Consider the following 115,343-nt stretch of genomic DNA (forward strand, 5'->3'; position numbering starts at 1 on the left):
CGCTTTCAAAAAACACGTCGATCGAAGGCCGGTAGATCTCGTTTACCGGCTCGGCGGTGTAGGCCAGGGTGCCGTTCTTGAGCAGGCGGATGTGGTGGTTGGTGCCTGCCAGCAACACCTGCCCGGGCTGCGGCGCCTCGCCTTCACGGGCCAGGCGCACCGGTAAACCCGAAGCACTGCTGAGCCATTCGGCCATGCCGGCTGCGAACACCTGGTCTACGTGCTGAACCAGCACGATGGCGGCGGGGAACGCCTGTGGCAAGCCCTTGAGCAAGACCTCCAGGGCTGCCGGACCGCCCGCCGACGAGCCGATGGCCACCAGCCGCTGGCGTTGCGCCACCTCACGCAGAGGTGCAGTCATGGGCCGCGGCGTGTTGCTGCGCTGCTGGCCGATCAACCAGCCGATATTGAGGATCTTGCGCAGCAGCGGTGCGGCCGCTTCCTTGGGATCGCCAGCCCCCAGGGCCGGGGTATCAACCACATCCAGCGCACCATGGCCCATGGCTTCGAACACCCGGTGGACATTCTGCTGGCGGTCCACGGTGACAATCACGATGGCGCAGGGCGTCTCGGCCATGATCCGCCGGGTCGCCTCGACGCCATCCATGACCGGCATGATCAGATCCATCAGGATCAGGTCCGGCGCCTGTTCGGCGCACAGCTTCACCGCCTCCGCGCCATTGCTGGCGACCCAGACCACCTGGTGCATGGGTTCGAACGCCAACGCCCGGCGCAGCGCCTCCACGGCCATGGGCATGTCGTTGACGATAGCGATCTTCATCCCTGGGCTCCCCCGATCAACTCAACCACGGCATCAAGCAAGGCGTCATCGTGGAAACTGGCCTTGGCCAAATAGTAGTCGGCTCCAGCGTCCAGTCCACGACGGCGATCTTCTTCCCGGTCCTTGTAGGAGACCACCATCACCGGCAACGTCTGCAGACGGCTGTCACGACGCAACAAGGTGACCAGCTCGATGCCATCCATTCGCGGCATGTCGATGTCGGTGATCAGCAGATCGAAATCCTCGCTGCGCAAGGCGTTCCAACCGTCCATGCCATCGACTGCGACCGCCACCTCATAGCCACGGTTGCTCAGCAGCTTGCGCTGCAACTCGCGTACGGTCAGCGAGTCATCGACCACCAGGATGCGCTTGCGCGTCGCCTCGCGGGTAGTACGCTGACCACGCTCGATTCGCTCAAGGCGACCGGTGCTCAAGAGCTTATCGACCGACCGCAACAAGTCTTCAACGTCGATGATCAGCACAACGCTGCCATCATCAAGCAGGGCACCCGATGAAATATCCTGAATCTTGCCCAGCCGCGCGTCGAGCGGCATTACCACCAGCACCCGCTCACCGACCAGACGCTCGACCGCTACGCCGTAGAGCATCTCGCGCTCGCGGATGACCACCACTTTGATCGTTTGCCCGTCGGTCTGGCTCGGCGGGCGATTGAGCAATTGACTGGCCGCGACCAGGCCGATGTGCCGGCCTTCATGCCAGAAATGCTGGCGTCCCTCAATCTGCACAATGGCTTCGGTCGGCAACTCCAGGGTGCGTTCTATGTGCGCCAGGGGGAAGGCATAAGCCTCGGCAGCGACCTCGACCACCAGGCTGCGTACCACCGACAGGGTCAGCGGCACTTCCAGGTGGAAACTGCTGCCCTGGCCACTGGTCTGGCTCAACACGATCGAGCCGCGCAGTTGACGGACCATATGCTGCACCGCGTCCAGGCCAACGCCACGCCCGGAAACTTCGGTGACCTGGTCGCGCAAGCTGAAGCCTGGCAGGAACAGGAAGGTCAGCAGCTCCGCTTCGCTCATCTGCGCCACGGTTTCGGCCGGCGACAGCTGGCGCTCGATAATGCTCTGGCGCAAGCGCTGCAGATCCACGCCAGCACCGTCATCGCTAAGCTCAAGCACCAGCAGGCCAGCCTGATGCGATGCGCGCAAGCGGATATGCCCTTCCTGCGATTTGCCGGCCAGCAGCCGTCGCTCAGGCAGCTCGATGCCGTGGTCGACAGCATTGCGCAGCAAGTGGGTCAGCGGTGCTTCAAGTTTTTCCAGGACATCGCGATCGACCTGGGTCTTTTCGCCTTCGATCTCCAGGCGCACCTGTTTGCCCAGCGAGCGCCCCAGGTCGCGGACCATCCGGCTTTGCCCGGTAAGCACATCGGCAAAGGGCCGCATGCGACAGGCCAGGGCGGTGTCATAAAGCAATTGCGCGCGCTGACTGGCCTGCCAACCGAACTCATCGAGGTCGGCGGCCTGTTGCAGCAGAAGCTGCTGGGTTTGTCCCAGCAGTTGCTGGGCCTGAGCCAGGGCTTCCTGAACTTCCGCGCTCTGGCCGCTGGCTTGCAGCTGGTTTTTCAGGCCATCAAGGGCACGAACGCTTTGGCTGTGCATGCGCTTGAGGCGCTGCAAGGTGGCCAGATACGGCTTGAAGCGCTGGGTTTCGACCAGCGCCTTGCTCGACAGGTCGAGCAGGCTGTTCAAGCGTTCGGCGGTGACCCGCAGGATCCGCTCGCCACCTTCAGCGGCGCGCTTGCCCTTGCGCGGGACAGGGGCCTCGGGTTCGGCGTCGGCCAGTACCGGCTCGATCAGCGCTTCAGCCATCACCGGCTCGGGCTCAACCCTGGGCATCGGCACAGGGGGCGCGCTAATCGTCGGTGTAGCTGCCGGGTCCAACAGTCCCGCCATCTGCACGAGAAACGCCTGTACCGCAGGCTCAATGGCCGCATCGCCTGGGGTGGCGATACGCATCAGCAGGTCGGTGCCTTGCAGCAAGGCATCGATATGCTCCGCCCGCAGCAGCAAGCGGCCTTCCTGTGCACCGACCAGGCAATCTTCCATGACATGGGCAACGCTGACCCCGGCATCGACGCCAACAATCCGCGCGGCGCCCTTGAGCGAATGAGCCGCGCGCATGCAGGCTTCCAGTTGATCGGCCTGGGTCGGATTGCGCTCCAGCGCCAGCAGGCCGGCACTGAGCACCTGAGTCTGGGCCTCGGCCTCCAGGCTGAACAGTTCGAGCAACGAAGCATCGCGCATTTGCTCTGGGGTCATGAAAGGCTCCGGTTCACAGCAGACAGCACTTGTTCTTCATCCAGCACCCGTACACTGCGCCCACGCCACTGCAGCACGGCGGCGGTAAAGCGCGTTTCGCCCTGGTCATGCACCAGGCGCTCGGGGTCCAGGCCGTGAATACCATCCACTTCATCCACCCGCACCACCACCGAACCACCGGCGGCAGCAATGATCAGCATGCGTGGCATGACCCGCGCCGATGTGCTGACTGTGCCGAGTACGTCCAGATCCAGCAGGTCGGCCAGTGACAGACAGGGCACCAGTGCGCCACGCACGTTGACGACGCCCTGCAAGGCCCGTGACCGTTGGTGAGGCAACGAATGTACCGGTTGCAACGGCGCGACCTCGACCAGGCAACGGGTCGCCAGCGCCAGCCACTCCTCCCCCAGACGGAACAGCAACATCGAACGACCGCCGCCCTCTTCCTGCACCTGCGCCTGCTCATGGGCATCCTGAGACAGCGAATAACGGTCCAGCAGACGAGTTGCGGCGCTGGCATAGACATCGCAATTGCGGCAGTGGATATGTTCGGCCAGCAACGGACAGCTCTTGTCACCGCGCACACCGATCCGGTTCCAGCAGTCATCAATGCTGGCGGCATCCGCAGCAACCACTTGCACCTGTTGCTCTCCCCTCATTGTTCAGACTCCCGGTCAGCCCGCCGTGCAGCACGCTCCTGCAGGCGACGGGCGCCAGCGATATCGCCCTGGGACTCCAGCAGGGCCGCCAGGTGCGCCAAGGCTTCAGCATGCTGCGGATCGAGGTACAGCGCCTTACGGTAATGGCTGAGCGCTTCGCCGGTGTCACCCGCGATATCACTAAGCAAGCCCAGCCAGTAGAACACCTGAGCATGCGGCGGATAATGCTGCAGATAACGCGCGCACGCCGCCTGGGCTTCAGCGCTGCTACCGGCATTGGCCAAGCGGGCAATCTGCGCCAGTAATTCAGCATTGCTTTCTGATACCGCGGGCCCGATCGGTGTTGGCGCGGCAATGATATTGAACTTGCGCGGTGGCGCCGCCACTGGCGATGGACGCGATAAAGTGCCGGGTGCTGCAGAGAGTGGCGCCATCGTCAGCGGTTTGCTGTCGAGCACAGGTTCACTTTCAGTCTGGCGCACATAGGCAAAGGACTGAGCGATACCCAACGGGCGCATGCCCATCCGCGCCAGCAGGCTGCCCTCGGCCGGGCCGATGAACAGTACGCCTTGCTCATGGATCAGACGCTTGAGCACTTCGAACACCCGTTGCTGGGTTGGCAGATCGAAATAGATCAGCAGATTGCGGCAGAACACAAAGTCATAACTGCCCGCCTGGGCCTTCAGTGCAGGATCAAGCACATTTCCCACCTGCAACTTGACCTGCTGACGCACACGCTCATGAATGATGTGGCCGTCGTCACATTCGTCAAAATGCCGCTGGCGAAACTCAAGGTGCGAGCCGCGAAAGGAATTGCGCCCATACAGCCCTTGCTCGGCCCGGTTGATCGACAAGGGGCTGATGTCCATGCCATCGACCCGGAACGAGTTCCCGGCAATGCCAGCGTCAAGCAAGGTCATGGCGATGGAGTAAGGTTCTTCACCGGTGGAGCACGGCAGGCTGAGGATCCGCAGCGGCCGCGCCCCGGCCAGCTCGGCCAGACGCTTGCTGGCCAGCCCTGCCAGCGCCGTGAACGATTCTGGATATCGAAAGAACCAGGTTTCCGGAACAATCACCGCTTCGATAAGCGCCTGTTGCTCCGCCGTCGATTGTTGCAAGCGCAACCAGTAGTCATCCAGGTCGTAGGCACCCAGTGCGGAGCAACGCTGGCGTAACGCACGCTCGACCATCGGCGCGCCGACCGAGGCGACGTCCAGACCGATGCGCTCCTGCAAGAAACGGAAAAAACGCTGGTGGTTGCTCATTGCGGCTCCTGACGCTCACCTGCCTGTTGCTCAGGCAAGGGATACAGCAGCGCCCGTACTGAGTCGCAGAGCAGGTCCTGTACGCTGATGCGTTGCACCAGCCCATGGGCGTCTTCGCGCACTGGCCCAAGGTAAGGTGCCTGCTGATTGTCCAGGCCGTAGGGCTGAAACGCTTCGGGCAGGCAACGCAAGGTGTCGGTGGCCTGTTCAAGGATCAAACCCAGCAACAGTCCTGGCCGTAGCGGTTCAACCCGGTAGTGCACCAACACCAGGCGGGTGCTGGTGCGCACCGGTGCCGGCAGGCCGAAACTCAAGGCGCCGACGTCGATCACCGGCACCAGAGCACCGCGATGGGCCAGCACCCCGGCCACCCAGTCCGGTGTCTGCGCAATAGGTTTGAGCGGCAGGCGCGGCAATACTTCGACGACCTCATGGGCGTCGAGAGCAAAGCGCTGCTCACCGATTCTGAACAACAGGTGCAAGGTCCCGTGAGCGCTTGCGTCCTGGCTGCTGCGGGGCTGATGGTCGCTCATCGGCAGGTCAGACTTTGAACCGCGATACACCGCCACGCAGGCCGCTCGCCACCTGACTCAACTCATCGATGGCAAAACTGGCCTGGCGCAGCGATTCCACGGTCTGGCTGCTGGCATCGCCCAGTTGCGCCAGGGCGTGGTTGATCTGCTCGGCACCGGTGGCCTGGGCCTGCATCCCCTCATTGACCATCAGCACCCGCGGCGCCAGGGCCTGGACCTGATGGATGATCTGGCTCAGTTGCTCACCGACCTGCTGCACTTCAAACATGCCACGGCGCACTTCTTCAGAGAACTTGTCCATGCCCATGACCCCGGCCGACACTGCCGACTGGATCTCGCGGACCATCTGTTCGATGTCATAGGTAGCCACCGCGGTCTGGTCGGCCAGACGCCGCACTTCAGTGGCCACCACGGCAAAGCCGCGGCCATACTCGCCGGCCTTTTCCGCCTCGATGGCGGCGTTGAGCGAGAGCAGGTTGGTCTGGTCAGCGACCTTGACGATCGTCACCACCACCTGATTGATGTTGCCAGCCTTCTCGTTGAGGATCGCCAGCTTGTTGTTGACCAGGTCGGCTGCGCCCATCACCTGATGCATGGTCTCTTCCATGCGCGCCAGACCTTGCTGGCCGGAGCCGGCGAGGATCGACGCCTGGTCGGCGGCCGAGGTAACCTCGGTCATGGTCCGTACCAGATCGCGGGAGGTAGCAGCGATTTCCCGCGAGGTGGCGCCGATTTCCGTGGTGGTGGCGGCGGTTTCGGTGGCAGTCGCCTGCTGTTGCTTGGAGGTGGCGGCGATCTCGGTCACCGAAGTGGTCACCTGCACCGAAGAACGCTGGGCCTGGGACACCAGGTTGGTCAGCTCGCCCATCATGTCATTGAAACCGGTTTCCACCGCGCCAAACTCATCCTTGCGATCGAGGTTCATGCGCACACTGAGGTCACCGCTGCTGAGTTTGTCCAGTGCATGCACGATACGTTGCATGGGCGCAGTGATGGCACGCATCAGCAGCAAGCCACAAATAGCGGCGGCAATAATCGCCAGGACCAGGGAAATGATCATGCTGGCCTTGGCCGTGATCACCGCACCGACGATCGAGTCAGCCGCCTCTTCGGCCGAATGCCGGTTGCGCTCGATCACACTGTTCAGGTGTTTGCGGCCAGTAACCCAGGCCGGAGTCAGCACATCGCCAATCAACTGCCGGGCTTGGGCGTAGTCCTTGCGGACATAGGCTTCAAGCACCGTATCGATAGCCTTGGTGTAGGCATCTTCAAGGCGCCCGAACTCTTCGAAGTTGGCCTGGTCGTCGGGATCCTGGATAGTCGCCTGATAGCTGGCCATGTGCTGCTTGAGGCGATCGTCGAAGTCCTTGTACTGCGCCTTGTCGGATGCCGTGAGCTCACGCTGCCCGCTCAGGCCCACCAACTGCTGGGTCAACACATAACTGTCGACCCAGGCACTGCGGATCATCGAACTGTAGTAAACCCCAGGGATGCTGTCGGTCCGCACCGCGGCCTCATCGGACTCGATGGTCACCAGGCGCGAATAAGCCGCCACCACCATCAACAGCATGATGGCGATAATCACGGCGAAGCTCGCCAGGATCCGTTGGCGCAAGGTCCAGTTTTTCACAGTCAGCCCTCAAGTGTTCTACGCGAGCAGAAAAATGGGCAGAGTATAGCCCAGGCACTATGGGCTTTTGCGGCTGACTTTCAGACTGGATCAATGCAAATTGGCATCATCCTGGCCACTGGCCCGTAATCATTGACCGATGGCTTGCTTCACCTGATTTTCCAGCTCGGCTTTCAACGCCGGATCGAGCTTGAGCTGGCGGGCCAGTTCGTCCAGATAAGCCCGCTCCATGAAATGCTCCTCGTCAACCAGCATGACGCTGGCGATGTACATCTCGGCGGCCATTTCCGGCGTGCGGGCAGCGCGCGCCACATCGGCCGGGTCCAGCGGTTTGTTGAGCTCGGCATGCAGCCAGTGCTGCAGTTCCTGATCGTTGGAGAGCTTGACGAACTCGCCCTCGATCAACGCCCGTTCGCGCTCGTCGACGTGGCCATCGGACTTGGCCGCCGCCACCAGGGCCTTGAGGATTGCCTGGCTGTGCTGTTCGACCTGGGCAGGAGGAAGACGATCGAGGGTCTGCGGCTCAGCCGGCGCCGTGGCGCCCTGTTTGGCCTGCCAATTGCCATAGGCCTTGTACGCCAGTACTCCAAGCGCTGCCAGGCCGCCGTAGGTCAGGGCTTTACCGCCGTATTTGCGGGCTTTTTTACTGCCCATCAGCAGGCCCATGGCCCCGGCAGCCAGGGCCCCGCCGCCGGCACCGGAGAGCAGACTGCCGAGGCCACCACCGCCCCCAGACTTGCCAACGGACGTCTTGCCTGACTGATTCTGCAACAGCTCCTGGCCGGACTTGAGCAACTGGTCAAGCAAACCACGGGTATTCATCGCGCGTCTCCACAGTGCGGAAATGAAGGCCAAGAATAAGCCCTCACCACACTCCCGGCTCATCGTAATCTTGTCACAACATTTCCAGTGACTGCTCTTTGGCATGGAACCGGATCGCATTCTTGCCTGCACCCTTGGCCTCATACATGGACTTGTCCGCCAGCTTCACCAGCGTATCCGGCTCCTCGCCATCGTCGGGGAATACGCTCACCCCGATACTGGGCGTGACAAACACCTCATGCCCGTCCGCCATAATGGCCTGCCCCACCGAAGCGAGCAGTTTGCGGGCTATGGGCTCGATCTGGCTGACGTCATGGATATCTTCCAGCACCATAGCGAACTCATCGCCGCCCAACCGCGCCACGATATCGACGTCCCTCAGGCAGCCTTTGAGCCGGCTGGCAATGGTGGTCAGCGTGCTATCGCCGACCATGTGCCCCAGGCGGTCATTGATGTCCTTGAAGTGGTCAAGGTCCAGGAACAGGATCGCCACCTTCAAGCCGGCACGCTGGCCACGGGCAATGGCCTGGGTCAGCCGCTCGCGAAACAGCACCCGGTTCGGCAGATCGGTCAGCGAATCATGGGTGGCCAGGTAACCCTGCAACTCCTGCTCCGCCTGTTGTCTGGTGATATCACTGCACACCGCCACATAGTTGAGGGTCGACTCATCAAGACTGCGAATGGACGTGATGCACAGCGACTCCAGGTAGAGGTCGCCGCACTTCTTGCGGTTCCACAGTTGCCCCTGCCATTGCCCATGTTCGATGAGGCTTTGCCACATGTCGGCATAGAACGCCGTGGATTGCCGGCCGGAACTCCACAGGTTCGGTTTCTGACCCAGCACTTCTGCTTGCGTATACCCCGTCATCCGGGTGAAGGCGGGGTTGACCTTGGTGATCCGGCCACTCTGGTCGGTGATGATCACGCCATTGAGGGTGATGTTGAATACCTGGTCCACCAGCCACAGGTGCTCAAGGGATTTGCGCTGGGCATCGTCCCGCTGCCGCCGCCATTGCAAGGCAAACGCCCCCAGCGCAATCAGTGCCAGTGACAAGCCCAGCGCCGCCCAGCAGATCCGGTCGAAGAGCTGCTTGCTGTTGCTGGCCAACTGCCCGGACTGCTCGACATTGACCCGCAAGGCGCTGGACAGCAGGCGGTCCAGCCGATTGAAAAACGGCGTGCTTTGTTCGTACCAACGCATGACGCCGTCATAATCTTCGAACTGAAGCCGCGCCAGCGACTCGTGCGCAAGTGTGCTGGCTTGCGGCAGCGCGATCCTGATCTGCTCTGCCAATTGCCTTTCTCGGGGGCTGCTGATGCCTTCGGGATAATAGAGTTGCCATTCCCTGGCGATGGAATCGAGCCTGGACGCGACCTCCCTGGCATAGGCTGCAGTCGTACTGGCCTGGCGATGAGCAAACACCTGCCATTGCATCTGACGAATATCGCTCTGGGACGCACGAATGCTGGCAAGGTGCCTGATAGGCGCCGAATTGCCGTTGTACATCGTGTGAATGTAGTTATCGAACGTGCTGATCATCATCAGCCCCCCGATCAAGACGGCGACTGCGCTGGCGATGCCAAGGGACACAGCGGGATAAAGCTTTACCCCGTTCTTGTTGTTCAAATACGCGCGCATCGTTAACGCTCTTCCAGGCCTTGCCTGTACTTATCCGCACCGAGGGATGTAGTCGTTGTTGATCATCCGCTTCAGTAGCCGCGCTGCCGGCCGGCAAAATATCTTGCGCCTGAAGGTTTTATCCAGCCATGCATTGAGTTCGTACAGCCGGACGGGGGCCAGGCCAGGGTAATCCTTGAGCGCTGCGACCACATCGTGCTGTACCTGATAGTTGCCACGCAGGTTGCGGCTTTCGATGTATTGCCTGACGAAACCATGGATATCGCAGGTTTCACTCTCTGAAATGAAGATTCTGTTCAAGCTTTGCGGATACTGTTTGGTAAATTCCGGCAGCATGTCCGACTCCTCATAGCGCTAGATGATGAAACGCGCGACCAGCCTGTTCAGGTCCGTCGCCAGCACCGAAAGTTCGCCACTGGCCTGGAAAATCTGCTCTGCGGCACTGGTGCTCTGTGCCGAGAGGTTGTTGATACTGACCAGGTTCATGTCCACGGACTTGGCCACCTGTGCCTGTTCTTCGGAAGCAGTGGCGATCAGACAATTGCGATCGTTGATATCGGAAACCGCCCGGGCGATCGCGGAAATCGCCGTGCCCGCCTCGCGGGCGATCTTCAGCGTCGCCATCGCCTCCTGGTCGGTCTGCTTCATCGACGCCACCGCCATCTGCGAACCGCTCTGGACGCTCTTGATCATCTCCTCTATCTCTTGCGTGGAGGCCTGGGTACGGTGTGCCAGGGCGCGCACCTCATCAGCTACCACTGCAAAACCACGTCCTTGCTCACCGGCCCGGGCCGCTTCGATGGCTGCGTTGAGTGCCAGGAGGTTGGTCTGTTCGGCGATGGCCCGGATCACATCCAGGACCTGGGCAATGCTGGCAGTGCGCACCGCCAGTTGTTCAATCTCCACACTGGTGCCCTGGACCGCGAGGCTCAGGTTTTCGATCGAGGTGATGGTCTCGGTCACCCGTTGCATGCCGGTGCGCGCCGACTGCTCCGACTGTTGGGTGGAGACCGATGCCGCCACCGCGTTGCGTGCTACCTCATCCACTGCCGCCGTCATCTCGTTCACCGCGGTCGCCGCAAGCTCCGTTTCCATGCGCTGGCGCTGCACGCCCGAGCTGGATTGATGGGTAACGGCGCTCATTTCTTCCGCTGCTGCCGCCAGTTGCGACGAAGAATCGGCGATGTGATGAATAGTGCCTTTCAGGTTGCCCAGCATCTGCGCCGTAGCATTCTGCAGCTCGGTAAGCTCGTCCTTGCCGGAAATACCGATATCGCCCACCAGATTGCCGCCGGCGACTTTCTGCGTGACCCCAAGAAGCTCGCGCAGGGGCACGATGATGCTGCGGGTGAAAACCAGAGTGAGGACGCAGGTCACCAACAGCGCGATGCAGACCACCACGATGGTCGCCAGGGTACTCTCATGCGCTTCTTCACGGGCCTTGGCACCGGACTGCTCGGCACGCTCCATCATCAGGCGCTGCAGGTTCCCGGTGGATTTCAACAACACCTCGGCCGCGGGTGCTGAAGTACTGTTGATGAACCTCACCCGCTCTTCCTGGCTAGCCGTGCGGCCCAGCGCCAGTAACTGCTCAACCTGTCCGGTGAACGTCTTGACGTTGGCGTTGACGATATCGAAAAGGCGCTGTTCCTCAGGGCCGTAAATCAACGGTACATAGGCTGCGGTTGCCTGTAGCAGGGCATCCTTGCGGCGGCTTATCTGTTCGGCAGCGGCAGCGGCATCGGCGGATTGCGAATTGCCCATGGCGAAGAGCAGGTTTGCCACCCGCAACCTGTAAGTGGCAGCTTCGATAAGGCTGGCCTGGCGAACACTCGGCAGGCAGTTGTCCTGCAGGTCCGTGATCGACCACTGGACGTTCTCCATGCGCCACAGCGACTGCCCACCGAGCAACACCAGCAAGACGCAGGTAATACCGAACGTCATGACGGTCCTGGGAACCAGCTTTATATTCCTGATAAACATGTGCGCCACCGCCGAGCCCTGCAGGACATAGATCCACGTGGGTGAACCTTACCCGCGGGTACCTGCCCTGCTCTATCAGGCAATCCTGAAAACCGGCGGGGCTGACTGCGATGGTTTACTGAAAGAGCTGCTCCTCCATACAAAAGGTAATCAGTTCCTGGTCGGTTCTGACGTCCAGCTTGTGCATCGCCGCCACTTTCTGGGTACTGATGGTTTTGGCGCTTCGGTTCTGGGCCCTGGCGATGTCGTTCAGGCTCATACCGGCGATGAACAGCCGCAATACTTCCATTTCCTTTGGGGACAGTGAGGCCACGCGTTCATCGACCGGTCGCGCGACTTCCCGCACACAGGTACGTTCAAGCCCGGCGACCTTGTATTTGCGCTTGTGCACCAGCGCCTCCAGGGCCCTCTCGATCTCGGCATGCAGCTGGTTCTTCTGCACCACCCCGGCCACTCCGAGATCGTACAACCGGGAAAAGATCAGTTCGTTGGAGACCATGGTCAGCACCAGGACCTGCAGGCCAGGGAAATTACGCGCGATGTAGTCGATCAACTTCAGGCCGTCACCGTACTGCGCATCACCCGGCATGTTGTAGTCGGTAATGAGGATGTCAGGGCTGGAGGCGTGCAACCTGGCAATCAGGTCAGTGGAATTCGAAGCCTCCGCGACCACCTCGAAGCGCTCATCCGCGTCAATGAGCTGGCGCACCCCAAGCAGCACGATAGGATGGTCATCGGCGATGACAACGGTGGTTTTGCGCATGTGTGAACGGTCCAAGTGAAAAACGGCGGCCTTCATATCGACATTACCAACCCGAACAGCCTGTCCAGCGCCCGGTTCAAATCGGCCTGCAACGCGGCATCCAGGGCCTGCTCACGCAGTCGCTGCTCCAGGTCGCCAAACACTTGCGACAGCTCGTCGGCACGCACCACGGCCAGTGCACCGCTGACCGAGTGCACCAGCTGTACCACCTCGGCCTGGTCACCCGTGGCAAGGGCTGCGTGAAGGGCGTCGATATCCACCCGCATGGTACGGCAGAACAGACTACGCATGGAATCAGAGAGCACCCCTGCGGTCAGGCCGGCGCCAGCTCCCGGATCCTGGACGACGCCGCCGCTCGGCAGGCCGCCGAGCACATCCAGCAGGTCCTCCAGCAGCAGCGGCTTGACCATCCAGGCACTCATGCCCGCGGCGATGCAACGCTCACCTTCGTCGCGCAGTGCATTAGCCGTAATGCCGATGATCGGAACCTGCCGGCTATCAGCGCGGATCGCCCTGGCGAGTTCATAACCGTTCATGACCGGCATGTTGACGTCGCTCAACACCACCTCGATCCCACCCTGCTGCCACACCTGCAGCGCCTGCCGGCCATCGCCGGCGACGCTGACCCGACAACCCAGCGCCTCAAGCTGCTCCTTCAAGATTGCCTGATTGACCAGATTGTCCTCGGCGACCAATACGTGAAAGCCGAGTGCCGCCGGTGTGGCGCCGGGTAGCGGATCGACCCGTGCGGGCAGCTCTTCGGTGGCCATACGCACGGCCTCGGCGATGGCGCGCAGGTGGTGCGCACTGACCCTGAAACATTCCCCCGTGTATTCGGGAACCCGCGGCCCATCGTGCTCGCACAGCAGCCGTCGGCCTGGCCAGGCGAAGGCCTGTTCGGGGTCGGTCAGGACATCCACCAGCAAAGCCTCGGACAACGCCCCGTGGGGACTGGCCGACACCACCGTGGCCCGGGCGCCCCAACGGACCAACCAGGCGCAGAGATGCTCGGCCAGTTCAAAGGCAGGCGCGCGGACCTGGACCTGGTGTCCGCCGAGGTCGATTGCCGGGGCCGCCTCCACCGTCGCGGCGGTACATTCGAAGGGCAGCTGCACAGTGAAGCTGCTGCCCAGCCCCTGCTCACTTACGACAGTGATGTGTCCGCCCATGCGTTCGACGAAGCGCTGGCAGATCGACAGGCCCAGCCCCGTGCCACTGACCAGGTTGCTGGTGCTGGCTTGATAGAACGGCTCGAAAATGTGCAGCTGCTGTTGCTCGTTGATCCCGATGCCTGTATCGGCTACCTGGAACCGTAGCGACACCTGTGCATCCGTGCTTTCCAGCACCTGGCAACGCAGTACGACACGGCCAATACTGGTGAACTTGATCGCATTGCCCACCAGGTTGTGCAACACCTGGCGCAGTTTGGCCATGTCGCCGAGCAGCAGGTCCGGTATCCGCGGGTCAGTGCAGGCATAGACCTGCAAGCCCTTGCCCCGGGCACTGACGACGTGCGCCGCGATGACCTGCTCGACCACCTCCAGCGGCGAGAAGGCAGTGGTCTCGAGCGCCAGCTGGCCCGACTCTATCTTCGAGACATCCAGTACATCACTGATGACTTGCAGGACCGTCGACGAGGACGACTGGATCGTTTGCAGATAGTCGCGCTGACGCTTGTCCAGTCTCGACAGGCCCAGCAGCTCCAGTGTGCCCAGCACACCGTAGAGCGGCGTGCGTATTTCGTGGCTCATGGTGGTGAGGAAGACGGTTTTGGCCTCGTTCGCCCGCTCGGCCTCCTGCTTGGCCTGGTGCAGGGCAAGCGAGCGCTGCTGGTGTTCGGTGATATCCGAGAACGCACACAGTTGCACCTCTTGCTCCTGGTAGCGAGCCGACGAGTAATTGACCAGGTAGTAACGCCCCTCGAGCACCATACAGGCATCACCGTCGAGGACCGCGTCGGTTGTGCGCAAGAGCTCCACCACCGCCTGGGACACTGCCCTGCCCTGCTGTGCCCGCAGGTTTTCGATCACCATCCGGCCATCGGCCTTGCGAATGACCACAAGGCCAGCGGGCGCCCCTTCGATCACCGCATGGCTGAAGGCCTGGCTCTCCAGCAGGCGCGCCTGTGCCTCCTTCGCCGGAGCGACGACGCGAGCCTGATAGCGCCGGTACAACCAGCGCAATCCCAGGATCAGCACCAGCGAGGCACCCAGCAGGCGCAGCACCGGCAACGCCAGCCAGCGAAACAGACCGGGGTAATCGACGAAGTACTGGGCCTGCCAGCGTGGCTGGGCGGAGTTGCTTTCGAACGCGGTGATCAGTAACCCGCTCATGGTCAGAGAGAACCCTGCCCTTGCACCGCCGGGCTCGCGCTGGCCGGTCAAGACCTTACCTTGCGGGTCGATCAAGGTGAATTGGCCATGGAACGGCAGCTCCAGGTCGCCGACCGCATCACCGGAGTGCCCGAGTTCGAGCAATGCAGTGACCACCACCCGGTCCATGCGGCTGTCGACCCGCACCGAGTTGATCGGCAGCTCGCCGGCCACATAAGCGACAATTTCACGCCTGCCACCGGCATCCTGCAGCCCGGGCACAGCCGGTGCCCAGTGCACCCGGTAATCCAGCACCTTGTCAGGATCGCTCAACGTGCGGGCCATCAGCCCGGCGGCGACCGATGTGTAGTTCTGCTGTTCCAGCAGGTTTATGCTACGAAACCTGCCCACGGCAGGTACTGCGATGCTTGAAGGGTTTTGCGGGCTGAACACGAACAGCTGGGGCGAGGGGAACTGCGACAGTGCCCAGAATCGGCTGTAGTAGTTGGTCAGGTGCCAGCCCAGAGCAGACAGCGCATTCAGGTTGCGCTCATTCTGGCGCTGTTGGGCCAGCGCGACCGTGAATGGCATCGAGAAGTCGCTTTCGGTGACGTCATAGAGTTCGTTCACCCCATCCCCGAACCGGCGCACCTGCTTGAGCACAGGAGGCGCGCCCTGCAACGAGTCCGTAGGCGCCACCAAGCGGTCGGCGATTGTCTGCAGGAATACTTCCTGCTCTCGCAGGTTTTCCATCACCCGTGCAAAGTGCGAGACAGCCTTTTCCTGCTGGCTGCCAAGCAGCAACGCGATCGCCCAGATGTTGGTCATGAGCAGCATCAACACCAGGCCAAGGGTCACCAGCAGACCACTGCTCAGGCGCATCGCGCTGCTGACCAGCGAGCCGAAGAGAGAGTCTGTATTCATTGCATGCCTCGTTTATCCGATGTCAGTACGATCACCGGCCTGCCGGACGCTCGTTGGCCAGCAGGTCGAGGAAACGCCCCGGATTCACTGCCTTGGAGAGTAGGAAACCCTGGACCTGATCGCAATTGACCTGCTTTAACAACGCCAGCTCCTGGGCAGTCTCCACCCCTTCGGCGACGACCTTGAGCCCAAGCTGCTTGCCCAGGGCGACGATGCTGGAAAGCGCCGCTGCGAGGTTGGCATTCTCTACGCAACCACTGACCAGGGAGCGGTCGATCTTCAGCTCCGTGAACGGCGTGGAGACCAGGTTGAAGTACGAACTGAAGCCTTTGCCGAAGTCGTCCTGGGCCAGGCCGAAGCCCTTGAGCCGCAGGCGGCAGACGCCAGCGAAATAGTGCCCCAGGTCTTTGGCCACAGAGCTTTCCATGATTTCAAAGCCGATGTTCGACGGCACTCCGCCCTTGCTGACGACATGGGCATGCAAGCGGTCCGGCAGGTCCTCGTCGTCCAGCAGATGGGGCGGCAGATTGATCGACACCGGCACCCGGTAGCCCTTGCGGTGCCACAGGGACTGTGCGGCGATGGTCAGGCTCACCATCTGCATAAGCAACGCCTCCTCCAGGCGAAAGCTGACGATCCCTGGCAGGAAGTCCCTGGGCAACAGTACGTCCCTGCCTTCGTCGGCCCACCTCACCAGGGCTTCGGCGGCGACAATATGCCCGTTGGCCAGCGACCATTTTGGCTGGAACCAGGGCTGAATCTGTCCCGAACGGATAGCCTCGCTCAGGGTTTCGAAACTGTGCATGCGCACCGGCGCTGACGTCGCGCGTTGCCCGGCGTCCGGCACCGCCAATTTCTGCATTAGCCTGGCCAGGGCCTCAAGACTTACCGGCTTGGCCAGAGGGCCGAGAACATTGAATCCCAGATGGCTGGCTGCGAGGCTCGCACTGCTGAGCATACGCCCGGGCAATGCACTCATGAAGGCCAGACTGGGCCTTTGCCCGAGAGCCGCCAGGCGCTGCACCAGCTGCATGCCATCCATGCCGGGCATCATCAGGTCGCAGAGCACCAGATCGAATGCATGCGCACTCAACCACCCCAGGGCCTGATCGCCGTTTCGTACGGCGTCCACCGTCACGCCATCGAGCGCGCGGAACAGGTCCAGCAGATAGAGTTGCTGTACAGGATGGTCCTCGACCAGCAGAACCCTATAGGCCACAGTCGCTCACCTTTTCGTAGTGCTGCAAGCAGTCGTACAAATCCCCCAGGCCAAACGGCTTTACCAGCAGCTCCTGCATCCCGGCGCCCAGGCACCGGTCACTTTCATCACGCATCGCATTGGCGGTGGCGCCGATGATCGGCGCCTGGCAACCCTGGCCGCGCAGTTGCCTGGCCAGCTCGTAGCCGTTCATCCCCGGCATGTTGATATCGGTCAACACCACGTCATAACAGTCCTTCTCCCACAGCAGCAGCGCCTGTGAACCATCGCTGGCCAACACCACCCGGCAGCCCAGCACCTCCAACTGGTTCTTGAGGATCAGCTGGTTGATCATGTTGTCCTCGACGACCAGCAGCTTCAGGTCGAGCTTTTTCGACACCTCAGGGTCGCTGGCTACCTGCGCCAGATCCGGATCCAGGCTTCCCTGGGCCAGCTTGAGCGTGTCGAACAGCCCGTCAAGGTCATTCAGCCGAACCTGCCAGTGCTGCCCGGCACAAGGCTCTTCTTCCATGTCCTCAGGGGAGATCACGATCCTGGCGCCGGTCCATGCGCAGATCGGCGCCCCTCGCCGGTACGGGTAGACTTCCACGAGCAGCGCCTCGCTGACTGGCGTCCCGGTTTCGGGCAGACCGATTTGCGCCTTCGCCCCCCAGGCTCCCAGCCAGCTGCAGATGTACTCGGCCATCTCCCGTATCGGGGAGTAGACATGGACCCGTTTCGGCCAGAGCCCGGGCTCAAGCCTGATGTGCGCCTGAAGGGACTTCAAGCCGACCACCAGAGTGAAACTACTGCCCAGGCCCGGCGTGCTGACCACTCGGATCGCCCCCTTCATCAAGCCTGCCAGACGCTGGCAAATGGACAGGCCCAGGCCGGTGCCGGCGATGGTGTTGGCGCTGGCTCCCGTCTGGTAGAACGGATCGAAGAGAAAGACCTGGTCCTGCGGATCGATGCCACGGCCACTGTCAGAGACCTGCCAGTGCACATTCAGTTGTTCACCATCAACCGCTTCCGTACACACCCGCAGCACCACCTGGCCACTGTCGGTGAATTTCACGGCATTGCTGAGCAGGTTGTTCAGCACCTGACGGATACGTGTCGCGTCACCGTGAAGTACTTGCGGGATCTGCGGGTCGACAAAGGCGTAGAGGTGAAGCCCCTTGCCTCGCGCGGCGCAGGCATAGCTCTGGATCACGCTGTAGACCAGCTCCAGTGGCTTGAAGTCGCGCTCATCGAGCACCAGTTGCCCGGCTTCGATCTTGGCCACGTCGAGCACATCGCAGACCAGGTTGAGCAACGCACTGGATGAACTTTCGATGGCTTGGAGATAGGCTTTCTGCTGGCTCTTGAGCTCGGTCTTGCCCAGCAGTTCGAGGGTGCTGAGTACTCCGTAAAGGGGCGTACGGATCTCATGACTCATGGTCGCCAGGAACAGCGTCTTGGCTTCGTTGGCGGCATCGGCGCTACGCTTGGCGGCGGCCATCGCTGCCTCCATCTGCTTGCGCGAACTGATATCGCTGAAGGCGCAGAACAGCACGTCCTCGCCGTTGTAACGGGTTTTCACGAAACTCGGGTACAAGTGGCGCCCATTGCCGGCCTGAAATTCGTCGGTGCGGATCGACCGGGTTTCATCGAAAGCCTGCTCGATCCAGCGATGGTGCAAGCGCTCGCGCTCGCTACACTCGCCCAGCCACTGCTCGGACAGGCGGTTCTCCAACACCACCTGACCGTCGGCGCGGCGCAATACGCAAAGGGCAACCGGTGCAGTCTGGATGACTGCCCGGCTGAATGTCTCGCTTTCGATCAGCGCGTCGATGCGCCGGATCGCCGGGATGATCAGCCGACGTTCGATGCGCGATACCAGGCGGCAGACTGACATCCCCACGCCCAGGATCGTCAGCACTGAAAGCACCAGGGGCCAGAACACCACCTTGAGCAACGAGTACAGGTCCAGGACATAGAAGATGGTCCAGTTCGAGTACCCGAGTTTCTTGCGCATCACCAACTGGTCGGGCAGCCACCCGCTTCCCGAAAAGCCGAAACTCTTGCCGGTGGGCATGGCCAGCAGCGGGTGAACATCCTGCGCATGGCCGACGCTGCTCATCATCACATCACCGCCAGGGTTGACCATCATGAACTGCCCGGCCTTGTCGTCGTGCAAGGTGTTGGTGACATCGGAAGCGTCCATTTCCATGCCGATCCACCCCGCGCCAGGCTGGTGCCGATCGGCCAGGGTGAACAGATACAGGCGTGCGGGCGAACTGCTGCTATCCGTGAGCCAGACGCCCTGCGCCACGACCGGCGAGTCGACATCGAAGAGGCGCAAGCGACGGAGAATGTCGTCGGACACTGGCAGCTTGAACGGGATACCCGTACTCAGGTAAGCGAGCTGCATCTGAGCCTGCCCGGTAATCTGCAGCAGATTGACCCGGTGCTGACGCAGGAAATCGAGTGTGCGCTCTGACAGCAGTATGCGCCCCGGGGAGCGTTCAGCCGATTCGCCGGGCAGGTTGGCGGCGCACAAAGCAAGGGTACGCAAAAACGCCTCACGCTGGGTGAAGAACACCCGCGCATTGGTAATGGCGTCGCCCATATAACCCTGGCGGCGGGAGATCTCTCTGTTGAAGACCGCCCCCACCGCAATGATCGCCCCCGCCACAGCGCCCAGCACCATCACCTGAGCGAACAGACGCAGCAACCTGCGCGCCGCTTTGGGCGTGGAAAAAAAGGCGTCGGCGGGCTGGAGGAACTGCTTGAGCTTCATCGCCGAAGAGTAAGCGTGCCAGCGACGCGCAAACCATCAGCAAATCCTTAAAAATCGGGGGGTGATTCTCGATAGCATTTCAATCCAGCCGACTCAGGTGCCCCTCCGGTCCCAGCACCCGATTAAAGGCGTTCAGGTGCTCCTTGCACATGTGCCGGGTGAACAGCTCGATCAGTCCGCCGATGTCCGGACCAACCCGGTTACCACAATACAAGACCGCCGCCACCCTCCCCATGATCTCGGCATTCAGCCGTGCCCGCGCGCGCAATGCATGCGCGGGCGTGTCCTTGTCTACACCGTCGAAAATGATCGGGATGAGGGCGAGACCGATCACCTCAATCAACTCACCAATGTCCAGGTCTGCCAGTTGCATTGTTTTATTCCTCAGGTCAGGAATCGTTTGGTCAGGTCGCTCATGACGATGGCCAGCTTCGCCAGCTCGTTGCTCGCCGTAGCGGTCTGGTTGGCCCCTGCCGAAGTCTGGATCGACAGGTCACGGATGCTGACCAGATTGCTGTCCACCGAGCGCGCCACTTGCGCCTGCTCCTCCGAGGCGGTGGCGATCAGGAAGTTGCGTTCGTTGATTTCGGTGATCGAACGGGAAATCGCGTCCAGTGCAGCGCCGGCGTCCTGGGCAATACTCAAGGTGCTCTGGGCGTCGGCACAGCTCTGGCCCATGGCCAGTACGGCCTGCTCGGCCCCGGTCTGGATATCGGCAATCATGCTTTCGATTTCCTTGGTGGACTCCTGGGTGCGATGGGCCAAGGCCCTCACCTCATCGGCCACCACTGCGAAGCCGCGTCCCTGGTCGCCCGCCCGGGCCGCCTCGATCGCGGCATTGAGCGCCAGCAGATTGGTCTGCTCGGCGATGGCACGGATCACATCCAGCACCTTGGTGATGTTCTGGGCCTTGCTGGCCAGCCCTTCCACCTCCCCACTGGTACGGGTGACGATGCCGGTCAGGCTGCGGATCGCCTCGACGGTTTCCAGCACCCGCTCGGAGCCGATCCGGCTGGAAGCGTCCGATGCCTGGGCAGACTCCGAGGCCGATGCCGCGTTCCTGGCGACCTCCTCGACGGCAACGGACATTTCATTCACTGCCGTTGCCGCCTGTTCGATTTCATCGTTCTGGCGCTGCAGGCCGTTGCTTGAATCCTCGGTCACCAAATGCATTTCTTCCGCCGCCGCAGCCAGCTGGGTGGCCGAATTGCCCATGTGCTGGATGGTGTCCCGCAAGCTCGCCTGCATGGCGATAGTCGAGCGCATCAGGTCGGACAGTTCATCCTTGCCGGTAACTACAAGCTCGGTACGCAGGTCACCTTCGGCGATCTTGCGGTTGACATTCAATACCGACAGCAGAGGCACACTGATGCTGCGAGCGAACAGGATGCCGAGAATGACACTCAAGCCAATCACCAACGCACCGATACCGATCACCGTAATGATCGAGCGCTGATAAATCGCTTCCGACTCGATGCCCGATTGCCGACCGCCCTCTCGATTGAGCACGACAAGCTTGCCAATGGTCGCCTGAAGTTCGTTGGTGGGCTGGCGGATGTGCTTGTCGATGTAGTCGATGGCGTCCTGCGCTGCCCCCGAAAGGGCGATCTGCAGGAGTGCATCAAGCTTGCTGTCATACACAGCGATACCCAGCTTGACCGCCTGATAAATCTGCTCTTCTTCAGGGCTGCTGACCTGCTTCTGGTAGCCCTCTACCATCTGTTTCAATTTGACCCGGATATCGGCCACCGCATCGGCCGAAGCCCTTCGCACCTCGGGGCTGGCAGAGTTGATCATCCGGAAACTTTCCAGGCGAATGCGCAATACCATTGCGTCGATGGTTCCGGCCTGCCGGACACTTTCCATCCAGTTGCGCTCGATCTCCACCGCCGCTGCACGAACCCGCCCCATCTGCCAGAGGGAAATCGCGCCAAGCGCCACGACCAGCAGGTTGATGATGACGAAAATCAGCGTGGCACGTTGGGCCAGCCGCAAGTTCCTGAGTTGCATGTGATGTCCTGCCAGGGGGTTGATCTGGCGGACGAGTCTAGGGAACGGGGAGTAAGGCGGGCTATCAGGCAAACCTTAAAAATGCATCGCTGTGGGAGCGGGCTTGCCCCGCGATATGGGCGCCTCATCCCCATCGAAAAAAAGGATATACACTGACAGCCAACGATAAAACCAATTGTGAGGCCACCCCTCATGATGCCCCAGCACGCCAGGGCGATCACCAGGAACCAACCGACGATAACCGCACTACGCTTGTACCTTTGTTTGTTACTGCCCCGACCATAATTTCAAACAAGAGGGAACACCATGTCAGCGCACAAGACCGCATTGTTCAGCGTTCTGAGTACCGCCTTGCTGGCCAGCGCCAGCCTGCAGGCCGCCGAGCCGCTCAAGGCGGTGGGTGACGGCGAAGGCCAGCTGGATATTGTCGCCTGGCCCGGCTACATCGAGCGCGGTGAAAGTGACAAGGCCTACGACTGGGTCAGCGGTTTCGAGAAGGAAACCGGTTGCAAGGTCAGCGTCAAGACCGCCGCCACGTCCGATGAAATGGTCAGTTTGATGACCAAGGGCGGTTACGACCTGGTCACTGCCTCAGGAGACGCCTCGCTGCGCCTGGTCGCCGGCAAGCGCGTGCAACCGATCAATACTGCGCTGATCCCGAACTGGAAAAACCTCGACCCGCGGCTCAAGGACGGCGCCTGGTATGTGGTCAACAACCAGGTGTACGGCACCCCTTACCAGTGGGGCCCCAACGTATTGCTGTACAACACCAATGTATTCAAGGAAGCGCCCACCAGTTGGGGGGTGATCTTCGAACCGCAGAACCTGCCGGACGGCAAACCGAACAAAGGACGGGTGCAGGCTTACGACGGGCCGATCTACATTGCCGACGCAGCGCTGTACCTGAAATCGGCGAAGCCGGAGCTGGGTATCCAGAACCCCTACGAACTCAACGAAACCCAGTACAAGGCGGTGCTGGAACTGCTGCGTCAGCAACAGCCGCTGATCCATCGCTACTGGCATGACGCGACTGTGCAGATGAGCGATGTGAAAAACGAGGGCGTGGTCGCTTCCAGCTCCTGGGGCTATATGGTCAACACCCTGAAGGCCGACAAACAGCCAGTGTCGTCGACCATTCCCAAGGAAGGTGCCACCGGCTGGGCCGATACCACCATGCTGCATGCCGAGGCCAAGCACCCCAACTGTGCCTATAAATGGATGGACTGGTCGCTGCAACCCAAGGTCCAGGGCGACGTGGCGGCCTGGTTCGGCTCGCTGCCGGCGGTACCGGCAGCCTGTACCGGCAGCGAATTGCTCGGCGCCGATGGCTGCAAGACCAATGGCTTCGACAACTTCGACAAAATCGCCTTCTGGAAAACCCCGCAGGCCGAGGGTGGCAAGTTCGTGCCATATAGCCGCTGGACTCAGGACTACATTGCAATCATGGGTGGCCGTTAGGGCCCCTTCGCGGGGCAAGCCCGCTCCCACACTGTAGGAGCGGGCTTGCCCCGCGATCCAGTCTAGAGACTCGGAGCAGCGCACATGACCCTTGCAGTCCAGTTCACCGATGTTTCCCGCAGTTTTGGCGAGGTCAAGGCCGTAGACCGGGTGTCCATCGACATCCATGACGGCGAATTTTTCTCCATGCTCGGCCCCTCGGGTTCAGGCAAAACCACCTGCCTGCGCCTGATTGCCGGCTTCGAACAGCCCAGCGCCGGCTCCATCCGTATCCACGGTGCCGAAGCGGCCGGGTTGCCGCCGTACCAGCGCGACGTCAACACGGTATTCCAGGACTACGCCCTGTTCCCGCACATGAATGTGCTCGATAACGTCGCCTATGGCCTGAAAGTCAAAGGTGTGGGCAAACAGGAACGCCTGACCCGCGCCGAAGAAGCCCTGAGCATGGTTGCCCTGGGCGGTTACGGACAGCGCAAGCCGGCGCAACTGTCCGGCGGTCAGCGTCAGCGTGTGGCCCTGGCCCGCGCCCTGGTCAATCGCCCGCGTGTGCTGCTGCTCGACGAACCCCTGGGCGCACTGGATCTGAAGCTGCGCGAACAGATGCAGGGCGAGCTGAAAAAACTGCAGCGCCAGCTGGGCATCACCTTCATTTTCGTCACCCACGACCAGACCGAAGCATTGTCGATGTCCGATCGGGTCGCAGTGTTCAATCGCGGCCGCATTGAGCAGGTCGATACGCCGCGCAATCTTTACATGAAGCCGGCCACCACGTTTGTTGCCGAGTTCGTCGGTACCTCCAACGTACTGCGTGGTGAACTGGCGGCGCAGCTGAACGGGAGCCAGTTGCCCTTCTCGATTCGTCCGGAACACATTCGCCTGGGCGAGCAACCTGCCACCAGCGATGAAGTCCAGGTCAGCGGCCTGCTGCACGATATCCAGTACCAGGGCAGCGCCACCCGCTACGAGCTGAAGCTCGACAATGGCCAACTGCTCTGTGTCAGCCAGGCCAACAATCAATGGCAGCAGCAGGCCACGCCCTGGCAGACCGGCCAACGCCTGCAGGCCCGCTGGGCACGGGAAGCGATGACTTCACTGCAGGAAACCGTATTGAACGGGGGCCAGTAAGATGAGCCTGGCCCTGCGACGCTTCTCCAACCTGCTCTACCGGCGCCCCAATCTTTATCTGGCGCTATTGCTGGTACCCCCCCTGATCTGGTTCGGGGCGATCTACCTCGGTTCGTTGCTGAGCCTGCTCTGGCAGGGCTTCTACACCTTCGACGATTTCACCATGGCGGTGACCCCGGAATTGACCCTGGCCAATTTCGCCGCCCTGTTCAATCCGTCGAACTTCGACATCATCCTGCGCACGCTGGGCATGGCCATTGCCGTATCAATCGCCAGCGCCACCCTGGCATTTCCGATCGCCTACTACATGGCCCGCTACACCAGCGGCAAGACCAAGGCATTTTTCTACATCGCGGTGATGATGCCGATGTGGGCCAGCTATATCGTCAAAGCCTATGCCTGGACCTTGCTGCTGGCCAAAGGTGGCGTGGCCCAGTGGTTCGTCCAGCAGCTCAGCCTGGAGCCTGTGCTGCAGTTCATTCTCGGCATTCCCGGGGTCGGCGGCAGCACCCTGTCGACCTCGCACCTGGGGCGCTTTCTGGTGTTTGTCTACATCTGGCTGCCGTTCATGATCCTGCCCATCCAGGCCGCGCTGGAGCGTTTGCCGCCATCGCTGCTGCAAGCCTCGGCTGACCTCGGCGCCAAGCCCCGGCAAACCTTCATGCAGGTGATCCTGCCGCTCTCGGTGCCGGGCATCGCCGCCGGCTCGATCTTCACCTTCTCGCTGACCCTGGGCGACTTCATCGTGCCGCAGCTGGTTGGCCCTCCTGGCTACTTCATTGGCAGCATGGTCTACGCCCAGCAAGGCGCGATCGGCAACATGCCGATGGCCGCAGCCTTCACTCTGGTGCCGATCGTGCTGATCGCCATCTACCTGTCCATGGTCAAACGTCTGGGGGCTTTCGATGCACTCTGAACAAGCGTCCTGGGGCCTGCGCCTGGCGGCCTGGGGTGGGTTGGTGTTCCTGCACTTCCCGATCCTGATCATCTTTCTGTATGCCTTCAACACCCAGGATGCGGCGTTCAGCTTCCCGCCCCAGGGCTTTACCCTGAAGTGGTTCAGCGTGGCGTTTTCCCGGCCCGATGTACTCGAAGCGATCAAACTGTCGGCGCAGGTCGCCTGCCTGGCCACGCTGATCGCCCTGGTGCTGGGCACCCTGGCGTCGGCAGCGCTGTACCGACGCAGCTTCTTTGGCAAGGAAAGCATCTCGCTGATGCTGATCCTGCCGATTGCGCTGCCCGGGATCATCACCGGTATCGCCCTGCTTTCAGCGTTCAAGACTCTGGGCATCGAGCCTGGCGTATTCACCATCGTCGTTGGCCACGCGACGTTCTGCGTGGTGATCGTCTACAACAACGTCATTGCCCGCCTGCGCCGCACTTCCCACAGCCTGATCGAGGCCTCGATGGACCTCGGCGCCGACGGCTGGCAGACCTTCCGTTACATCATCCTGCCCAACCTCGGCTCGGCCCTGTTGGCGGGCGGCATGCTGGCCTTCGCCCTGTCGTTCGATGAAATCATCGTCACCACCTTTACCGCCGGCCACGAACGCACCCTGCCGATCTGGTTGCTCAACCAGCTCAGCCGGCCGCGTGATGTACCGGTGACCAATGTGGTCGCCATGCTGGTGATGCTGGTGACCATGCTGCCGATCCTCGGCGCCTACTACCTGACCCGCGGCGGCGAAAGCGTTGCCGGCAGCGGCAAATAACATTAGGAGGACGTAAATCATGCAAACCCGACTGCTGATCAATGGCCAACTGGTTGCTGGCGAAGGTAACGCGCTGGCGGTACTCAACCCGGCGCTGGGCAGCGTGCTGGTGGAGATCAACGAAGCCAGTGAGTCCCAGGTCGATGCCGCCGTGCGTGCCGCCGACCGTGCCTTCGAAAGCTGGTCGCAGACCACACCCAAGGAGCGCTCGCTGCTGTTGCTGAAACTGGCGGACAGCATCGAAGCGCATGGCGAGGAACTGGCCCGGCTGGAATCGGACAACTGTGGCAAACCCTATGCGGCCGCGCTCCACGACGAAATCCCGGCAATTGCCGATGTGTTTCGCTTCTTCGCCGGCGCCAGCCGCTGCCTGGGCGGGTCGGCCGCCGGCGAATACCTGCCGGGGCATACCTCGATGATCCGTCGCGACCCGCTTGGTGTAGTCGCCTCCATCGCGCCGTGGAACTACCCGTTGATGATGGTCGCCTGGAAGATCGCCCCGGCCCTGGCCGCTGGCAACACCGTGGTGCTCAAACCTTCGGAGCAGACACCCCTAACCGCCCTGCGCCTGGCGCAACTGGCCGCCGAGCTGTTTCCCGCCGGCGTGCTGAATATCCTCTTTGGCCGTGGACCGAGTGTCGGCACACCGCTGGTTACCCACCCGAAAGTGCGCATGGTGTCGCTGACCGGTTCGATCGCCACCGGCGCCAATATCATCGCCAGCACTGCCGACAGCGTGAAGCGCATGCACATGGAGTTGGGCGGCAAGGCTCCGGTGGTCATTTTCGACGATGCCGATATCGATGCCGCCGTCGAAGGCATCCGCACCTTCGGCTTCTACAACGCAGGCCAGGACTGCACCGCCGCCTGCCGCATCTATGCCCAGAGCGGCATCTACGAGCAGTTCGTGGAGAAACTCGGCAAGGCTGTGGCCAGTATCAGGCACGGCCTGCAGAACGACCCGGACACCGAACTGGGCCCACTGATTACCGCCCAGCACCGTGACCGGGTGGCGGCGATGGTCGAGCGGGCCATCGCCCAGCCGCATATTCGTCTGATCACCGGTGGCAAGGCGGTGGCCGGTGATGGCTTCTTCTTTGAGCCCACGGTGCTGGCCGATGCACAACAGGATGACGAAATCGTCCGCCGCGAAGTGTTCGGGCCGGTGGTTTCAGTGACCCGTTTCGACGACGAGGCTCAGGCTCTGGCCTGGGCCAATGACTCGGACTACGGCCTGGCCTCCTCGCTCTGGACCGCTGATGTCGGCCGCGCCCACCGCGTCTCGGCGCGCCTGCAGTACGGCTGTACCTGGGTAAACACGCACTTTATGCTGGTCAGCGAAATGCCCCACGGCGGCCAGAAACTCTCTGGCTATGGCAAGGATATGTCCGTGTACGGGCTGGAAGACTACACCTGCATCCGGCATGTGATGTTCAAACACTAAGGTAAGGAAACCCATGGAAATAACCCGTCGCGACTTCATCAATGGCGTCGCTATCGGCATTGCGGCGGGCCTGACCCCGCTGCAACTGCTGCAAGCGGCCGAAAGCGGGCGCTACTACCCGCCAGCGTTGACCGGCCTGCGTGGCAGCCATGTCGGCGCCTTTGAAGTCGCGCACCAGATGGGCTGGAAGAAAAAGAGCTTCGCCACCGACGCCTTGCCGATCAAAGAGGAATACGACCTGGTGGTGGTCGGTGGTGGCATCAGCGGGCTGTCGGCGGCGTTTTTCTATCGGGAAAAACACCCGGAGGCGAAAATCCTCATCCTCGAAAACCACGACGACTTTGGCGGTCACGCCAAGCGCAACGAGTTCAGTGCTGGTGGGCGGATGATTATCGGCTACGGCGGTAGCGAAGCCTTCCAGTCACCCAACCACCTGTACAGCGCCGAGGTCAACGGCCTGCTGAAAAAGCTCGGGGTGGATATCAAGCGTTTCGAAACGGCCTTCGATCGCAGCTTCTACCCAGACCTGGGCCTGTCGCGCGGGGTGTTCTTCGATAAAGAAACCTTCGGCGAAGACAAGCTGGTGACCGGCGACCCGACGCCCATGGTCGCCGACGACATTGCCCCCGGGCAGCTCAACGCCCGTTCGATCCGCGACTTCATCAACGATTTTCCCCTGCCCGAAAGCGACCACAAGGCCTTGATCGACCTGCACGAAGCGCCCAGGGATTACCTGGCAGGCAAGTCACTGGAGGACAAGACCGCCTACCTGGAACGCACCAGCTACCGCGACTTCCTGCTCAAGGACGTCGGCCTGTCGCCCATCGCGGTGAAGTACTTCCAGGGCCGCACCAACGACTTCATGGCCCTGAGCATCGATACTGTGGCCGCTGCGGATGCCTACTACGTCGGTTTTCCCGGTTTTAGCGCGATGAACCTGGAGCCGATCAGCGAAGAAGCCCAGGCGGAAATGGAAGAGCCCTACATCTATCACTTTCCCGATGGCAACGCCTCGCTGGCACGCCTGCTGGTGCGCAACCTGATTCCGCCGGTGGCACAGGGCAAGGACATGGAAGACATCGTCCTGGCCGACTTCGACTACAGCCAGCTCGACCGCAGCGGGCAGCCGGTGCGCCTGCGCTTGAACAGCACTGTAGTCAGCGTGCGCAACCACAAGGGCGCAGTGAACATCGGCTATAGCCGGGACGGTCAGTTGGCTCAGGTCCGCGGCAAGCACTGTGTGCTGGCTTGCTACAACATGATGATCCCGTACCTGCTGCGCGACCTGTCGGCCGAGCAGGCGTATGCCCTGAGCCAGAATGTGAAGTTTCCGCTGGTGTACACCAAGGTCATCGTGCGCAACTGGCAGGCTTTCCAGAAGCTTGGCGTGCATGAAATCTACGCCGCCACGCAACCCTATAGCCGGATCAAACTGGACTACCCGGTAAGCATGGGTGGCTACGAACATCCACGCGATCCGGCACAGCCTATCGGCCTGCACATGGTCTACGTACCGACCAGCCCTGACAGCGGCATGAACAGCCGTGACCAGGCGCGCGCCGGACGCGGGCGGCTATATGGCACGCCATTTGAAACGCTGGAAAGCCAGTTGCGTGAACAGCTGCAGCGCATGCTCGGGCCTGGCGGTTTCGACCACAACCAGGACATCCTGGCGATCACCGTCAATCGTTGGCCGCATGGTTATGCCTGCTTTACCAACACCCTGTACGACGATCCTGATCAGACCGAACAGTGGATGGAGCTGGCACGCAAGCCTGTGGGCAAAGTCAGCATTGCCAATTCCGATGCGGCCTGGAGTGCGTATGCGCATGCGGCGATTGATGAGGCATGGCGGGCTGTCGGCGAACTGGCCTGATTCAGTTGTAGGAGCGGATTTATCCGCGATGGCCTGCGCAGCAGGCCCATCTACGGGGCCGCTGCGCGCCCCATCGCGGATAAATCCGCTCCTACAGAGGGGCCGTATCAATCACGTAAATCCGACTCATGAATCGGCTGCTCACGACTGGTCGCGCGCTGGTACTGAGCCGGCCAGGTGGCCTTGTTGCCGCCCAGGTCATCGTCGGCGTGCAGCGGCCAGTACGGATCACGCAACAGCTCTCGCGCCAGGAAAATGATATCGGCCTGGGCCGTGCGCAAAATGGTTTCGGCCTGCATCGGATCAGTAATCATCCCGACCGTTCCGGTGGCAATCCCCGACTCTTCGCGCACTTTGGCGGCAAACTGTGTCTGGTACCCAGGCCCGGTAGGAATCTCGGCGTTCACCGACGTGCCGCCGGAGGACACATCGATCAGGTCCACACCCAATTTGCGCAAGCGCTTGGCCAACTCCACCGTTTCATCCGGGTTCCAGCCATCTTCAACCCAATCGGTAGCCGATAGCCGCACGAACACCGGCAACTCCTCCGGCCAGACTTCCCGCACCGCCTCGGTCACCTGCAAGGTCAGGCGAATGCGATTTTCGAAATTGCTGCCGTATTCATCACGTCGCTGGTTGCTCAACGGCGACAGAAACTGATGCAGCAGATAGCCATGCGCCGCATGCACTTCAACCACCTTGAAACCTGCTGTCAATGCACGCTGCGCGGCCTCGACGAAGGCCTGAATCACTTCATCGATCTGCGCTTTGCTCATCTCGACAGGCGCAGTGTGCTGCGGATCGAAGGCAATTTTTGACGGACCGATCGGCACCCAGCCACCGTCTGCGGGCTTGACGCTACCCTGCTTGCCCAGCCAGGGCCGATAGGTACTGGCCTTGCGTCCGGCATGCGCCAGTTGAATGCCGGGAACGGCGCCCTGGGCAATAATGAAACGGGTAATACGCTGCAGCGGCGGGATCTGCGCGTCATCCCACAGCCCGAGATCCTGGGCGGTGATGCGCCCATCGGCAGTCACCGCCGTAGCCTCGGTGAAGATCAGCCCGGCACCGCCCACCGCGCGGCTGCCCAGGTGGACCAGGTGCCAGTCATTGGCCAGGCCATCGACACTGGAGTATTGGCACATGGGAGAAACGGCAATACGGTTGGGCAGGGTCAGGTGGCGCAGGGTATAGGGTGCAAGCAGCAGACTCATGGGGCACCTCTCAAATCAAGTGGTAAGGCTCCAGATGGTTGACCGGCCGACCACAGAATCTTCCCCGCAGGTTCTTCGACCAATCATTCTGAGCCTAGACCACTTTGCCCCTTGAGTTCAGCGCGGCTCGATATGCGCGATCATCAACTGCACGCTTTCCTGACCGCGGAACTCGTTGACGTCGAGCTTGTACGCCAGTTCGACCCAACGCACCGTCGGGTTGGGCCAGACCTCACGATCGACGCCAAAGGCGATGCCATCGAGCTTGACCGAGCCGCACTCGCTCTTGAGCACCACTTTCAGGTGCCGCTCGCCCACCACCCGTTGCTCGACCAACTGGAACACCCCGTGAAACAGCGGCTCGGGGAAGTGCTGGCCCCACGGCCCGGCGTGACGCAGGGCACGCGCCAGTTCCAGGTGAAACTCTTCGACCGCCAGACTGCCATCGGAGAGCAGGCGACCGGTCAGGTCGTCTTCACGCAACTGCCTGCGCACTTCTTCATCGAAGGCCTGGGCAAACGCCGGGAAGCTGTCGGCAGGCAAGGACAGGCCGGCAGCCATGGCATGGCCACCGAACTTGCTGATCAGTTGCGGATGCTGTGCCGCCACGGCGTCCAGGGCGTCGCGGATGTGAAAGCCCGGCACCGAACGGGCCGAGCCCTTGAGCATGCCTTCGCCCGCATCGGCAAAGGCGATGGTAGGCCGGTGGTAACGCTCCTTGAGGCGTGAGGCAAGGATACCGATCACCCCCTGGTGCCAGTCCGGCTCGAACAGGCATAGGCCGAACGGCATCGACTCCAGTGGTAGATCCTTGAGCTGGGCCAGGGCTTCACGCTGCATCCCCTGCTCGATCGACTTGCGGTCCTGGTTCAACTCATCCAGTTGCCCGGCCATTTCCCGTGCCAGGTTTGGGTCGTCACTGAGCAGGCATTCGATGCCCAGGCTCATATCGTCCAGACGACCGGCGGCGTTCAGGCGTGGGCCGAGGATGAAGCCGAGGTCGGTGGAGGTGATGCGTGCATGATCACGCCGCGCCACCTCAAGGATGGCCTTGAGCCCGGGCCGGGCCCGCCCTGCCCTGATCCGCTCAAGGCCTTGATGGACGAGGATGCGGTTGTTGGCGTCCAGGGGCACGACGTCAGCAACACTGCCCAAGGCGACCAGATCGAGCAGTTCGCCGATATTCGGTTGCGGTGCGTTGTCGTAGTGCCCGAGGCTGCGCAAGCGTGCGCGCAAGGCCATCAGCACGTAGAAAATCACCCCGACCCCGGCCAGCGCCTTGCTCGGGAACTCGCAGCCGGGCTGGTTGGGATTGACGATGGCATCGGCTGCCGGCAGTTCATGACCTGGCAGGTGATGATCGGTGACCAGCACCTTCAGCCCGGCAGCTTTGGCTGCGGCCACACCCTCTACGCTGGAAATGCCGTTGTCCACGGTAATCAACAGTTGCGGCTGGCGTTCCAGGGCAACCTGAACGATTTCCGGGGTCAGGCCATAACCGTATTCGAAACGATTGGGCACCAGGTAATCGACATGCGCCGCCCCCAACAGGCGCAGACCCAACACCCCCACAGTACTGGCAGTCGCGCCATCGGCATCGAAGTCGCCAACGATCAGGATGCGCTGGCGCTGGGCCAGGGCCTCGACCAGCAGGTCTACCGCCGCGTCGATACCTTTGAGCTGCTGGTAAGGCAGCAGGCGTGCCAGGCTTTTGTCCAGTTCCGTTGCACTTTGCACGCCGCGGGCGGCGTACAGGCGGGTCAGCAGCGGCGGCAGGTCGCCAAGAAACGGCAAGGTATCCGGCAGAGGGCGTGGTTCGATGCGCATAACGTCAGCCGCGCTCGCCCAGCAGCCACTGCAGCTGCACTTCATGCTGACCACGGTCATCAGTGACGAAGATCGTGCCTTCACTGATCATCACGTCCCACTTGATCGCACGCGGCATGTCGGTGGCCAGGGTTTCGAGCACTTCCTGCGGTACGGCAGCGATGTTCAGGTTCTTGAGGTTCTTGACCGCCGGGACAACCTTGTTCTCCCATACGCGCAGGCTGCCATAGGCCAGCAGGCTGGTGCGCTCGGTGCGGCGCGAGCACCAGGTCAGGCGTTCGGCGTCCGGTTGACCGACTTCAATCCAGTGCAGGATGCGGTCGTCCAGGCTTTTTTCCCACAGGGCAGCTTCGTCCACGTCCGACAGACCCCGACCAAAGCTGAGTTGCTCGTTGTACCACAGGGCGTAGGCCAGCAGCCGTACAGCCATGCGCTCCTCGGTTTCCGAAGGGTGACGGGCGATGGTCTGCTTGACGCTTTCATACACGCCGCGGTCGAGATCGGTGAGGTTCAGTTCAAACTTGTAGGTGGTGGAAGGCTGGGCCATGGACGGGCTTCTTGCGGCAAGGAAAGTCGCCCAGTCTAACCGATCCGCATATTCCTTGCGCCGCGGCAGTATCTGGGCGCGCCCAGCTATGATAAAAACGGGGGCTCTGCCCAGCTGCTACGGATGCCTCATGCCTACGCCCAGCAAACCCCTCGCCGGCCTCAAAGTCATCGAACTCGGCACCTTGATCGCCGGCCCGTTTGCCTCGCGCATCTGCGCCGAATTCGGTGCCCAGGTGATCAAGGTCGAGTCGCCCGATGGCGGCGACCCGCTGCGCAAATGGCGCAAGCTGTACGAGGGCACGTCGCTGTGGTGGTTCGTCCAGGCCCGCAACAAACAGTCGCTGACCCTCAACCTCAAGCATGCCGAAGGCATCGAGATCCTGAAAAAGCTGCTGGCCGACGCCGACATTCTTATCGAGAACTTCCGTCCCGGTGTGCTGGAAAAACTCGGCCTGGGCTGGGACACCTTGCACAGCCTGAATCCGAAGCTGGTCATGGTGCGCCTGTCCGGCTTCGGCCAGACCGGGCCGATGAAAGATCAGCCGGGCTTTGGCGCAGTCGGTGAGTCGATGGGCGGGCTGCGTTACATCACCGGCTTCGAGGATCGTCCACCGGTACGCACCGGCATTTCCATCGGCGATTCCATTGCCGCGCTCTGGGGTGTGATCGGCGCCTTGATGGCTTTGCGTCATCGCGAAGTCAATGGCGGTGCGGGCCAAGTGGTGGATGTCGCCTTGTACGAGGCAATTTTCGCGATGATGGAGAGCATGGTGCCCGAGTTCGACGTGTTCGGCTTCATTCGTGAACGTACCGGCAACATCATGCCCGGCATCACCCCTTCCTCGATTCACACCAGCGCCGATGGCAAGCATGTACAGATCGGTGCCAACGGTGATGCGATCTTCAAGCGTTTCATGCAGGCCATCGGTCGCCAGGACCTGGCCGATGATCCAGCGCTGGCCAGCAACGATGGCCGCGATCTGCGCCGCGACGAGCTGTACGCGGTCATCGACCGCTGGGCCCGTAGCGTGCCGCTGGATACGCTGATGCAGGTGCTCAACGATGCCCAGGTCCCGGCCAGCCGTATCTTCAGTGCCGAAGACATGTTCAGCGACCCGCAGTTTCTGGCCCGCGAGATGTTCCTGCAAGCCAAACTCCCCGACGGTAAGCCGTTCAAGATGCCCGGGATCGTGCCCAAGCTGTCGGAAACACCAGGCTCCAGCGAATGGGTCGGGCCAGAACTGGGCGCGCATACCGAGCAATTGCTGGGTGCGCTGGGCTACGACGCACCGGCCATTGCCCGCCTGCGCGCGCAGGGCGCGGTGTGAAGCATCGCCTCTAACCCTGTTACCGGCCCGACGGTGGAGACTCGTACATGACCGATCGCAAGCGTCCGCGCTGCCGCACGCTGCTGACCTTGATGGTGTGTACCCTGTTGGGTGCGAGCATGCCCGGGGTTGTCTCGGCCAAGGAGCGATTGCTTTGGGTGCTGCGCGACTTGCCGCCGTTGACCGTTTTCGAAGGAACCGGCAAAGGTCAGGGTGTCGTGGATCAGTTGTTGCCCATGCTGATCGAGAAAATGCCCGAATACGACCACAGCGTCATGCGGGTCAATCGCGCACGTGGCAATCAGATGCTGCAAGAAGGCCGCCTCACGTGCGATCCCACCCTGCTCTGGACCCCCGAACGCGCCCGCTATGTGCACTTTTCACAACCGAGCCTGGGCATTCTCAGTAGCGGCCTGGTGGTACGCCAACAAGACCAGGCGTTACTGGCGCCTTACCTGAAAAACCAGGAAATCGACCTGCGCACATTGCTCACCGGCACCTCGCTCAAACTGGGCGTAGTTGCCGAACGCAGCTACAGCCCGCCGGTCGACGCCTTGCTCAAGACCCTGTCCGACGAAACGCTCAGCCGTCACTATGGCAATGATGCGGTCAGCAACCTGTTGCAGATGCAAAAGCGCCAGCGCTTGCAGTTGCTGCTCGGCTACTGGCCGGAGGCCCGATACCTGATCCAGCAGCAAGGATGGACAACAGACGACTACAGGTTCTATCCGATCCAGGGCGTGGCACGCTACCAGTTCATCCATGTCGGCTGTGCCGACACGCCACTGGGACGCGAGGCCATCGGCCATATCGACCAGCTGCTCAAATCCTTGCGCCGCGATACCCTGCCACAACTGTATGCGCAGTGGCTGGATCCGCAATCGCGCGAACTCTATCTACAGGACAGTCGACAGTTTTTCCTTGACCCACCTTGAACAGGCGACTAGAACCCTGACGCTGGACAACCGGAGCCTGTTTTGAGTACTTCCCCCTTACCGCCATTGCGTATCGTCCTGGCTGACGATCATCCGATCTTTCGTATCGGCTTGCAGGCCGTCCTCGACCAGATACCGGGAGTGACGGTGGTTGCCCAGGCCGGCAGCCCGAATGAACTGCTGGCCCATCTGCAAGGGCTGGAGTGCGATGTGCTGGTGACTGATTTCATGATGCCGGTCGGGCAGCAGAACGATGGCCTGAAACTGCTGGAGCAGATTCGCCGGCACTTCCCGCGCCTGCCGATCCTGGTCGTGACCATGCTCAACAACGCCGGACTGTTCCGGGCGATGCTCGCCCTGGGTATAAGCGGCTTGCTGAGCAAGGGCAGCCTGGCTGATGAGCTACCCCAGGCAATCAGGTGCCTGTCACAAGGAAAAACCTACCTGGCAGCCTCGGTTGAGCACCTGTTGCTGCAAGACGGCGCGGTACGTGAAGACCAGATTGGCGTACAGGACCCCCTCTCACCCAAGGAACTTGAGGTTACCCGCCTGCTCGCCGTCGGCCACACGGTGAGCCAGATCGCAACGTTGCTCAACCGCAGCAAACAGACGGTCAGCACCCAGAAAATCAGTGCCATGCGCAAACTGGGAGTGGCCAATGATGCCGCGCTCTTTCTCTACCTGCAGGAACACGGCCTGAGCTGATTGAATGCTCAGGCATAGGCCCGTTGCTTGCAGCCAGCACTGTTGCGCGCGTCGATCCAGTCGATCAGCTCCCCCCCCGGCATTGGCCGGGCGATGAAATAACCCTGCATGACCGGATGCCCGAGATCCTTGATTGCCAGCAGATCGTCAGCCGTCTCCACCCCTTCGACCACCACGTTCAGACTCATGCGTCGCGCCATCATCAGGGCCCCCGCCACCACGGCGGCCTTGCGGCCATCATGGGCCATGCCGCGGACAAACTCGCTGGGCAGTTTCAACTCGCTGAACGGTAGCTCCAGCAAGCGCTGCACGTTGGAAACCCCCATTCCAAAATCGTCGATGGACAACTGGCAACCGAGAATGCGCAAGTGCAGCAGGCCTTCTAGTTGCTGGTTGGTGAGGGTATTGCCAGCAGTTTCGACAATTTCCAGGGTCAAGGCGCTGGCCGCTACGGCATGGCGCTCCAATGCCGCCTTGACCTGATCGTGGAAGTCATCGTGCTGGAGTAGATGCGGGGCGATGTTCACCGCTACCGGCAAGGCTTTTCCTGTGCGCGACTGGAACTGCGCGCTGAATGCCAGGGCCTGGTCAAGGACGTGCCAACTCAGAACATCAATCAGCTCGGCGCCCTCGATGAGCGGAAAAAACTGCGCAGGCGACAGAATACCCAGGCTGGGGTGCTGCCAGCGTACCAGTGCTTCAACACCCACCAGCTTGCCGTCAAAACAGACCTTGGGTTGATAGTGCGCCACCCATTGGCCCTGGCTGGCGGCCAGCTCTGCCGCTGTCAGGCTGAGCAATTGCGGGTACTGCGGCGGCCCGGCAACCGGCAGCTCAGCATGGTCTTGTTCCAGGTAGCGGCGCAGCAACTGATGCAGGACCAGGCTAGTGGCTGGCTTTTCGATACAGCCCAGCACGTTCAGGCCCAAATTGCGGGCCAGCGCGCCCACGCTGTCGATCACACAGGATTCGGCCCCACTGAGGATCACCAACGCTGCCGCCAATTGATGCTCGGCCAGGTGCCGAATCAACGCCAGTCCATCCGCACCGTCCATCTGCAGGTCGCAAATGGCGATATCGACCCGGCCGCGTCGCGACAGGGTCTGACAGGCAGCCTCAACAGAATCGGCGGTCAGCACATCAAACACGCCATTGGCGTTGAGCATTTGATGCAACGCCATCAGTTGAAAGGGATGGTCCTCGAGAATCAGAACCTTGAGTGAGTGCATTGAGCATTACCCCGCAGTTGCAGTCATGTGCGACAGCACAGGCGCTACTCTAGGCAAATACGTCCCTGCAACCTATCGGACAAGTCCTAAAGTTCCTGCGGAACTTTTAACAACTCCCTGTCGATATCTACCTTGAGGTGCAACATCACCTGCTCCAGAGCGGCCCAGGCAGCCTCCAGCGCATTGGGTAGCGGATCACGGCATACCCGGGACAATGCCGCACACGCCTGCGCCAACGGCAAGGCATCAATCAGGCAGGCAACGCCTTCAAGGCGGTGCAAGGAGGCGCGGACAGCCTCCAGCGCCTGCCTCGATACCGCCTCACTGAGCAACACCTGCTCCTCGCCGAGGTTCTTGTGCAGTTCCTCCAACATGCGCCGCATTACCTGGGGATTGGCCTGGGTCATCTGCTGCAACGCCTGCATCCTGAAGCTGAACAGTGGTGCATGTGCCTCGATCACGGCAGCCAGACGGTCAAGGGAAACCGGTTTGACCAGCAACTCGTCCATCCCCGCCGCCAGACAACGCTCACGTTCTTCTTTCATCGCATTGGCGGTACATCCAACGATGGCAATTTCCGCCCGCAGATGCATGCGCTCAAAACGGCGGATGCTGCGGGCCAGAGCATAGCCGCTCATCACTGGCATGTTGCAATCGGTCAGCAGCAAATCGAAGCGCTCGGCTTGCCAGGCGTTGATTGCCGCCTGAGCACTGCCCACCGCCACCACCTGATGCCCGAGAAACGTCAATTGCTGGCTGAGTACCATGCGACTGGCGGACAGGTCATCAACCACCAGAATACGTCGTGCCGGGCTGACCTGGCGCAGCGCAGCCACGGTCACCGATTGATCTTGCGCCTGGGTGACCGGCTCCAGGGTGAGTGCCACGCGTACCTCGGTGCCGTGACCCGGTACACTTTGCAGGTTGATAGTGCCGCCCATCAGCTCTACCAGTTGCCGACTGATACTCAGGCCCAGTCCAGACCCGCCATATTCGGAAGCTGACCGCGCACTGGCCTGGGTGAACGGCGTGAACAGCTCCGCCTGTTGTTGTTCGCTGATGCCAATACCCGTATCGCGCACGCACAGCAGCAAGCCGACACCCGATGGCGATTCCAGCCCGGTTCGGCTGACTTCAACGCTGACCTGTCCCAAATGAGTGAACTTGAGCGCGTTGCCGAGCAAGTTGACCAACACCTGGCGCAGTCGCAATGGATCAAACCAATAGGCCCCTTGCGCGTCTTCTGCTACCTGCAATTGCAAGTCCAGCCCTTGGGCCAGGGCCTGGTTACGGAACTGGCTGACAATACCGTCAACAAAAGGCATCAGCGCGGTGGCCTGTGGTGCCAGCTGCAGGCTGCCGGCCTCGATCCGGGCCAGGTCCAGGCTGTCTCCGATCAAGGCAATCAACTCACTGGCCGAGCGGTGCGCTGTCTCCAGCCCGGCCGACGGCGCCTTGCCTTGCGCCAGCGCGGTTTCGCGCTCCAGCTCCAACAAGCCGATAATCACCGCAATGGGCGTGCGAATTTCGTGGCTCATCGTCGCCAGAAACGTGCTTTTGGCCTGGTTGGCCTGCTCCGCCTGCTCGCGCGCTTCCACCAGATCAGCTTCCAGGCGTTTGCGTTCGGTAATGTCGATCCAGCCACCGAGCAGCCCTTGCAATTGCCCGTCGGCGCGGTAGAACGGCACGGTCCACTGGTAGGCATCCGTGCACTGCCCTTCGAATTCGATGCGACGGTCGACGAACAACGGCTTCGGGTCTTGCAAGAGGCTCACATAGTCAGCATGCAGCTGCGTTGCCAGCTCAGGCGGAATCATCGCGATATCGGTCAGGCGCTGCCCTTTGACATCCTCCAGGCGCAACGCAAACGCCTGCTCGTAGCTTTTGTTGCAGGTAATCAGGCGCCCTTCCAGATCACGGACATAGATCGGATTGGGGATGCCGTCGAGCAATGCGCGCTTGAAGGCCAATTGATCGTTGAGGGCTTCCTCGGCCTTCTCGCGCTGGCGGATCTGTGCGCGCAGGCGACTGCTCCAGACCAGTGAAACCAGGCCGAACAGCACCGCGCCGGCCACCGCCCAGTAGACCCAAGGGGCAATTCGTTGCCAGGCGGGTGCCGGTGGTGATTGCGCGCCCAGCCATCTCATCCGCAGGGCACGAAACTCGGCGATCGGGAAGGCTTCCAGGGCCTTGTTCAGAATGCTCTCAAGCTCCGGTGCAGTGCGTCGCACAGAGAACAGATCCGCCGCCCACATGCCTTCGACACTCCGTCCAACCTTGAGGGTTGGATCATTGTTCAGCACGCCGTAGGCACCGACCTCACTGTCGATGGTTGCCACCGCCTCGCCGCTGCGCACCATTTCTCGCGCGCGCTCCAGCGAGTCCACCAACAACAGGTGGATGTCGGGGTGAGACTGGCGAATGCTGGCCTCCAGCACATGCTGGGCAGGTAATGCCAGCGTCTGTCCCTTCAGCTCATCCAGCGAGGCCAAGCCCAGCTGGGGTTGGCGAACAATGAACACCCAGCTCTGCCCACCAAAGGAATGGGTGAAGGAGAGGAACTCCCGACGCTCCGGTGAGTCGCTCAAGGTAGTACTCATGTCAGCCTGGGCACTTTTAAGCAGCGCCAGACTCTGGGCGATGGATGTAGAGGGGGTGTAAACGAACTGCAGTCCGGTCAACTGGGCAATCGTTGCCAGCACATCGCTGTTGAGGCCGACCCAGTCACCTTGGCGGTTGAGAAACAGGTACGGCGGGTACTGGCTGCCGACGACGGTCACCGTCGGATGACGGGCAATCCACTGACGCTCCTGGGCGGTCAGCGCAACCCGATGATGATCTACATCCGAACCGAGCCCGGAAGTCCAGCGGCGTAGAATTTCACGACGCACTGAATCGTCAAGACTGACCAGGGCCCGGTCGAGCATTTCCTGTAATGGCCGGTCCCGGTCGCGCACGGCAAAAGCAAAGCCTATCGGCGGCAAAGCGCTGGGACCGACAACCTGCAATCCCAGATAAGGACGCAGGGTATTGTAGGCGCGGATGATGATTTCATTGCCGATGAACGCATCGACCTCACCCTGGTTGAGGGCTTCCAGTGCACTACTGAGGTTGGGCGCCAGGATTACCTGGCTTTCGGGGTAGACCCGCTGCATCACCTGGATATCGGCATAGCCGTCGAGCAATACAATCTTCTTCCCGGCCAGTGATTCGTGCGGGACCGATGCGCCGCCGCGCACCACCACCATGGAACGGTCTGGAATGTAATCCTCGGTAAACACCAGACCTGGCACGCTGCGCTCGAATCCATTGGCACTGGTGAGCACATCGATCTCGCCCTGATGCAGCGCCTCGATGGCTTCCTCGCGTTTGGCGAACGCCCGAACCTGGGTCCGGACACCCAGCCGGCGAGTGACCAGGCTCAGGTAGTCGGCGCTGATGCCCAGGTAACGGTTGCGATCGATGGTGATATCGACCGGCTCATAATCGGCAAAGGAAATACCCACCCGTAACACCCGTGAAGGGCCGAGCCATTGTTGTTCCGCCTGACTCAGCGGCATCGGCTCAAGTTCGATGAACGGTGGTACCAGGGTGAAGGGCAACTGTGCGGCCTGCGCCCAGCTACCGGCAAAAATCCACAACAGGCAAGCCAGCATGAACCCCGCTGATCGGCGGTGTCGTTTGCTCATCGGTACTCCATCGGTGCGCCTGGCATTGGCCGGCTGAGAAACGAAAAGCCCGTCAAAGACGGGCTTTTTTGTGAGCCTGGTGACCGCTCAGAGTGGCTTGCCGCGATTGCCATGCTGACTGACGAAGGCTTGTACCGCCTTCAGATCATTGGCCAGAACCGTGCATCGTTCTTCGCGTTCGAACAGGTCGCTCAGATGCGCCGGCAGCTCCAGCGCCTTGCCGACACCCGCCTTCTCCACCGCTTCCGGGAACTTGACCGGATGCGCGGTACCCAGCACCACCATCGGCGTGTCCAGGCTGCGGCGGCACTCGCGGGCGGCTTTGACGCCAATCGCGGTGTGCGGATCAAGCACTTCGCCAGTCTGGGCGAAGACTTCGGCGATGGTCTCGCAGGTTTGCGCATCATCTACCGCCAGCGAATCGAAGAGCTTGCGCGCTTCGGTCCAGCGATCCTGTTCGACGCTGAAACCACCGCCCTGCTTGAAGTTGTCCATCAGCCCGGCAATCGCCGCGCCGTTGCGACCGTGCAGGTCGAACAGCAGGCGCTCGAAGTTGGACGAGACCATGATGTCCATCGACGGCGACAGGGTCGCGTGCAGGGTTTCCTTGACGTACTGGTTGCCGCTCATGAAGCGGTGCAGGATGTCGTTGCGGTTGGTGGCGACGATCAGCTGGCTGATCGGCAGGCCCATGTTGCGCGCCAGGTAACCGGCGAAGATGTCGCCGAAGTTGCCGGTCGGAACCGAGAATGCCACCGAACGCGCCGGGCCACCCAGCTGCAGGGCAGCATGGAAGTAGTAGACGATCTGGGCCATGATCCGCGCCCAGTTGATCGAGTTGACCGCTACCAGGCGCGTGCCCTTGAGGAAACCCTGGTCAGCGAAGCTGGCCTTGACCATTTCCTGGCAGTCGTCAAAGTTGCCTTCGATGGCGATGTTATGGATGTTCTCGCCGAAGATGGTCGTCATCTGCCGGCGTTGCACTTCCGAGACACGCTGGTGCGGATGCAGGATGAAGATGTCGACGTTGTCGCAACGACGGCAGCCTTCGATCGCCGCTGAGCCGGTGTCACCGCTGGTGGCGCCGATGATCACCACACGCTCGCCACGCTTGACCAGCACATGGTCCAGCAGACGACCCAGCAGTTGCAGGGCAAAGTCCTTGAACGCCAGGGTCGGGCCGTGGAACAGCTCCAGCACCCATTCGTTGCTGTTCAGCTGACGCAGCGGCGCGACCGCGGCGTGGGCGAACTCGCCGTAGGTTTCTTCGAGAATCTTCTTGAAGTCGGCATCGGCAATGCTGCCGGTGACGAACGGGCGCATCACCCGGAAGGCCAGCTCGTGGTATGGCAGGCCGGCCCAGGAAGCAATCTCTTCCTGGGTGAAACGCGGCAGGTTTTCCGGCACGTACAGGCCGCCGTCACTGGCAAGACCGGCCAGCAGGACGTCTTCAAAATTCAGGGCCGGTGCCTGGCCGCGGGTACTGATATAACGCATGACCTAATCCTCTAACGCAAAGACTGCTCAGTTCAGTTGTTCGACGCGGATACGCACGACGTTGCCGACCACATCCTGCAAGGCTTCCAGGGCGGTAATGGCATCGTTCATGCGTTGTTCGAGCACACTGTGGGTGAGCAGGATCATTGGCACCAGGCCGTCCTGTTCCTCGACTTCCTTCTGCATGATCGATTCGATGTTGATACCGCGCTCCGAAAGGATGCTTGCCACCTGGGCCAGAACGCCCGGGTGATCCTTGGCCTGGATGCGCAGGTAGTAGGCCGATTCGCAGGCTTCGATCGGCAGGATCGGGTGGGCCGACAGCGAGTCCGGCTGGAAGGCCAGGTGCGGTACGCGGTTCTCCGGATCGGAGGTCATCGCGCGGACCACATCGACCAGGTCGGCGACGACCGACGATGCGGTAGGCTCCATGCCGGCGCCAGCACCGTAGAACAGGGTCGAACCTGCCGCATCACCGTTGACCATGACCGCGTTCATGACGCCGTTGACGTTGGCGATCAGGCGGTCGGCCGGGATCAGCGTCGGGTGCACGCGCAGCTCGATGCCGTTGGCAGTGCTGCGCGCCACGCCGAGGTGCTTGATACGGTAGCCGAGGGCTTCGGCGTAGTTCACATCGGCGGTGGTCAGCTGGGTGATGCCTTCGGTGTAAGCCTTGTCGAACTGCAGCGGAATACCAAAGGCGATGGAGGCCAGGATGGTCAGCTTGTGCGCAGCATCGATGCCTTCGACGTCGAAGGTCGGATCGGCTTCGGCATAGCCCAGCGCCTGGGCTTCGGCCAGCACGTCAGGGAACGCACGGCCTTTCTCGCGCATTTCGGTCAGGATGAAGTTACCGGTACCGTTGATGATCCCGGCGACCCAGTTGATGCGGTTGGCCGACAATCCTTCGCGGATCGCCTTGATTACCGGAATACCGCCTGCCACGGCTGCTTCGAAGGCGACAATCACGCCCTTCTCGCGCGCCTTGGCAAAGATTTCGTTGCCATGCACGGCGATCAGCGCCTTGTTGGCGGTGACCACATGCTTGCCACTGTCGATGGCCTTGAGCACCAGCTCGCGGGCCACGGTGTAACCGCCGATCAGTTCGATGACAATGTCGATTTCCGGGTTCGTTGCGACCTCGAATACATCAGCGGTAATGGGGGTACCGGTAATCTGGCAATTCGGGTTTGGCGAACGCATGGCAATCTGTGCCACTTCGATACCACGCCCGGCGCGGCGGGCGATTTCCTCGGCGTTACGCTGAAGTACATTGAAGGTACCGCCACCGACGGTCCCCAACCCACAGATGCCTACTTTGACCGGTTTCACTGTGAACTCCCCATTGAACGAACGACGCGAAGCCGTCCGTGATAACAGCCGTCTCCCCATGGTGACGGCTCGCTTGTTGAATTATTTACCGCCGGCCAACGCCAGCTTGGCAACCTGCGGCGCCGGTTGATAACCCGGGATCACCTGACCGTCCTCAAGGACGATGGCCGGGGTCCCGTTGACACCAATCGACTGGCCCAGCTGGAATTGTTTGCTGACCGGGTTGGCACACTTGGCAGCCTTGATTTCTTTGCCGTCGATCATCTTGTCCAGCGCGGCCTTGCGGTCGCTGGAACACCAGACAGCTTGCAGTTGTTCGTCGCCCGGGGAGCCGAGGCCCTGGCGCGGGAAGGCAACGTAGCGCACTTCGATACCGCGGCGGTTTAACTCAGGAACTTCGGCGTGCAGCTTGTGGCAGTACGGGCAGGTCGTGTCGGTAAACACAGTGATGTGCGATTTGGTTTCGCCCTTGGCAGGATAAACCACCATCTCCGCGGCTGGAATAGCATTGATGCTCTTGGCGATGGCCTGACGCTCGGTTTTTTCCGTCAGGTTGACCGGCTTGCCGTTCTGGATCTGGAACAGATAGCCCTGCACGACGAACTGGCCGTCGGCGCTGGCGTACAGTACACGGCCGCCTTCCAGCTTGACTTCGTACAGACCGTTCAACGGGCTTGAGGCAACGCTCTCGACCGGTACACCGATTTCCAGGGACTGCAGGGTCTTGCGGATCGCCTGCTCGGCGTTGTCGGCGGCAGCGGCAAAAGTGCTGACCAGCGCCAGGGCGGCGGTGGCGATAATCTGGGTCACGCGCATGGGAACTCCTGAAGACGGGCAAAGGGCCAGGCAAGCAACGCACGTCCTGAAAGGACGGTGGTCGTACGGCCCTTGATGCAAACCGCCCAAGCCTACCACATCATGCCCGCCCAGACCGCCCCCAGGCGATACAAGCGCTGCGCGATCAGCCGCGCGGGTGATGCCTGGCGTGCAGTTCCTGCAAGCGTGCCCGGGCGACTTGGGTGTAGATCTGCGTGGTCGACAGATCACTGTGACCCAGCAGCATCTGTACCACCCGCAAGTCGGCACCGTGATTGAGCAGATGCGTAGCAAACGCATGGCGCAAGGTGTGCGGCGACAGGCTTTTACTGATGCCGGCGACCTGGGCCTGATGCTTGATCCGGTGCCAGAAGGTCTGCCGGGTCATCTGCTCGCCGCGCAAGCTGGGAAACAGCACATCACTCGGACGCCCGCCGAGCAGCTCGTTGCGCCCGTCGCGCAGGTAGCGCTCGATCCATACCACCGCTTCTTCGCCCATGGGTACCAGGCGCTCCTTGCTGCCTTTGCCCATCACCCGCAACACCCCCTGGCGCAGGTTGACCTGATCCAGGGTCAGGCTCACCAGTTCGGTGACCCGCAAGCCGCAGGCATAGAGGACTTCGAGCATGGCCCGGTCGCGCTGACCGATCGGCTCGCACAGGTCTGGCGCCTGCAGCAACGCTTCCACGTCTTCTTCCGACAGGGATTTGGGCAGCGGCCGCCCCAACTGAGGCATGTCGACCTGCAGGGTCGGATCGACACCAATCAGCTTTTCCCGCAGCAAATAACGATAGAAGCCACGCACACCGGAGAGAAAGCGCGCGGTCGATCGCGGCTTGTAGCCCTGATCCAGGCGCCAGGCCAGGTGATCGAGAATCAGCTCGCGCCCGGCATCGGGCAATGCCACGCCGTGTTCCTGAAGCCAGCCATTGAACAGCGCCAGATCACTACGGTACGACTCGCGGGTATTGTCGGCCAGGCCTTTTTCCAGCCACAGGGCATCGAGGAACTGGTCGATCAGGGGATGCTCTAGTGCGGGCATGACAACTCGAAGGCAAAAGACAAAAACGAAAAATTGCCGCTAGTCTTCCACAACACGGACGGCATAGGGAATTGGAATGAGCGAGCAACAGATATTGCTGACTTTCGGTGGCATCGGAGGCGCCGCCCTTGCCTGCCAGTGGCTGGCCTGGCGCCTGAAACTGCCGGCCATCCTCTTTCTCCTGCTCAGCGGCATTCTCGCCGGACCGATCCTCGGCTGGCTTGACCCGCAAGCGATGTTCGGCCCGCTACTGATGCCCCTGGTGTCGCTGGCCGTGGCGCTGATCCTGTTCGAAGGCAGCCTGACCCTGCACCTGTCGCAATGGCGTGAGATCGGTACGGTGGTCCGGCGTATGGTCACCCTTGGCGCGCTGTCTACCTGGCTCATCATCACCCTGGCGACCCATTGGCTACTCGACTTCGACTGGATGCTGGCGACCTTGTTCGGCACCCTGACCCTGGTCACCGGCCCCACCGTCATTGTGCCGATGTTGCGCGTGGTGCGACCGAAATCGACCATTGCCAACATCCTGCGCTGGGAAGGCATCGTCATCGACCCCATCGGCGCCCTGCTGGCGGTGGTGGTGTACAGCTTCATCATTGCCAGTGCGGCGGGCAACGGCCTGAGCCAAAGCCTGATGACCTTTGCCGGGGTGATCCTCTGCGGCAGTGCCTTCGGCGCCGCCGGCGGCTGGATACTGGGGCAGGTCATGCGCCAGCAATGGCTGCCCGAGTACCTGCACAACCTGGCGTCGCTGGCTGCGGTGCTGGGCATTTTCATTGCCGCCAATCAGGTGATGCACGAATCCGGCTTGCTGGCGGTGACCATCATGGGCATGTGGCTGGCCAACATGAAAGGCGTGGATGTCCGGCAGATCCTGCACTTCAAGGAAAACCTGAGCGTGCTGCTGATTTCCGGGCTGTTCATCCTCCTCGCCGCACGCCTGGACCTGCATGCCCTGATCGGTCTTGGACCTGCAGTACTGGCGCTGCTGTTGATCATCCAGCTGATCGCCCGGCCGCTGAACGTTGCACTGTCGACCTGGGGCTCGCAATTGAACTGGCGTGAACGGGCCTTGCTGAGCTGGATTGCCCCGCGCGGGATTGTCGCGGCTGCGGTGTCGGCGATTTTCGCCATCCGCCTGCACGAGGCCGGCCACCAAGGCGCCCTGCTGCTGGTGCCGCTGACCTTTGCGGTGATCATCGGCACCGTGGTGCTGCAAAGCGCCACGGCACGACCGCTGGCACGCCTACTGAATGTGGCCGAACCCGCCCCCAGCGGTTTTCTGATCGTCGGTGCCAACCCACCGGCACGGGTCATTGCCAAGGCGCTGCAACAACTCGACTGCCGGGTGCTGTTGACCGATTCGAGCTGGGAAAACATCCGTGCCGCGCGCATGGAGGGGCTGCCGACCTACTTTGGCAACCCGGCGTCACAGCATGCCGACGCCCACCTTGACCTGGTTGGCCTCGGTCACTTGCTCGGGCTTTCGCCTTCAGGAGAACTGAACACCCTGGCCTGCGCACGCTTTCGTCATGACTTTGGCCACGCGCGCCTGTTCGTGCTGGCCAGCGGCCTGGAGGCACGGCGCAGTGACAAGCATCGTGCCAGCGATGAACATCGCGGGCACGTTCTCGGCACCCAGGCCCTGACATACGTGCAACTGGCCAACCAGCTACATCAGGGCGCCGAGCTGTACAGCACCCACCTGACCGAGACCTTTGGCTGGGAGGATTATCAGGTGCTGCATGGCGAGCGGGCGACCTTGCTGTTTGCCCGGGACGCCAGTGGCTGGGTGCATGTGTTCGGACCGGACAGTGTACTCAAGCCGGGGGCTGGGTGGACGGTGGTGGCGTTGATTCAACCCGCGACAAATGATTCAGAAGCCGGGTAGTACCGGTACCGGCCGTTTGTCGTCATCGATGGCAACAAAGCTGAACAAGCCGTGAATCGCCTTTTCGCGGCTGTCGCAGCTCATGCTTTCGACAAACACCTCGACCTCGACCTTGAGGCTGGTGTTGCCGACGGTGACTACCCGGCCTACCAGCTCGACAATGGAACCGGCGGCAATCGGGTGCTTGAAGTCGATCCGGTCGGTAGACACGGTCACCAGCGGCAAGCGGCAGAAGCGCGTGGCGGCGATGAACGACACTTCGTCCATCCAGGCCAGGGCGGTTCCACCAAACAGGGTGTTGTGGTGGTTGGTGGTGGACGGGAACACCGCTTTGGTGACACGGGTCACCGACAGTTCGGTGCGGCGTTCGATTTCCTGCTCTCTGGGGCTCATAAACTTCACATCAGGGACAAATTGCAGACAACAAAAAAGCAGCCCGAAGGCTGCTTTTTTCGCATGGCGGCCGCAGCCGCCGGTCAAACTGTCATCAGGACAGTTTTTCCTTGATGCGAGCGGCTTTACCGGACAGGTCGCGCAGGTAGTACAGCTTGGCTTTACGCACGTCACCACGACGTTTCACGGCCAGGCTGTCGATTTGCGGGCTGTAGGTCTGGAAAGTACGCTCTACACCAACACCGTTGGAGATCTTGCGAACAGTGAAAGCGCTGTTCAGACCACGGTTACGCTTGGCGATTACAACGCCTTCGAAAGCCTGCAGACGCGAACGATCGCCTTCCTTCACTTTCACCTGAACGACGATGGTGTCGCCCGGGGCAAAGGTCGGGATCTCTTTGGACATCTGCTCAGCTTCGATCTGCTGAATGATTTTGTTGGTCATGCTGTGCTCCTAAGGTAAATCGTCGGATCTACCATCGATACGTTAACTATCGTCCCGCTCTCGGAGATACTCCTCGAGCAGCTTCTTCTCTTCTCCAGAAAGTGAGCGACTTTCCAGAAGATCGGCGCGTCGTTCATAGGTCCGCCCAAGGGACTGCTGTAAACGCCATCGCCGGATGTGTGCATGGTTGCCACTAAGCAACACGTCGGGAACACGCTGATCCGCATACACCTCCGGTCGGGTGTAGTGCGGGCAATCAAGCAGACCATCGGTGAAGGAATCTTCCTCCGCCGAGTCCGCATGCCCTAAAGCTCCGGGCAGCAGTCGCGTAACCGCATCAATCAGGACCATCGCCGGTAGCTCGCCACCAGACAAGACATAGTCGCCAATCGACCACTCTTCATCGACATGAGCTTCAATAAAACGCTCGTCAATGCCTTCGTAACGACCGGCTATCAGAATCAACGATTCGTGCTTCGCCAGGTCTTTGACCGCCGACTGAGTCAGCTTGCGGCCTTGCGGGCTCAGGTAAATCACCTTCGCCGCCTCTCCGGTTGCCTGCCTGGCATGTACCAGGGCGTCTTCCAGAGGCTTGATCTTCATCACCATGCCCGGACCACCGCCAAACGGCCGATCATCCACCGTATGGTGACGATCTGTGGTGTAGTCCCGCGGATTCCAGCAGGTCAGTTGCAACAACCCCTGCTTTACCGCGCGGCTGGTAATGCCGTACTCACTGATGGCCGAGAACATCTCGGGGAACAACGTAATGACATCTACGCGCAGGCTGGCCATTGCTTAGAAGTCCGCATCCCATTCGACCCTCATCTCGCCTGCAACCAGGTCGATCTTCAACACGCATTGCTCTGTGTAGGGCAACAGGCGTTCACGATCATCCAGGCTGCCCGCGCAGGGCTTGACCACCATTACATCGTTCGCGCCGGTCTCCAACAGGTGATCAACCTTGCCGAACAGCTGTTCGTCCTGGTTGATGACTTTCAGACCTACCAACTGGTACCAGTAGTACTCGTCGCTAGGCAGGTTGGGCAAAAGGCTACGCGAGATACAAATCTCATAACCGCTCAGAAGACGTGCTTCATCACGATCGTCGAGGCCTTTGAGCTTGGCGACCAGGTCCTTTTGAGTGGAACGGCCACTGACCAGCTCGACCTGTTTTACCTTCCCTTCGTGCCGAAGCGTCCAGTTACGGTAATCCAACAGGTTTTCAATCGGATCGGTAAAGGAAAAGACCTTCACCTCGCCGCGAACGCCGTGAACCGAAAAAATCTTGCCGACAACGATCAAGTCATCAGCTTTTTCTGGCGTCGCGCTCATCGTGCTCAGGCAGCAGCCTTGGCAGCTTGTTTCAGCAGTTGAGCAACGCGCTCGGACGGCTGTGCGCCAACGCTCAGCCAGTGAGCAACGCGGTCTTCTTTAACGGACAGACGAACTTCCTGACCACGAGCGATAGGGTTGAAGAAACCAACCTGCTCGATGTGCGAACCGGTAACCGGGTTACGCGAGTCGGTCACGGTCAGGGTGTAAAATGGGCGCTTTTTAGAGCCACCACGGGCAAGACGGATGGTTAGCATTGAACATCGTTCCTGTAGTCGGTGCTGCAAATCATAATGCACAGCGGGCACACGGGTGCCCGAAAGGCCGCATATTCTCAAGGAATATCCGGACTTTTGCAAATGCCTTTTTACCGGGGGCAAATAGGCCTGCCTGCAGATTTGCGAATAACGCTGCCTTATATAAGGCAACAGTGTCCCGCCGAGGGCGGGGTTCCGATCATCGGCGCGCATTCGCGCCGACGACCTGAATAGGGTTACAGCTTGGGCATGCCGCCGCCGGGCATCATACCGCCCAGGCCGCGCATCATTTTCGCCATGCCGCCTTTGGCAGAAAACTTCTTCATCATCTTCTGCATCTGCTTGTGCTGCTTGATCAGGCGACCGATATCCTGCACCTGGGTGCCGGAGCCCATGGCGATCCGACGCTTGCGCGAACCGCTGATCAGCTCAGGGTCGCGGCGCTCGGCCGGGGTCATGGAGTTGATGATCGCTTCCATCTGCTTGAACTGCTTTTCGGCTGCGCCCTGGGCATTGCCCATCTGCGCCAGGTTGACCCCACCGATGCTTGGCAGCTTGTCCATGAGGCCGCCGAGGCCGCCCATGTTCTTCATCTGTTGCAACTGGTCACGGAAGTCTTCGAGATCGAAGCCCTTGCCCTTCTTCAGCTTCTTGGCCAGTTTGTCGGCCTTTTCCTTGTCGAGGGTCTGTTCGGCCTGCTCGATCAGGCTGAGCACGTCGCCCATGCCAAGGATGCGCGAAGCAATACGGTCGGGGTGGAACGGCTCGAGCGCCTCGCTCTTCTCGCCCATACCGATGAACTTGATCGGCTTGCCGGTAATGGCCCGCACCGACAGCGCGGCACCGCCACGGGCGTCGCCATCGACCTTGGTCAGGATCACACCGGTCAGCGGCAGCGCATCACCAAACGCCTTGGCGGTGTTGGCCGCATCCTGGCCGGTCATGGCGTCGACCACGAACAAGGTCTCGATCGGCTTGACCGCGGCGTGCAGGTCCTTGATCTCGGTCATCATCTCGGCGTCGATGTGCAGACGACCGGCGGTGTCGACGATGACCACGTCGATGAACTTCAGCTTGGCTTCACGGATCGCCGCTTCAGCGATGGCCACTGGCTTCTGGCTGATATCGGACGGGAAGAAGGTAACGCCGATATCGCCCGCCAGTGTCTCCAGCTGTTTGATCGCCGCCGGACGGTAGACGTCAGCCGACACCACCATCACCGATTTTTTCTTGCGCTCTTTCAGGAAGCGCGCCAGCTTGCCTGCGGTGGTGGTCTTACCCGCACCCTGCAAACCGGCCATCAAGACCACAGCTGGCGGCGCGGCGTTGAGCGTCAGCTCTTCGTTGGCCGCACCCATCATGTCTTCGAGCTCGGCCTGGACAATCTTCACGAATGCCTGGCCCGGGGTCAGGCTGCGCGACACCTCGGTGCCGACTGCGCGCTCCTTGATCTTGTTGACGAAATCCTTGACCACCGGCAGGGCGACGTCAGCCTCGAGCAACGCCATACGCACTTCACGCAGGGTGTCTTTGATGTTGTCTTCGGTCAGCTTGGCCTTGCCAGTGACATGGCGCAGCGTCTGTGACAGACGGTCGGTCAGGTTTTCAAACATGGTGATCCTTTCAGGCTCTGTAGAACCGAGGTTTATCAGCTGCCTCTGGCGTATTCGACGGGCCTTGGGCAGGGGCAGATCGGCGATTATAACGAAGACTCGGGCAAGCGCACACCTCGCCGTCGGCTGGCAGTCTTCCTTGGCAGGCGCGTTCTATGCCAAACTCAATTCTTTTCGGGCTTGCCTAACAGGACTTATGCTCCCCTTGTCACCCAGTTTGCTACCCAACCTGATCGCCGCCTGCCTGTATGCCGCCGCGACTCTCTATCAAGGCTCCCGCCTGGCGCAAGGCGCCAAGGCCGACAAGCGCCTGCTCGGCCTGCTGGGCGCGCTGGCGGTTGTCGCTCAGGGCACGGCACTGTTCTGGCAGTTGCTCACGCCCTTGGGCCTGAGCCTGGACTTTTTCAGTGCCGCCAGTCTGATCGCCACAGCGGTGATTACCCTGACCTTGCTGGCCTGCCTGCGCATTCCGGTGGAAAACCTGCTGCTGCTGTTGTTCCCGCTGGGCATGCTGACGGCGCTGACTTCACAGTTCGCGCCACCGGGCACGGTGCCGCTGATCAACGAAGAACCGGGGATTCTGGCGCATATTCTGCTGTCGATCCTGGCCTACGGCATGTTCACCATCGCCGTGTTCCAGGCGCTGTTGCTGCTACTTCAGGATCACCAGCTCAAACACAAGCACCCTTCGGGGCTGATCAAGAACTTTCCGCCCCTGCAAACCATGGAAAGCCTGCTGTTCGGCTTTCTCTGGGCCGGCTGGGGGCTGCTGTCGCTGTCGCTGATTTCCGGCTGGCTGTTCCTCGACAACCTGTTTGCCCAGCACCTGGTGCACAAGACCTTGCTGGCCTGCGTGGCCTGGATAGTCTTCAGTGTGCTGCTGTGGGGCCGCACCCGTCTGGGCTGGCGCGGTCACAAGGCAATCCGCTGGACCCTGGCCGGGTTCTGCCTGCTGATGCTGGCCTACTTCGGCAGCAAGCTGGTACGCGAATTCATCCTGCATATCTGACGGGCACAGTTAATGGACGCGCTGCCGTTAGGCCCCTTGCTTGGCATACTGGTACTGGCCCTGCTCTGGTCGGCGCTGTTCACTGCGGTGGACGCCGCCCAGCAACAACTCAATAGCGCCCGGCGCAACGGCCTGACCGACGAACACCCGGAACTGGCGGTCGCGCCGCAGGCCCTGGTGCTCTGCTCGACCCTGGGCAAACTGCTGGTGCTGGCCCTGGCCTGCCTGCTGGGTCAGCGCTACAGCGGTGAACACGGCTTCTGGCTGGCCGGGTTGACCGCCGCTGTCGTACTGCTGGTGCTGGCTGAATACCTGCCACGGCAACTGGCCCGGCGCAATCCGCACACCTTCATTGCCCTGGGCAACAGCCTGCTCAAAGCACCGCTCAAGATGCTCCAGCCCCTGGCCTGGCTGCTCGATGGTTGCGCACGATTGCTGCTGCGCCCGTTTCGCATCCAGCCGCATGCGGTGAGCCTGCACGAGCAGGATGACGATGCCGACGCGGAAGAACACCTGCACGCCGACCATCGCCTGAATCTGCCCGAAAGCCTGCTGGCGCTGGACAAGATCACCGTCAATGACATCCTGGTGCCGCGCAACGACGTTGACGGTATCAACCTCGACGACTCGATCGAGGCGATCATCGAGCAACTGATCATCAGCCGCCACACCCGCCTGCCGGTGTACCACAGCGACATCAACCAGGTCGAAGCCATCCTCAACACCAAGCTGATCAGTCACCTGCTGCCCAAGGCCGAACTGACCCGCGAGGCCCTGCAGGCAGCCTGCTACGACCCCTACTTCGTCCCGGAAAGCACGCCCCTGCAATTGCAGTTGCTCAACTTCCACAAGCAGCAACGGCGCCTCGGCGTGGTGGTTGACGAATATGGCGAGGTATTGGGCATCGTCACCCTCGAAGACATTCTCGAGGAGATCGTCGGCGAATTCGAAGACGAGCACCACCAGGACAACCCGCACATTCACCCGCAGGGCGACGGGCGCTTTGTCATCGAAGGCACCGTATCGATTCGCGAGCTTAACCGCAGCCTCGGCTGGCACCTGCCCAGCGACGGGCCAAAGACCCTCAACGGCCTGGTCACCGAAGCGCTGGAAAGCATTCCGGCCAGTGCGGTATGCCTGAAGATCGGCCGTTATCGCCTGGAAATCCTCGAAACAGAAGACAATTGTGCCAGCCGCATACTGGTCTGGACCGTGACTCGCTAGCTATACTGCGGTCACGCTTACCCAGCCTGGCCGTCTCGCTTGCTACCCGCTCCCAGCGTCTCCCGGCCAGCCCGCACAACTGAATAGCGCGCTTTTCCGGCATTGCTTCACACCCCGAACATTGCCTGCGCCGCCCCTATCCCCAACGGGCGTATGCTCAGTCACGCGACCAACAACAATACGCTTCGGCTCCCGCTTGCGGCGCCTGTGTGCTGATGCCTGCCCGTGCAGGCCGGCAAAGGCGTCCATGGAGCACTCGACTGTCAGGGATAATCGCATGACGACCAGCAGCACCTACTCCGAAACGGCCCAGGCCAGCCCCGGCAACTCGCCGGCACGGGTGGCCACCGCCAGCTTTATCGGCACCGCCATCGAGTTCTACGATTTCTACGTCTACGCCACCGCTGCCGCGCTGGTAATCGGCCCGGTGTTCTTCCCGCAGACCTCCGGCACCGCGCAGATGCTCTCGGCGTTCCTCACCTTCGGCATCGCCTTCCTCGCCCGCCCTCTGGGCTCTGCCCTGTTCGGCCATTTCGGTGACCGTATCGGGCGCAAATCGACCCTGGTCGCCTCGCTGCTGCTGATGGGCGTGTGTACCACGCTGATCGGTGTGCTGCCGGGCTATGACAGCATTGGCGCCTGGGCACCGATCCTGCTCTGCGTACTGCGCTTCGGCCAGGGCCTGGGTCTTGGTGGCGAATGGGGCGGCGCCGCGCTGCTGGCCACCGAGAACGCACCGAAAGGCAAACGGGCCTGGTTCGGCATGTTCCCGCAGCTGGGCCCCTCAATTGGTTTTCTGGCCGCCAATGGTCTGTTCCTGACCCTGGCGATGACCCTCACGGACGAGCAGTTCCGTAGCTGGGGCTGGCGGATTCCTTTCCTGCTCAGCGCGGCGCTGGTGATCGTTGGCCTGTATGTGCGCCTTAAACTCGAAGAAACGCCAATTTTCGCCAAGGCCGTGGCGCGTCACGAACGGGTGAAAATGCCGGTGATCGAACTCTTCTCGCACTACTGGATGCCGGTTTTGCTGGGGGCTTCGGCCATGGTGGTGTGTTACGCGCTGTTCTACATCTCCACGGTGTTCTCGCTCAGCTATGGCGTGTCGACCCTGGGTTACAGCCGCGAAACCTTCCTTGGCCTGCTGTGCTTTGCGGTGCTGTTCATGGCCCTGGCCACACCGCTATCAGCCTGGCTCAGCGATCGCTACGGGCGTAAACCGGTGCTGATTGTCGGCGCAGTGCTGGCGATTCTCTCGGGCTTTACCATGCAGCCGTTGCTGACCTCGGGCTCCACTGCCGGGGTGGCGCTGTTCCTGGCCATCGAGCTGTTCTTGATGGGCGTGACCTTCGCGCCGATGGGCGCGCTGCTGCCTGAGCTGTTTCCGACCCATGTGCGTTATACCGGCGCTTCGGCGGCATATAACCTGGGCGGTATCGTCGGGGCTTCGGCGGCGCCGTTCTTTGCCCAGAAGCTGGTGGCGATGGGTGGCTTGAGCTGGGTTGGCGGGTATGTGTCGGCGGCGGCTGTATTGAGCCTGATTGCCGTGTTGTGCCTGAAAGAGACCCGGCATTCGGAGCTTTAACAGCGAGGGCTTCAGGCAGCCCTATCGCCGGCAATGCCGGCTCCCACAGGATTCAGCAGGACTATTGTGGGAGCCAGCTTTGCTGGCGATGAGGCCCTCAAGGTTTAGAGTTCTACCTTGACCGCCTGAGAAGCCCGGGTCGCCTTGGCCCGCGCAGCCTCGATCGACTCATCACGCGCCAGGCACACGCCCATGCGACGCTGACCGTTGACTTCAGGCTTGCCGAACAGGCGAATGGCGGTATCCGGCTCGCTCAACGCGGCGCCAAGGTTGGCGAATGCCGTCTGCTGCGATTGACCCTCAACCAGAATCACCGCCGAGGCAGACGGACCGAACTGACGAATCAGCGGGATCGGCAGGCCAAGGATTGCCCGCGCATGCAGGGCGAACTGCGACAGGTCTTGAGAAATCAGGGTCACCAGACCGGTATCGTGCGGACGTGGCGACACTTCGCTGAACCACACCTGATCACCTTTGATGAACAGTTCGACCCCGAACAGACCACGACCGCCCAGCGCCTCAGTGACCGCCTTGGCCACCCGCTCGGATTCGGCCAAAGCCACCGGACTCATGGCTTGCGGCTGCCAGGACTCCTGGTAATCGCCCTTCTCCTGGCGATGACCAACCGGCGCGCAGAACGTAGTACCGCCGATGTGACGAACGGTCAGCAGGGTAATTTCGTAGTCGAAGTCGATGAAGCCTTCAATGATCACCCGACCCTTGCCGGCACGCCCGCCTTCCTGGGCATAGTCCCAGGCTTTCTGCACATCATCAGCGCTGCGCAGCAGGCTCTGGCCCTTGCCCGAGGAACTCATCACCGGTTTGACCACACACGGGAAACCCAGGTCTTCGACGGCGTTGCGGTAGTCCTCGAAGGTATCGGCAAAGTGGTAAGGCGAGGTTGGCAGATCCAGTTCTTCGGCCGCCAGACGGCGAATGCCTTCGCGGTTCATGGTCAGCTGCGTGGCACGTGCGGTCGGGACCACGTTGAAGCCTTCGTTTTCCAGCTCGACCAGGGTCGCGGTGGCAATGGCTTCGATTTCCGGCACGATGTAGTGCGGCTTCTCGGCCTCGATCACTGACCGCAGTGCTGCGCCATCGAGCATGTTGATGACATGGCTGCGATGGGCCACTTGCATGGCCGGGGCATTGGCGTAACGGTCCACGGCAATCACTTCAACGCCCAGGCGTTGCAGTTCAATCACCACTTCCTTGCCCAGCTCGCCACAGCCACAGAGCAGTACGCGGGTCGCGGTCGGCGACAATGGGGTTCCGATACGGGTCATTTCAGGTCCTCAGAGGGAAGGATTCCAGGACTGCCCGATGATCAGGCCAGTCCGGTGAAAAGGAGCGCCATTTTACATCAACCGGACCGCTGGGCCTCAGCCAGTGATGGCCGTCTTGCGCAGACGCCAGGCCATGATCAGCCACACCGCGGTGACCCCGGCGAATTTCGAGGCCAGGGCGGTGCCGGCCACAGCCGGGGTCAAGGCACCGATCATGCCGAAGAAGATGAAGGTGTCGATCGGGATGCTCAGCGCCGAGCTCAGCCACAGGCGGTCGTGCAACGGCCGCTTGGTAATGCTGAAGACCAGCCAGTCGATCAGTTCGGAGACCGCGAAGGCGCTGGCACTGGCCAGGGCAATGGCAGGCTCGGAGGTGACATAGGACAGCACCAGCGCGACCAGCATGGCGATAAGCGCACCGTGACCGTAGCGGGTCTGCACCATGTCCCGAAGGATAAACACCAGCCCGCCCCAGGCGGACCAGATGACGTCCAGGTGCGGGGCACTGGAGAAGGCGTAGTTGATCAGCACGACACTGCTGATGTAGGCAATCAGAAAAGGCATGGAATAGACCGCTGGGCAAGCCCTACAGGGTACTTGAGCAGCCGCCCGCGGCCAAGTGGCGGATCAGCATGGCGCGCCACTGACGCTAAAGATCAGCCCCGCCGCCACAGCCCGCTCGTGGCACAGCTTGAGCACCTGGCGACGTTCGCTGTTGTCCATTCGGCCCCAGCGGGTGATTTCCGCAGCGCTGCGCTGACAGCCGGTGCAGATGTCAGCCTCGTCCAGGGCACAGATTTGCACGCAGGGCGAGGCGACCGGACGCTCAGTACTACTCATCAATCCTCCTGCGGGGCCAGATCGCGGGCATAGCGCTCGGCGTTATGCACGTAATGCGCGGCACTGGCTTCAAGCATCTTCTTCTGCGCTTCGGTCAGTTCACGCACGACCTTGCCTGGCGAACCCATCACCAGCGAGCCGTCGGGAATTTCCTTGCCCTCTGGAATCAGCGCGTTGGCGCCAATGATGCAGTATTTGCCGATGCGCGCACCGTTGAGAATCACCGCGTTGATGCCGACCAGGCTGTAATCACCGACGCTGCAGCCATGCAACATGGCGTTGTGACCGATGGTCACGCCTTTACCCAGGGTCAGCGGCGCGCCCATGTCGGTATGCATCACCGTACCGTCCTGAACATTACTGTACTCACCGATGTCGATCAGTTCGTTGTCGCCGCGCAGTACCGCGCCGAACCAGACACTGGCCCCCGCCTGCAGGCGTACTTTACCGATCAGTGTGGCAGTGGGCGCCGCCCAACTGCGTGGATGGGTTTCGACCCGCAGGTCGCCCAGACGGTATTTCATGCGTGGTTCCTCACGGTGCGGCAGTGGCGGCGGGTGAACCCGCTCAAATTGGAATGAAGCGCTCAGGCGGCTTGTGCAGATTGATGTCGGCATCGTAAAGCAAGTTGACCAGTTCGACGATCATGATCGCCGACAACCCCCAGATCTTGTATTCACCAAAGCGGTAGCTGGGCACGTACCAGCTGCGCCCCTGGTAATCGATACGGTGGGTGTGATCGCGCGGGTCCTGGCGAAAGAACTCCAGCGGCACCGTGAACACGGCGGCGATTTCAGCATCATTGGCCTGGTACTCGACATAATCGGGGATCAGGCCGACGAAAGGCGTGACCTTCAGGCCATGCAACGAGATCAGCGGGCTCAAGGGGCCGATGATTTCCACCAGGCCTGGCGGCAGGCCGATTTCTTCTTCGGCCTCGCGCAGGGCGGTAAACACCAGATCGGGGTCATCCGGGTCGCGGCGCCCGCCGGGGAAAGCCACTTCGCCACCATGGGTCGACAAGCCCTTGGCGCGCAAGGTCAAGACCAGCTCAGGCTCTTCGCTGCGGGTAATTGGCAATAACACTGCGGCCTCGGGAAAACGACGATCGGTTTCCAGGGTGCCCGGCGTATGACTGCTCACGCGGCGAAGTAGCTCGTCCAGCATTGCTCTCTCTCGATTCCAAAGCATGACCTGCATGATGCACCAAAGCCGCGAGCCGCCCAAGCCCCGAGGTGAACCGGCTTGCAGCCGCGGCGAAAGTCGCGCCAAGATAAGCACAACCTATAGGAATAAAAGCATGAAATTCTGCAGCGCGTGCGGTAATCCGGTGATTCAGCGTATTCCCGAGGGCGATACCCGCCTGCGTTATGTCTGCGATCACTGCCATACCATCCATTACCAGAACCCCAATATCGTCGCCGGCGTGCTACCGATCTGGGGCAGTCAGGTGCTGTTGTGCCGCCGGGCCATCGAGCCACGCCGCGGCTACTGGACCCTGCCCGCCGGTTTCATGGAGAACGGTGAAACCCTGGAGCAGGCCGCCCGCCGCGAAACCGTCGAGGAAGCCTGCGCCCGCGTCGGGCAGATGAGCCTGTACCAGCTGTTCGACTTGCCGCATATCAACCAGGTGCATGTGTTCTTTCGCGCCGAACTTGCCGACCTGGACTTTGCCATCGGCGTCGAAAGCCTGGAAGTGCGGCTTTTCGATGAAAGTGACATCCCATGGGACGAGCTGGCTTTCCGCACCGTCAGTCGTACCCTAAAATGCTACTATCGTGACCGCATCGAGCAGTCCTACCCGATTGGCAGCGAATGCCTGTCGCCAATGCTCGCCTCGTCACCCAACACCTAGTTTTCAGGGATATCGTTTCATGCGCTGGTTGTTTGCCCTTTTCTGCCTCAGTGTGACATCGGTGTCCCAGGCAGCGTTTACCGAAACGATCGTGACCAAGCCGATCGAAAAGGTCGCGCCCTCGCCGCTCCAGCTCAAACCCGAGCATTCGGTGCTCATCGACAAAGTCCTGGTCCTCAAGTCGCAACGGCGCCTGCAACTGATCAGCGCCGGCGCGCCGCTGAAAACCTACCGCATCTCGCTGGGCAAGCAGCCCAAGGGGCCGAAGTTGCGTGAAGGCGACAAGCGCACCCCTGAGGGACTCTACTGGCTCGACTGGCGCAAAGAGAGTGACCGTTACAACCTGGCCATGCACGTGTCCTATCCGAACATCAGCGATTCGGCGCGGGCCCGGCGTGAAGGTGTAGAACCCGGCGGCATGATCATGATCCACGGCACGCCGCTGGACGAAGAATACCCTGAAGAATTCTTCCATACCCTGGACTGGACCGAAGGCTGCATCGCCATGACCAATCGCGACATGCGCGAAGTGTGGGATTTGGTACCTGACGGCACGATGATCGAAATTCGCCCCTGACCGTGGGAGCGGGCTTGCCCCGCGATGCGAAGTAGCTGACAGCCCGCTCCCACCGGGGACAGACACAAAAAAGCCGCGACCGATGCAGATCGGTCGCGGCTTTTTTACAGGCCTCAGAAGTCGGCGAGTTGCCAGACCTCATAAGCCGGTGTTTCGTAAGGATGGCTGAGCTTGAGCGCAGCGACCACCGGCTTGATCAGCTCGTCGGCCACCACCAGCTCTACCCGCCACTCTTCGACCTGTTCGACCACCCCGCTCTGCCCGATGAACGGCTGACTGCCGTCCAGCGGGCGGAACTGGCCCTGACCCAACACCTGCCAGGCACAGCAGTCATAGTCGCCGATGCGTCCGCCGCCAGCGGCGAACACAGCAGTCTTGACCACGTCCACATGGCTGGGCGGGACGAAGAAGGCGAGTTTGTACACCCTTAGTTCACCCAGGCGCGCGCGTTACGGAACATGCGCATCCATGCCGCGTCTTCGTTCCAGTCATCCGGACGCCAGGAGTTCTGCACGGCACGGAAGACCCGCTCAGGGTGCGGCATCATGATGGTGACGCGACCGTCGCGGCTGGTCAGGCCGGTGATCCCGCGCGGCGAACCGTTCGGGTTGGCCGGGTAGGTTTCGGTAACCTTGCCGTGGTTGTCGACAAAGCGCAGGGCCACGCAACCGGACAGATCGGCTTCGAGCAAGGCTTCTTCGCTGGCGAATTCGGCATGGCCTTCACCGTGCGCGATGGCGATCGGCATACGCGAGCCGGCCATGCCCTGCAGGAAGATCGAGTTCGACTCCTGGACCTGGACCATGGCCACACGGGCTTCGAACTGCTCGGAACGGTTACGCACGAAATGCGGCCAGAACTCGGTACCCGGAATCAGCTCGTGCAGGTTGGACATCATCTGGCAACCGTTGCACACACCCAGAGTGAAGCTGTCGGTACGCTCGAAGTACTGCTGGAACGCTTCGCGGGCACGGCTGTTGAACAGCGCCGACTTGGCCCAGCCTTCACCGGCACCGAGAACGTCGCCGTAGGAGAAGCCGCCGCAGGCGACCAGACCCTTGAACTCGTTCAGGTCGATGCGACCGGCGAGGATATCGCTCATGTGCACATCGATAGCGTTGAAACCGGCGCGATCGAAAGCAGCTGCCATCTCGACCTGGCCGTTGACGCCCTGTTCACGCAGTACCGCCACCTGAGGACGGATGCCCTTCTTGATGTACGGCGCGGCGATGTCCTGGTTGACGTCGAAGCTGAGCTTGACGCTCAGGCCCGGGTTGTCTTCTTCAAGCAGGCTGTCGAACTCCTGATCGGCGCAGTCGGCGTTGTCGCGCAGACGCTGGATCTGGTAGCTGGTTTCAGCCCATTGACGCTGCAGCTGACCACGCTCGCCCTTGAACAGCTCTTCGCCCATGTGGTGGATCAGCACTTCGCTGTTGTTGACCGGCTGACCGATCACTGCAACGCAGTCTTCACCGAGGCCGGCAGCGCTGAACTGGGCCAGCACATCCGGAGTGGCGTCCTGATGCACCTGAATCACCGCACCCAGTTCTTCGTTGAAGAGGATAGCGGCAATTTTTTCCCGCTTGCTGGTCAGGGTGTCCAGTTCCAGGCTCAAACCGCAATGGCCGGCGAAGGCCATTTCCAGCACGGTGGTCATCAGGCCGCCGTCGGAACGGTCGTGGTAAGCCAGCAGGTGGCCATCGGCGTTCAGGCCCTGGATCACTGCGAAGAAGGCTTTGAGGTCTTCGGCGTCGTCGACGTCCGGGGCCTGGCTGCCGAGCTTGCCGTGGGTCTGGGCGAGGATCGAGGCGCCCATACGGTTCTGGCCGCGGCCGAGGTCGATCAGGATCAGGTCGGTTTCGCCCTTGTCCATGCGCAGTTGCGGGGTCAGGGTCTTGCGGATGTCGGTGACCGGTGCAAAACCGGTGACGATCAGCGACAGCGGCGAGGTAACGGATTTCTCCGCACCCTCTTCGCTCCACTTGGTCTTCATCGACATGGAGTCCTTGCCCACCGGAATGGTCAGGCCCAGCTCAGGGCACAGCTCCATGCCGACGGCCTTGACGGTGTCGTACAGACGCGCGTCTTCACCCGGGTGACCGGCGGCGGACATCCAGTTGGCCGACAGTTTGATGTCGGAGAGCTTTTCAATGCGCGAGGCAGCCATGTTGGTCAGCGTCTCGCCGATCGCCATGCGCCCCGAGGCCGGAGCATCGAGCAGAGCCAGCGGTGTACGCTCGCCCATGGCCATGGCTTCACCGGTGTAAACATCGAAGCTGGTGGCGGTGACGGCAACGTCAGCCACTGGCACCTGCCACGGGCCGACCATCTGGTCGCGGGCAACCAGGCCGGTAATGGTGCGGTCGCCGATGGTGATCAGGAAGCTCTTGCTAGCCACGGCCGGGTGACGCAGCACGCGCTCGACCGAATCGTTCAGCTCAAGGCCGGACGGGTCGAAATCATCGCCCTGCTCGGCTTCACGGGTAACCGAACGGTGCATGCGCGGCGGTTTGCCCAGCAGCACTTCCAGCGGCATGTCTACCGGGCTGTTGCCGAAGTGGCTGTCGGTGACAGTCAGGTGCGGCTCTGCGGTGGCTTCGCCGACCACGGCGAACGGGCAGCGCTCGCGCTCGCAGATGGCCTGGAAGCGCTCGAAATCGGCGGCATCGACGGCCAGGACATAACGTTCCTGGGATTCGTTGCTCCAGATTTCGTGCGGGGCCATGCCCGGCTCGTCGTTAGGTACGTTACGCAGCTCGAAACGACCACCGCGGCCACCATCGTTGACCAGCTCCGGGAAGGCGTTGGAAATGCCGCCCGCGCCGACGTCGTGGATGAAGGCGATCGGGTTGTTGTCGCCCAACTGCCAGCAGCGGTCGATGACCTCCTGGCAGCGGCGTTCCATTTCCGGGTTTTCACGCTGTACCGAGGCGAAGTCCAGGTCGGCAGAGCTGGCACCAGTGGCAACCGAGGAAGCCGCACCACCGCCCAGGCCGATCAGCATGGCCGGGCCACCGAGGACGATCAGCTTGGCGCCGACGGTGATCTCGCCTTTTTGGACGTGATCTTCGCGGATGTTGCCCATACCGCCAGCGAGCATGATCGGCTTGTGGTAACCGCGCACTTCTTCGCCGTGCGGGGTGCTGACCGACTGCTCGAAGGTACGGAAGTAGCCAGTCAGGGCCGGACGGCCGAATTCGTTGTTGAACGCCGCGCCACCCAGCGGGCCTTCAATCATGATGTCCAGCGCGGTGACGATGCGCTCAGGCTTGCCGTAGGCCTTCTCCCAAGGCTGTTCAAAGCCCGGGATCTGCAGGTTGGAAACGGTGAAACCGGTCAGGCCGGCTTTTGGCTTGGCACCACGACCGGTGGCGCCTTCATCGCGGATTTCGCCGCCGGAACCGGTGGACGCGCCGGAGAATGGCGAGATGGCGGTCGGGTGGTTGTGGGTCTCGACCTTCATCAGGATGTGCACCGGCTCCTGCACCGCGCCGTACTGGCGGGTCTCAGGGTTCGGGAAGAAGCGGCCGGCGACGTTACCGACGATCACCGAGGCGTTGTCCTTGTAAGCGGACAGCACACCTTCGCTGTGCATCTGGTAGGTGTTCTTGATCATGCCGAACAGGCTTTTTTCCTGGCTTTCGCCGTCGATATCCCAACTGGCGTTGAAAATCTTGTGACGGCAGTGCTCGGAGTTGGCCTGGGCGAACATCATCAGCTCGATGTCGTTCGGGTTGCGTTTCAGACCCTGGAAGCTGGTGACCAGGTAGTCGATCTCGTCTTCGGCCAGAGCCAGGCCCAGATCGATGTTGGCCTGGGCCAGCGCCGCGCGGCCACCGCCGAGGATGTCCACGGAGGTCATCGGCTTGGGCTGGGCGTGGCTGAACAGGCCGGCGGCCTCTTCCAGCTTGCTCAGGACAATCTGGGTCATGCGGTCGTGCAGGACCTGGGCGACCAGCGCAGCGTCGGCCTCGCTCAGCTCACCGGCGACGTAGTAGGCGATACCGCGTTCCAGGCGCTGGACGTTCTCCAGGCCGCAGTTATGGGCGATGTCGCTGGCCTTGCTCGACCAGGGCGAGATGGTGCCGAAGCGCGGCAGGACCAGGAACAGGCGACCGCTCGGCTCCTGTACCGGTACGCTCGGGCCGTACTTGAGCAAGCGCGCGAGCACTTGCTGTTGGTCGGCAGTCAGATCGCCGTCAACCTCGGCGAAATGAGCGAATTCAGCGTACAAACCACTAACAGCGGGGACTTTCTGGCTCAATTGCTCGAGTAATTTACCGTGGCGAAAGGCAGAAAGGGCAGGAGCGCCGCGCAGGATCAACATCGTCGGGACAGCCTCAGGAAGGGGGTGTGCTTAGAGGCCGTGCATTCTAGCCTAAATCCGTCGCTTCCGGCACCCGCAACACAGCATTCTGACGCGGCCGCGTGTCGGCGAAACAAACCGGACTCAGGGGTCAAAAAAATGACCTGTCCGCGCGCCCTCCCCGGCCTAGCGCAAAGCGCGTTAGCAGACAAGCAAACCGTTGTCGAGATATGGCGGGACCGGTCCTTTGCGTATACTGCAACCTATGTTTGCCCAAACCGCTTTGCGCCAGCGTTGCGCCAGATGGCTCATCGCAACCGGACTCTTCCTGATGCTCGGTGCCTGTGTTGAAAAACCCAGCACCCTGGAGCGCGTCAAGGAGGATGGTGTGCTGCGCGTGATCACCCGCAACAGCCCGGCCACTTACTTCGAGGACCGCAACGGTGAAACTGGCTTCGAATACGAGCTGGTCAAGCGTTTTGCCGATGACCTCGGGGTCGAACTGAAAATCGAAACCGCCGACAACCTCGACGAGCTGTACGACCAGCTCGGCAAACCATCGGGGCCGGTAGTGGCGGCGGCCGGCCTGGTCAGCAGCGAGCGGCGCAAGTCACAGGTACGCTTCTCCCATCCGTACCTGGAAGTCACCCCGCAGATTATCTACCGCAACGGTCGCTCGCGGCCGACCGATGCCAAAGACCTGGTCGGCAAGAAGATCATGGTGCTCAAGGGCAGCACCCATGCCGAACAGCTGGCAGAACTGAAAAAGCAGTATCCGGCACTCGAATACGAAGAGTCTGACGCTGTAGAGGTGGTTGACCTACTGCGCATGGTCGATGAAGGTCAGATCGATCTGACCCTGGTCGATTCCAATGAGCTGGCGATGAACCAGGTCTATTTTCCCAACGTGCGGGTCGCGTTCGACCTCGGTGATTCGCGTGACCAGCGCTGGGCGGTGGCGGCCGGGGATGACAACAGCCTGCTCAACGAGATCAACGAATTTCTCGACAAGGTGCAGAAGAACGGCACCTTGCAACGCCTGAAAGACCGTTATTACGGGCATGTCGATGTGCTTGGCTACGTCGGCGCCTACACCTTCGCCCAACACCTGCAGCAACGCTTGCCGCGCTATGAGAAACACTTCAAGGCGTCGGCCAAGAAAGAGCAGGTCGACTGGCGCCTGCTGGCCGCCATCGGCTACCAGGAATCCATGTGGCAGGCGGAAGTCACCTCCAAGACCGGCGTGCGCGGCCTGATGATGCTGACCCAGCGCACCGCCCAGGCCATGGGTGTGTCCAATCGGCTGGACCCGGTGCAGAGCATTCGTGGCGGGGCCAAGTACTTCATGCACGTGAAGGAACAACTGGACGACTCGATCAAGGAGCCGGACCGCACCTGGTTTGCTTTGGCGGCCTACAACGTCGGCGGCGGTCACCTGGACGATGCGCGAAAACTGGCCAAACGCGAGGGGTTGAACCCGAACAAATGGCTGGATGTGAAGAAAATGCTGCCGCGCCTGTCGCAGAAACAGTGGTACAGCAAAACCCGCTACGGTTATGCCCGCGGCGGCGAACCAGTGCACTTTGTGGCCAACATCCGCCGTTACTACGACATCCTCACCTGGGTGACACAGCCACAGCTGGAGGGCAGCCAGGTGGCCGAAGGCAGCCTGCACGTGCCGGGTGTCGACAAGACCAAGCCGCCTGAGCCCTCGCCGCCGCTCTGAAATGCATCGCGGGGCAAGCCCGCTCCCACCAGATCTCTGTGGGAGCGGGCTTGCCCCGCGATCAAATCACCACTCAGGCCTTGGCCCGACGCGCTTTGAAGAACTCGGACAAAATCGTCCCGCACTCCTCCGCCAGCACTCCACCTTCGAACAACACCCGATGGTTGAGAAAGCCCTGGGTGAAAAACTGCCCCTGGCTCTGCACAATGCCCGCCTTGGGCTCCAACGCGCCGTACACCACCCGCGCAATGCGCGAATGAACGATCAGCCCGGCGCACATGCTGCAGGGCTCCAGCGTCACATACAGGGTGCTGCCGGGCAGTCGGTAGTTGCTCGCGGCCTGGGCGGCGGCGCGGATGGCGACCATTTCGGCGTGGGCACTGGGATCACTGCCGCTGATCGGGCAGTTGAAGCCCCGGCCAATGACCTGACCATGCTGCACCAGCACCGCGCCCACCGGCACCTCGCCCATGGCCGCACCTTGCGCCGCCAGCTCCAGGGCCTGACGCATGAACTCCTGGTCGCGGCTGCGATCGATGATTTGCGGCTGACGCATCAGGCGACCTCGATGGCGGCCATCAGGCCGGTTTCCATATGGTCGATCACATGGCAATGGAACATCCAGGTGCCCGGGTTATCGGCGACCAACGCCACCTGGGCACTCTCGTTCTTGCCCAGCAGGTAAGTATCGGTGAAGTACTGTTCCGGAAACTTGTGGCGGTTCGAGCTGAGCACCTTGAAACTCATGCCATGCAAATGGATCGGGTGCTGGTACTGAGTCATGTTCTTGAGCTCGAAGATATAGCTCTTGCCCTTTTGCAAGGTGGCGATCGGCCGCTCGGCACAGGTCTTGTCGGTGATGTCCCAGGCCTGGCCATTGATCTGCCACAGGCTAGGCGGCTTGCCGTTCTCGGTGTTGACCGAAACCGAGCCCACCCACTCGAAATTGAAGTTGAGCTTCTCGGCATTGGCCAGGTCCGGCTCGGCAATCGGGTTGGCCGGCAACGCCGGTGGCCAGTCGCCGGGCACCTCACTGCTGGCCACCGAACGCAAGGTGCCCAAGCGCACCGAGCCATCGCGCAACGACAGCTCTTCGCCGGCAGGCGGCATCTTGATTGCCAGGCAGATACGCATGCCCGGGCCGAGCCAGTAATCCTTGCCCAGCGGCCGCGGGGTGATCGGGTTGCCATCGAGGGCGTAGACCTTGGCCTCAAAGTTACCCTTGAGGTTGATCCGGTAGGTCAGGGTGTTGTCCAGGTTGAGCAGGCGCACCCGCACGATCTGCCCTTCGGGCATGTCGACGACGGCGTTGGCCTGGCCATTGATGGTGATCAAACGCCCGGCAGTCCCCCCACGGGCGGCTTCACGCGGGATGCTGAACGGCAGGTAGGCGCCCTGCTCGTCCACATGCCAGTTTTTCAGGCTCAGTGTGCGCTCATGCTTGAAGCCGGTGGGCTCGCGCTCCTCGACGATCAGCGGCCCGACCAGGCCTTTGCCGAGCTCTTCGGAGCTGTTCACATGCGGGTGATACCAGAAGCTGCCAGCATCCGGGACGCGGAACTTGTAATCGAAATACTCGCCCGGCAATACCGGCAGCTGCGAGACGTAAGGCACACCGTCCATTTCCAGCGGCAGGCGGATGCCATGCCAGTGAATGGTGGTGGCTACCGGCAGGTGGTTGATGAAACGCACACGCAGCCACTCACCCTGACGCACCCGCAACTCGGTGCCCGGCGCGGAGGGGCCGAAAGCCCAGGCCTCGGTCTTGTGGCCGGAAACCAGCTCGACATCCAGCGGCGCGGCAATCAACTCGTAGTCATGCCCGGCGTTCGGGTCGCTGCGCCCCAGCCAGTAACGGGATGCGCCACCGGCACCCAGGCCGATTGCCACCAGGCCGGTCAGGCCACCGAGTATTTGTCGCCGGGTAAAGGACATGCAGCAGGTACCTCGTAATGCCAGGAACAACATGCCGGCACCTTGCCAGGCACCAACGATGAAGGGCGAATACGATACACCTGCAATTGCGAAAGATTAAGTGAAGTGTTGCCGCAGGCAAACGCCGACAAAAAAAGGGCGCCTGAGCGCCCTTCTTCATCACGCCCGGCTGGGCGCACTCACGTTCTGGTCGTTGTGCAACTTCCACGCATCGGCAAACGGCGCCGTGCCTTTGTCATAGGGTTTGAACAGGACCATGTAGACCAGGCCGATACCAATCACCACCGCCGACGTCAGCAAGATGCCGTAGTTGCTGTACCAGGGGGCATCCGGCGTACGCGGCCAGGACATGTTGGTGATCGCCAGCAAGCCATAGACCAGCGCCAGGATGTTCACGATCCAGCCCCAGCCGCCCAGGGTGAACTGACCTGCCGGCCTCCAGCCGCGCAGCCGGGCGAACAGCGCCCCGCCGACAATCATCTGGAAGGCCATATAAATGCCGATGGCGGCGAAGCTGACAATGATCGCAATGGCGTTTTCCAGGTAGAACCCGGCACAGACGATCGCAGCCGGGATCAGACCGCAGGTGATCAATGCCGCCGTGGGCACCCGGGTATTGGGCGACAGACGCTTGAGCACACTGCTGCCCATGACCATTTCGTCGCGGGCAAAGGAGTACAGCAAACGGCTGGCCGCCGCCTGCAAGCTCAGCACGCAGGACACGAAGGACACGGTGATGACCGCCGTGACAATCTTCCAACCGGTCGGCCCGAAGGCATTGGCCATGATGGTCGACATCGGGTCCTTGTCTTCGCCGGACAGCACCTTGGCAATGTCCGGAACCGCGAGGATCAAGGCCAATGCGGCGAAAATCGCGGCACCACCACCGATGTAGATGGTCATGCGCATGGCTTTGGGAATGCGCTTGCTCGGGTTTGGCGTCTCTTCCGCCACATCACCGCACGCTTCGAAGCCGTAATAGAGGAACATGCCGGCCAGCGAAGCGGTCAGGAACGCCGGCCAGTAACTGCCGTCGATACTGATATCAAAGGTATTGAACAGCACCGAAAACGGCTGATGACGCTCGAAGATCAGCAGGTAGCCACCGATCACAATCGCTCCCAGCAGCTCGCAGATGAAACCGAACATCGCGACCTTGGCCAGCAACTTGGTCCCGCTCAGGTTCAACAGGGTTGCCAGCACGGTCAGGGCCAGCGCGACGAATGTATTGGTCACCGGGCTCGGTTCGAAGCCGAGCATCGCCGCGATGTAGGGACCGGCACCGAGCGCAACCGCAGCAATGGTCACGCACAGCGACACGGAGTAGATCCAGCCGACCATCCACGCCCAGCGCTTGCCCACCAGACGGCGGGCCCACGGATAGACGCCGCCGGAAATCGGAAACTGCGAAACCACTTCGCAGAAAATCAGGCACACCAGCATCTGCCCGAAACCGACCAGCAAGTACGACCAGATCATCGGCGGCCCGCCTGCCGCCAGGCACAGGCCGAACAGCGTATAAACGCCCACGACCGGCGAAAGGTAGGTGAAGCCCAGCGCAAAGTTTTCCCACAGGCTCATGCTTCTTTCGAAATTCGACGTATAGCCAAGCGCCTTGAGCTGGGCTGCATCGCGGTCCACCGCAGTGAGTTCGGAACTGTTCATGCTGTTATCCTGAGGACATTGTCCTGTCGGCAGTTATTGTTTTTGTTTGCAGACTTACAACTTGATCCAGGTCGCTTTCAGTTCAGTGTACTTGTCGAACGCATGCAGCGACTTGTCGCGGCCGTTGCCCGATTGCTTGAAGCCACCGAACGGTGCGGTCATGTCGCCGCCATCGTATTGGTTGATCCACACGCTACCGGCTCGCAGCGCTTTGGCGGTCAGGTGCGCCTTGGAGATATCGGCGGTCCATACGGCAGCGGCCAGACCATACGGCGTGTCGTTGGCGATGTTGATGGCTTCTTCGACGCTGTCGAAGGTGATCACCGACAGCACGGGGCCAAAGATTTCTTCCTGAGCGATCTTCATGGCATTGCTGACGCCATCGAAAATGGTCGGCTCGACATAAGTGCCACCGGTTTCCTGCAGGGTGCGCTTGCCACCCACCAGCAGCGTGGCGCCGTCATTGCGACCGGACTCGATGTAGGACAGCACGGTGTTCATCTGCTGGTTATCGACCAGAGCACCGACATTGGTTTCCGGGTCCAGCGGGTTGCCGGGCTTCCAGGCCTTCAGCGCCTCGACCACCAGCGGCAGGAATTTGTCCTTGATCGAACGCTCCACCAGCAGGCGCGAGCCTGCGGTGCAAACCTCACCCTGGTTGAAGGCAATGGCGCCAGCCGCCGATTCGGCTGCAGCCTGCAGGTCGGCAGCATCGGCGAAGACAATGTTCGGGCTCTTGCCACCGGCTTCCAGCCAGACGCGCTTCATGTTCGACTCACCGGCGTAGACCAGCAGCTGCTTGGCGATCCTGGTCGAGCCGGTGAACACCAGAGTATCGACGTCCATGTGCAGGGCCAGGGCCTTGCCGACCGTGTGGCCATAGCCTGGCAGCACGTTGAGGACGCCAGCCGGGATACCGGCGTCGATCGCCAGCTGGGCGATACGGATGGCGGTCAGTGGCGATTTCTCTGACGGCTTGAGGATCACCGAGTTACCGGTCGACAGCGCCGGGCCGAGTTTCCAGCAGGCCATCATCAGCGGGAAGTTCCACGGCACGATAGCGGCAACCACACCCACCGGCTCGCGGGTCACCAGACCGAGCTGGTCATGCGCGGTGGCCGCCACTTCGTCGTAGATCTTGTCGATGGCTTCGCCGCTCCAGCTCAGCGCTTGCGCAGCACCTGGCACGTCGACGGCCAGCGAGTCACTGATCGGCTTGCCCATGTCCAGGGTTTCCAGCAGCGCCAGTTCGTCGGCATGGGCTTCGAGCAAGGCGCCAAAACGGATCATGACCTGCTTTCTGTCTGCCGGCGCCATGCGCGACCAGACGCCGGAATCAAAGGTGGCGCGGGCCACTTCAACGGCGCGATCAGCATCTGCCGCCGAGCAACTGGCGACCTTGGTCAGCAGCCGGCCATCGATCGGACTCAGACAATCGAAGGTTTCCCGTTCGATGGCGTGGGTATAGTCCCCACCGATAAACGCACGCCCTTCAATCTTCAGGGCCTGTGCGCGAGCTTCCCAAGTGCTAAGCGTTGGATTCGTCATGACGGTGCCGTTCCTCTGTGTCGATGCCAGTGCCTGTCAACGCTCCCGTGGCTGCGGAAACCAGGCTTTTTATTAAACATATGAAACCGTATCTTATGTTCGAAGAACTGCCAATCCGCGTGTCGTTTTTATCTAAAAGCGACCTGCTTTCGGATATTCCACGCTTGAAATGGGCTTTTCTGTTGCGCACCAAGCGGCAGATGGCTAAAAGAAATCTAGTTTCATATTTTTACGGCGACCCGGATGACTGAACCGAATAAAGTGAACCGCCTGTCTTTGCTACAGGTGAGCCAGGAAGGCAAACCCGAGGAGGTAGCTCGTCGGCTGATCGAGGTCATTGACCTGGGCCTGATTGGCGAGGGCGAGCAATTGCCCAGCGAAAGCGAGCTGGCGAGCCGTTTCGGCGTGGCCACCGTTACCTTGCGCGATGCCCTGGCAATCCTGCGTCAGCGCGGCGTTGTCGCAACCAGGCGCGGCAGAAATGGCGGCAGCTTCGTCTGCGCCCCCGTGGAGGTCTCCGACGACTTTCTCAAGGCCAGGTTGAGCGCCATGAGCTCGCTGGCACTTCGCGACCTCTGCGACGAACAGATCGCGATTTCCGCCACCGCCGCGGGCCTGGCGGCTAGCCGCGCCTCCAGTGTCCAGCACCAACGACTGGAGCATTTCGTCAGCGCACTGCAGGACGCCACGGCGCGCAGCGAGCTGCGCCGGGCCGATGCCCGTTTCCACATCGAGGTTGCCGTCGCCGCCCAATCGGTGCGCCTGACCCATGCAGAAATGCGCCTGCAAGCCGAAATTGGCGAGCTGCACTGGATCTGCACCGACGAAGCACAGAAAAACACCGCCATCGCCGAGCACCGGGCCATACTCCAGGCAGTGATTGCCGGCGAATCCAACCTGGCCAGCGCGCTGACCGAAGCCCATATCAAAGAAGGCATCAAGCGCCTGATGGATTTGCGTTTCCAGTTGCTTGGGCAGCAAGAGAGCAGGTTGTCATGACCACGACAGAACAGAACGACGAGCTTCAGCAGTGCACCCAGCGCCTGGAAGCGGTTTTCAGCAAGGTATTCGAACAACTCGAAACGCTGGCCGAACAGGTGGTGACGGTGTGGGACGCACTGGCTGTCGAAGGCAGAAAACCGACCTCCAAAGACCTGGCGTTCCTGCAGGCGACCATCGAAGAGCGGCTGTCAAGCAACGACACCTACATCCACGGCACTGGCGTGGTGCTGGAGCCGGGCGAGCTGGCCGATCAAGAGCTGTTCCTCGAATGGTTCTACCGCCCCGCCAGCGGCAAAATCGCGCCGATGATGCTTAACTTCAATCGCCAAAGCGAAAGCTTCTACAACTACCAGGGCATGCCCTGGTTCACCCGGCCGAAGCTTACGCTGCAGGCATCGGTCGAAGGCCCCTTCGTGGACCTCTACGGCACCGAACTCTACATACTGGCGTTCTCGTTGCCGATCCTCGCCGGCGGGCGTTTTGTCGGCGTTGCCGCGGCGGATATAGCCATGCATGAATTCGATCAACTGCTCACCCGCTGCCTGCTGCGCATGCAGAACGAGGCATTCATCATCAACGGCGAAGGCCGTATCGTCGCAGCCAACTCCACCAATTGGTTCGTCGGCAACATGGCCAGCCGCCCTGCCGCCGCCAAGGTACACAAGCTCAAACCGCTATCGATCGACTGGTCACTGGTTGAGCTGCCGACGCCGCGATAGGCCGTTGCATCCTTAGGCAAAACTGATTTCCGTCTTTCCAACAACAGCAACAATCGAAGAGGAAATACCATGCACCGGATATCACTTCGCCTTGCCAGCATCCTGGTCTTCCTGTTGTTTGCCCAGTTCTCGGTGGCAGCGGACAAAGACAAGACGCTGGAGGTCATCAACGCCTACATGAGCGCCTGGAACAAACACGACCCCGATGCCGCGGCACAGTATTTTGCCGAGAACGGAGAATTTCTCGACGCGTCCGTAGGGGTGCCCAAAGTCGGTCGGGAAGCCGCCAGGGTCGAAGTCATCAAGCTGTTTATCGATGCAGTGCCTGACCTGAAATGGCAGATGGTTGGCCAACCAATTGTCGACGGCGACAACATCGCCTTCGAGTGGCAGTTCGACGGGCACAACACCGGTGCCTGGGCGCCTGAGACGCCAGCGACCAACAAGCCGTTGTCGTTCAAGGGTGTCAGTTTCGTCAAGCTGAAGGACGGCAAGATCGCGTCGCAGCACGACTACTATGATGCGTTGTCGTTCAACAAGCAGCTGGGTTGGTAATTTCGGTTGGCACCTTGAAGCCCACCATTACGTGGGCTTCAAGGTGTTGCTTGCGGCCTAGTGAACAAAAAGCAGCTTCGTATATTTCTCAGAGACTTTCCCGCTGCGCTCGCCGTCCACACCGTAATAGCGATCCTCACGGCACAAGCGCTCTTTGACGTCGCAGAAAATGCCATTGGCAAAGGTGAACTGGGTCGGGTCGAAGTCGCCTTGTGAAAACAGCTTGGTCGCGGCTTTCTTGCCAAGATGTTTCTCGGTCAATTCGCGGGAAACGCCGCTCTTACCGTCGACACACAGGTAACGGTCGCACAGCACGCCCGGCTCAGGCGAATTGAGGGCAACCTTCTGCTGCGCCTGTGCAGGCATTACGGATGCGGCAAGCAGCATGGCCAGAGAGAACGGAATAAATTTCGGGTTCAATCGGATAACCCCGTTTAAGTGAGTGAGCGCGCCAACACGCCTGACAATGACCGTCAGTTGCGATGGAATGTTCCCGTCGCATGGGATCGCGCCAGGCTGGAGATGAAAAAAAGCCCGCAGTTAAGCGGGCTTCTGGGTGTTTCTTGCTACTTGGTGCTGGTCAGTACCAGGCGCCCAATCATTCCCACTCGATCGTTGCTGGCGGCTTGCTCGACACGTCGTAAGTAACGCGCGAGATGCCTTCGATCTCGTTGATGATCCGGCCGCTGACAGTCTCCAGCAGCTCGTAAGGCAGATGCGCCCAACGTGCGGTCATGAAGTCGATGGTTTCTACCGCACGCAGGGCCACGACCCAGGCGTAACGACGGCCGTCACCGACCACACCCACCGATTTCACCGGCTGGAACACTACGAATGCCTGGCTGACCTTGTGGTACCAGTCGGCCTTGCGCAGTTCTTCGATGAAGATATGGTCGGCACGACGCAGCAGGTCGGCGTATTCCTTCTTCACTTCACCGAGGATGCGCACACCCAGACCCGGGCCCGGGAACGGGTGACGGTAGACCATGTCGTACGGCAGGCCGAGCTCCAGACCGAGGCGACGGACCTCGTCCTTGAACAGCTCGCGCAGCGGCTCGACCAGTTTGAGGTTCATCTCTTCCGGCAAACCACCCACGTTGTGGTGCGACTTGATCACGTGGGCCTTGCCGCTCTTGGCGCCAGCCGACTCGATCACGTCAGGGTAGATGGTGCCCTGGGCCAGGTACTTGATGTTCTCAAGCTTGTTCGACTCGGCATCGAACACGTCAATGAAGGTACGGCCGATGATCTTGCGCTTCTTCTCAGGGTCCGCTTCGCCAGCCAGGTTGTTCAGGAACTGATCTTCGGCATTGGCGCGAATCACCTTGACGCCCATGTTCTCGGCGAACATGGCCATCACTTGCTCACCTTCGTGCAGACGCAGCAGGCCGTTGTCGACGAAGACGCAGGTCAACTGGTCGCCGATGGCCTTATGCAGCAGGGCCGCAACCACCGAGGAGTCGACGCCGCCGGACAGGCCGAGCAGGACGTTGTCGGTACCGACCTGGGCACGCACCTGGGCAATCGCGTCTTCGGCGATTTTCGACGGCGTCCACAGGGCTTCGCAGCCGCAAACGTCGAGGATGAAGCGCGAGAGGATGCGACCGCCCTGCTTGGTGTGGGTCACTTCCGGGTGGAACTGCACGCCGTAGTAGCCGCGGGTGTCGTCGGCCATGCCGGCGATCGGGCAGCTCGGGGTGCTGGCGAGGATGTGGAATTCTTCCGGGATGCGGGTGACCTTGTCACCGTGGCTCATCCATACGTCCAGGCCGAGTACGCCGTCAGCATCGACGTGGTCTTCGATACCATCGAGCAGGCGGCTCTTGCCGACTACATCAACGCGGGCATAACCGAATTCGCGCAGCTCGGAACCTTCAACCTTGCCGCCCAGTTGCTCGGCCATGGTCTGCATGCCGTAGCAGATGCCGAATACCGGCACACCCAGGTCCCAGACGGCCTGTGGCGCGCGCGGGCTGTTGGCTTCATGCACGGACTCGGGGCCGCCGGCCAGGATGATACCGCGCGGAGCGAATTCGCGAATCGCTTCGTCGTCCATGTCGAACGGGTGCAGTTCGCAGTACACGCCGATTTCGCGCACGCGGCGGGCGATCAGCTGGGTGTACTGGGAACCGAAGTCGAGGATCAGGATGCGGTGAGCGTGAATGTCGAGGGCCATGACTCAATCTCGTCAGTGGTAATCGGAAACGACGCGGGGCTGTCGATAACAGCCCCGCTTGCAAGTGTTGCCAGAAGCATCAACCTACGCGGTAGTTTGGCGCTTCTTTGGTGATCTGTACGTCATGCACATGGGACTCGGCCATGCCGGCACCGGTGATACGCACGAACTCAGGCTTGGTGCGCATCTCTTCGATGTTGGCGCTGCCGGTGTAACCCATCGAGGAACGCAGGCCACCCATCAGCTGGTGGATGATCGCGGTCAGGGTGCCCTTGTACGGCACGCGACCTTCGATACCTTCCGGAACCAGCTTCTCGGCACCGGCCGAGGAGTCCTGGAAGTAGCGGTCCGAGGAGCCCTGGGCCTGGGACATAGCGCCCAGCGAGCCCATGCCGCGGTAAGCCTTGTAGGAACGACCCTGGAACAGTTCGATCTCGCCGGGTGCCTCTTCGGTACCGGCGAACATCGAGCCCATCATCACCGCCGAAGCACCGGCCACGATGGCCTTGGACAGGTCACCGGAGAAGCGGATGCCACCGTCGGCGATCAACGGGATACCGGTGCCTTCGAGGGCGGCGGCGACATTGGCGATGGCGCTGATCTGCGGCACGCCGACACCGGCGACGATACGGGTGGTGCAGATCGAGCCAGGGCCGATACCGACCTTGACCGCGTCAGCGCCGGCTTCGGCCAGGGCCTTGGCAGCAGCGCCGGTAGCGATGTTGCCACCGATGACCTGAACCTGCGGGAAGTTCTCTTTGACCCAGCGAACGCGATCGATCACGCCTTTGGAGTGACCGTGAGCGGTGTCGACCACTACCACGTCAACGCCGGCAGCAACCAGTGCGGAAACGCGATCACCGGTGTCTTTGCCAGTACCGACCGCAGCACCAACGCGCAGACGACCCTGGTCGTCCTTGCTGGCCAGCGGGTAGGCCTTGGCTTTTTCGATGTCGTTGACGGTCATCATGCCTTTGAGGGCGAATTTGTCGTCGACGATCAGCACGCGCTCGATGCGGTGTTTGTGCAGCAGTTCGCGCGCTTCATTCTTGTCGGCGCCTTCCATGACCGTGACCAGGCGCTCTTTAGGCGTCATCACTTCACGGACAGTGGCATCCAGACGGTTTTCGAAGCGGATGTCGCGAGAGGTAACGATGCCGACCAGGTCGCCATCGTGCAGCACCGGAACGCCGGAGATGTTGTTCAGGCGGGTCAGGTCGAGCAGATCACGTACCGTGGCATCAGCCTCGATGGTGATCGGGTCCTTGACCACGCCGGCCTCGAACTTCTTGACTTTGCGCACTTCGGCAGCTTGCTGCTCGATGGTCATGTTCTTGTGGATGATGCCGATGCCGCCTTCCTGGGCCATGGCAATGGCCAGACGGGCTTCGGTCACGGTATCCATGGCGGCGGAAACCAACGGAATATTCAGCTCGATGCCACGGGTCAAACGGGTCTTGAGACTGACTTCATTGGGTAGCACCTCTGAATAACCAGGCACTAGGAGAATGTCGTCGAAGGTCAGGGCTTCTTGGCTGATACGCAGCATCGCGGGGGCTCCCGGGCGGGAAAAATGGAAGCGCGCCATTATACTCATCCAGAGCCCTTCACTCAATGCAAAGATCGGTCCTTCGGTCAGTTACCGCTGCGCTTTACCTGCACCACGGCCACCGGCTGATCCAGCCAGTCGGCAAAGTCATCGAGAAAAGCCTGCTTGAATCCCGCTGCGCCCCAGTTATTGAAGATGAAACCCAGGTTGGAAAACGCACAGGATTGCAGGAACAGGAAGCCGTTGATGTCGTCTTCATGGCCGCACAGCGGGCAAATGAAATTGTCGGTCTGCCCGGGCATCCACTCCTCCAGGCTTTCAAACAGCGCCACGCCCACCTCGCGGCGGCATTCGGCGCAGCCCGCCTCTTCGAGAAAATCGTCGAGGGGTGTGTAGATGCAACGCTTTGTAATCACTTCCAGGCCATTGATCGCCTGCCCGAATGGCAGCAGCTCGGGGCGCTCGACGACTTTGCGCGCACCTTCGGCGATGGCGTAAGCCATACGGTTGCCGGTGCTGCCGCAGGTGCTCAGTTGTTCCTCGATGATCTTCTCGCGCACCAGCCAGCGCAGGATTGCCCGCGCGCGCGGCTCATGCACAGGAACAGTGGAGATTTTCGGGACAATGATGCTCTGGGTAATCATGACGGCAGCCAAACATGCTCAAAGCTGCCAGTTTACCGCACTCAGGTAGCGACCGATCAGGGCAATGCCGCTGGCCAGCACCAGCCAGGTGACCAGACGCACGAAGGCGTCCCGCGACATGTTCAGGGTCAGGCGCCGGCCCAGGTACAGCCCGATCAGCATCATCGGCAGCAAGCACAGCGCCAGCAGCAATAACGGCAGGTCGGCATACACCCCGGCAATCAGGAACAGGCTCAGGCGCACCACGGTACTGCAGCTGATCAGCGCGCTTTGGGTCGCCCGCGCCTGCTCCTTGGAGGGCAGCCGGGCGTTGAGATAGATGGCATAGAGAAAGCCACCGCTACCGAACAGGGCACCGAACAAACCGCCCACGGTTCCCATCGGTACCGACCAGGAGGCCGAGAGCTGTGCCGGCCTGATCTTCACCGCCAGGCTATACAAGGCATAGGCACTGATAAACAGGCCCATCAGCAGCAACAACAAGTCGGACTTGAGGTTGAGCAGAAACACCACACCGAGAGTGCAGCCCAGCGCCATACACGGCAGCAGGCGGAGCAATTCCGCGCGGGCCACCGCCTTGCGCGCCGGCAGCCAGTTGCCGAAAGCGGCGACAAAATCCAGCAACACCAGCAACGGGATGATCCGCGACAACGGCATGAAGTTGATCAGCACCGGCCCGGCCACCAGTGCCGTGCCGAAGCCGGCGATGCCGAAGACTATATAGGCAGCGCCGACGCCGAGCAGGATCGGCAGCCAGTCGAAAGAGGTGAAAGGTATTTGAGCGAACAGAGTCGAGAGCATGGCGGTCGCCAACAGTGAATGTGTGGAAACTTTAGCCAGCGCCAAGCCATGCCGACTAATATGCAATTACGCCACTAGCCATCTTGAAACGGCATATCACAATGATCTCCACCCGTCAGTTGCGATACTTCGTCGAAATCGCCGAAAGCGGCAGTTTCAGCGCCGCCGCCGAGCGCCTGTTCATTGCCCAGTCGGCCCTGAGCCGGCAGATCAAGGAGCTGGAGGCGCAGCTTGAGACCTTGCTGTTCGAACGCACCGCTCGCCAGCCGCGCCTTACGGCTGCCGGCCTGGCCTTCTTGCCGAGGGCCCGCACCTTGCTGGTGGACCTGGAGAAAGCCCAACGCCTGGCCCGGGATGTCGGCCAGGGCGTACGTGGCAGTCTGCGCCTGAATCATTCGAGCACGGTGCCGTTGACCGGGCAGCTGTTGACCCGGCTCAGTGGCTATCTGCATGAGTATCCGGGCGTTGCCATGGAAATCGCCCAGCAGTCTTCCGAGGCACAGCTTGCCGAGCTGGCCGAAGATCGCCTGGAAATCGGCCTGCTGCGCTTGCCGGTGCTGCGTCAGCATGAAGGGCTTTGTGTGCAGCCGCTGTTTGAGGAGCCCTTGTTGCTGGCGGTCGCCGAAGATCATCCACTGGCCAGAGAAACCAGCGTTTGTCTGGCGCAGTTGCGTGACGAGGCCTTTATTTCCATCCCGCATCGCCAGCGCGGCGGCTTGAGCTACCTGTCTGCCGAGCTGTGTATGAGGGCAGGATTCTTTCCGAAAGCTGCACGGGTCGTGTCGCGCAAGACAACTCAGTTGCAGTTGATCCAGGCAGGTTTCGGTGTGGCTTTGTTGCCACAGTGCATGCAGGAGATTGCCCCGCCTTCACTGCGGTTCATTGCCCTTGCAGATGAAGGATGCCGTAGCACGGTGGCACTGGCATACCGTCGCGATGCCGGGCCTTTGGTGCAGCAGTTTGTCGAACATATGGCCGCATCGCCCCACTGCCACCCCGACACCACAATCCTTTATGATGCTGCCCCATGATCAAAGACCCTTTCGAAAGACTCGGCCTGGACCGCGAAGTCCTGACCGTCAGCCAGCTCAACGGCCGCGCCCGGGTGCTGCTTGAAGACGTGTTCCGCAATGTCTGGGTCGAAGGCGAGATTTCCAACCTCGCCCGCCCGGCTTCCGGTCATGTCTACTTCACCCTCAAGGACAGCGGTGCCCAGGTGCGCTGTGCACTGTTCCGCCAAAATGCCCTGCGGGTTCGCCAGGCCCTGCGCGACGGCCTGGCGGTCAAGGTGCGCGGCAAAGTCTCGCTGTTTGAAGGCCGTGGCGACTATCAACTGATCCTCGACACCGTCGAACCTGCCGGCGATGGCGCGCTGCGCCTGGCGTTCGAAGCACTCAAGGAGAAACTCGGCGCCGAAGGTCTGTTCAGCGCCGAAAACAAGGTTGCCCTGCCCGCCCACCCGCAACGTATCGGCATTGTCAGCTCACCTACCGGCGCGGTGATCCGCGACATCATCAGCGTGTTCCGCCGTCGTGCCCCGCAGGTTGAACTGACACTGATCCCCACCGCCGTACAAGGCCGCGAGGCAATCAATCAGATCGTGCGCGCCTTGCAACTGGCCGACAGCCGCGGTTTCGACGCGCTGATCCTGGCCCGTGGCGGTGGCTCGCTGGAAGACCTCTGGTGCTTCAACGAAGAAGCGGTGGCCCGGGCGATCGCTGCCTGTGTGACGCCGATTGTCAGCGCTGTCGGTCATGAGACCGATGTCTCGATAAGTGACTTTGTCGCTGACGTGCGCGCCCCTACGCCCTCGGCCGCCGCCGAGTTGCTGGCCCCGGACAGCAGCGACCTGCAGCGGCGTATCGACAGCCTGAAACGGCGTCTGCTGCTGCGCATGCAGAGCCGCCTGATGCACGACCGCCTGCGCCTGGACGGCCTGACCCGGCGCCTGCGTCACCCTGGCGAGCGTCTGCGCCAGCAGGCCCAGCGCCTGGACGACCTCGACATGCGCCTGCGCCGCGCCTTCGAACAGCGCCTGAACCAGCGCCGCGAACGCCTCGCCCGGCTCGACACGCGCCTGGCCGCGCAACACCCGGGACGCACCCTGGCCCTGCTCAAACAGCGCCTGGACAGCCTCGCCGAACGCTTGCCGCGCGCCATGCGCGAAACCCTCAAAGACCGCCGCCAGCGCTTACAGGCGCAGGTCCAGACCCTTCACGTGGTCAGCCCCCTGGCAACCCTGGGGCGCGGCTACAGCATTCTCCTCGATGAGCGCGGCCAGGCGATCCGCAGCGCCGCCCAGACCCACAACGGCCAGCGCCTGACCGCCCGCCTGGGCGAAGGTGAGTTGCAAGTGCGGGTCGAAGACAACCACCTGACTCCGGTCACGCTTTCACTACTGGACTGAACCATGCCCCGTCTGTTTGCCCCGCTGTTGCTGCTGTGCCTGATGTTCGCCAGCAGCGCCCAAGCCAGCTACATCACGCGTCAATTGAACAAGCCGGTACCCGGTGGCGTCGCGGTCGTTGACCTCGGCCCGGCGGCCCAGGCACCGAGCGCGCGCTTTGACGGCAAACCGGTGCTGGTGGTCAAGGAACAGGACAACTGGCTGGCCATCGTTGGTCTGCCGCTGACACAGAAACCTGGCCAGGCGCAGCTCACCCAGGGCAACCGCACGCTGACCTTCAAAGTCGGCAGCAAGAAGTATCCAGAGCAACGCATCACCTTGAAGAACAAGCGTCAGGTCAACCCCGACCCGGCCGACCTCAAGCGCATCGATGCCGAGCTTGCCGAACAGATCAAGGCCTACCGCAGCTTCAGCCCCAGCCTGCCGAGCAACCTGATCCTCGACAAACCGGTCAATGGCCCGCTGTCGAGCAAGTTCGGCGTGCGCCGCTTCTTCAATGGTGAAGAACGCAATCCACATGCCGGCCTGGATTTCGCCGTGCCTGCCGGAACGCCGATCAAGACCCCGGCCAACGGCAAAGTGATTCTGGTGGGTAACTACTTCTTCAACGGCAACACCGTGTTCGTCGACCATGGCCAGGGCTTTATCAGCATGTTCTGCCATATGTCGAAAATCGATGTGAAGCCAGGCCAGCAGCTCAGTCGCGGCGCGGTGGTCGGGCGGGTAGGCGCAACCGGTCGGGCAACCGGTCCGCATATGCACTGGAACGTCAGCCTCAATGATGCGCGGGTGGACCCGGCGATTTTCATCGGAGCGTTCCAGCCCTGATGCTTGCTTGCGTCATTCAAAAAGACCGCGCAACTGGCGCGGTCTTTTTGTTTCTGCAGAGCTATAAAATCTCGATAAATTCAACTTTTTAAGCATTCCTCTCAATTTTTTATCAAGGCTTGCCATCTTTAACCCCACTGGTTAGGGTTGAAGCCATGAAAACCTTTCAGACCCTCATCCTGCTTCGTCAACATCGCAGCCTCTGCCTGGTCAGTGCACGACTACCAAGCTGAATCGCGTCGCCTCGCCTTTTCATCTCGTTTTCGTTCGGCAGGCCACCTTTCCAGGCCGCACATTCAAGGATTGCTTTTCATGACCATGCTCAAAGACCCTTCGAAAAAATACAGCGCCTTCCCTACCGTCAACTTGCCTGACCGTACCTGGCCATCGAAGACCATCACCCAGACGCCGATCTGGTGCAGCTCCGACCTGCGTGATGGCAACCAGTCGTTGATCGAGCCTATGGATGCGGCGAAGAAACTGCGTTTCTGGAAGACCTTGGTCAGCGTCGGCGTGAAAGAGATCGAAGCCTCCTTCCCTTCGGCTTCGCAAACCGATTTCGACTTCGTTCGCACCCTGATCGAAGACGGCCACATTCCTGACGACACCACCATCCAGGTACTGACCCAGGCCCGTGAGGACTTGATCGCCCGTACCTTCGAATCGCTGCGCGGTGCGAAAAAGGCCATCGTCCACCTGTACAACGCCACCAGCCCGTCGTTCCGCCGCATCGTCTTCAACCAGGACAAGCAAGGCGTGAAAGACATCGCGGTGAACGCGGCCAAGCTGTTCGTCAAATACGCCGCGCAGCAGCCGGAAACCCAGTGGACCTTCCAGTACTCGCCCGAGACCTTCAGCGCCACCGAACTGGAATTCGCCAAGGAAGTCTGTGACGCGGTGATCGAGGTGTGGAACCCGACGCCAGACAACAAGATCATCCTCAACCTGCCAGCCACCGTCGAAGTCTCGACGCCGAACATCTATGCCGACCAGATCGAATGGTTCGGCCGCAACGTCAACCGTCGCGACAGCGTGATCATCAGCTTGCACACCCACAACGACCGTGGCACCGGCGTGGCCGCCACCGAGCTGGGCCTGATGGCCGGTGCCGACCGTGTCGAAGGCTGCCTGTTCGGTAATGGCGAGCGTACCGGTAACGTCGACCTGGTGACCCTGGCGTTGAACCTCTACACCCAGGGCCTGGACCCGCAACTGGACTTCTCCGACATCGACGGCGTGCGCAAGGTGGTCGAGGAATGCAACCAGATTCCGGTGCACCCACGTCATCCGTATGTCGGTGATCTGGTTCACACCGCCTTCTCCGGCTCGCACCAGGATGCGATCCGCAAAGGCTTCACCCAGCAGAAAGACGACGCCAAGTGGGAAGTGCCGTACCTGCCGATCGACCCGGCCGACATCGGCCGCAGCTACGAGGCGGTGATCCGCGTCAACAGCCAGTCGGGCAAAGGCGGCATCACCTACCTGCTCGAACAGGAATACGGCATCAGCCTGCCGCGCCGCATGCAGATCGAGTTCAGCCAGGTGGTTCAGGGTGAAACCGACCGTCTGGGCCTGGAGATGACTGCCCAGCAGATCTACAACCTGCTGCACCGCGAATACTTGCAAGCCAACGCGCCGTACGCGCTGGTCAGCCATCGCCTGCAGGAAGAGAACGGCCACAGCGCGGTGGAAGTGGAAGTCGCCGGCGAAGGCGAAACCACCCTGCACTGGCGCGGCAAGGGCAATGGCGCCCTGGAAGCCCTGGTGGCCGGTTTGCCGGTGGCTGTGGAAATCATGGACTACAACGAGCACGCCATCGGTGCGGGCACCAACGCCAAGGCCGCAGCTTATATCGAACTGCGTGTGGCCGGTGGGCGTCCGGTGCACGGCGTGGGTATCGATGAAAACATCACCACCGCCAGCTTCAAGGCACTGTTCAGCGCCCTGAACCGCTCGCTGACGCAACAGGCATCCAGCAAAGCGGCCTGATCCGCCGACTGCTCGAGCGTCGCGATTGAAATGCCCGCCTCATAAGAGGCGGGCATTTTTGTTTCCCGAGAGAAAACTGCCATCATTTTGCCCGCGATGGTCAGTATACTGGTCCATCTGTGTGACTCACTCCGGCGTTACTTCATGGAAGAATCCAAATACTCGAACACGGCTGCGAACATGACTCCGGCCACCCTCATGGCGATTGTCGAAGACAACTCGCGCAGCTTCGAAGTGGCTATGAACAAGGTTCGACAGCAAGTCGCCGGTATTTACGAGCGCCAGATGCTGATGGAACAGGACGTCATTGCCAGCCTGCAAGACAAACCTTCGGCTCAACTCGGCATGAATTCATCACTGGAATTCGAAGTGCGCCAGGCCGTGCGTGAGCGGCAGCTGGAGTATTCACGCCTGCGCGAGCAATTGCGGGTGGTGGAGCAGGAGGTCGCGCAATCGTTGCAGGCATTCAGAGCTGTGCAAAAAGAACGCGAAGCACTCGACATACGGGTTCGTCGCGAGCTGGAAAAGACGCCGGCATACATCAACCTGACACAACAACTGCAACAGGCCATCGAGCGTCAACCGCAGATCGTCAGCAATTACGCGGTCATCCTCCAGGAGTGCACGGACAAGCTGCCAGCTTTTTACACAAACCCCTATTATCGGTTTTTGCGCGAGCGCAATTTCGATACTGAGCACTACCCTTACGGCCGTTTCAACCGGATGCTCGATGAGTGGCTGGCGAAAAGGATCAACTTCCGTCAGAACTATCGCAACGAGCAAATTTTACTGGCGATGCGCGACCATGTTGAAACGGCTCAGGGCAACCAGCACACCCAGGCGGCAATACTGAACGAACAACTCTTCGAGCACACAACCAGCGCCCTGCGCCAGGCAGGCCTGGAGGGCTTGAGCATCAGGATAAAGCTGCTGGCCAAACAGATCGTTTTGACCAAAGAGCGCTCCGATAATCTTTACGACCAACTGGAAGCCTTCATCCACGGCGAAGACCCTCAGGCCGAGGACATCTTTCAGTGGCTCAGCGAACAATTGGGGCAACGGGACATCGATGAGGTGCTTGAACAGGTTGCAAGGTTCTCACCCGCTGATAGCGCCTGGGCAACCCATCAACGACAGACGCTCAGGGATCTTTACGTAGAAATCGAAACCTTGCGCGAAAGCGAAGATCAGGCGATCCAAATCTACAAGACAGCCATGGATCTGGAATGTGCGCTGCGCGATAGCCTGGCAGCCGAACGCAGCTGTGAAGAGCACTGCGACTGCGAATGCCATAATCCTCCACAATGTTACTGCAACGACTTCTGCACCGACGACTGCAACTGCAAGTGTCATCGCTATTGCGCTTGTGACTACAACTACGATGTGGCTTACAGCTATCAGCAAACGCTCGATTACCAAGAGCTGATAGCGAACTACATGAAAGGCAACCTGACCCTGAACGATCTCATGAAACTGTTTGAGCGTGAGCGCGAAAGCCTTCCCCACATGGCTACGACACGAGCAACGGTCACTGACTGCATACCCTCGTAAGGATACTCGATGAGCAAACCACTACTCTCCGAGCAGCTAGGTGCCATGGCGCTGGTCGACGAACTTCGCCATCAGCAAATGCAATTGCAGGAACACCTGGACTTGCCGCAACGCCGGGCTCAAGTCGCCGCGCAGATCAGGGCGTACTATCAACGCCAGGGTATCCACTGCGACGACGATCTGGTCGAGCAGGGTGTACGCGAGTTCTTTGCCCGGCGCCTGGAGTTCGAAGCACCTGAACTTGCCTGGCATGAAAAGCCGCGGGCCCGGCTACTTCAATCGCGCGCCCAGTGGATTCCGTATGTCATTGCAGTGCTGATAATGCTCATATTCATCCAAGGTGAACGCTTGTTCGGGCGAGTCCCCTGAGAGTGGCAAATCTGCGGTCAGCCCCCCTCCGACACGCAACAGGCATCCAGCAAAGCGGCCTGATCCGCCGACTGCTCGAGCGTCGCGGTTGAAATGCCCACCTCACAAGAGGCGGGCATTTTTTTTGCGCGCCCCGGTATACTTACGCGTGCGCTTCAAGCGGTACACATCAGGAAAGGATACTGGATGACCAGCATGCAAAGCCCTAACCGGGACTACGACGAAATCCATCAGGAATGTCGGGAAAAACTTCGTGCATACAACGAAAACCAGGCTTATGTGTTCCTGCGCAACCGTGGCTATGGCACCGATGAGTACCGCTACAACTTTTTCCAGCGCTGGCTGGATGGCCTGCTGGCCAAGCGCATCAACTACAGGACCAATCGCCAGAACGAACTGATGCTGCTGGCGATGCAGGCACGCAACCAGGCATTGAACGGCCGGCGCACCACATCATGAGAAAGGTGCCACTGTCCGAGAAAATCGGTGCCATGGGCATGGTCGATGAACTGCGCCGCCAGCAGATGGAAGTCCAGGAACACCTGGACTTGCCCAAACGCCGTGCCGAAATCGCCGCAAGTATCCGCTCTTACTATCAAAGCCATGACATCGCCTTCGATGACGAGCTGATCGACCAGGGCGTGCACGAGTTCTTCTCTCGACGCCTGGTTTTCGAGCAGCCAGCCCTGAGCTGGTTCGACAGATTGCTGTGCCGCTGGCTGCTCAGACGCGACAAGCCCGAGCGCATATCGCCAGCGCACACTGAACAACCCACCGATAGCGGGTGGTCAGGGGACTGGAAGACGAAGACCAAGCGAGTGTTCGTTGTATCGGTGATCCTCATCGCTGTGCTGTTAGTGTCGCGCTGCGCTGACCATGTAAATGACCGAATGAGGGCCGATGAGGTCTTTTCGACTTTCGACTCCCTCCGCTGGAAGCTAAGCGACTATCAGCAGTGGCACCGAGAAAATCCTCAGGTGCCTGTCAGTCAGCAATTGTCGAACAGTTTGATGCAATACCAGCAGGTAGCGGATCTACTTGGATTACAAGCGTACGAGAGCCAGGACATTTCCCAGCGTGAGCAATCCCGGGAAAACTTGCCGGACGATGAGCAAAGGCTGCAGACAGCTGAAACCATGTTGCAACATGTCCAGCAGAACCTTGCCGAGATCAAAACCATCTTCGATGCTCGTCTGGCGTTGTCGAGAATTGTCGAACAACCGGCTTACGAGAAGGCTGTTTGGCAGTTTGCTGCACTCAAACAACAGACCGAAAAAGCCAACCAGGCCATCGAAGCAATCGACACGCAGGGTAGCGGCCCGGCAAACGCAGCGATCCAACAGCTCAGTCACGTGCTGGATCAGGCAACGCGGCTACAGAATGTCATCAAGGCGCATGCCACGCTTGATCGCCGAGCACACCAAATGAAGCTGAGCGCCCAAGACACCCGGCAATTGGAGAAGCTGTCCATGCAGGTCTCCAACGCTGTTGGTGCGTTCTCAGCTGATGACGCTCAGCGTTTGCTGAATCGCTTCGAAACTACTCTGGGATTCGCGGAGCAGCCCCTGACACTCAACGTCGTCGATGCGGACGGAGTCAGGCCAGCCATTGAACGTTGCGCCGAACAGACAGCCTGCAACCTGGACGACGGCTCGACGCAGGGTAAACGCTGGTTTGCCATTGTCGAGTCCCGCAATGCGCTGGGTGAATTGATTTACACCTCGATCCTCGACCCAGATACAGGCAATTGGGACTCGCACAGATCATTCGGTATTCAGATCAACCATGCCGAGTACCTGAAAATCAAAGAAGACCGACTCAGCGATGGACAAATCGATAACCGAACGATGGGCTACAAAGCGCCGAATGCATTGAGCCTGACATTTAACAATCGGGTCGTGAAAAACGCCGACCTGATCATGACGTGGTAAATCCATCAACGCCGCCTGCGGCTGAATCCTTTCGTAAGGACACACAATGAGCAACTACCTCGATCGCGCACTCAGTGGTCTGCGTACCATCGGCATCACTCTGCTTCAGCCTACCCAGGCAGCCCCGGTGCTGGTGCTGCTGGACCGAGTGGCTCAGTACGACACCACCAAGGTCACTTCCATCGCCTCGGTGCTGCAGCAGTCGACCGCGTTCAACAGCATGGTCCGTGAGCAGATCGAAGGCATGGATATCTCCACGCGCTTCATGAACATCACCCAGAGCTTCACCTCGATTCGTGAAGATGCCGCCGCGATGGCCGGCTGGATGGATGACGGCCGCCTCGACACCGTGGAAAAACTCAAGCTGAGCTGGATGAGCCTACGCCGTGGTTCTATTCCCGACCGCTTCAACGACATCCGTGAAAACTATCTGCAAGTATGCAAATCGGCCAACGATCAGATTGCCCGGGAAAACGTGATCCTGGAGTCGTACCAGGACTTTCGCATGGCAATGAAAGCGGCCGAGGTCGAAGCACAGGAAGTGCTTGCCCTGGCCGCCAAGATCCTGGAGCAACGCACTCAGGCGCTGAGCGAAGCGAGCAACGCAGTAGCCACCAGCGAAAACATCGAGCCAGCCCAGCTCGTCGCCCTGGAACTGCGCCGCGATGAAGCCGTGCGCGCCCTGCAGGACGAAGACAAGCGCTATCAGATCGTCAAAGATATCGCCGATGACCTGAAAGTGGGCTACAACACCGCTGAGATGGTCTTCGCCCGGATCAATCAGGTGCACGCGATCAAAGAGCGCCAGTACCAGCGCATGGTCTCGTTCTTCGCTACCAATGAAGTGGTGTTGACCGGCCTGGCGGTGTCGTTCACCAGCAACAGCGGCCTGGCCGAAGCCACCCATACGCTGAACGCCACCACCGACGGCATCAACAAAGGTCTCGAAGCCCTCGGCAGCAGCGGTAACCGCCAGTTGGAAGCCGCAGTCAAGGCCAGCTACGGTTCGACCATCAAGGTAGACTCCGTGCGCGCCCTGGCCGATGCCACCCTGTCGTTCCAGACCGACATGAAAAACCTGACTGAAACCTATCGAGCCGAATCCAGCAATGCCGCCCGCGACATCGCAGAGGCCGTCGAGGATGCCAAGCGCAAGTTTGCCGCATTGCTGAATAAAGCTGCCTGATGCTCACAAGCAGCGGCCCGATGGCAAATCAGTAGCCAGGAAGCGATGGCAGTCGGCGTAGCAGCAACTGTTTCTGACCGACGAAAAAAAACGGTGCGCCGACCAAGCGCACCGTAAAGCCGTGTAGCACACAACGATTCAGTTCAATCCAGCAGCGCCAAGGCCTCTGCGCTGCAGTCGGTAATCCGCGACCACTCGCCGTTCTTGATCCAGCCACTGTCGAGCATCCAGGTCCCGCCTACACACATGACATTGGGCAGGGCCATATAGCTCTTCACATTACCCGGGTTCACCCCTCCGGTCGGGCAGAAGCGCACCTCACCGAACGGACCGCCGTAAGCCTTGATCGCCGCCACACCACCGCTGATTTCCGCCGGAAACAGCTTGAAGCGGCGATAGCCAAGGGCGTAGCCCATCATCAACTCTGATGGCGTGCTGATCCCCGGCAGCAATGGCAGGTCGCTTTGCACACCGACCTCCAGAATGTCCTGGGTAACACCTGGTGTGACCACAAACTGCGCGCCAGCCGCTTCCACGGCAGCAAACATCTTGCGATCCAGCACGGTACCGGCGCCGACGCAGAGTTCCGGGCGCTGCTCACGCAGCACCTGGATGGCTTTCAGGCCGTGCGCCGAGCGCAGGGTCACTTCCAGGGTCTTGATGCCACCGGCAGCCAGGGCATCGGCCAGGGGCAGGATGTCCTCTTCGCGGGCGATGGTGATCACCGGCAGAATGCGCGCCTGGGTGCAGATCTGATCGATCCGGGCAATCTTGTCGGCCATGGAAGCTCCCGGCTGTTTCAGTTCATGCGTGGTCATAACGGCGGATCCTTGGCTCATGGGCACCAGTAAATATCCAGAGGGTCTTGTAAGAAGGCGCGAATCGGCATTTCGCTCAGGTCATCGCCAGCCAGCGCGGTGCGCAGGGTAGCGAGTTTGCCCGGGCCTTGCACGGACAAGGCAGTGAAGGCGGCCCTGGCCAGCAAGGCGCGGGTCATGCTCAGGCGTTGATGCGGCACGCTCGGCGCCAGCATCGGCAAACAGCGACGCGCGCTCTGCGGATCAAGGCCTTCGGACAGGTTCGGGCTGCCGGGGAACAGCGAAGCGGTATGCCCGTCGTCGCCCATGCCGAGTACCAGCACGTCGATGCCGGCCAGCTCGGCCAGGGCTTGATCGGCTTCCAGGGCAGCAGCTTCAAGGCTGGCAGCTGGGCGGTAGAGGCCAAGGAAACGTGCCTTGGCGGCGTTGCCGGTCAACAGATGGCGCTTGAGCAGACCGGCATTGCTGTCGGCATGCTCGACCGGCACCCAGCGCTCATCGGCCAGGGTCACCAAGACTTTCGACCAGTCCAGCGGCTGCTGGATCAGGGCCTGGAAAAATGCCACCGGGCTACGTCCACCGGATACCACCAGGGTAGCCTGGCCGTTTGCCGCGATCGCGGCATTCAGGCGCCCGGCGACGTCCTTGGCCAAACCTTCGGCCAGCTGCGCGGCAGCGTTGAAATCATGGGCCGTCACGTTAGCCGGCAGTTGCAGTTCAGATGTCGCCATACCAAGACCTCCCATCACGGGTAATCAATGCAATCGAACTCATCGGCCCCCAGGAGCCAGCGGCATAAGGCTTGGGCGCGTCGCCGCTGTTTTTCCAGCCGGCAATCAGCTGATCGCACCACTTCCACGCGTATTCGATTTCGTCCTTGCGCACAAACAGGTTCTGATTGCCGCGCATCACTTCCAGCAACAAGCGCTCATAGGCATCGGGAATCCGTGCACTGCGCCAGGTGTCGGAAAAATTCAGCTGTAATGGCCCGCTGCGCAGCTGCATGCCCTTGTCCAGGCCCTGCTCCTTGGTCATTACCCGCAAGGAAATGCCTTCGTCCGGCTGCAGACGGATGATCAGTTTGTTACCGATCTGCAAACGCTGTTCCGGGGCGAAGATGTAGTGCGGGGTTTCCTTGAAGTGGATGACGATCTGCGACAGCTTCTGCGGCATGCGCTTGCCGGTACGCAGGTAGAACGGCACGCCGGCCCAGCGCCAGTTGCGGATATCGGCGCGCAAGGCAACAAAGGTTTCGGTGTTGCTCTGGGCGTTGGCGTTGTCTTCTTCCAGATAGCCCGGCACCGGTTTGCCTTCGCTGTAACCGGCAATGTACTGGCCGCGCACCACGTGAGTGCTCAGGCCTTCGCCAGTGATCGGTGCCAGGGCCTTGAGCACTTTGACCTTCTCGTTGCGAATGCTGTCCGCAGAGAGGTCGCTGGGCGGGTCCATGGCGATCAGGCAAAGCAGCTGCAACAAATGGTTCTGGATCATGTCGCGCAACTGCCCGGCCTTGTCGAAGTAGCCCCAGCGCCCCTCGATCCCGACCTTTTCGGCTACGGTGATTTCCACGTGCGAGATCGAGTTCTGGTTCCACTGGGTTTCGAACAGGCTGTTGGCAAAGCGCAGGGCAATAAGGTTCTGGACGGTTTCCTTGCCCAGGTAATGGTCGATGCGATAAACGCGGTTTTCCGGGAAATACTGCGCCACCGCGTCATTGACCCGCCGCGAAGAGTCCAGGTCATGGCCGATGGGTTTTTCCAGCACCACCCGGGTGCGCGCACTGAGGCCGACCTTGTCGAGGTTCTCGCAAATACCGCCATACACCGCTGCAGGCGTGGCGAAATAAGCGATGAGTTGGCTGTCATCGCTGACCTGCTCAGCCAGCGCCTGGTAGTCCTCGACCTTGAGGAAGTCGACATGCAGATAGCGCAAGCGCGCGAGAAAGCGCTGCAACACCAAGGTCTCGATCTGCCCGGCCGGGACGAATTCCTGCAGGTGCGCCGCAATCGACGCTAAGTGTTCGTCGACGCTGCCTGGCTCGCGGGCCAATGCCAGCACCCGTGTATCGGCGTGCAGCAGGTCAGCGCGGTCGAGCTGGTAGAGCGCCGGAAACAGCTTGCGCAAAGCCAGGTCGCCGAGAGCGCCAAACAGGGCAAAGGTGCAAGGTTCAACGCTGATCGATGCCATGATGTTGGTTCTTTTATCAAGTTGACGTAGAAATACCGTTTTCAATCGCAGTTTTCAAGGAATAATGTAGTAAAAACCACAACATTTTATCCGAAACTCAGATTCAAGTGGTGTGCCTTCCATGCCATCAGTACGATAGGCCACCGCGTCAAAAGCCCTCTGCCATCGGCAGCGGGCTGCCTCATCGACCCAAGGACACATACCCATGGACCGCGTGCGAAACCTCCTGGAGCAGATCCAGGGCCGCCTCGAAGAGCTGAACAAGGCTGAGCGCAAAGTCGCCGAAGTCATCCTGCTCAACCCTCAGCAAGCCACCCGCTTCAGCATTGCTGCCCTGGCCCAGGCGGCCAAGGTCAGCGAACCGACGGTGAACCGCTTCTGCCGTTCGTTCGGCGTCAGTGGCTACCCCGAGCTCAAACTGCAACTGGCGCAGAGCCTGGCCAGCGGCGCCGCTTACGTCAGCCGGGCGGTTGAAGCCGATGATGATCCGGCTTCCTACACCCAGAAGATCTTCGGCAGCGCCATCGCCTCGCTGGACAGTGCCTGCCAGCAACTCGATCCGCAACTGATCAGCCGCGCCGTCGACATGCTGATCCAGGCCCGGCAGATCCACTTCTTCGGCCTCGGCGCCTCGGCACCGGTGGCGCTGGATGCTCAGCACAAGTTCTTCCGCTTCAACCTGGCCGTCTCGGCCCATGCCGATGTGCTGATGCAGCGCATGCTGGCCTCGGTCGCCCACACCGGCGAGCTGTTCGTCATCATCTCCTACACCGGACGTACCCGCGAGCTGGTCGAAGTCGCGCGCCTGGCCCGGGAAAACGGCGCCTCGGTACTCGGCCTGACCGCTGCCGATTCGCCCCTGGCCAAGGCCAGCAGCCTGAGCCTGAACATACCGCTGCCAGAAGACACCGATATTTACATGCCGATGACCTCACGGATCATTCAGCTGACGGTGCTCGACGTGTTGGCCACCGGCATGACCTTGCGCCGCGGCGTGGACTTCCAGCCACACCTGCGCAAGATCAAGGAAAGCCTCAACGCCAGCCGCTACCCGATCGACGACGAACTCAACTAAGCAGCTGTGCCTGCAAGCGCAGGTGTGCCTGTTCACCCGGCGCCAGGCTCAGGCTGTCACTGCTGCCACTGGCCGCCTCGACACAGACGAAGCCCAGGGTTTCAGTGCTGCTGACGCCCATCAACGGGCGACTGCCCGGGTGCCAGACGATGGTGTCCTCGCTGTCACCGGTATCGATGCTCAGCTGTCGTTGCCAGGCCGGATCGTGCAGTTGCACGGTCGCCGCATTGGGGAACACCCGCTGACAGCCGCCATGCACCTTCAAGGCGCCCTTCTGACGGCAGGCCTGACGGTTCAAACGGTCGTAACCCTCAATGTTTTCTAGCCCAGATAGCGCTATCTCAGAAACGTCACTAATACGCCAATAGGCCAGCAGAGCATGACTCAGCTGACAAGGTTGGCTGTCCTGATGTTCGGTACTGAGCTCAAGCTCCATGCGCTTGCCCAACCTGGCCGACAAGTCGACTTGCCAGTCGCACAGTTGCAGACGCCATTTGAGGGTCACACCCTCTTCATCTTCACTGCTGTCGATCAGTTTCCAGTCGAGCAAGCGTGCCCAGCCGTGCGCCGGCCACATGTCTTCGCTGGGATGGCGACCGTACCAGGGCCAGCACACCGGCACACCGCCGCGGATGGCACCGACTTGTGGCCACTGCGCCGCGCACCATAGCCAGGGGCGTTCGCCCGTGGGCTGGAAGTGCAGCAACTGTGCTCCCTGGCGGCTGAATACGGCCTGGCACCGGGGATGATCGATGATCAGCACATCGCGCTGCTGATAACGCTCCCACTCAAAGGTCGGTCGCGGCCTCTGCGAGGTGAAGAAGCGTTGTAGCGGGTGCTCGGGCATAACTTGAGACTCTTGTTGTTAGTTGGGGCCATCGCGGGGCAAGCCCGCTCCCACAGATTATGCCGGTGGGAGCGGGCTTGCCCCGCGATAAGCTCGTAAATTTACAACATATTGCCTCAGAACGACGACTGAATCTTCAAGCCAGCGACCAGCGCGTTGTCCACTTCGTCCACCCCACCCGGGTGGGTGATGTACTGCAGGTTCGGACGAACAGTCAGCCAGTTGGTCACGTGGAAACCGTAGTTGAGCTCGTAGTTGTACTCGGTGGTGCGCAGCGGCGAGAACAACGGGTCTTCGTAATTGCCCACACCGTTGGCGGCATTGAGCAACTCGGCGTTTTTCTTCACGTCGTCGTTGACATGGATACGGGCAAAACCGATGCCGATGTCATCCTTCGGACGCGCATCGAACGGGCCTTTGTAGACAAACATCAACGACTGGTAGTTGTCGATGAAGTTGGTGTCCTTGTCATGGAAGGTGGCGTTTGCCGCGATGTTCAGGCCACGGCTGGCATCGCCGTTATGGCGGGTGAGTTGCTGTTGTGCGACAAACCAGTAGCCATGCTTGCTGTCATGCACGCGATAACTGTTACCCGTGGTCGCCGCATCCTGGCCGTTGTCATCTTCACGCACATCATCGGCGTCGGCCGTACTCTTGTAGTAACCCACACGGTATTCGCCCGGCAGGCTGTTGATTTTCGGTGACCAGACCAGCTCGACCGGCAAAACCGTACCGGCGGTACCACTGCCGCTGAGCTTGAAGCCGTTACCGTGCTCCAGCTGAGAGGGGTTCTGGTTGTACGCCCCGACTTGCGCATAGAGCTCATCGTTGATGTTGTACTTGAAGCGGATCGCCGCCTGGCTGACCGGCCAGTTGTACCAGATGTTAGTGGCCCAGTTACCCACCTGGGAGCCACAGAACGCCAGGTTCTGGAAATCGCACGGAAAGGTATTGAAGTCTTCGCCTTCGCCGAAGTAACCGGCCTTGATGTCGAGTTTGTTGTCGAAGAACTGATGTTGAATCCACAGCTGGGTCAGACGCACCATATGCCCCCGGCCGTAGACTTCCTGCGATGAGCTCAGGGTGCCGGCACGCGGGTCGCCAATGCGGTCATTGGAAATGTTCTCGCCGTTACGGTTGGTCAGCTGAATCTTGGCCTGGGTGTTGTCCCAGCCCAGCAGCTTTTGCAGATCCAGCGCGGCCCCCAGGCCGAACTGGTCGCTGTAGCGTGCAGTCTTGTCATCGTTGAAGCCGCCATCGAGGTTTGCGCCAACTTCACCAACGTAGTCGATTTTGATGTCGACGCCCTTCTCCAGCAATTCGGTGCGGGTACCGCCCCAGTCGCCGGTCATCCATTGCGACTCCGGGGCAAAGGCATCGGCAGCCTGCGCCCCGCAGCTGACCCCGAGCGCCGCCAGCAAGGTCAGCGGCGCCAGCGGCTTGATGTGTTTGAAGTGATCCATCCCTTGTTTCCTCGTTTTATTGTTCTTGATGGGCATGTACGACTTACAACGAATTCAACGACCCTTGAATTGCGCGACATTGTCCTGGCCGGACTGCGGTGGCGTGACCTTCCCCCCCAGGCGCTCGCCAGTGGCGGCATCGAACAACAGCACCCGGGCCGGATCGAACTGCAGGTTCAGGGTGTCGCCCACCTGGGTCGCCACATCCGGCGCCAGGCGGCAGCAGACCTTGGTCTGGTTGAGGGTGACGAACACCAGCAGGTCCGGGCCGGTCGGCTCGGTGATCTGCACCTCGGCGCGAATGCTCGGCAGGCCATTGGCCTGAGCCGGGGCCAGGGCGATCTGCTCAGGACGAATGCCGAGGATCACTTCACACTCCTCAAGGCCGTCATCACTGATTCCCAAGGGTAGTTCGCAGCGCGCCTGGCCACTGTCGAGCAGAGCCTGCAAACGCCCGTCCTTGCGCTGCAGACGCAGCGGAATGAAGTTCATCGGTGGCGAGCCGATGAAGCTGGCAACAAACAGATTGGCCGGATCGTTGTAGATCTGCTGCGGTGTACCGAACTGCTGGATCAGACCATCCTTCATCACCGCCACCTTGTCACCGAGAGTCATGGCTTCGATCTGATCGTGGGTGACGTACACCGTGGTGGTTTTCAGGCGCTGGTGCATCAGCTTGATCTCGGTGCGCATCTCCACCCGCAGCTTGGCATCGAGGTTGGACAACGGCTCGTCGAACAGGTAGATCTTCGGCCGCCGCGCCAGCGCCCGGCCCATGGCCACGCGTTGCTGCTGGCCGCCGGAGAGCTGGCCGGGCTTGCGTGTCAGCAGGTGCTCGATCTGCAGCAGCTTGGCCACCCGCGCCACTTCCTCATCGATCGCCGTCGCAGGCATCTTGCGCATCTTCAAGCCGAAGGCGATGTTGTCGCGCACGTTCATGGTCGGGTACAGCGCGTACGACTGAAAGACCATGGCGATATCGCGGTCCTTGGGGCTCATGCCACTGATGTCGGCAGCGTCCACCAGGATCGCCCCGCCGCTGATCTGTTCAAGACCGGCAATGCAGTTCATCAAAGTCGACTTGCCGCAGCCGGATGGGCCGACAAGAATCAGGAACTCCCCGGAGTCAATCGACAGGTCGATATGCTTCAAGGTATCCGGCAGACCGCTGCCGTAGGTCTTGTTGACGTTGCGCAGTTCAAGCGTTGCCATGTTGTTTCACCCCTTGACCGCGCCGGCCGTAAGCCCGCGCAGGAAATACTTGCCAGCCAGCACATAGACCAACAGGGTCGGTAACCCGGCGATCATCGCCGCCGCCATGTCGACGTTGTATTCCTTGACCCCGGTGCTGGTATTGACCAGGTTGTTCAGGGCCACGGTGATCGGTTGCGCGTCGCCACTGGCGAACACCACACCGAAGAGAAAGTCGTTCCAGATCTGGGTGAACTGCCAGATCAGGCAGACCATGATGATCGGCACCGACATCGGCAGCAGGATGCGCCCAAAGATGGTGAAGAACCCCGCCCCGTCCAGCCGCGCCGCGCGTACCAGGGCATCCGGCACGCTGCAGTAGTAGTTGCGGAAGAACAGCGTGGTGAACGCCAGGCCATAGACGATGTGCACCAGCACCAGGCCGCTGGTGGTGCTGGCCAGGCCGAGCTTGCCGAGGGTGAAGGACGCAGGCAGCAGCACGGTCTGGAACGGCAGGAAGCAGCCGAACAGCAACAGCCCGAAGAACAGCTGCGAGCCACGAAAGCGCCACATCGACAGGACATAGCCGTTGAGCGCCCCGAGCAACGTCGAGATCAGCACCGCCGGAATAGTGATCTTCACCGAGTTCCAGAAGTAGCCGCCCACCGTGTCCCAGGCCTTGATCCAGCCGATGCCGGTAATCACTTCAGGCCAGCTCAGCAGGTTGCCGGTACGGATGTCATCCGGCGATTTGAAGCTGGTCAGCAGCATCACGATCAGCGGAATCAGGTACAGCGCGCAGGCCAGCAACAGGGTGGCGTAGATGGCGATCCGGCTGAAGTTGAAAGTACGCGGAGCCAGGGTTCTAGTCATGGCGCTTGTTCCTCAGTTCCGAATACAGGTACGGCACCAGGATCGACAGGATCGCGCCGAGCATCAGGATCGCACTGGCCGAGCCCATGCCCATCTGGCCGCGGCTAAAGGTGAAGGAGTACATGAACATTGCCGGCAGGTCCGAGGCATACCCCGGCCCGCCTGCGGTCATCGCCGCAACCAGGTCGAAACTCTTGATGGCGATATGGGCGAGGATCATCAATGCGCTGAAGAACACCGGGCGCAGGCTCGGCAGGACGATGCGCAGGTAGATACTCGGCAGGCTGGCACCATCGACCTGCGCGGCGCGGATGATCGACTGATCGACGCTGCGCAGGCCCGCCAGAAACAGCGCCATGACAAAGCCCGAGGCTTGCCACACCGCGGCGATCACCAGGCAGTAGACAACCCGGTCCGGGTCCACCAGCCAGTCCAGGCGAAAGCCTTCCCAGCCCCAGTCACGGAGCATCTTGTCCAGGCCCAGGCCCGGATTGAGCAGCCACTTCCAGGCGGTACCGGTGACGATCATCGACAGTGCCATGGGGTACAGGTAAACCGTGCGGATAAAACCTTCACGGCGAATGCGCTGGTCGAGCAGGACTGCCAGCAGTACGCCGATCACCAGGCTGATGGCGATGAACAGACCACCGAACACCAGCAGGTTCTTGCTCGCTACCCACCAGCGGTCGTTTTCCATCAGCCGTGCGTATTGCGCCAGGCCCACCCACTTGTAGCTGGGCATGAAGCTGGAGTTGGTGAAGGAGAGGATGAAGGTCCAGAAGATGTAGCCATAAAAGCCCACCAGGACAATCAGCATGCTCGGCGCCAGTACCAGTTTCGGTAGCCAGCGTTGCAAGGCGTCGAAGGGCGAGGCCTTGTTGAGGGTAGCAACAGTGCTCATAAGGAGGTCTCGTGTGGTGATTATCGCGGGGCAAGCCCGCTCCCACAGTGGTCACCGGTGGGAGCGGGCTTGCCCCGCGAAGAGGCCAGCAAACCTTTATTTGGCCGACTTGATCGCCGAATTCAGCTGTTTGACCGCCGTCGCGGGATCCGCTTTCGGGTCATTGAGGAAGTTGGTCACCACATCGAAGATCGCCCCCTGTACCGCCAGGGTCGTCGCCATGTTGTGGGCCATGCTCGGTTGCAGGCCATCGCCTTTTTCAGCGTCTTTGAAGTCCACCGCCGACTTCTGCGTGCAGGCGTCGAACTGGCTCATGTCCATGTCCTGACGCACCGGCAGCGAGCCTTTGTTCTGGTTGAACACCGTCTGAAACTGCGGTTCCAGGGCAACCTTGGCCAGGTCGTTCTGGGCCTTGATGTCGTTTTCGTTCTTGAGCTTGAACATCGCCAGCGAGTCGATGTTGTAGGCGAAGCTGCCCTGGGTGCCGGGGAACGCCACGCACTGGTAATCCTTGCCGGCGACCTTGCCGGCAGCCGTCCATTCGCTCTTGGCCCAGTCGCCCATGATCTGCATGCCGGCCTTGCCGTTGATGACTTCGGCAGCGGCGATGTTCCAGTCACGCCCGGCACGGTTGGGGTCCATGTAGGTGCCCAGACGCTGCAAGGTTTTGAACACTTCGATCATTTGCGCGCCGGTCAGGGTCTGTTCATCCAGCTCGACGAAGGCGGCGTGATAGCCCTTGGGGCCAAGGATGCTCAGGGCCAGGTCCTCGAACACCGTGCTGTCCTGCCACGGCTGGCCGCCATGGGCCAGGGGGATGAAGCCGGCGGCCTTGAGTTTGTCGGCAGCGACGAAGAGTTCATCGAGGGTGGTCGGCACTTTGGCACCGGCCTTGTCGAACACTTGCGGGTTGATCCACAGCCAGTTGACCCGGTGGATGTTCACCGGCACCGCCACGTAGTGACCGTCGTACTTCATGATCTCGGCGACTTTCTGCGGCAGCAGGGCGTCCCAGTTGTTGGCTTTGGACACCTCATCGAGCTCGGTCAGCAAACCCAGCGCACCCCACTCCTGGATGTCCGGCCCCTTGATCTGCGCCGCGGCGGGCGGGTTGCCGGAAATGGCGCGGGTCTTGAGCACGGTCATGGCCGCGGCGCCGCCACCACCGGCCACGGCGTTGTCTTTCCAGATAAAGCCGTCTTTCTGCACCTGGGCCTTGAGGGTTTCAACAGCCTTGGCTTCGCCACCGGAAGTCCACCAGTGCAGGACTTCTACGGTACCGGTATCGGCGGCCATGGCGCTCAGCGGCAACAAGGAGGCGAGAGAAACAACAGCGGCGAGGCGATTGATCGCATTCATGGGGCGGAACCTTTTCTTGTTGTTATGCAGGTGCAAGTCGTGGTGCTTGCGCTTGCATCGGAGTCTAACCAGGCGCTGGAGGGGCCGAGGTAACGAAGGGATGCGCGAATGTCACTGACTGGTGACATTCGCCTGGCCAAGGTGTCAGTCGCTGCTGCGCGGCAGACTCAAGGTCACCCGCAAACCGCCGCCCTGCAGGTTGCGCAAGCTCACTTCGCCGCCGTGGCTGTGGGCAATGTTGCGCGCGATCCCCAGGCCCAGGCCGTAGCCCTGCTGCTGCCCGGCCAGGCGAAAATGCGGTTCGAAAACCTGCTCCAGACGCTGTTCGGGCACCCCCGGGCCTTCATCATCCACCTGCAGGACGAAGCCTGATTCGCTGTCGAACACGCGCAGGTGCGCACGCTCGCCGTACTTCAGGGCATTGTCGATCAGGTTGCCCATGCACCGGCGCAGCGCCAGCGGCTTGCCCGGGTACGGGGCTAGCGCCCTGCCCTGCACGGTAACGCGGGCACTGGCCAGATAAGGCTCGACCAGGCAATCGAGGGCATGGTTGAGGTCGATCGGCTCGATGTTCTCGTGGATGTCCGTGTCCTTCACGCACTGCAGCGCGCCTTTGACCAGCATCTCCAGCTCGTCCAGATCGCGACTGAACTTCGCCTGTTGCTGCTCGTCTTCAAGCAACTCGACGCGCAGGCGCAGGCGGGTAATCGGTGTGCGCAGGTCATGGGAAATGGCACTGAACAACTGGCTGCGTTCGGTCAGGTAGCGACTGATACGCTCACGCATGGCATTGAACGCCCGGCCGACTTCGACCACCTCACTGCCGCCACCTTCCAGCACCGGCTCGACATCAGCGCCCAGCGACATCTCCCGCGCCGCCCGCGCCAGACGCTTGAGCGGTCGGCTCTGCCAATGCACCAGCAAGCCGATGAACAGCAGCAGAAAGAAGCTGGTCAGGCCGATGAACCACAGCTGCTGACGCGGCAGGCCTTCGTCTTCAAGGCTGGTATAGGGCTCGGGCATCAGCGAGGCGATGTACAGCCACTCACCTTCACCGAGGCGGATCTGGGTCACCAGTACCGGAGGATTGACCGGCTCCAGGGTCAGCGCGTAATGCGCCCAGGAGCGCGGCAGCTCATCGAGCTTCAGGCCGCTGTTGAAGATCCGCAGGTCCTGGGGGCTGACGAACTCGAGGGAAATATCCATCTGCGCGCCGAGGCGCTGGCGCAGCACTTCGTCCACCGCGTTGAGCACGGCCTGCTTGCGCGGGGTAATCGGCAGCACCTGCATGTCCAAGGGCTTGTCGTTGAGCGAGACCACGAAGCGTGTGCCGCCCATGTTGCGTAACTGGTCCAGGACCATGGGCCGGTAGGCCACCGGCAGCGAGCGAAAGTAACTGACGCTGGCGCTCATCGAATGGGCCAGGCTGCGGGCGCTGGCCACCAGCCCTTCGAGCTGGCTGGCGCGCAGTTGCGACAACCAGATCAGGCTCGACAGGCCCTGGGCCAGCAACACCACCAGCAGGGTCAACAGCAGCATGCGCCCGAGCAACGAGCGCGGCAGCGGCAGACGCCAGCGCCCCTCAGTGCGCGGGCGCAACACTGGCCGCCAACAGATAACCACTGCCACGTACGGTACGAATCAGCCGCGGCGGCTTGTGTGTATCGCGCAGGCGTTGGCGCAGGCGGCTGACCGCCATATCGACAATGCGGTCCAGGGGCATTGGTTCACGTCCACGGGTGGCGTTGCCGATGGTGTCGCGGTCGAGGATTTGCTGCGGGTGATCGAGGAACAACTTGAGCAAGGCGAAGTCGGCGCCGGAAAGAATCACCTCTTCACCGTCACGGTGAAACAAGCGGTGGCTTACCGTATCCAGGCGCCAGTCATCGAAGGCCAGTACATCGCCGCCATTGCGCTCCTGGCCGAAACCGGCGCGGCGCAGCAGGGCTTTGATTCGTGCCTGCAGCTCACGCGGACTGAAGGGTTTTCCCAGATAATCATCGGCGCCCAGCTCCAGGCCGATGACCCGGTCGGCCTCATCGGAACTGGCCGTGAGCATGATGATCGGCACCCGGGCCAGGCGTGGATGCTGGCGCACCCAGCGGCACAGGCTGAAGCCGTCTTCATCGGGCAGCATCACGTCGAGGATCACCAGGTCGCAGTCACTGTCGTCCAGGGCCTGGCGAAAGCCCTGGCCATCGGCAACCGCCTGCACGCTGAAACCCGCGCGGCTCAGGTAGGTTTGCAGCAGTTCGCGGATGTCCTGGTCATCGTCGACCAGCAGTATCGACTTGCTCACCATGTAATTCCTTCGTCGGTGGGAGCGGGCTTGCCCCGCGATTGAGGCTTGTCAGTCATATCGCATCGCGGGGCAAGCCCGCTCCCACCCTTAGGTTGTTGCCTCCAATTGTTGCAGAGCCACACCAGCTCCGAGCAAACCGGAGAACTCAGCGGTCACCAGCCACACCGGGACATTCTTGAAGTAGCCGCTCATGCAGCCTTTCGCGGCAAAGCTGTCGGCAAAACCACTGCGCAAAAACAGCTCGGCGAAGCGCGGAATGATGCCGCCGACAATGTATACCCCACCTCGCCCACCCAAGGTCAGCACATTGTTGCCGGCCACCCGCCCAAGAAAGCGGCAAAACTGCTCGATCACCGCCAGCGCCAGCGGCTCACCGGCCAGCGCTGCATCGGTAATCGCCGCAGGGCTTTGCAAGGTTGCCGGTTGCCCGTCCAGCGCGCAAATGGCTTGGTACAAACGCAACAGGCCGCCGCCGCTGAGCACGGTCTCGGCACTGACATGACCGGTTTCGCTGGCGATCTGTTCACGGATCTGCGCCTCGCGGGCGTTGCCCACCGGCAGGTCGACATGTCCACCTTCACCCGGCAATGCCATCCAGCGGCCATCCTCCAACCCGAGCAAAGTGCCCACGCCCAAGCCGGTTCCAGGGCCGATCACCACCGCCGGACGCCCTGTTTCTGGCTCGCCAGCACACACCGTGCGGCGCTCATCGGGCTGCAGCCGGGTCATGCCCAGCGCCATCGCGGTAAAGTCATTGATCAGCAGCAGCCGCTCGATCTGCAGGGCCTTGCAGAAGGCCTGACGACCGAGCCGCCAGTGATTGTTGGTAAAGCGAAACTCATCGCCGCTGACCGGTCCCGCCACCGCCAGGCAGACTGCGCCAAGGTCGCCCTTGCTCAGCCCTTGTGCCTGCAGGTAGGCGCCGATGGCCTGCTCAGGGCTGGTGTAATCGGCGGTGGCGAACACCTGGACCGAGTGCATCCGGTTGTTTTCCCAGAGGGCAAAGCGGGCGTTGGTGCCACCGATATCACCGACCAGGGCACGCTTCATTTGAGGGTTTCCAGGGCTGAAGTGAAGGCACTGGCGCCCTGCTCTGCCGGGCTCAGGGCCATGCGCAGGAAGCCGAACAGTTCACGCCCGCAGCCCAGATCGTTACCGGTCGGGGCTGGCGGGATTTCCCGGTCGGCCATCTCAGCGGCATCGAGCTTGACCGTCAGGGTGCCGGCAACGCCATCGACCCGCACGATATCGCCATCGCGCACGCGAGCCAGCGGGCCGCCGTCGAAGGCTTCCGGACAGACATGAATGGCCGCCGGAATTTTTCCCGACGCGCCGGACATGCGCCCGTCGGTCACCAATGCCACCTTGAAGCCACGGTCCTGCAGCACGCCCAGGAATGGCGTCATCTTGTGCAGCTCCGGCATGCCGTTGCAACGCGGGCCCTGGAAGCGCATCACCGCAACGAAATCGCACTCCAGCTCACCGGCCTGGAAAGCATCGGCCAGTGCCTGCTGGTCATGGAACACCCGCGCCGGGGCTTCGACCACCTGATGCTCAGGCGCGACAGCGGAGACCTTCATGACCCCGCGGCCAAGGTTGCCTTCCATCACCCGCAGCCCGCCTTCCGGGGAGAACGGCCGCGCGACCGGACGCAGGATCGCTTCGTCCAGGCTCGCTTGCGGCCCTTCGCGCCAGACCAGCTTGCCATCCTGCAGGAACGGCTCCTGGGTATAGCGACGCAGGCCGTGGCCGGCCACGGTGTTGACGTCTTCGTGCAGCAGCCCGGCATCGAGCAGCTCGCGGATCAGGAAGGCCATGCCACCGGCTGCCTGGAAATGGTTGATGTCGGCTTTGCCGTTCGGGTAGACGTGCGACAGGGTCGGCACCACCTCGGACAGCTCGGCCATGTCCTGCCAGGTCAGCTGGATGCCGGCCGCCTGGGCAATCGCCGGCATGTGCAGGGTATGGTTGGTCGAACCGCCTGTGGCGTGCAGGGCAACGATGGAGTTGACCAGGGACTTTTCGTCGACGATCTCGCCCAAGGGCATGAAGTCGCCGCTGGCCTTGGTCATGCGCGTGACCTGTTGCGCGGCCTCGACGGTGAGGGCATCGCGCAGTGGCGTGTAGGGATTGACGAACGACGCGCCCGGCAAGTGCAGGCCCATCACTTCCATCAGCAACTGGTTGGTGTTGGCGGTGCCGTAAAAGGTGCAGGTGCCGGGGCTGTGGTAGGACTTCATTTCCGATTCCAGCAGTTCTTCGCGGCTGGCCTTGCCCTCGGCATAGCGCTGACGCACGTCGGCTTTTTCCTTGTTGGAAATGCCTGAAGGCATCGGCCCGCCGGGGACGAAAAGGGTCGGCAAGTGACCGAAGCGCAACGCGCCCATCAACAACCCCGGAACGATCTTGTCGCAGATGCCGAGCATCAACGCCGCATCGAACATGTTGTGCGACAGGGCGATGGCCGTGGACATGGCAATCACTTCGCGGCTGGCAATCCCCAGCTCCATGCCCGGCTCGCCCTGGGTGACGCCATCACACATGGCCGGCACGCCACCGGCGAACTGGCCAACCGAGCCAATGTCGCGCAGCGCCTGCTTGATCTGTTCAGGGTAATGCTCGTAGGGCTGATGTGCCGAGAGCATATCGTTGTAGGCCGACACGATGGCGACGTTGGCCGCGTTCATCATGCGCAGGCTGTTCTTGTCCTGGGTGCCACAGCCGGCCACACCGTGGGCGAAGTTGGCGCATTGCAGCTTGGCCCGCATCGGCCCGTCACTGGCAGCCCCGCGAATCAACTGCAGGTAGCGTTCACGGGTGGCACGGCTGCGGTCGATCAGCCGTTGGGTGACCTCAAGAATGCGCGGATGCATGTACTGGACTCCAGGCTATCGGTGGTTGCGACCTCTGCGGCAGTTTCCCTTATCAACAATCGCCACCTAGGCTCAAAGGCAGGGGCAACGGTTGCGGGAGGAACGGCTTGGCCGATCGCTCGTTGTAGATTGAATAAAATACTGCCAGCAAAAAGGCTTGTTTTCTATTTTTTTACGAATAATCTTGTAATTCCAACAACAAAATAAGATTCAGTGAAGCGATTTCCCATTTGCCACGGGCTTCACCCGGTCTACCAGAGGTAGCTCTATGACCCTTCGTATCGCAATCAATGGCTTTGGCCGCATTGGCCGCAACGTCCTTCGCGCACTCTATACCCAAGGCTACCGTCAGGACCTGCAGGTCGTCGCGATCAACGATCTGGGTGACAGCGCGATCAATGCGCACCTGCTCAAGTACGACAGTGTTCATGGCATCTTTGCTGCCGATGTCGAGTTCGATCACGAAAGCCTGACCGTCAATGGCGACCGCATTGCCGTCAGTGCCATCCGCAATCCGGCCGAGCTGCCGTGGAAGGCCGAAGCCATCGATGTAGTGTTCGAATGCACCGGCCACTTCACCGACCGCGCCAAGGCAACTGCTCATCTTACTGCCGGGGCGCGCAAAGTCATCATCTCGGCACCGGCCAAGGGCGCCGACGCGACCATTGTTTACGGGGTCAACCACGACATTCTGCGCCCCTCGCACCAGATCATCTCCAGCGCCTCCTGCACCACCAACTGCCTGGCGCCAATCGCCCAGGTGCTGCACCGCGAACTGGGCATCGAGCAGGGTTTGATGACCACCATCCACGCCTACACCAACGACCAGAGCCTCACCGACATCCACCACAGCGACCCGTTCCGCGCCCGCTCGGCGACCCAGTCGATGATCCCGAGCAAGACCGGTGCGGCCGAAGCCGTAGGTCTGGTGCTACCGGAGCTGGCCGGCAAACTCACCGGCATGGCGGTGCGGGTACCGGTTATCAACGTGTCGCTGGTCGACCTGACCGTCAACCTCAAGCGCGATACCAGCGTCGAAGAGGTCAACAACCTGTTCAAGGAAGCCAGCCGTCACTCCAAGGTCCTCGGTTACAACAGCCTGCCGCTGGTGTCGTGCGACTTTAATCACAACCCCTTGTCGTCGATCTTCGATGCTAACCATACCCGTACCAACGGGCGAATGCTCAAAGTGCTGGCCTGGTATGACAATGAGTGGGGGTTCTCCAACCGTATGCTGGATAACTGCCTGGCGTTGTGTAACGCGCAGTAGGAGCGAACCAATACTTGACCAATTCGCTTATGATAAGCATTATCATTCGCTTCGCATTGGTCAGGTATCGCTGTGAGTCAGTCCCGGTTCAACACTGTATTCCTCGCTCAGCGGGTCAGCCTGCTGCGCACGTTACAGCGCATGGTCGACAACCCCAGCACCGCCGAAGACCTGCTGCAGGAGACCTACCTGCGCGTTTCCCGGGCACTGGGCGAACGGCCGGTCGAGCACCTTGAACCTTTCGTCTTCCAGACCGCCCGCAACCTGGCCCTCGACCACTTGCGCGCGCGCCGGGCGCAATCGCGCAACCTGGTTGATGATGTGCCCGAGCAGGTTTTGCACAACGTCGCCGCGCCCAGCAGCAGCGCCGAAGATGCAGCGCATGCCGAGCAATTGCTCAAGCGCCTGAGCGTCAGCCTCGGGCAGTTGACCTCGCGACAACAACGGATTTTCATCCTCAGCCGCCTGCACGGCGCCAGCTACCTGGAAATTGCCGAACAGCTCAACGTCTCGGCCAGCACGGTTCAGAAGGAACTGAAACTGATCATGGCTATCTGTGTTGGCGTGGCCAATCGTCTGAACCGCGATTGACCCTGGCTTGCCACCTGCGCCGTTACGCTTGATCATTAGCAGCATTACAAGACCACCCAGGATTTTCCGTGACCGAAAGCGCCCCTGACCGCCCTTCGCCGCCAGACCCGGCTGCCTGCGACAGTGCCATGGACCAGGCGCTGGACTGGCTGATCCGCCTGCAATGCGCCAGCGCCGACGACACCCGCGCCTTCGAAGCCTGGCTGGAAGCAGATCCAGCCAATGCCCAGGCCTATGTCGAAGCCGAGGCACTGTGGCAAGGCGACACCGTGCGTCAGGCCGCCAGCCAGATCGCCCAGACTTACCGCCCTTCGCGCCTGGCGCACTTGCGCCCGCACTGGAAGCCCCTGGCTGCGGCTGCGGTACTGCTGATCGGGGTGTTTACCGTCGGTAATCTGCCGGTGCGTCTGCAGGCCGATCATCTGACCGTGGTCGGTGAGCGCCAGCGCTTGCAGCTTGAGGACGGCTCCAGGGTACTGCTCAACACCAACAGCGCATTCTCCAGCGACATCGATACCCGCCAGCGCGTCGCCCGCCTGTACCAGGGCGAAGCGTTCTTCGAGGTGCCCGCCGGCCGCAACCAGCCGCTGGAATTGCAGGCAGGCCCGCTGCGCGCCAGTGTGCGCGACAGCGATTTTGCCGTGCGTTACCTCGACGGCGAAGCCCTGGTGCGGGTGCAACGCGGCGATGTCGACCTGCAGGCCAGCAGCGATCAGCGCATTCGCCTGTCCAGTGGCGACAGCATTCGGGTCGGCCCCAATGGCTTCGGTGATCGCGAACGCGTCGATCCGCAAAAAGACCTGGCTTGGGTCCAGGGTCGCCTGATCTTTGAAAATTGCCCGCTGAACCAGGTGCTGGCCGAACTGCGCCGCTACTACCCGGGCCTGATCATCTCCGGTAACGAGCGCCTTGAACAGGTCGCAGTCACCGGCAACTACCGCCTCGACCAACCCGTGGAAACCTTGCGGGCCCTGGCCCACATCACTTCGGCGCAGCTGCACGAGTTCCCCGCCGTGGTCATTCTTAACTGACTGGAAAGTTTTTTTACGCGATCCCCTGAGGCGATACGTCTCGTTATAGCCAATGCAACTGATTCTTATTTTTGAATCAACCAGCACCTATAACATTCGCGCGACAGGGAGCGCTTTCGATGCCAACCGGTTTCACTCGTCGGTCTTCAGACACCCCACGTACACCTGGCCTGCAGCGTTGCACGCTCTCCCTGTTGACCCTGGCCATGCTCGCCAGCGGCGCCTGCAGCCTGCCGGCACTGGCCGCCGAGCCGGCCCAGGCCAGCGCCCCGCGCATGGGTGACTATCGCTTTGCAATTGGCCAGCAGCCGCTGGTATCGGCGCTCAACGCGTTTACCGCCGTGACCGGCTGGCAGGTCGGGCTGTCGGCCGAGCTGGCAGAGGGGGTCGCGTCGCCAGGCGTGCAGGGCTCGCTGAAACCGGAGGCCGCCTTGCAGCGCCTGCTCGCCGGCACCGGCCTGAAGTACCGCACGCTAAGTGCTGGCAATGTGGTGCTCGAGCGCAGCAACTCCAGCGCCATCGCCCTGCAGCAGATCACTGTTACTGCTACTCGCAGCGCCCAGGACATCAGCCAGGTGCCGAGCACGGTCTCGGTACAGACCCGTGAGCAGCTCGACCGCCAGAACGTCAACAACATCAAGGATCTGGTGCGCTACGAGCCTGGCGTATCGGTGAGCGGCACCGGCCAGCGCAGCGGCCTGAATGGTTACAACATTCGCGGTATCGACGGTGAGCGTGTACTGACCCAGATCGACGGCGTATCGATTCCCGACAGCTTCTTCTTCGGCCCCTACGCCCAGACCCAACGCAACTACGTCGATCCAGAGATCGTCAAGCGCGTGGAAATCCTCCGCGGCCCGGCGTCGGTACTGTACGGCAGCAACGCCATCGGCGGTGCGGTCAGCTACTTCACCCTCGACCCGGACGACATCATCAAGCCCGGCCAGGACGTCGGCGCGCGCCTGAAGACCGGTTACAGCTCAGCAGATGACAGCTGGCTGAACTCGGCCACCGTTGCCGGACGCCAGGGTGATTTCGACGGCCTTTTGCACCTGAGCCAACGCAATGGCCATGAGACCGAGTCCTACGGCAGCCACGGCGGCACCGGTCTTGAGCGGACCGAGGCGAACCCTGAAGACGTGCGCACCACCAACATCCTCGCCAAGGCCGGCTGGAACTATGCCGACGACGCGCGCCTGGCTTTCACCTACGAGAACTACAAGGACGACCGCGACCTGGATCAGAAGAGCTCCGTGGGCGGGCCTTTCATTCCTGGCTTCGGTGCCATGAACTCCTATCGCGACCGTACCGGCAATGACACCGTGACCCGCGAGCGCTTCGGCATCAACCACGAGTTCGCCTTGGGCAGCCTGTTTGCCGACAACATGAAATGGAGCCTGAACTATCAGATCGGCAAGACTGACCAGCGCACCGAAGAGCTCTATGTTGCCGGGGGGCGCCAGGTCTTCCGTGATCGCCAGACCACTTACAAGGATCGCCAGTGGATCTTCGATGCCCAGCTGGACAAAGCCTTCAGCATCGGTGAGACCGAACACCTGCTGACCTATGGCACCACCCTCAAGCAGCAGAAAGTCACCGGCTCGCGCAGCGGTACCGGTACCTGTCTGAACGTCGGCGGCACCTGTAGAGCTATCGGCGCCGACAGCCCGCGTGATGGCCAGGTACTGGTCAGCGACTTCCCGGACCCGACGGTCAACACCTACAGCCTGTTCGCCCAGGACGAGATCCGCTGGAACCAGTGGACCTTCCTGCCGGGTGTTCGCTATGACTACACCCGGCTCAAGCCGCACATGACCGACGAGTACCTGCGCGGGGTCGAAGCCTCGAGCACCGACCCGGTTGACGATAGCGAGAAGAAGTGGCACCAGGTATCGCCCAAGTTCGGCATCACCTATGCGTTCAACGACAACTACACCTGGTACGGCCAATACGCCGAAGGCTTCCGTACCCCGACGGCCAAAGCACTCTACGGTCGCTTCGAAAACCCGGGCCTGGGCTACAGCGTCCGTGGCAACTCCAACCTGGAGCCGGAAACCAGCAAGAGCTACGAGACCGGTCTGCGGGGCAACTTCGATGCCGGTAACTTCGACGTGGCGGTGTTCTACAACAAGTACCGCGACTTCATCAACGAAGACGCCGTACAGGGCAGCAACCTGGGCCAGACCTTCGAGGCCAACAACATCAAGCACGCCATCATCAAGGGTGCCGAATTCAAGGGCCGCCTGAACCTGGATGCCTTTGGCGCGCCACATGGCCTGTACACCCAGGGCTCGCTGGCCTATGCCTACGGCCGTAACGAGGACACCGGCCAGCCGCTCAACAGCGTCAACCCGCTGACGGCAGTGATGGGCCTGGGCTATGAGCAGGAACAGTACGGCGGGCTGCTGAGCTGGACCCTGGTCAAGCGCAAGGATCGGGTCGACGACACCACCTTCTTCGCGCCTGACGGCACCAGCAAACAATTCCGCACGCCGGGTTACGGGGTGCTCGACCTGACCGGTTACTACAAGGTCACCAACGACATCACCGTCAACGCCGGCCTGTACAACCTGACCGACAAGAAATACTGGCAATGGGATGACGTACGCGGCTACGACGGGCTCGGTGAAGCAGCTGTCACCTCACCCGCCAACCTCGACCGCCTGACCATGCCTGGCCGAAACTTTGCCATCAACCTGATCTGGGACATTTAAAAAGCATCGCGGGGCAAGCCCGCTCCTACAGTGGGAGCGGGCTTGCCCCGCGATGGGGTGAGGATTTTTTACTGTCGCACGTCACCTTGTTCGTCTAGTCACTAGACACGCCCATTTCGCAAGGAATCACCATGACCGCCGCAACCACCACCGAACGCGCCAGCCTGCGTTCGCAACGCCTGAACCAGCTGACCCATGCCCCGCATACCGAGCTGGATGCCCTGGTCAAATCCCACGCACCGTTCGAAACCCGCGAGAGCTTCGCTCGTTTCGTCGTTGCCCAGTACCTGTTCCAGAACGAACTCAAGGCGCTGTACACCAACCCCGAGCTGATCGCCATCGTTCCGGACCTGGCCGAACGCTGCCGCGCCGAACAGGCCGGCCTCGACCTGGCGGACCTCAACACCGAGATCCCCGCCGACTTCGCTGGCGCCGTGCAGAACCCGAGCCTGGGTGAAGCCATGGGTTGGATCTTCGTTTCCGAAGGCTCAAAACTCGGCGCGGCGTTCCTGATCAAGCGTGCGGTGGGCCTCGGTCTGTCTGACAGCTTCGGCGCCCGCCACCTGGGCGAACCAGCCGGTGGTCGTGCCGAAGGCTGGAAGCAGTTCACCCGCATCCTCGACAGCCTGGAGCTGAGCCCTGAAGAAGAGGCCAAGGCCGAGCAAGGCGCCGTGGCTGCATTCGAGCGCTTCACCGAACTGCTCAAACACGCTTACGCGACTGCGCCTAAAGCCGAACTGGCCTGATGCGCCATACCCGGTTACCCTCGTGGTAACCGGGCCTTACCCGTGCTACCGACGACGCCATGACCCGCCCCTCTGCCTCGAAACTCTCACGCGTGTTGTTTGGCCTTCTGGCCTACGTCAGCCTGGCCATCGGCCTGGTCGCAATCGTCGTGCCCGGCTTGCCCACCACTGAATTCATTCTCCTCGCCGCCTGGGCCGCGACCCGCAGTTCCCCGCGCCTGAGCGCCTGGCTGGAAAACCATCGACTGTTCGGCCCGATCCTGCACAACTGGCGTAATGGCAAAGTCATCCAGCGGCGCGCCAAACTCAGCGCCACCGTCAGCATGCTGGTGTGCGCCAGCCTGATGCTGGTGTTCCTTGAGCACCGCTGGCCGGTCTTTCTCGCCATCGGCGGCATGGCGCTGGGCAACCTGTGGATCTGGTCACGGCCAGAAGCCGCGCCCTTGAGCCTCGCCGACCGCTCATCGGCAAGCACTCATGGTTAACGCTATAAAGCCGATGCCCTGATATCGCTAAATGGATGTGGCGAATCGAACCTTTCTCCCGGTTCGGTCCCCTTCTGGCCTGTCTTTAGCGAGTACGTCCATGTTCGACACGCTCTCCATCCGCCTGAAAATCGTCCTGCTCTCCGGCCTTTGCCTGCTCGGCGTGGTCGCACTGGTCGTCGGTATCAACCTCTATCAATCGCAGCAGAGCGATGCGCTGGTCGGCGAAGCCAGCACCACCATGCTTACCCGTAACGTCCAGGCGCTGCTGCAGGCCCGCGCCGGGGAAAAAGCCGAATTGCTGCGGCGCACCTTCAGCGACAGCCAGACCGTCATCATCGCCCTCGCCGATCAGGTCCAGGACTTGCAAAAGCTGGCCCGCGAGCGTGGCCTGAGCGCAGGCGATCTACGCGAAGCGATCAACCAGAGCCTGGCCACCAGCTTCAAACGCAACCCAAAGGTGCTCGGTATCTGGCTGGCGTTCGAACCCCAGGCCTTGGAAGGTGACGACAGCGCCTTCGCCAACGATGCCAAGCACATGGGCAATGAAAGTGGTCGTTTCGCCAGCTACTGGAGCCGGGCGCAAGGCGAGTCGCTGAATACTGTGATCAGTGATACCGACCTGAACAAGACCGACATCAACCTCAGCGGTACCCCATACAACGTCTGGTACACCTGCTCACGCAACAGTGCCCGCCCTTGCCTGCTCGAACCCTACTCCGACACCGTCGGCGGCAAGCAGGTGCTAATGACCAGCATCACCGTGCCACTGCTGCAAAACGGCAAGGTCATCGCTACCGCCGGCGTGGACATTTCCCTCGATACACTCCAGGCCGCTGCCGCCAAGGCCCAGCAGGAACTGTTCAATGGCGCCGGACATCTGCTGATCGTCGCGCCTAGCGGACTGCTGGCAGCCAATAGTGACGATGCCGCCAAGGTCGGCAAAAACATCGGCCAGACCCTCGGCCTGGAAGGCCAGCAGGCCGTGCAGAAACTCGCCGCCAACCAGCCGCTGATCCTTGAGCAGGGCGAAACCATCCGCGCCCTCACCCCTGTGCAGCCGACTGCCGACAGCAAAGCCTGGGGCATCGTCATCGACTTGCCCAGGCAGGTGCTGCTGGCGGATGCCATCAGCCTGCAAGATACCCTTGAGCAGGCCCGTACCAGCGGCACCCTCAAGGTGGTGCTGTTCGCCACCCTGGCCGGTCTTGGCGGTCTGCTGTTGATGTGGCTGACCGCAACCGGCGTGACCCGCCCGCTCAATACCGTGGCCAGCATGCTCGAAGACATTGCCAGCGGTGACGGCGATCTCACCCAGCGCCTGCGCTACGCCCGCCAGGACGAACTGGGCCGCCTGACCTCAGGCTTCAACCGCTTCCTCGACAAGCTGCAGCCGACCATCGCCCAGATCAAGCAAAGCATCACCCAGGCCCGCAGCACTGCAGACCAGTCTTCGGCCATTGCCCAGCGCACCAGCGAGGGCATGCAGGTGCAGTTCCGCGAAATCGACCAGGTCGCCACCGCTTCCAACGAGATGAGCGCCACTGCCCATGACGTCGCCAACAGCGCCGCCAGTGCCGCCGATGCCGCGCGCGGCGCCGACCGTTCGGCCAAGGACGGGATGGCAATCATCGAGCGCAGCACCCGCGATATCACCTTGCTGGCCGATGAGGTGAGCAAAGCCGTGACCGAAGTCGAAGTGCTGGCGCAGAACAGCGAAAAGATCGGCTCGGTGCTGGAGGTGATCCGCAGCATCGCCGAGCAGACCAACCTGCTGGCGCTCAACGCTGCGATCGAAGCGGCCCGCGCCGGTGAAAGCGGGCGTGGCTTTGCCGTGGTTGCCGACGAGGTGCGCAACCTGGCCCGGCGCACCCAGGATTCGGTCGAAGAAATCCGTCAGGTGATCGAGCGCATCCAGAGCAACACCCGCGAGGTGGTGGCGACCATGCATTCAAGCCACGGCAAGGCCCAGGAGAACGCCGGACAGATCCACCAAGCGGTCGAAGCCCTGGACCGGATCAGCGAGGCGGTGACGGTCATCAGCGACATGAACCTGCAGATCGCCAGCGCCGCCGAACAGCAAAGCGCAGTGGCCGAAGAGGTCAACCGTAATGTCTCGGCGATCCGTGGGGTGACCGAGACGTTGACCGGACAAGCCGCTGAGTCGGCGCAGGTGAGCAGCCAGCTCAATACCCTGTCGTCTCAGCAGATGGCGCTGATGGATCAGTTCAGGGTTTGAGCATCGCGGGGCAAGCCCGCGCCTAGCGCTCAAGACAGTCGATCAGTAACTCAGGTCGACTGTCCCGGCGCGGACGGTATACGGCTTATCAATGGCTGAGCTGAAATCGAACTCAAATAGCGCTTTGAAGGTGCGACTTTCCTTGTCCCACTCGACGTTCTTCAGGCTGTAGTTCTCAGCGATATAGCTTCCATGGCCAATGCCGAAGAATCCGAAGAGTACGGTTTCAGGGTGTTCATTGGAGATATGCAGGACAATCGCTTGCTCCGAGTCAGCGGTGGTTTGCCAGGCATACAGCTTATGGACTCCGGCACCGCTGTCTCGAAATGAGAGCCCGCTGGCTTGAAACGATCCGTAGCCTGGGAACACAGGCGGATCCACGGTAGCCGACACTGTTCCAGCCTTGAGGTCCTTCAGGTCACTGAGCTCGCCGTAGCTTAGTTTCAACGCTCCGTCCGTGATTTTGTACTCCCCGTGCTCGCATTTAACGCTGAACGCGAATTTCAACTCCACGGACCATTTTTTTTCACCCCACTTGAAATCGAGCAGCTTCACTTCTTCGGCATAACCTCCTGCGCCCCCAGTGAGGAAAGCAGCTCGGATACCTTTAGCCCCAGTTTTGATTGAGGTGTCATAGAGAATTCTCAGAAAGATCGCGTCGTAGCGGTCTGCTCCGCCTTGCTGCGCCCAGATGTGAAGCTCGCCGTTCAACTTGTAAACATCAAAGTGGGTAGCGTTGAAATTCTTAGCGACTGAGCCAGGCAGATCCAGTGTCGCAGTGGCATAACCGATTGGCAGGTCGGTCTTCAGATCAGTGTTTGTCATGGGGGCTCTCGCAGATCGTCGTTTAGCAATGGCCACCAACGCATGGCGACCGCCTGAGACCCGACGTTAGGCGCTTGGCTTGCACCCCCACAACTGGCAAAAATGCCAGGTACCCGTGGACCAAAGCAGCAGCTTACAAGCTCAACAACCCGCTATAGAGCGCGTAGGCTGCCACGCCCGCCCCCACCAGCACTGCCACAAAAATAAGCTTCTCCCAATGGGTAAACAGCGCCTGCCCCTGCTCATGCTTGGCCCGGGCAAACAGGATCACCCCCGGCGCATACAACAGGGCCGAAAGCAGCAGGTACTTCAAGCCGCCGGCATACAACAGCCAGATCGCGTAGACCAGGGCGACCCCGGCAATCAAAAAATCCTTGCGCCGCCGGCCGGCATGACCTTCATAAGTCTCGCCGCGCACCGCCAGCAACACCGCATACGCCGCCGACCACAAATAGGGCACCAGGATCATCGACGAAGCCAGGTAGATCAGGCTGGTATAAGTGCCGGCCGAGAACAACGTGATCAGCAAGAACAGCTGAATCATGATGTTGGTCATCCACAGCGCGTTGGCTGGCACGTGGTTGGCATTTTCCTTGGCCAGGAAACGCGGCATGGTCTGATCGCGGGCGGTGGCAAAGAGGATCTCGGCGCAGAGCAAGGCCCAGGACAACAAGGCGCCGAGCAACGAAATCGCCAGGCCGATGCTGATCAGCAAAGCGCCCCAGGGGCCGACGATATGTTCCAGCACCGAGGCCAGCGACGGGTTCTGCAGCGCCGCCAGTTCCGGCTGGGTCATGACCCCCAGCGACAGCACGTTGACCAGCACCAGCAAGGCCAGCACACCAATGAAGCCGATCACCGTGGCCTTGCCCACGTCCGAGCGCTGCTGCGCCCTGCCTGAATAGACACTGGCGCCTTCGATACCGATGAACACGAACACGGTCACCAGCATCATGTTGCGCACCTGATCGAGCACGCTGCCAAATTTCGGGTTG

General features: G+C 61.2%; 99 protein-coding genes and 1 pseudogene (2 of these 100 only partly in view). 38 read left to right on the forward strand and 62 right to left on the reverse strand.

What is annotated here, in order from left to right; translation table 11 throughout:
- The 16 genes from cheB to ACVI9W_RS07025 all read right to left on the reverse strand — a co-directional run.
- Positions 1-781, reverse strand: the 5' portion of a protein-coding gene (gene cheB / locus ACVI9W_RS06950; RefSeq protein ID WP_461529573.1) for a chemotaxis-specific protein-glutamate methyltransferase CheB. 233 nt of this gene lie to the left of the window's left edge; the window shows 781 of its 1,014 coding nt (coding positions 1-781); the start codon lies at positions 779-781; its stop codon lies beyond the left edge, outside the window.
- Positions 778-3,063 (reverse strand): response regulator, encoded by a 2,286-nt coding sequence (locus ACVI9W_RS06955; RefSeq protein ID WP_461529574.1) that lies wholly within the window; start codon positions 3,061-3,063, stop codon positions 778-780. Before ACVI9W_RS06955 ends, cheB begins: the two co-directional genes overlap by 4 nt.
- A complete protein-coding gene (locus ACVI9W_RS06960; RefSeq protein WP_461529575.1) occupies positions 3,060-3,722 on the reverse strand; it encodes a chemotaxis protein CheW in 663 nt (220 codons plus the stop codon). The genes ACVI9W_RS06955 and ACVI9W_RS06960 overlap by 4 nt, the downstream gene beginning before the upstream one ends.
- On the reverse strand, positions 3,719-4,987 hold the full coding sequence (locus ACVI9W_RS06965) for a CheR family methyltransferase (protein WP_461529576.1): 1,269 nt from the start codon (positions 4,985-4,987) through the stop codon (positions 3,719-3,721). Before ACVI9W_RS06965 ends, ACVI9W_RS06960 begins: the two co-directional genes overlap by 4 nt.
- On the reverse strand, positions 4,984-5,520 hold the full coding sequence (locus ACVI9W_RS06970) for a chemotaxis protein CheW (RefSeq protein WP_461529577.1): 537 nt from the start codon (positions 5,518-5,520) through the stop codon (positions 4,984-4,986). Before ACVI9W_RS06970 ends, ACVI9W_RS06965 begins: the two co-directional genes overlap by 4 nt.
- A 7-nt stretch (positions 5,521-5,527) precedes the next feature.
- The gene (locus tag ACVI9W_RS06975; RefSeq protein WP_461531799.1) at positions 5,528-7,090 is read right to left on the reverse strand and encodes a methyl-accepting chemotaxis protein; all 1,563 of its coding nucleotides are present in this window, start codon (positions 7,088-7,090) and stop codon (positions 5,528-5,530) included.
- 189 nt (positions 7,091-7,279) lie between these two features.
- Positions 7,280-7,972: a tellurite resistance TerB family protein gene (locus tag ACVI9W_RS06980; RefSeq protein WP_461529578.1), complete on the reverse strand. Its 693-nt coding sequence runs from the start codon at positions 7,970-7,972 to the stop codon at positions 7,280-7,282.
- 73 nt (positions 7,973-8,045) lie between these two features.
- Entirely contained in the window at positions 8,046-9,611 is a 1,566-nt protein-coding gene (locus ACVI9W_RS06985; protein WP_461529579.1) for a diguanylate cyclase domain-containing protein, read from the reverse strand.
- Positions 9,612-9,641: 30 nt separating this feature from the next.
- Complete coding sequence (locus ACVI9W_RS06990) at positions 9,642-9,947, reverse strand: hypothetical protein (RefSeq protein WP_461529580.1); 306 nt, start codon at positions 9,945-9,947, stop codon at positions 9,642-9,644.
- An 18-nt stretch (positions 9,948-9,965) separates the two neighbouring features.
- Positions 9,966-11,594: a methyl-accepting chemotaxis protein gene (locus tag ACVI9W_RS06995; protein ID WP_461529581.1), complete on the reverse strand. Its 1,629-nt coding sequence runs from the start codon at positions 11,592-11,594 to the stop codon at positions 9,966-9,968.
- Positions 11,595-11,709: 115 nt separating this feature from the next.
- Positions 11,710-12,357 (reverse strand): response regulator, encoded by a 648-nt coding sequence (locus ACVI9W_RS07000; RefSeq protein WP_461529582.1) that lies wholly within the window; start codon positions 12,355-12,357, stop codon positions 11,710-11,712.
- Between the two features lie 32 nt (positions 12,358-12,389).
- The gene (locus ACVI9W_RS07005; RefSeq protein WP_461529583.1) at positions 12,390-15,593 is read right to left on the reverse strand and encodes a hybrid sensor histidine kinase/response regulator; all 3,204 of its coding nucleotides are present in this window, start codon (positions 15,591-15,593) and stop codon (positions 12,390-12,392) included.
- A gap of 31 nt (positions 15,594-15,624) precedes the next feature.
- Positions 15,625-16,812, reverse strand: coding sequence for a response regulator cyclic di-GMP phosphodiesterase PvrR (gene pvrR, locus ACVI9W_RS07010; protein WP_461529584.1), 1,188 nt, complete (start codon positions 16,810-16,812; stop codon positions 15,625-15,627).
- The gene (locus tag ACVI9W_RS07015; RefSeq protein WP_461529585.1) at positions 16,802-19,573 is read right to left on the reverse strand and encodes an ATP-binding protein; all 2,772 of its coding nucleotides are present in this window, start codon (positions 19,571-19,573) and stop codon (positions 16,802-16,804) included. Before ACVI9W_RS07015 ends, pvrR begins: the two co-directional genes overlap by 11 nt.
- A gap of 79 nt (positions 19,574-19,652) precedes the next feature.
- Positions 19,653-19,946 carry a hypothetical protein gene (locus ACVI9W_RS07020; protein WP_461529586.1) on the reverse strand — a complete coding sequence of 98 codons (294 nt, stop codon included), beginning with the start codon at positions 19,944-19,946 and terminating at the stop codon, positions 19,653-19,655.
- 11 nt (positions 19,947-19,957) lie between these two features.
- The gene (locus tag ACVI9W_RS07025; protein ID WP_461529587.1) at positions 19,958-21,583 is read right to left on the reverse strand and encodes a methyl-accepting chemotaxis protein; all 1,626 of its coding nucleotides are present in this window, start codon (positions 21,581-21,583) and stop codon (positions 19,958-19,960) included.
- 306 nt (positions 21,584-21,889) lie between these two features.
- On the opposite strand from ACVI9W_RS07025, the gene ydcS reads away from it, so the two are divergent.
- From ydcS to ACVI9W_RS07055, 6 genes are all read left to right on the forward strand, one after another.
- The gene (ydcS, locus tag ACVI9W_RS07030) at positions 21,890-23,041 is read left to right on the forward strand and encodes a putative ABC transporter substrate-binding protein YdcS (RefSeq protein WP_461529588.1); all 1,152 of its coding nucleotides are present in this window, start codon (positions 21,890-21,892) and stop codon (positions 23,039-23,041) included.
- An 84-nt stretch (positions 23,042-23,125) separates the two neighbouring features.
- The gene (locus ACVI9W_RS07035) at positions 23,126-24,166 is read left to right on the forward strand and encodes an ABC transporter ATP-binding protein (RefSeq protein ID WP_038614118.1); all 1,041 of its coding nucleotides are present in this window, start codon (positions 23,126-23,128) and stop codon (positions 24,164-24,166) included.
- Between the two features lies 1 nt (position 24,167).
- On the forward strand, positions 24,168-25,082 hold the full coding sequence (locus tag ACVI9W_RS07040) for an ABC transporter permease (RefSeq protein ID WP_038614120.1): 915 nt from the start codon (positions 24,168-24,170) through the stop codon (positions 25,080-25,082).
- The gene (locus tag ACVI9W_RS07045; protein ID WP_191832211.1) at positions 25,072-25,878 is read left to right on the forward strand and encodes an ABC transporter permease; all 807 of its coding nucleotides are present in this window, start codon (positions 25,072-25,074) and stop codon (positions 25,876-25,878) included. The genes ACVI9W_RS07040 and ACVI9W_RS07045 overlap by 11 nt, the downstream gene beginning before the upstream one ends.
- Positions 25,879-25,897: 19 nt before the next feature.
- Positions 25,898-27,322 (forward strand): gamma-aminobutyraldehyde dehydrogenase, encoded by a 1,425-nt coding sequence (locus ACVI9W_RS07050; protein WP_461529589.1) that lies wholly within the window; start codon positions 25,898-25,900, stop codon positions 27,320-27,322.
- 13 nt (positions 27,323-27,335) lie between these two features.
- On the forward strand, positions 27,336-29,198 hold the full coding sequence (locus ACVI9W_RS07055; protein WP_461529590.1) for an NAD(P)-binding protein: 1,863 nt from the start codon (positions 27,336-27,338) through the stop codon (positions 29,196-29,198).
- Between the two features lie 107 nt (positions 29,199-29,305).
- Here the strand turns inward: ACVI9W_RS07055 and ACVI9W_RS07060 are convergent, their stop codons facing one another.
- From ACVI9W_RS07060 to ACVI9W_RS07070, 3 genes are all read right to left on the reverse strand, one after another.
- Entirely contained in the window at positions 29,306-30,412 is a 1,107-nt protein-coding gene (locus ACVI9W_RS07060; protein ID WP_461529591.1) for an NADH:flavin oxidoreductase/NADH oxidase, read from the reverse strand.
- 117 nt (positions 30,413-30,529) lie between these two features.
- Positions 30,530-32,239 carry a single-stranded-DNA-specific exonuclease RecJ gene (gene recJ, locus ACVI9W_RS07065; RefSeq protein WP_461529592.1) on the reverse strand — a complete coding sequence of 570 codons (1,710 nt, stop codon included), beginning with the start codon at positions 32,237-32,239 and terminating at the stop codon, positions 30,530-30,532.
- Positions 32,240-32,243: 4 nt separating this feature from the next.
- Positions 32,244-32,786 (reverse strand): YaeQ family protein, encoded by a 543-nt coding sequence (locus tag ACVI9W_RS07070; RefSeq protein WP_038614134.1) that lies wholly within the window; start codon positions 32,784-32,786, stop codon positions 32,244-32,246.
- Positions 32,787-32,916: 130 nt separating this feature from the next.
- Between ACVI9W_RS07070 and ACVI9W_RS07075 the strand changes: the two genes are divergently transcribed.
- Genes ACVI9W_RS07075 through ACVI9W_RS07085 form a run of 3 tightly spaced genes read left to right on the forward strand, consistent with a single transcriptional unit; the run spans position 32,917 to position 35,756 of the window.
- Complete coding sequence (locus ACVI9W_RS07075) at positions 32,917-34,116, forward strand: CaiB/BaiF CoA transferase family protein (protein ID WP_461529593.1); 1,200 nt, start codon at positions 32,917-32,919, stop codon at positions 34,114-34,116.
- A 47-nt stretch (positions 34,117-34,163) separates the two neighbouring features.
- The gene (locus tag ACVI9W_RS07080) at positions 34,164-35,051 is read left to right on the forward strand and encodes a TIGR02285 family protein (RefSeq protein WP_461529594.1); all 888 of its coding nucleotides are present in this window, start codon (positions 34,164-34,166) and stop codon (positions 35,049-35,051) included.
- Positions 35,052-35,093: 42 nt separating this feature from the next.
- Complete coding sequence (locus tag ACVI9W_RS07085; protein WP_461529595.1) at positions 35,094-35,756, forward strand: response regulator; 663 nt, start codon at positions 35,094-35,096, stop codon at positions 35,754-35,756.
- A gap of 8 nt (positions 35,757-35,764) precedes the next feature.
- On the opposite strand, the gene ACVI9W_RS07090 is transcribed toward ACVI9W_RS07085, so the two are convergent.
- The 6 genes from ACVI9W_RS07090 to xerD all read right to left on the reverse strand — a co-directional run bounded on the left by ACVI9W_RS07090 (position 35,765) and on the right by xerD (position 45,361).
- The gene (locus ACVI9W_RS07090) at positions 35,765-36,985 is read right to left on the reverse strand and encodes an EAL domain-containing response regulator (RefSeq protein WP_461529596.1); all 1,221 of its coding nucleotides are present in this window, start codon (positions 36,983-36,985) and stop codon (positions 35,765-35,767) included.
- Between the two features lie 86 nt (positions 36,986-37,071).
- On the reverse strand, positions 37,072-40,674 hold the full coding sequence (locus ACVI9W_RS07095; RefSeq protein WP_461529597.1) for an ATP-binding protein: 3,603 nt from the start codon (positions 40,672-40,674) through the stop codon (positions 37,072-37,074).
- Between the two features lie 87 nt (positions 40,675-40,761).
- Complete coding sequence (gene thrC, locus ACVI9W_RS07100; RefSeq protein WP_422419118.1) at positions 40,762-42,171, reverse strand: threonine synthase; 1,410 nt, start codon at positions 42,169-42,171, stop codon at positions 40,762-40,764.
- A 27-nt stretch (positions 42,172-42,198) separates the two neighbouring features.
- Positions 42,199-43,503 (reverse strand): homoserine dehydrogenase, encoded by a 1,305-nt coding sequence (locus ACVI9W_RS07105; RefSeq protein WP_342623107.1) that lies wholly within the window; start codon positions 43,501-43,503, stop codon positions 42,199-42,201.
- A gap of 81 nt (positions 43,504-43,584) precedes the next feature.
- Positions 43,585-44,319, reverse strand: a complete 735-nt coding sequence (dsbC, locus tag ACVI9W_RS07110) for a bifunctional protein-disulfide isomerase/oxidoreductase DsbC (protein WP_157193845.1) — start codon at positions 44,317-44,319, stop codon at positions 43,585-43,587.
- A gap of 145 nt (positions 44,320-44,464) precedes the next feature.
- Positions 44,465-45,361, reverse strand: coding sequence for a site-specific tyrosine recombinase XerD (xerD, locus tag ACVI9W_RS07115; protein WP_461529598.1), 897 nt, complete (start codon positions 45,359-45,361; stop codon positions 44,465-44,467).
- A 76-nt stretch (positions 45,362-45,437) separates the two neighbouring features.
- On the opposite strand from xerD, the gene ACVI9W_RS07120 reads away from it, so the two are divergent.
- Positions 45,438-47,255 (forward strand): cation:proton antiporter, encoded by a 1,818-nt coding sequence (locus tag ACVI9W_RS07120; protein ID WP_461529599.1) that lies wholly within the window; start codon positions 45,438-45,440, stop codon positions 47,253-47,255.
- On the opposite strand, the gene ACVI9W_RS07125 is transcribed toward ACVI9W_RS07120, so the two are convergent.
- The 6 genes from ACVI9W_RS07125 to ffh form a co-directional block, all read right to left on the reverse strand.
- The gene (locus ACVI9W_RS07125; protein ID WP_400170551.1) at positions 47,241-47,648 is read right to left on the reverse strand and encodes an acyl-CoA thioesterase; all 408 of its coding nucleotides are present in this window, start codon (positions 47,646-47,648) and stop codon (positions 47,241-47,243) included. The two genes, ACVI9W_RS07120 and ACVI9W_RS07125, sit on opposite strands and share 15 nt — an antisense overlap.
- Positions 47,649-47,742: 94 nt before the next feature.
- Positions 47,743-48,093 (reverse strand): 50S ribosomal protein L19, encoded by a 351-nt coding sequence (gene rplS, locus ACVI9W_RS07130; RefSeq protein ID WP_010220244.1) that lies wholly within the window; start codon positions 48,091-48,093, stop codon positions 47,743-47,745.
- A 42-nt stretch (positions 48,094-48,135) separates the two neighbouring features.
- Positions 48,136-48,888, reverse strand: a complete 753-nt coding sequence (trmD, locus tag ACVI9W_RS07135; RefSeq protein ID WP_038614159.1) for a tRNA (guanosine(37)-N1)-methyltransferase TrmD — start codon at positions 48,886-48,888, stop codon at positions 48,136-48,138.
- A 3-nt stretch (positions 48,889-48,891) separates the two neighbouring features.
- Complete coding sequence (gene rimM, locus ACVI9W_RS07140; RefSeq protein WP_038614161.1) at positions 48,892-49,428, reverse strand: ribosome maturation factor RimM; 537 nt, start codon at positions 49,426-49,428, stop codon at positions 48,892-48,894.
- A gap of 5 nt (positions 49,429-49,433) precedes the next feature.
- Positions 49,434-49,685: a 30S ribosomal protein S16 gene (gene rpsP / locus ACVI9W_RS07145; RefSeq protein ID WP_038614163.1), complete on the reverse strand. Its 252-nt coding sequence runs from the start codon at positions 49,683-49,685 to the stop codon at positions 49,434-49,436.
- 236 nt (positions 49,686-49,921) lie between these two features.
- A complete protein-coding gene (gene ffh / locus ACVI9W_RS07150) occupies positions 49,922-51,298 on the reverse strand; it encodes a signal recognition particle protein (RefSeq protein WP_461529600.1) in 1,377 nt (458 codons plus the stop codon).
- A 196-nt stretch (positions 51,299-51,494) separates the two neighbouring features.
- On the opposite strand from ffh, the gene ACVI9W_RS07155 reads away from it, so the two are divergent.
- The 3 genes from ACVI9W_RS07155 (at position 51,495) to ACVI9W_RS07165 (ending at position 55,113) form a co-directional block, all read left to right on the forward strand.
- On the forward strand, positions 51,495-52,307 hold the full coding sequence (locus ACVI9W_RS07155) for a cytochrome C assembly family protein (RefSeq protein WP_038614167.1): 813 nt from the start codon (positions 51,495-51,497) through the stop codon (positions 52,305-52,307).
- Positions 52,308-52,319: 12 nt separating this feature from the next.
- Complete coding sequence (locus ACVI9W_RS07160) at positions 52,320-53,531, forward strand: transporter associated domain-containing protein (RefSeq protein ID WP_461529601.1); 1,212 nt, start codon at positions 52,320-52,322, stop codon at positions 53,529-53,531.
- A gap of 277 nt (positions 53,532-53,808) precedes the next feature.
- On the forward strand, positions 53,809-55,113 hold the full coding sequence (locus tag ACVI9W_RS07165; protein WP_038614172.1) for an MFS transporter: 1,305 nt from the start codon (positions 53,809-53,811) through the stop codon (positions 55,111-55,113).
- 104 nt (positions 55,114-55,217) lie between these two features.
- Here ACVI9W_RS07165 and purT read toward each other — a convergent pair whose 3' ends face one another.
- The 5 genes from purT to ACVI9W_RS07190 form a co-directional block, all read right to left on the reverse strand.
- Positions 55,218-56,399, reverse strand: a complete 1,182-nt coding sequence (purT, locus tag ACVI9W_RS07170) for a formate-dependent phosphoribosylglycinamide formyltransferase (RefSeq protein ID WP_461529602.1) — start codon at positions 56,397-56,399, stop codon at positions 55,218-55,220.
- A gap of 96 nt (positions 56,400-56,495) precedes the next feature.
- Positions 56,496-56,963 (reverse strand): preQ0 transporter, encoded by a 468-nt coding sequence (locus ACVI9W_RS07175; protein WP_461529603.1) that lies wholly within the window; start codon positions 56,961-56,963, stop codon positions 56,496-56,498.
- 63 nt (positions 56,964-57,026) lie between these two features.
- Entirely contained in the window at positions 57,027-57,239 is a 213-nt protein-coding gene (locus ACVI9W_RS07180) for a DUF1289 domain-containing protein (RefSeq protein WP_038614178.1), read from the reverse strand.
- The gene (locus ACVI9W_RS07185; RefSeq protein ID WP_461529604.1) at positions 57,239-57,763 is read right to left on the reverse strand and encodes a gamma carbonic anhydrase family protein; all 525 of its coding nucleotides are present in this window, start codon (positions 57,761-57,763) and stop codon (positions 57,239-57,241) included. The genes ACVI9W_RS07180 and ACVI9W_RS07185 overlap by 1 nt, the downstream gene beginning before the upstream one ends.
- Positions 57,764-57,806: 43 nt before the next feature.
- Positions 57,807-58,406 carry a CoA pyrophosphatase gene (locus tag ACVI9W_RS07190; protein WP_157193865.1) on the reverse strand — a complete coding sequence of 200 codons (600 nt, stop codon included), beginning with the start codon at positions 58,404-58,406 and terminating at the stop codon, positions 57,807-57,809.
- A 133-nt stretch (positions 58,407-58,539) separates the two neighbouring features.
- On the opposite strand from ACVI9W_RS07190, the gene ACVI9W_RS07195 reads away from it, so the two are divergent.
- A complete protein-coding gene (locus ACVI9W_RS07195) occupies positions 58,540-59,094 on the forward strand; it encodes an NUDIX hydrolase (RefSeq protein WP_461529605.1) in 555 nt (184 codons plus the stop codon).
- 19 nt (positions 59,095-59,113) lie between these two features.
- The gene (locus ACVI9W_RS07200) at positions 59,114-59,671 is read left to right on the forward strand and encodes a L,D-transpeptidase family protein (RefSeq protein ID WP_461529606.1); all 558 of its coding nucleotides are present in this window, start codon (positions 59,114-59,116) and stop codon (positions 59,669-59,671) included.
- 113 nt (positions 59,672-59,784) lie between these two features.
- Here the strand turns inward: ACVI9W_RS07200 and ACVI9W_RS07205 are convergent, their stop codons facing one another.
- Together ACVI9W_RS07205 and purL are read right to left on the reverse strand one after the other, a co-directional pair.
- The gene (locus ACVI9W_RS07205; protein ID WP_157193871.1) at positions 59,785-60,096 is read right to left on the reverse strand and encodes a YqfO family protein; all 312 of its coding nucleotides are present in this window, start codon (positions 60,094-60,096) and stop codon (positions 59,785-59,787) included.
- A gap of 2 nt (positions 60,097-60,098) precedes the next feature.
- Complete coding sequence (purL, locus tag ACVI9W_RS07210; RefSeq protein WP_461529607.1) at positions 60,099-63,998, reverse strand: phosphoribosylformylglycinamidine synthase; 3,900 nt, start codon at positions 63,996-63,998, stop codon at positions 60,099-60,101.
- Positions 63,999-64,242: 244 nt separating this feature from the next.
- On the opposite strand from purL, the gene mltF reads away from it, so the two are divergent.
- A complete protein-coding gene (mltF, locus tag ACVI9W_RS07215; RefSeq protein ID WP_038614195.1) occupies positions 64,243-65,703 on the forward strand; it encodes a membrane-bound lytic murein transglycosylase MltF in 1,461 nt (486 codons plus the stop codon).
- Between the two features lie 73 nt (positions 65,704-65,776).
- On the opposite strand, the gene tadA is transcribed toward mltF, so the two are convergent.
- From tadA to ACVI9W_RS07235, 4 genes are all read right to left on the reverse strand, one after another.
- Positions 65,777-66,259, reverse strand: coding sequence for a tRNA adenosine(34) deaminase TadA (tadA, locus tag ACVI9W_RS07220; protein ID WP_038614197.1), 483 nt, complete (start codon positions 66,257-66,259; stop codon positions 65,777-65,779).
- Positions 66,259-67,638, reverse strand: a complete 1,380-nt coding sequence (locus ACVI9W_RS07225; protein ID WP_422420536.1) for a multicopper oxidase family protein — start codon at positions 67,636-67,638, stop codon at positions 66,259-66,261. The genes tadA and ACVI9W_RS07225 overlap by 1 nt, the downstream gene beginning before the upstream one ends.
- Positions 67,639-67,797: 159 nt before the next feature.
- Positions 67,798-69,303 (reverse strand): APC family permease, encoded by a 1,506-nt coding sequence (locus ACVI9W_RS07230; protein WP_461529608.1) that lies wholly within the window; start codon positions 69,301-69,303, stop codon positions 67,798-67,800.
- Between the two features lie 54 nt (positions 69,304-69,357).
- Positions 69,358-70,851, reverse strand: coding sequence for an aldehyde dehydrogenase (locus ACVI9W_RS07235; protein WP_461529609.1), 1,494 nt, complete (start codon positions 70,849-70,851; stop codon positions 69,358-69,360).
- A 95-nt stretch (positions 70,852-70,946) separates the two neighbouring features.
- On the opposite strand from ACVI9W_RS07235, the gene ACVI9W_RS07240 reads away from it, so the two are divergent.
- The 4 genes from ACVI9W_RS07240 to ACVI9W_RS07255 all read left to right on the forward strand — a co-directional run bounded on the left by ACVI9W_RS07240 (position 70,947) and on the right by ACVI9W_RS07255 (position 73,127).
- On the forward strand, positions 70,947-71,102 hold the full coding sequence (locus ACVI9W_RS07240; protein WP_461529610.1) for a hypothetical protein: 156 nt from the start codon (positions 70,947-70,949) through the stop codon (positions 71,100-71,102).
- Positions 71,095-71,850 (forward strand): FadR/GntR family transcriptional regulator, encoded by a 756-nt coding sequence (locus ACVI9W_RS07245; protein ID WP_461529611.1) that lies wholly within the window; start codon positions 71,095-71,097, stop codon positions 71,848-71,850. The genes ACVI9W_RS07240 and ACVI9W_RS07245 overlap by 8 nt, the downstream gene beginning before the upstream one ends.
- Positions 71,847-72,572, forward strand: a complete 726-nt coding sequence (locus ACVI9W_RS07250) for a cache domain-containing protein (RefSeq protein WP_461529612.1) — start codon at positions 71,847-71,849, stop codon at positions 72,570-72,572. The genes ACVI9W_RS07245 and ACVI9W_RS07250 overlap by 4 nt, the downstream gene beginning before the upstream one ends.
- Positions 72,573-72,641: 69 nt before the next feature.
- Complete coding sequence (locus ACVI9W_RS07255) at positions 72,642-73,127, forward strand: ester cyclase (protein ID WP_461529613.1); 486 nt, start codon at positions 72,642-72,644, stop codon at positions 73,125-73,127.
- Between the two features lie 57 nt (positions 73,128-73,184).
- Here ACVI9W_RS07255 and ACVI9W_RS07260 read toward each other — a convergent pair whose 3' ends face one another.
- The 5 genes from ACVI9W_RS07260 to ACVI9W_RS07280 form a co-directional block, all read right to left on the reverse strand.
- Positions 73,185-73,547 carry a YcgJ family protein gene (locus ACVI9W_RS07260; protein ID WP_461529614.1) on the reverse strand — a complete coding sequence of 121 codons (363 nt, stop codon included), beginning with the start codon at positions 73,545-73,547 and terminating at the stop codon, positions 73,185-73,187.
- Between the two features lie 178 nt (positions 73,548-73,725).
- On the reverse strand, positions 73,726-75,303 hold the full coding sequence (gene guaA, locus ACVI9W_RS07265) for a glutamine-hydrolyzing GMP synthase (RefSeq protein ID WP_461529615.1): 1,578 nt from the start codon (positions 75,301-75,303) through the stop codon (positions 73,726-73,728).
- A gap of 79 nt (positions 75,304-75,382) precedes the next feature.
- On the reverse strand, positions 75,383-76,852 hold the full coding sequence (gene guaB / locus ACVI9W_RS07270; protein WP_461529616.1) for an IMP dehydrogenase: 1,470 nt from the start codon (positions 76,850-76,852) through the stop codon (positions 75,383-75,385).
- An 86-nt stretch (positions 76,853-76,938) separates the two neighbouring features.
- Positions 76,939-77,496, reverse strand: coding sequence for a sugar ABC transporter ATPase (locus tag ACVI9W_RS07275; protein ID WP_461529617.1), 558 nt, complete (start codon positions 77,494-77,496; stop codon positions 76,939-76,941).
- Between the two features lie 18 nt (positions 77,497-77,514).
- Entirely contained in the window at positions 77,515-78,297 is a 783-nt protein-coding gene (locus ACVI9W_RS07280; RefSeq protein WP_422420552.1) for a TSUP family transporter, read from the reverse strand.
- A gap of 101 nt (positions 78,298-78,398) precedes the next feature.
- Between ACVI9W_RS07280 and ACVI9W_RS07285 the strand changes: the two genes are divergently transcribed.
- The 9 genes from ACVI9W_RS07285 (at position 78,399) to ACVI9W_RS07325 (ending at position 88,558) form a co-directional block, all read left to right on the forward strand.
- On the forward strand, positions 78,399-79,328 hold the full coding sequence (locus ACVI9W_RS07285; protein ID WP_461529618.1) for a LysR family transcriptional regulator: 930 nt from the start codon (positions 78,399-78,401) through the stop codon (positions 79,326-79,328).
- Positions 79,325-80,704: an exodeoxyribonuclease VII large subunit gene (xseA, locus tag ACVI9W_RS07290; protein WP_461529619.1), complete on the forward strand. Its 1,380-nt coding sequence runs from the start codon at positions 79,325-79,327 to the stop codon at positions 80,702-80,704. The genes ACVI9W_RS07285 and xseA overlap by 4 nt, the downstream gene beginning before the upstream one ends.
- Before the next feature lie 3 nt (positions 80,705-80,707).
- Entirely contained in the window at positions 80,708-81,532 is an 825-nt protein-coding gene (locus tag ACVI9W_RS07295) for a peptidoglycan DD-metalloendopeptidase family protein (protein ID WP_461529620.1), read from the forward strand.
- 312 nt (positions 81,533-81,844) lie between these two features.
- Positions 81,845-83,521 carry a 2-isopropylmalate synthase gene (gene leuA, locus ACVI9W_RS07300; protein WP_461529621.1) on the forward strand — a complete coding sequence of 559 codons (1,677 nt, stop codon included), beginning with the start codon at positions 81,845-81,847 and terminating at the stop codon, positions 83,519-83,521.
- Between the two features lie 144 nt (positions 83,522-83,665).
- A complete protein-coding gene (locus ACVI9W_RS07305; protein WP_461529622.1) occupies positions 83,666-85,072 on the forward strand; it encodes a hypothetical protein in 1,407 nt (468 codons plus the stop codon).
- Positions 85,073-85,081: 9 nt separating this feature from the next.
- Positions 85,082-85,441, forward strand: coding sequence for a DUF6384 family protein (locus ACVI9W_RS07310; RefSeq protein ID WP_461529623.1), 360 nt, complete (start codon positions 85,082-85,084; stop codon positions 85,439-85,441).
- Between the two features lie 186 nt (positions 85,442-85,627).
- A complete protein-coding gene (locus ACVI9W_RS07315; protein ID WP_461529624.1) occupies positions 85,628-85,900 on the forward strand; it encodes a hypothetical protein in 273 nt (90 codons plus the stop codon).
- Entirely contained in the window at positions 85,897-87,372 is a 1,476-nt protein-coding gene (locus ACVI9W_RS07320) for a DUF6384 family protein (protein WP_461529625.1), read from the forward strand. The genes ACVI9W_RS07315 and ACVI9W_RS07320 overlap by 4 nt, the downstream gene beginning before the upstream one ends.
- A 46-nt stretch (positions 87,373-87,418) precedes the next feature.
- A complete protein-coding gene (locus ACVI9W_RS07325) occupies positions 87,419-88,558 on the forward strand; it encodes a merozoite surface protein 3b (protein WP_461529626.1) in 1,140 nt (379 codons plus the stop codon).
- A 143-nt stretch (positions 88,559-88,701) separates the two neighbouring features.
- Here the strand turns inward: ACVI9W_RS07325 and ACVI9W_RS07330 are convergent, their stop codons facing one another.
- The 3 genes from ACVI9W_RS07330 to zwf are packed head-to-tail and all read right to left on the reverse strand — an operon-like array spanning position 88,702 to position 91,563.
- On the reverse strand, positions 88,702-89,376 hold the full coding sequence (locus tag ACVI9W_RS07330) for a bifunctional 4-hydroxy-2-oxoglutarate aldolase/2-dehydro-3-deoxy-phosphogluconate aldolase (RefSeq protein ID WP_461529627.1): 675 nt from the start codon (positions 89,374-89,376) through the stop codon (positions 88,702-88,704).
- 17 nt (positions 89,377-89,393) lie between these two features.
- Positions 89,394-90,107 (reverse strand): 6-phosphogluconolactonase, encoded by a 714-nt coding sequence (gene pgl / locus ACVI9W_RS07335; protein ID WP_461529628.1) that lies wholly within the window; start codon positions 90,105-90,107, stop codon positions 89,394-89,396.
- Positions 90,094-91,563, reverse strand: a complete 1,470-nt coding sequence (gene zwf / locus ACVI9W_RS07340; RefSeq protein WP_461529629.1) for a glucose-6-phosphate dehydrogenase — start codon at positions 91,561-91,563, stop codon at positions 90,094-90,096. Before zwf ends, pgl begins: the two co-directional genes overlap by 14 nt.
- A 214-nt stretch (positions 91,564-91,777) precedes the next feature.
- Between zwf and hexR the strand changes: the two genes are divergently transcribed.
- Positions 91,778-92,638: a DNA-binding transcriptional regulator HexR gene (gene hexR, locus ACVI9W_RS07345; protein WP_174242320.1), complete on the forward strand. Its 861-nt coding sequence runs from the start codon at positions 91,778-91,780 to the stop codon at positions 92,636-92,638.
- Here the strand turns inward: hexR and ACVI9W_RS07350 are convergent.
- From ACVI9W_RS07350 to edd, 10 genes are all read right to left on the reverse strand, one after another.
- Positions 92,631-93,485, reverse strand: a complete 855-nt coding sequence (locus ACVI9W_RS07350) for a D-hexose-6-phosphate mutarotase (protein ID WP_461529630.1) — start codon at positions 93,483-93,485, stop codon at positions 92,631-92,633. The genes hexR and ACVI9W_RS07350 overlap by 8 nt on opposite strands.
- Before the next feature lie 116 nt (positions 93,486-93,601).
- Positions 93,602-94,948 (reverse strand): carbohydrate porin, encoded by a 1,347-nt coding sequence (locus tag ACVI9W_RS07355; RefSeq protein ID WP_461529631.1) that lies wholly within the window; start codon positions 94,946-94,948, stop codon positions 93,602-93,604.
- A 54-nt stretch (positions 94,949-95,002) separates the two neighbouring features.
- Complete coding sequence (locus tag ACVI9W_RS07360; protein WP_461529632.1) at positions 95,003-96,160, reverse strand: ABC transporter ATP-binding protein; 1,158 nt, start codon at positions 96,158-96,160, stop codon at positions 95,003-95,005.
- 6 nt (positions 96,161-96,166) lie between these two features.
- Complete coding sequence (locus ACVI9W_RS07365; RefSeq protein ID WP_038614265.1) at positions 96,167-97,012, reverse strand: carbohydrate ABC transporter permease; 846 nt, start codon at positions 97,010-97,012, stop codon at positions 96,167-96,169.
- The gene (locus ACVI9W_RS07370; protein ID WP_038614266.1) at positions 97,005-97,913 is read right to left on the reverse strand and encodes a carbohydrate ABC transporter permease; all 909 of its coding nucleotides are present in this window, start codon (positions 97,911-97,913) and stop codon (positions 97,005-97,007) included. The genes ACVI9W_RS07365 and ACVI9W_RS07370 overlap by 8 nt, the downstream gene beginning before the upstream one ends.
- Positions 97,914-98,009: 96 nt before the next feature.
- Positions 98,010-99,272 carry an ABC transporter substrate-binding protein gene (locus ACVI9W_RS07375; protein WP_461529633.1) on the reverse strand — a complete coding sequence of 421 codons (1,263 nt, stop codon included), beginning with the start codon at positions 99,270-99,272 and terminating at the stop codon, positions 98,010-98,012.
- 144 nt (positions 99,273-99,416) lie between these two features.
- The gene (locus ACVI9W_RS07380; protein WP_461531800.1) at positions 99,417-100,811 is read right to left on the reverse strand and encodes an ATP-binding protein; all 1,395 of its coding nucleotides are present in this window, start codon (positions 100,809-100,811) and stop codon (positions 99,417-99,419) included.
- Positions 100,812-100,854: 43 nt separating this feature from the next.
- Complete coding sequence (locus tag ACVI9W_RS07385; RefSeq protein WP_038614279.1) at positions 100,855-101,574, reverse strand: response regulator; 720 nt, start codon at positions 101,572-101,574, stop codon at positions 100,855-100,857.
- Positions 101,575-101,661: 87 nt separating this feature from the next.
- Positions 101,662-102,624: a glucokinase gene (locus ACVI9W_RS07390; RefSeq protein WP_461529634.1), complete on the reverse strand. Its 963-nt coding sequence runs from the start codon at positions 102,622-102,624 to the stop codon at positions 101,662-101,664.
- Positions 102,621-104,447: a phosphogluconate dehydratase gene (gene edd, locus ACVI9W_RS07395; RefSeq protein ID WP_038614283.1), complete on the reverse strand. Its 1,827-nt coding sequence runs from the start codon at positions 104,445-104,447 to the stop codon at positions 102,621-102,623. Before edd ends, ACVI9W_RS07390 begins: the two co-directional genes overlap by 4 nt.
- A gap of 268 nt (positions 104,448-104,715) precedes the next feature.
- Between edd and gap the strand changes: the two genes are divergently transcribed.
- The 8 genes and pseudogenes from gap to ACVI9W_RS07435 all read left to right on the forward strand — a co-directional run bounded on the left by gap (position 104,716) and on the right by ACVI9W_RS07435 (position 113,523).
- A complete protein-coding gene (gene gap / locus ACVI9W_RS07400; RefSeq protein ID WP_461529635.1) occupies positions 104,716-105,717 on the forward strand; it encodes a type I glyceraldehyde-3-phosphate dehydrogenase in 1,002 nt (333 codons plus the stop codon).
- A 72-nt stretch (positions 105,718-105,789) separates the two neighbouring features.
- Entirely contained in the window at positions 105,790-106,308 is a 519-nt protein-coding gene (locus tag ACVI9W_RS07405; RefSeq protein ID WP_038614287.1) for an RNA polymerase sigma factor, read from the forward strand.
- Positions 106,309-106,376: 68 nt separating this feature from the next.
- Complete coding sequence (locus ACVI9W_RS07410; protein ID WP_461529636.1) at positions 106,377-107,339, forward strand: FecR family protein; 963 nt, start codon at positions 106,377-106,379, stop codon at positions 107,337-107,339.
- 119 nt (positions 107,340-107,458) lie between these two features.
- Positions 107,459-110,053, forward strand: a complete 2,595-nt coding sequence (locus tag ACVI9W_RS07415; RefSeq protein WP_461529637.1) for a TonB-dependent receptor — start codon at positions 107,459-107,461, stop codon at positions 110,051-110,053.
- A gap of 131 nt (positions 110,054-110,184) precedes the next feature.
- Complete coding sequence (locus ACVI9W_RS07420) at positions 110,185-110,799, forward strand: biliverdin-producing heme oxygenase (RefSeq protein ID WP_038614293.1); 615 nt, start codon at positions 110,185-110,187, stop codon at positions 110,797-110,799.
- Positions 110,800-110,858: 59 nt separating this feature from the next.
- A complete protein-coding gene (locus ACVI9W_RS07425) occupies positions 110,859-111,284 on the forward strand; it encodes a YbaN family protein (RefSeq protein ID WP_342623146.1) in 426 nt (141 codons plus the stop codon).
- 241 nt (positions 111,285-111,525) lie between these two features.
- Positions 111,526-112,665: pseudogene (locus ACVI9W_RS07430) on the forward strand (PDC sensor domain-containing protein); the annotation flags it as partial.
- Between the two features lie 102 nt (positions 112,666-112,767).
- Positions 112,768-113,523 (forward strand): methyl-accepting chemotaxis protein, encoded by a 756-nt coding sequence (locus ACVI9W_RS07435; RefSeq protein WP_410457952.1) that lies wholly within the window; start codon positions 112,768-112,770, stop codon positions 113,521-113,523.
- A gap of 42 nt (positions 113,524-113,565) precedes the next feature.
- On the opposite strand, the gene ACVI9W_RS07440 is transcribed toward ACVI9W_RS07435, so the two are convergent.
- Entirely contained in the window at positions 113,566-114,348 is a 783-nt protein-coding gene (locus tag ACVI9W_RS07440; RefSeq protein WP_461529638.1) for a hypothetical protein, read from the reverse strand.
- Positions 114,349-114,481: 133 nt separating this feature from the next.
- Positions 114,482-115,343 carry the 3' portion of an arginine-ornithine antiporter gene (gene arcD, locus ACVI9W_RS07445; RefSeq protein ID WP_461529639.1) on the reverse strand. The gene runs 566 nt beyond the window's last position, so 862 of the gene's 1,428 nt are visible here — the last part of the coding sequence; its start codon lies off the right edge, out of view — the gene reads right to left on this strand; the stop codon is at positions 114,482-114,484.

The sequence above is a fragment of the Pseudomonas sp. 210_17 TE3656 genome (genome assembly GCF_054821965.1).

Excerpts from the sequence above, each read along its gene's own strand:
- ACVI9W_RS06965 (WP_461529576.1), bottom strand. The coding sequence starts at position 4,987 with ATGAGCAACCACCAGCGTTTTTTCCGTTTCTTGCAGGAGCGCATCGGT.
- ACVI9W_RS07040 (WP_038614120.1), top strand. The coding sequence starts at position 24,168 with ATGAGCCTGGCCCTGCGACGCTTCTCCAACCTGCTCTACCGGCGCCCC.
- ffh (WP_461529600.1), bottom strand. The coding sequence starts at position 51,298 with ATGTTTGAAAACCTGACCGACCGTCTGTCACAGACGCTGCGCCATGTC.
- ACVI9W_RS07245 (WP_461529611.1), top strand. The coding sequence starts at position 71,095 with ATGACTGAACCGAATAAAGTGAACCGCCTGTCTTTGCTACAGGTGAGC.
- ACVI9W_RS07380 (WP_461531800.1), bottom strand. The coding sequence starts at position 100,811 with ATGCTGCTGTTGACCCTGCTGGTGGTGTTGCTGGCCCAGGGCCTGTCG.
- ACVI9W_RS07035 (WP_038614118.1), top strand. The coding sequence starts at position 23,126 with ATGACCCTTGCAGTCCAGTTCACCGATGTTTCCCGCAGTTTTGGCGAG.
- ACVI9W_RS07225 (WP_422420536.1), bottom strand. The coding sequence starts at position 67,638 with ATGTCCTTTACCCGGCGACAAATACTCGGTGGCCTGACCGGCCTGGTG.
- ACVI9W_RS07190 (WP_157193865.1), bottom strand. The coding sequence starts at position 58,406 with ATGCTGGACGAGCTACTTCGCCGCGTGAGCAGTCATACGCCGGGCACC.
- ACVI9W_RS07070 (WP_038614134.1), bottom strand. The coding sequence starts at position 32,786 with ATGGCCCAGCCTTCCACCACCTACAAGTTTGAACTGAACCTCACCGAT.
- ACVI9W_RS07095 (WP_461529597.1), bottom strand. The coding sequence starts at position 40,674 with ATGAGCAAACGACACCGCCGATCAGCGGGGTTCATGCTGGCTTGCCTG.
- thrC (WP_422419118.1), bottom strand. The coding sequence starts at position 42,171 with ATGCGTTATATCAGTACCCGCGGCCAGGCACCGGCCCTGAATTTTGAA.
- ACVI9W_RS07200 (WP_461529606.1), top strand. The coding sequence starts at position 59,114 with ATGCGCTGGTTGTTTGCCCTTTTCTGCCTCAGTGTGACATCGGTGTCC.
- ACVI9W_RS07020 (WP_461529586.1), bottom strand. The coding sequence starts at position 19,946 with ATGCAACTGGCAGACCTGGACATTGGTGAGTTGATTGAGGTGATCGGT.
- ACVI9W_RS07440 (WP_461529638.1), bottom strand. The coding sequence starts at position 114,348 with ATGACAAACACTGATCTGAAGACCGACCTGCCAATCGGTTATGCCACT.
- ACVI9W_RS07435 (WP_410457952.1), top strand. The coding sequence starts at position 112,768 with ATGCAGGTGCAGTTCCGCGAAATCGACCAGGTCGCCACCGCTTCCAAC.
- guaB (WP_461529616.1), bottom strand. The coding sequence starts at position 76,852 with ATGCTGCGTATCAGCCAAGAAGCCCTGACCTTCGACGACATTCTCCTA.
- ACVI9W_RS07015 (WP_461529585.1), bottom strand. The coding sequence starts at position 19,573 with ATGAAGCTCAAGCAGTTCCTCCAGCCCGCCGACGCCTTTTTTTCCACG.
- ACVI9W_RS07195 (WP_461529605.1), top strand. The coding sequence starts at position 58,540 with ATGAAATTCTGCAGCGCGTGCGGTAATCCGGTGATTCAGCGTATTCCC.
- guaA (WP_461529615.1), bottom strand. The coding sequence starts at position 75,303 with ATGGCCCTCGACATTCACGCTCACCGCATCCTGATCCTCGACTTCGGT.
- gap (WP_461529635.1), top strand. The coding sequence starts at position 104,716 with ATGACCCTTCGTATCGCAATCAATGGCTTTGGCCGCATTGGCCGCAAC.
- ACVI9W_RS07240 (WP_461529610.1), top strand. The coding sequence starts at position 70,947 with ATGTTCGAAGAACTGCCAATCCGCGTGTCGTTTTTATCTAAAAGCGAC.
- ACVI9W_RS07325 (WP_461529626.1), top strand. The coding sequence starts at position 87,419 with ATGAGCAACTACCTCGATCGCGCACTCAGTGGTCTGCGTACCATCGGC.
- ACVI9W_RS07375 (WP_461529633.1), bottom strand. The coding sequence starts at position 99,272 with ATGAATGCGATCAATCGCCTCGCCGCTGTTGTTTCTCTCGCCTCCTTG.
- ACVI9W_RS07160 (WP_461529601.1), top strand. The coding sequence starts at position 52,320 with ATGGACGCGCTGCCGTTAGGCCCCTTGCTTGGCATACTGGTACTGGCC.
- pgl (WP_461529628.1), bottom strand. The coding sequence starts at position 90,107 with ATGGCGACATCTGAACTGCAACTGCCGGCTAACGTGACGGCCCATGAT.
- ACVI9W_RS07255 (WP_461529613.1), top strand. The coding sequence starts at position 72,642 with ATGCACCGGATATCACTTCGCCTTGCCAGCATCCTGGTCTTCCTGTTG.
- ACVI9W_RS07350 (WP_461529630.1), bottom strand. The coding sequence starts at position 93,485 with ATGCCCGAGCACCCGCTACAACGCTTCTTCACCTCGCAGAGGCCGCGA.
- ACVI9W_RS06985 (WP_461529579.1), bottom strand. The coding sequence starts at position 9,611 with ATGCGCGCGTATTTGAACAACAAGAACGGGGTAAAGCTTTATCCCGCT.
- ACVI9W_RS06955 (WP_461529574.1), bottom strand. The coding sequence starts at position 3,063 with ATGACCCCAGAGCAAATGCGCGATGCTTCGTTGCTCGAACTGTTCAGC.
- ACVI9W_RS07420 (WP_038614293.1), top strand. The coding sequence starts at position 110,185 with ATGACCGCCGCAACCACCACCGAACGCGCCAGCCTGCGTTCGCAACGC.
- ACVI9W_RS07175 (WP_461529603.1), bottom strand. The coding sequence starts at position 56,963 with ATGCCTTTTCTGATTGCCTACATCAGCAGTGTCGTGCTGATCAACTAC.
- xseA (WP_461529619.1), top strand. The coding sequence starts at position 79,325 with ATGATCAAAGACCCTTTCGAAAGACTCGGCCTGGACCGCGAAGTCCTG.
- purL (WP_461529607.1), bottom strand. The coding sequence starts at position 63,998 with ATGTTGATCCTGCGCGGCGCTCCTGCCCTTTCTGCCTTTCGCCACGGT.
- ACVI9W_RS07055 (WP_461529590.1), top strand. The coding sequence starts at position 27,336 with ATGGAAATAACCCGTCGCGACTTCATCAATGGCGTCGCTATCGGCATT.
- ACVI9W_RS07295 (WP_461529620.1), top strand. The coding sequence starts at position 80,708 with ATGCCCCGTCTGTTTGCCCCGCTGTTGCTGCTGTGCCTGATGTTCGCC.
- ACVI9W_RS07370 (WP_038614266.1), bottom strand. The coding sequence starts at position 97,913 with ATGAGCACTGTTGCTACCCTCAACAAGGCCTCGCCCTTCGACGCCTTG.
- purT (WP_461529602.1), bottom strand. The coding sequence starts at position 56,399 with ATGACCCGTATCGGAACCCCATTGTCGCCGACCGCGACCCGCGTACTG.
- ACVI9W_RS07120 (WP_461529599.1), top strand. The coding sequence starts at position 45,438 with ATGAGCGAGCAACAGATATTGCTGACTTTCGGTGGCATCGGAGGCGCC.
- ACVI9W_RS07060 (WP_461529591.1), bottom strand. The coding sequence starts at position 30,412 with ATGAGTCTGCTGCTTGCACCCTATACCCTGCGCCACCTGACCCTGCCC.
- ACVI9W_RS07390 (WP_461529634.1), bottom strand. The coding sequence starts at position 102,624 with ATGAAGCGTGCCCTGGTCGGTGATATCGGTGGCACCAACGCCCGCTTT.
- ACVI9W_RS06960 (WP_461529575.1), bottom strand. The coding sequence starts at position 3,722 with ATGAGGGGAGAGCAACAGGTGCAAGTGGTTGCTGCGGATGCCGCCAGC.
- ACVI9W_RS07385 (WP_038614279.1), bottom strand. The coding sequence starts at position 101,574 with ATGGTGAGCAAGTCGATACTGCTGGTCGACGATGACCAGGACATCCGC.
- ACVI9W_RS07165 (WP_038614172.1), top strand. The coding sequence starts at position 53,809 with ATGACGACCAGCAGCACCTACTCCGAAACGGCCCAGGCCAGCCCCGGC.
- ACVI9W_RS06975 (WP_461531799.1), bottom strand. The coding sequence starts at position 7,090 with ATGCTGTTGATGGTGGTGGCGGCTTATTCGCGCCTGGTGACCATCGAG.
- ACVI9W_RS07155 (WP_038614167.1), top strand. The coding sequence starts at position 51,495 with ATGCTCCCCTTGTCACCCAGTTTGCTACCCAACCTGATCGCCGCCTGC.
- ACVI9W_RS07425 (WP_342623146.1), top strand. The coding sequence starts at position 110,859 with ATGACCCGCCCCTCTGCCTCGAAACTCTCACGCGTGTTGTTTGGCCTT.
- ACVI9W_RS07075 (WP_461529593.1), top strand. The coding sequence starts at position 32,917 with ATGCCTACGCCCAGCAAACCCCTCGCCGGCCTCAAAGTCATCGAACTC.
- ACVI9W_RS07275 (WP_461529617.1), bottom strand. The coding sequence starts at position 77,496 with ATGATTACCCAGAGCATCATTGTCCCGAAAATCTCCACTGTTCCTGTG.
- ACVI9W_RS07005 (WP_461529583.1), bottom strand. The coding sequence starts at position 15,593 with ATGAATACAGACTCTCTCTTCGGCTCGCTGGTCAGCAGCGCGATGCGC.
- ACVI9W_RS07355 (WP_461529631.1), bottom strand. The coding sequence starts at position 94,948 with ATGGATCACTTCAAACACATCAAGCCGCTGGCGCCGCTGACCTTGCTG.
- ACVI9W_RS07250 (WP_461529612.1), top strand. The coding sequence starts at position 71,847 with ATGACCACGACAGAACAGAACGACGAGCTTCAGCAGTGCACCCAGCGC.
- ACVI9W_RS07305 (WP_461529622.1), top strand. The coding sequence starts at position 83,666 with ATGGAAGAATCCAAATACTCGAACACGGCTGCGAACATGACTCCGGCC.
- ACVI9W_RS07090 (WP_461529596.1), bottom strand. The coding sequence starts at position 36,985 with ATGCACTCACTCAAGGTTCTGATTCTCGAGGACCATCCCTTTCAACTG.
- ACVI9W_RS07230 (WP_461529608.1), bottom strand. The coding sequence starts at position 69,303 with ATGAACAGTTCCGAACTCACTGCGGTGGACCGCGATGCAGCCCAGCTC.
- ACVI9W_RS07235 (WP_461529609.1), bottom strand. The coding sequence starts at position 70,851 with ATGACGAATCCAACGCTTAGCACTTGGGAAGCTCGCGCACAGGCCCTG.
- rimM (WP_038614161.1), bottom strand. The coding sequence starts at position 49,428 with ATGAGCGCGACGCCAGAAAAAGCTGATGACTTGATCGTTGTCGGCAAG.
- rplS (WP_010220244.1), bottom strand. The coding sequence starts at position 48,093 with ATGACCAACAAAATCATTCAGCAGATCGAAGCTGAGCAGATGTCCAAA.
- xerD (WP_461529598.1), bottom strand. The coding sequence starts at position 45,361 with ATGCCCGCACTAGAGCATCCCCTGATCGACCAGTTCCTCGATGCCCTG.
- ACVI9W_RS06995 (WP_461529581.1), bottom strand. The coding sequence starts at position 11,594 with ATGTTTATCAGGAATATAAAGCTGGTTCCCAGGACCGTCATGACGTTC.
- tadA (WP_038614197.1), bottom strand. The coding sequence starts at position 66,259 with ATGCGTCAGCCGCAAATCATCGATCGCAGCCGCGACCAGGAGTTCATG.
- ACVI9W_RS07310 (WP_461529623.1), top strand. The coding sequence starts at position 85,082 with ATGAGCAAACCACTACTCTCCGAGCAGCTAGGTGCCATGGCGCTGGTC.
- ACVI9W_RS07025 (WP_461529587.1), bottom strand. The coding sequence starts at position 21,583 with ATGCAACTCAGGAACTTGCGGCTGGCCCAACGTGCCACGCTGATTTTC.
- leuA (WP_461529621.1), top strand. The coding sequence starts at position 81,845 with ATGACCATGCTCAAAGACCCTTCGAAAAAATACAGCGCCTTCCCTACC.
- ACVI9W_RS06990 (WP_461529580.1), bottom strand. The coding sequence starts at position 9,947 with ATGCTGCCGGAATTTACCAAACAGTATCCGCAAAGCTTGAACAGAATC.
- ACVI9W_RS07330 (WP_461529627.1), bottom strand. The coding sequence starts at position 89,376 with ATGACCACGCATGAACTGAAACAGCCGGGAGCTTCCATGGCCGACAAG.
- zwf (WP_461529629.1), bottom strand. The coding sequence starts at position 91,563 with ATGGCATCGATCAGCGTTGAACCTTGCACCTTTGCCCTGTTTGGCGCT.
- ydcS (WP_461529588.1), top strand. The coding sequence starts at position 21,890 with ATGTCAGCGCACAAGACCGCATTGTTCAGCGTTCTGAGTACCGCCTTG.
- ACVI9W_RS07315 (WP_461529624.1), top strand. The coding sequence starts at position 85,628 with ATGACCAGCATGCAAAGCCCTAACCGGGACTACGACGAAATCCATCAG.
- ACVI9W_RS07360 (WP_461529632.1), bottom strand. The coding sequence starts at position 96,160 with ATGGCAACGCTTGAACTGCGCAACGTCAACAAGACCTACGGCAGCGGT.
- recJ (WP_461529592.1), bottom strand. The coding sequence starts at position 32,239 with ATGCGCATCGAACCACGCCCTCTGCCGGATACCTTGCCGTTTCTTGGC.
- rpsP (WP_038614163.1), bottom strand. The coding sequence starts at position 49,685 with ATGCTAACCATCCGTCTTGCCCGTGGTGGCTCTAAAAAGCGCCCATTT.
- ACVI9W_RS07285 (WP_461529618.1), top strand. The coding sequence starts at position 78,399 with ATGATCTCCACCCGTCAGTTGCGATACTTCGTCGAAATCGCCGAAAGC.
- dsbC (WP_157193845.1), bottom strand. The coding sequence starts at position 44,319 with ATGCGCGTGACCCAGATTATCGCCACCGCCGCCCTGGCGCTGGTCAGC.
- ACVI9W_RS06970 (WP_461529577.1), bottom strand. The coding sequence starts at position 5,520 with ATGAGCGACCATCAGCCCCGCAGCAGCCAGGACGCAAGCGCTCACGGG.
- ACVI9W_RS07050 (WP_461529589.1), top strand. The coding sequence starts at position 25,898 with ATGCAAACCCGACTGCTGATCAATGGCCAACTGGTTGCTGGCGAAGGT.
- trmD (WP_038614159.1), bottom strand. The coding sequence starts at position 48,888 with ATGGCCAGCCTGCGCGTAGATGTCATTACGTTGTTCCCCGAGATGTTC.
- mltF (WP_038614195.1), top strand. The coding sequence starts at position 64,243 with ATGTTTGCCCAAACCGCTTTGCGCCAGCGTTGCGCCAGATGGCTCATC.
- ACVI9W_RS07045 (WP_191832211.1), top strand. The coding sequence starts at position 25,072 with ATGCACTCTGAACAAGCGTCCTGGGGCCTGCGCCTGGCGGCCTGGGGT.
- ACVI9W_RS07280 (WP_422420552.1), bottom strand. The coding sequence starts at position 78,297 with ATGCTCTCGACTCTGTTCGCTCAAATACCTTTCACCTCTTTCGACTGG.
- ACVI9W_RS07320 (WP_461529625.1), top strand. The coding sequence starts at position 85,897 with ATGAGAAAGGTGCCACTGTCCGAGAAAATCGGTGCCATGGGCATGGTC.
- ACVI9W_RS07080 (WP_461529594.1), top strand. The coding sequence starts at position 34,164 with ATGACCGATCGCAAGCGTCCGCGCTGCCGCACGCTGCTGACCTTGATG.
- ACVI9W_RS07415 (WP_461529637.1), top strand. The coding sequence starts at position 107,459 with ATGCCAACCGGTTTCACTCGTCGGTCTTCAGACACCCCACGTACACCT.
- ACVI9W_RS07180 (WP_038614178.1), bottom strand. The coding sequence starts at position 57,239 with ATGAGTAGTACTGAGCGTCCGGTCGCCTCGCCCTGCGTGCAAATCTGT.
- ACVI9W_RS07365 (WP_038614265.1), bottom strand. The coding sequence starts at position 97,012 with ATGACTAGAACCCTGGCTCCGCGTACTTTCAACTTCAGCCGGATCGCC.
- ACVI9W_RS07000 (WP_461529582.1), bottom strand. The coding sequence starts at position 12,357 with ATGCGCAAAACCACCGTTGTCATCGCCGATGACCATCCTATCGTGCTG.
- ACVI9W_RS06980 (WP_461529578.1), bottom strand. The coding sequence starts at position 7,972 with ATGAATACCCGTGGTTTGCTTGACCAGTTGCTCAAGTCCGGCCAGGAG.
- ACVI9W_RS07125 (WP_400170551.1), bottom strand. The coding sequence starts at position 47,648 with ATGAGCCCCAGAGAGCAGGAAATCGAACGCCGCACCGAACTGTCGGTG.
- edd (WP_038614283.1), bottom strand. The coding sequence starts at position 104,447 with ATGCATCCGCGCATTCTTGAGGTCACCCAACGGCTGATCGACCGCAGC.
- ACVI9W_RS07185 (WP_461529604.1), bottom strand. The coding sequence starts at position 57,763 with ATGAAATACCGTCTGGGCGACCTGCGGGTCGAAACCCATCCACGCAGT.